At 60.1% G+C, this 115,343-nt stretch carries 88 protein-coding genes, 3 pseudogenes and 1 riboswitch (2 of these 92 running past the window's edge); of the genes and pseudogenes, 35 read left to right on the forward strand and 56 right to left on the reverse strand.

Annotated elements, in window-relative coordinates; all coding sequences use genetic code 11:
- Positions 1 to 105, forward strand: partial view of a sensor histidine kinase gene (locus AC07VH_RS04630; protein ID WP_494786948.1) — the end only. Its footprint begins 1,386 nt before the window's first position; only the last 105 of its 1,491 coding nucleotides appear in the window; its start codon lies beyond the left edge, outside the window; its stop codon occupies positions 103 to 105.
- A gap of 40 nt (positions 106 to 145) precedes the next feature.
- Here AC07VH_RS04630 and AC07VH_RS04635 read toward each other — a convergent pair whose 3' ends face one another.
- Positions 146 to 487 (reverse strand): FlxA-like family protein, encoded by a 342-nt coding sequence (locus AC07VH_RS04635; RefSeq protein WP_494786949.1) that lies wholly within the window; start codon positions 485 to 487, stop codon positions 146 to 148.
- A 168-nt stretch (positions 488 to 655) separates the two neighbouring features.
- Here AC07VH_RS04635 and AC07VH_RS04640 point away from each other — a divergent pair, with 168 nt between their 5' ends.
- Positions 656 to 1,894 carry a PrpF domain-containing protein gene (locus tag AC07VH_RS04640; RefSeq protein ID WP_494786950.1) on the forward strand — a complete coding sequence of 413 codons (1,239 nt, stop codon included), beginning with the start codon at positions 656 to 658 and terminating at the stop codon, positions 1,892 to 1,894.
- 34 nt (positions 1,895 to 1,928) lie between these two features.
- Here the strand turns inward: AC07VH_RS04640 and dcd are convergent, their stop codons facing one another.
- The 4 genes from dcd to AC07VH_RS04660 form a co-directional block, all read right to left on the reverse strand.
- Positions 1,929 to 2,498: a dCTP deaminase gene (dcd, locus tag AC07VH_RS04645; protein WP_034755486.1), complete on the reverse strand. Its 570-nt coding sequence runs from the start codon at positions 2,496 to 2,498 to the stop codon at positions 1,929 to 1,931.
- Between the two features lie 132 nt (positions 2,499 to 2,630).
- Positions 2,631 to 3,431, reverse strand: a complete 801-nt coding sequence (locus AC07VH_RS04650; protein ID WP_494786951.1) for an alpha/beta fold hydrolase — start codon at positions 3,429 to 3,431, stop codon at positions 2,631 to 2,633.
- Positions 3,432 to 3,489: 58 nt separating this feature from the next.
- Entirely contained in the window at positions 3,490 to 4,185 is a 696-nt protein-coding gene (locus AC07VH_RS04655; protein ID WP_475416421.1) for an HAD family hydrolase, read from the reverse strand.
- Between the two features lie 20 nt (positions 4,186 to 4,205).
- Positions 4,206 to 4,967 (reverse strand): sulfite exporter TauE/SafE family protein, encoded by a 762-nt coding sequence (locus tag AC07VH_RS04660; RefSeq protein ID WP_489630723.1) that lies wholly within the window; start codon positions 4,965 to 4,967, stop codon positions 4,206 to 4,208.
- A gap of 151 nt (positions 4,968 to 5,118) precedes the next feature.
- Here AC07VH_RS04660 and AC07VH_RS04665 point away from each other — a divergent pair, with 151 nt between their 5' ends.
- On the forward strand, positions 5,119 to 6,042 hold the full coding sequence (locus AC07VH_RS04665; RefSeq protein WP_475416420.1) for a LysR family transcriptional regulator: 924 nt from the start codon (positions 5,119 to 5,121) through the stop codon (positions 6,040 to 6,042).
- A gap of 22 nt (positions 6,043 to 6,064) precedes the next feature.
- Here AC07VH_RS04665 and AC07VH_RS04670 read toward each other — a convergent pair whose 3' ends face one another.
- Entirely contained in the window at positions 6,065 to 6,577 is a 513-nt protein-coding gene (locus AC07VH_RS04670; RefSeq protein ID WP_489630721.1) for a hypothetical protein, read from the reverse strand.
- Between the two features lie 81 nt (positions 6,578 to 6,658).
- Positions 6,659 to 6,973 (reverse strand): ComEC/Rec2 family competence protein, encoded by a 315-nt coding sequence (locus AC07VH_RS04675; protein ID WP_494786952.1) that lies wholly within the window; start codon positions 6,971 to 6,973, stop codon positions 6,659 to 6,661.
- A gap of 86 nt (positions 6,974 to 7,059) precedes the next feature.
- On the opposite strand from AC07VH_RS04675, the gene AC07VH_RS04680 reads away from it, so the two are divergent.
- From AC07VH_RS04680 to AC07VH_RS04705, 6 genes and pseudogenes are all read left to right on the forward strand, one after another.
- Positions 7,060 to 8,190 carry a tyrosine-type recombinase/integrase gene (locus AC07VH_RS04680; protein ID WP_083292653.1) on the forward strand — a complete coding sequence of 377 codons (1,131 nt, stop codon included), beginning with the start codon at positions 7,060 to 7,062 and terminating at the stop codon, positions 8,188 to 8,190.
- Positions 8,180 to 9,841: a tyrosine-type recombinase/integrase gene (locus tag AC07VH_RS04685; protein ID WP_083292654.1), complete on the forward strand. Its 1,662-nt coding sequence runs from the start codon at positions 8,180 to 8,182 to the stop codon at positions 9,839 to 9,841. Before AC07VH_RS04680 ends, AC07VH_RS04685 begins: the two co-directional genes overlap by 11 nt.
- Positions 9,841 to 11,784 (forward strand): site-specific integrase, encoded by a 1,944-nt coding sequence (locus AC07VH_RS04690; protein ID WP_494786953.1) that lies wholly within the window; start codon positions 9,841 to 9,843, stop codon positions 11,782 to 11,784. The genes AC07VH_RS04685 and AC07VH_RS04690 overlap by 1 nt, the downstream gene beginning before the upstream one ends.
- Complete coding sequence (locus tag AC07VH_RS04695; protein ID WP_139143346.1) at positions 11,781 to 12,293, forward strand: TetR family transcriptional regulator; 513 nt, start codon at positions 11,781 to 11,783, stop codon at positions 12,291 to 12,293. Before AC07VH_RS04690 ends, AC07VH_RS04695 begins: the two co-directional genes overlap by 4 nt.
- Before the next feature lie 346 nt (positions 12,294 to 12,639).
- Positions 12,640 to 12,843: pseudogene (locus AC07VH_RS04700) on the forward strand (transposase); the annotation flags it as partial.
- A gap of 214 nt (positions 12,844 to 13,057) precedes the next feature.
- Positions 13,058 to 14,938, forward strand: coding sequence for an ATP-dependent nuclease (locus AC07VH_RS04705; protein ID WP_070302815.1), 1,881 nt, complete (start codon positions 13,058 to 13,060; stop codon positions 14,936 to 14,938).
- A 747-nt stretch (positions 14,939 to 15,685) separates the two neighbouring features.
- Here the strand turns inward: AC07VH_RS04705 and hyoA are convergent.
- From hyoA to AC07VH_RS04765, 12 genes and pseudogenes are all read right to left on the reverse strand, one after another.
- Positions 15,686 to 20,017, reverse strand: a complete 4,332-nt coding sequence (hyoA, locus tag AC07VH_RS04710) for an NACHT domain-containing antiphage protein HyoA (protein WP_494786954.1) — start codon at positions 20,015 to 20,017, stop codon at positions 15,686 to 15,688.
- A gap of 258 nt (positions 20,018 to 20,275) precedes the next feature.
- Positions 20,276 to 21,148: a hypothetical protein gene (locus tag AC07VH_RS04715; RefSeq protein ID WP_494786955.1), complete on the reverse strand. Its 873-nt coding sequence runs from the start codon at positions 21,146 to 21,148 to the stop codon at positions 20,276 to 20,278.
- On the reverse strand, positions 21,132 to 22,778 hold the full coding sequence (locus tag AC07VH_RS04720; protein WP_175444529.1) for an AAA family ATPase: 1,647 nt from the start codon (positions 22,776 to 22,778) through the stop codon (positions 21,132 to 21,134). Before AC07VH_RS04720 ends, AC07VH_RS04715 begins: the two co-directional genes overlap by 17 nt.
- Before the next feature lie 344 nt (positions 22,779 to 23,122).
- Positions 23,123 to 23,818 carry a hypothetical protein gene (locus tag AC07VH_RS04725; RefSeq protein ID WP_139143349.1) on the reverse strand — a complete coding sequence of 232 codons (696 nt, stop codon included), beginning with the start codon at positions 23,816 to 23,818 and terminating at the stop codon, positions 23,123 to 23,125.
- A 1,459-nt stretch (positions 23,819 to 25,277) separates the two neighbouring features.
- Positions 25,278 to 25,784, reverse strand: a complete 507-nt coding sequence (locus AC07VH_RS04730) for a hypothetical protein (protein ID WP_494804021.1) — start codon at positions 25,782 to 25,784, stop codon at positions 25,278 to 25,280.
- Between the two features lie 851 nt (positions 25,785 to 26,635).
- Positions 26,636 to 28,285, reverse strand: a complete 1,650-nt coding sequence (locus AC07VH_RS04735; RefSeq protein WP_070302774.1) for a hypothetical protein — start codon at positions 28,283 to 28,285, stop codon at positions 26,636 to 26,638.
- A gap of 1,200 nt (positions 28,286 to 29,485) precedes the next feature.
- The gene (locus AC07VH_RS04740; protein WP_494786957.1) at positions 29,486 to 30,367 is read right to left on the reverse strand and encodes a hypothetical protein; all 882 of its coding nucleotides are present in this window, start codon (positions 30,365 to 30,367) and stop codon (positions 29,486 to 29,488) included.
- A 499-nt stretch (positions 30,368 to 30,866) separates the two neighbouring features.
- Entirely contained in the window at positions 30,867 to 31,181 is a 315-nt protein-coding gene (locus AC07VH_RS04745; protein ID WP_368072921.1) for a GNAT family N-acetyltransferase, read from the reverse strand.
- Positions 31,182 to 31,230: 49 nt separating this feature from the next.
- Positions 31,231 to 37,770, reverse strand: a complete 6,540-nt coding sequence (locus tag AC07VH_RS04750; RefSeq protein WP_494786958.1) for a hypothetical protein — start codon at positions 37,768 to 37,770, stop codon at positions 31,231 to 31,233.
- A gap of 21 nt (positions 37,771 to 37,791) precedes the next feature.
- Positions 37,792 to 38,316: a helix-turn-helix transcriptional regulator gene (locus tag AC07VH_RS04755; protein WP_070302816.1), complete on the reverse strand. Its 525-nt coding sequence runs from the start codon at positions 38,314 to 38,316 to the stop codon at positions 37,792 to 37,794.
- 4 nt (positions 38,317 to 38,320) lie between these two features.
- A pseudogene (locus AC07VH_RS04760) lies at positions 38,321 to 38,596 on the reverse strand (hypothetical protein).
- Positions 38,597 to 38,652: 56 nt separating this feature from the next.
- Positions 38,653 to 39,096 (reverse strand): annotated as a pseudogene (locus AC07VH_RS04765) (tyrosine-type recombinase/integrase); the annotation flags it as partial.
- A 1,308-nt stretch (positions 39,097 to 40,404) separates the two neighbouring features.
- Here AC07VH_RS04765 and AC07VH_RS04770 point away from each other — a divergent pair.
- From AC07VH_RS04770 to AC07VH_RS04780, 3 genes are all read left to right on the forward strand, one after another.
- Positions 40,405 to 41,403 carry a DUF4238 domain-containing protein gene (locus AC07VH_RS04770; RefSeq protein WP_494786959.1) on the forward strand — a complete coding sequence of 333 codons (999 nt, stop codon included), beginning with the start codon at positions 40,405 to 40,407 and terminating at the stop codon, positions 41,401 to 41,403.
- 484 nt (positions 41,404 to 41,887) lie between these two features.
- Positions 41,888 to 42,367: a helix-turn-helix transcriptional regulator gene (locus AC07VH_RS04775; protein ID WP_083292657.1), complete on the forward strand. Its 480-nt coding sequence runs from the start codon at positions 41,888 to 41,890 to the stop codon at positions 42,365 to 42,367.
- Positions 42,368 to 42,405: 38 nt separating this feature from the next.
- Positions 42,406 to 42,648: a hypothetical protein gene (locus tag AC07VH_RS04780; protein ID WP_139143353.1), complete on the forward strand. Its 243-nt coding sequence runs from the start codon at positions 42,406 to 42,408 to the stop codon at positions 42,646 to 42,648.
- Positions 42,649 to 42,740: 92 nt separating this feature from the next.
- Here AC07VH_RS04780 and AC07VH_RS04785 read toward each other — a convergent pair whose 3' ends face one another.
- Together AC07VH_RS04785 and AC07VH_RS04790 are read right to left on the reverse strand one after the other, a co-directional pair.
- Positions 42,741 to 43,676 carry a hypothetical protein gene (locus AC07VH_RS04785; RefSeq protein ID WP_254671545.1) on the reverse strand — a complete coding sequence of 312 codons (936 nt, stop codon included), beginning with the start codon at positions 43,674 to 43,676 and terminating at the stop codon, positions 42,741 to 42,743.
- A gap of 736 nt (positions 43,677 to 44,412) precedes the next feature.
- On the reverse strand, positions 44,413 to 46,728 hold the full coding sequence (locus tag AC07VH_RS04790; protein ID WP_494786960.1) for a DNA internalization-related competence protein ComEC/Rec2: 2,316 nt from the start codon (positions 46,726 to 46,728) through the stop codon (positions 44,413 to 44,415).
- Positions 46,729 to 46,934: 206 nt separating this feature from the next.
- On the opposite strand from AC07VH_RS04790, the gene AC07VH_RS04795 reads away from it, so the two are divergent.
- A complete protein-coding gene (locus tag AC07VH_RS04795; protein ID WP_494786961.1) occupies positions 46,935 to 47,768 on the forward strand; it encodes a class I SAM-dependent methyltransferase in 834 nt (277 codons plus the stop codon).
- 82 nt (positions 47,769 to 47,850) lie between these two features.
- On the opposite strand, the gene AC07VH_RS04800 is transcribed toward AC07VH_RS04795, so the two are convergent.
- Positions 47,851 to 48,033, reverse strand: a complete 183-nt coding sequence (locus AC07VH_RS04800) for a hypothetical protein (RefSeq protein WP_139143755.1) — start codon at positions 48,031 to 48,033, stop codon at positions 47,851 to 47,853.
- Between the two features lie 771 nt (positions 48,034 to 48,804).
- On the opposite strand from AC07VH_RS04800, the gene AC07VH_RS04805 reads away from it, so the two are divergent.
- Positions 48,805 to 50,790 (forward strand): helicase-related protein, encoded by a 1,986-nt coding sequence (locus AC07VH_RS04805; RefSeq protein WP_494786962.1) that lies wholly within the window; start codon positions 48,805 to 48,807, stop codon positions 50,788 to 50,790.
- 3 nt (positions 50,791 to 50,793) lie between these two features.
- On the opposite strand, the gene AC07VH_RS04810 is transcribed toward AC07VH_RS04805, so the two are convergent.
- From AC07VH_RS04810 to AC07VH_RS04860, 11 genes are all read right to left on the reverse strand, one after another.
- Positions 50,794 to 51,267: a T6SS effector amidase Tae4 family protein gene (locus AC07VH_RS04810; RefSeq protein WP_489630716.1), complete on the reverse strand. Its 474-nt coding sequence runs from the start codon at positions 51,265 to 51,267 to the stop codon at positions 50,794 to 50,796.
- Between the two features lie 242 nt (positions 51,268 to 51,509).
- A complete protein-coding gene (locus AC07VH_RS04815) occupies positions 51,510 to 52,751 on the reverse strand; it encodes a PQQ-dependent sugar dehydrogenase (RefSeq protein ID WP_494786963.1) in 1,242 nt (413 codons plus the stop codon).
- A 4-nt stretch (positions 52,752 to 52,755) separates the two neighbouring features.
- Entirely contained in the window at positions 52,756 to 53,553 is a 798-nt protein-coding gene (locus tag AC07VH_RS04820; protein WP_475416658.1) for a TatD family hydrolase, read from the reverse strand.
- Positions 53,554 to 53,565: 12 nt separating this feature from the next.
- A complete protein-coding gene (lolD, locus tag AC07VH_RS04825) occupies positions 53,566 to 54,291 on the reverse strand; it encodes a lipoprotein-releasing ABC transporter ATP-binding protein LolD (protein WP_475416653.1) in 726 nt (241 codons plus the stop codon).
- Positions 54,292 to 54,307: 16 nt separating this feature from the next.
- Positions 54,308 to 55,573 carry a lipoprotein-releasing ABC transporter permease subunit gene (locus AC07VH_RS04830; protein ID WP_494786964.1) on the reverse strand — a complete coding sequence of 422 codons (1,266 nt, stop codon included), beginning with the start codon at positions 55,571 to 55,573 and terminating at the stop codon, positions 54,308 to 54,310.
- Positions 55,574 to 55,605: 32 nt separating this feature from the next.
- Positions 55,606 to 56,883 (reverse strand): lipoprotein-releasing ABC transporter permease subunit, encoded by a 1,278-nt coding sequence (locus tag AC07VH_RS04835; protein ID WP_475416654.1) that lies wholly within the window; start codon positions 56,881 to 56,883, stop codon positions 55,606 to 55,608.
- A gap of 94 nt (positions 56,884 to 56,977) precedes the next feature.
- On the reverse strand, positions 56,978 to 58,270 hold the full coding sequence (locus AC07VH_RS04840) for a TolC family protein (RefSeq protein WP_494786965.1): 1,293 nt from the start codon (positions 58,268 to 58,270) through the stop codon (positions 56,978 to 56,980).
- Positions 58,270 to 59,601, reverse strand: a complete 1,332-nt coding sequence (locus AC07VH_RS04845; protein WP_494786966.1) for an HlyD family type I secretion periplasmic adaptor subunit — start codon at positions 59,599 to 59,601, stop codon at positions 58,270 to 58,272. Before AC07VH_RS04845 ends, AC07VH_RS04840 begins: the two co-directional genes overlap by 1 nt.
- Positions 59,598 to 61,751 (reverse strand): type I secretion system permease/ATPase, encoded by a 2,154-nt coding sequence (locus tag AC07VH_RS04850; protein WP_494786967.1) that lies wholly within the window; start codon positions 61,749 to 61,751, stop codon positions 59,598 to 59,600. Before AC07VH_RS04850 ends, AC07VH_RS04845 begins: the two co-directional genes overlap by 4 nt.
- A gap of 110 nt (positions 61,752 to 61,861) precedes the next feature.
- Complete coding sequence (locus AC07VH_RS04855) at positions 61,862 to 62,533, reverse strand: PEP-CTERM sorting domain-containing protein (RefSeq protein ID WP_489630710.1); 672 nt, start codon at positions 62,531 to 62,533, stop codon at positions 61,862 to 61,864.
- A 116-nt stretch (positions 62,534 to 62,649) separates the two neighbouring features.
- Positions 62,650 to 66,159 carry an SdrD B-like domain-containing protein gene (locus AC07VH_RS04860; RefSeq protein WP_494786968.1) on the reverse strand — a complete coding sequence of 1,170 codons (3,510 nt, stop codon included), beginning with the start codon at positions 66,157 to 66,159 and terminating at the stop codon, positions 62,650 to 62,652.
- Positions 66,160 to 66,581: 422 nt separating this feature from the next.
- On the opposite strand from AC07VH_RS04860, the gene AC07VH_RS04865 reads away from it, so the two are divergent.
- From AC07VH_RS04865 to AC07VH_RS04905, 9 genes are all read left to right on the forward strand, one after another.
- Positions 66,582 to 67,634 carry a hypothetical protein gene (locus tag AC07VH_RS04865; protein WP_494786969.1) on the forward strand — a complete coding sequence of 351 codons (1,053 nt, stop codon included), beginning with the start codon at positions 66,582 to 66,584 and terminating at the stop codon, positions 67,632 to 67,634.
- On the forward strand, positions 67,631 to 69,331 hold the full coding sequence (gene recJ, locus AC07VH_RS04870; RefSeq protein WP_494786970.1) for a single-stranded-DNA-specific exonuclease RecJ: 1,701 nt from the start codon (positions 67,631 to 67,633) through the stop codon (positions 69,329 to 69,331). Before AC07VH_RS04865 ends, recJ begins: the two co-directional genes overlap by 4 nt.
- A 232-nt stretch (positions 69,332 to 69,563) precedes the next feature.
- Entirely contained in the window at positions 69,564 to 69,971 is a 408-nt protein-coding gene (gene fos / locus AC07VH_RS04875; RefSeq protein ID WP_494786971.1) for a fosfomycin resistance glutathione transferase, read from the forward strand.
- A gap of 275 nt (positions 69,972 to 70,246) precedes the next feature.
- A riboswitch (cyclic di-GMP riboswitch) is annotated at positions 70,247 to 70,333 on the forward strand.
- An 83-nt stretch (positions 70,334 to 70,416) separates the two neighbouring features.
- Entirely contained in the window at positions 70,417 to 73,035 is a 2,619-nt protein-coding gene (locus AC07VH_RS04880; protein ID WP_494786972.1) for a S53 family peptidase, read from the forward strand.
- Positions 73,036 to 73,171: 136 nt separating this feature from the next.
- Complete coding sequence (locus AC07VH_RS04885) at positions 73,172 to 73,609, forward strand: MbcA/ParS/Xre antitoxin family protein (protein ID WP_489630704.1); 438 nt, start codon at positions 73,172 to 73,174, stop codon at positions 73,607 to 73,609.
- Between the two features lie 2 nt (positions 73,610 to 73,611).
- On the forward strand, positions 73,612 to 74,319 hold the full coding sequence (locus tag AC07VH_RS04890) for an RES family NAD+ phosphorylase (RefSeq protein WP_494786973.1): 708 nt from the start codon (positions 73,612 to 73,614) through the stop codon (positions 74,317 to 74,319).
- A gap of 44 nt (positions 74,320 to 74,363) precedes the next feature.
- On the forward strand, positions 74,364 to 74,684 hold the full coding sequence (locus AC07VH_RS04895; RefSeq protein ID WP_494786974.1) for a DUF2288 domain-containing protein: 321 nt from the start codon (positions 74,364 to 74,366) through the stop codon (positions 74,682 to 74,684).
- Positions 74,685 to 74,784: 100 nt separating this feature from the next.
- Positions 74,785 to 75,057: a type II toxin-antitoxin system Phd/YefM family antitoxin gene (locus AC07VH_RS04900; protein ID WP_070313584.1), complete on the forward strand. Its 273-nt coding sequence runs from the start codon at positions 74,785 to 74,787 to the stop codon at positions 75,055 to 75,057.
- 101 nt (positions 75,058 to 75,158) lie between these two features.
- Positions 75,159 to 75,389: a hypothetical protein gene (locus AC07VH_RS04905; RefSeq protein WP_494786975.1), complete on the forward strand. Its 231-nt coding sequence runs from the start codon at positions 75,159 to 75,161 to the stop codon at positions 75,387 to 75,389.
- A gap of 46 nt (positions 75,390 to 75,435) precedes the next feature.
- Here AC07VH_RS04905 and AC07VH_RS04910 read toward each other — a convergent pair whose 3' ends face one another.
- The 4 genes from AC07VH_RS04910 to AC07VH_RS04925 all read right to left on the reverse strand — a co-directional run bounded on the left by AC07VH_RS04910 (position 75,436) and on the right by AC07VH_RS04925 (position 80,253).
- On the reverse strand, positions 75,436 to 76,158 hold the full coding sequence (locus tag AC07VH_RS04910; protein ID WP_076571170.1) for an ABC transporter ATP-binding protein: 723 nt from the start codon (positions 76,156 to 76,158) through the stop codon (positions 75,436 to 75,438).
- Between the two features lie 10 nt (positions 76,159 to 76,168).
- The gene (locus AC07VH_RS04915; RefSeq protein WP_494786976.1) at positions 76,169 to 78,112 is read right to left on the reverse strand and encodes a branched-chain amino acid ABC transporter ATP-binding protein/permease; all 1,944 of its coding nucleotides are present in this window, start codon (positions 78,110 to 78,112) and stop codon (positions 76,169 to 76,171) included.
- A gap of 7 nt (positions 78,113 to 78,119) precedes the next feature.
- Entirely contained in the window at positions 78,120 to 79,010 is an 891-nt protein-coding gene (locus tag AC07VH_RS04920; RefSeq protein WP_475416641.1) for a branched-chain amino acid ABC transporter permease, read from the reverse strand.
- Between the two features lie 85 nt (positions 79,011 to 79,095).
- Positions 79,096 to 80,253, reverse strand: a complete 1,158-nt coding sequence (locus tag AC07VH_RS04925; protein ID WP_076571165.1) for an ABC transporter substrate-binding protein — start codon at positions 80,251 to 80,253, stop codon at positions 79,096 to 79,098.
- Positions 80,254 to 80,619: 366 nt separating this feature from the next.
- Between AC07VH_RS04925 and AC07VH_RS04930 the strand changes: the two genes are divergently transcribed.
- Entirely contained in the window at positions 80,620 to 81,528 is a 909-nt protein-coding gene (locus tag AC07VH_RS04930; RefSeq protein WP_494786977.1) for a hypothetical protein, read from the forward strand.
- A gap of 24 nt (positions 81,529 to 81,552) precedes the next feature.
- Positions 81,553 to 81,966: a hypothetical protein gene (locus tag AC07VH_RS04935; RefSeq protein ID WP_494786978.1), complete on the forward strand. Its 414-nt coding sequence runs from the start codon at positions 81,553 to 81,555 to the stop codon at positions 81,964 to 81,966.
- Between the two features lie 19 nt (positions 81,967 to 81,985).
- On the opposite strand, the gene AC07VH_RS04940 is transcribed toward AC07VH_RS04935, so the two are convergent.
- Entirely contained in the window at positions 81,986 to 84,646 is a 2,661-nt protein-coding gene (locus tag AC07VH_RS04940; protein ID WP_494786979.1) for a heparinase II/III domain-containing protein, read from the reverse strand.
- Between the two features lie 132 nt (positions 84,647 to 84,778).
- Between AC07VH_RS04940 and AC07VH_RS04945 the strand changes: the two genes are divergently transcribed.
- On the forward strand, positions 84,779 to 85,195 hold the full coding sequence (locus tag AC07VH_RS04945; RefSeq protein WP_494786980.1) for a hypothetical protein: 417 nt from the start codon (positions 84,779 to 84,781) through the stop codon (positions 85,193 to 85,195).
- Positions 85,196 to 85,310: 115 nt separating this feature from the next.
- Here AC07VH_RS04945 and AC07VH_RS04950 read toward each other — a convergent pair whose 3' ends face one another.
- Together AC07VH_RS04950 and AC07VH_RS04955 are read right to left on the reverse strand one after the other, a co-directional pair.
- Positions 85,311 to 85,799: a tetratricopeptide repeat protein gene (locus tag AC07VH_RS04950; RefSeq protein WP_494786981.1), complete on the reverse strand. Its 489-nt coding sequence runs from the start codon at positions 85,797 to 85,799 to the stop codon at positions 85,311 to 85,313.
- Entirely contained in the window at positions 85,796 to 87,829 is a 2,034-nt protein-coding gene (locus AC07VH_RS04955; protein WP_494786982.1) for a bifunctional 2',3'-cyclic-nucleotide 2'-phosphodiesterase/3'-nucleotidase, read from the reverse strand. The genes AC07VH_RS04950 and AC07VH_RS04955 overlap by 4 nt, the downstream gene beginning before the upstream one ends.
- Before the next feature lie 202 nt (positions 87,830 to 88,031).
- Between AC07VH_RS04955 and prfB the strand changes: the two genes are divergently transcribed.
- From prfB to lysS, 3 genes are all read left to right on the forward strand, one after another.
- A protein-coding gene (prfB, locus tag AC07VH_RS04960) for a peptide chain release factor 2 (protein ID WP_139143151.1) occupies positions 88,032 to 89,136 on the forward strand; the annotation gives its coding sequence in 2 pieces (ribosomal slippage) (positions 88,032 to 88,112 and positions 88,114 to 89,136; 1,104 coding nt in all).
- Positions 89,137 to 89,138: 2 nt separating this feature from the next.
- Entirely contained in the window at positions 89,139 to 89,840 is a 702-nt protein-coding gene (locus tag AC07VH_RS04965; RefSeq protein WP_494786983.1) for an HAD family hydrolase, read from the forward strand.
- Between the two features lie 18 nt (positions 89,841 to 89,858).
- The gene (gene lysS, locus AC07VH_RS04970; RefSeq protein WP_070291572.1) at positions 89,859 to 91,388 is read left to right on the forward strand and encodes a lysine--tRNA ligase; all 1,530 of its coding nucleotides are present in this window, start codon (positions 89,859 to 89,861) and stop codon (positions 91,386 to 91,388) included.
- 192 nt (positions 91,389 to 91,580) lie between these two features.
- Here the strand turns inward: lysS and AC07VH_RS04975 are convergent, their stop codons facing one another.
- The 11 genes from AC07VH_RS04975 to ppnN form a co-directional block, all read right to left on the reverse strand.
- Positions 91,581 to 92,582 carry a Gfo/Idh/MocA family protein gene (locus AC07VH_RS04975; protein WP_494786984.1) on the reverse strand — a complete coding sequence of 334 codons (1,002 nt, stop codon included), beginning with the start codon at positions 92,580 to 92,582 and terminating at the stop codon, positions 91,581 to 91,583.
- A 12-nt stretch (positions 92,583 to 92,594) separates the two neighbouring features.
- On the reverse strand, positions 92,595 to 93,617 hold the full coding sequence (locus AC07VH_RS04980; RefSeq protein WP_489630691.1) for a porin: 1,023 nt from the start codon (positions 93,615 to 93,617) through the stop codon (positions 92,595 to 92,597).
- Positions 93,618 to 93,652: 35 nt separating this feature from the next.
- Positions 93,653 to 94,612, reverse strand: coding sequence for a 2-hydroxyacid dehydrogenase (locus AC07VH_RS04985; RefSeq protein WP_494786985.1), 960 nt, complete (start codon positions 94,610 to 94,612; stop codon positions 93,653 to 93,655).
- Positions 94,613 to 94,631: 19 nt separating this feature from the next.
- Complete coding sequence (locus AC07VH_RS04990) at positions 94,632 to 95,591, reverse strand: sugar kinase (protein WP_494787117.1); 960 nt, start codon at positions 95,589 to 95,591, stop codon at positions 94,632 to 94,634.
- An 11-nt stretch (positions 95,592 to 95,602) separates the two neighbouring features.
- Positions 95,603 to 96,349: a sugar phosphate isomerase/epimerase family protein gene (locus AC07VH_RS04995; protein ID WP_475415168.1), complete on the reverse strand. Its 747-nt coding sequence runs from the start codon at positions 96,347 to 96,349 to the stop codon at positions 95,603 to 95,605.
- Positions 96,346 to 97,080, reverse strand: coding sequence for an amino acid ABC transporter ATP-binding protein (locus AC07VH_RS05000; protein ID WP_034755389.1), 735 nt, complete (start codon positions 97,078 to 97,080; stop codon positions 96,346 to 96,348). Before AC07VH_RS05000 ends, AC07VH_RS04995 begins: the two co-directional genes overlap by 4 nt.
- Entirely contained in the window at positions 97,067 to 97,717 is a 651-nt protein-coding gene (locus tag AC07VH_RS05005) for an amino acid ABC transporter permease (protein ID WP_494786986.1), read from the reverse strand. Before AC07VH_RS05005 ends, AC07VH_RS05000 begins: the two co-directional genes overlap by 14 nt.
- A 1-nt stretch (position 97,718) precedes the next feature.
- Positions 97,719 to 98,411 carry an amino acid ABC transporter permease gene (locus AC07VH_RS05010; protein ID WP_494786987.1) on the reverse strand — a complete coding sequence of 231 codons (693 nt, stop codon included), beginning with the start codon at positions 98,409 to 98,411 and terminating at the stop codon, positions 97,719 to 97,721.
- A gap of 90 nt (positions 98,412 to 98,501) precedes the next feature.
- On the reverse strand, positions 98,502 to 99,308 hold the full coding sequence (locus AC07VH_RS05015; protein ID WP_475415165.1) for a transporter substrate-binding domain-containing protein: 807 nt from the start codon (positions 99,306 to 99,308) through the stop codon (positions 98,502 to 98,504).
- A 215-nt stretch (positions 99,309 to 99,523) separates the two neighbouring features.
- On the reverse strand, positions 99,524 to 100,594 hold the full coding sequence (locus tag AC07VH_RS05020) for a LacI family DNA-binding transcriptional regulator (RefSeq protein WP_494786988.1): 1,071 nt from the start codon (positions 100,592 to 100,594) through the stop codon (positions 99,524 to 99,526).
- 202 nt (positions 100,595 to 100,796) lie between these two features.
- Positions 100,797 to 102,167 (reverse strand): nucleotide 5'-monophosphate nucleosidase PpnN, encoded by a 1,371-nt coding sequence (gene ppnN, locus AC07VH_RS05025; RefSeq protein ID WP_494786989.1) that lies wholly within the window; start codon positions 102,165 to 102,167, stop codon positions 100,797 to 100,799.
- Positions 102,168 to 102,534: 367 nt separating this feature from the next.
- Between ppnN and AC07VH_RS05030 the strand changes: the two genes are divergently transcribed.
- The 4 genes from AC07VH_RS05030 (at position 102,535) to AC07VH_RS05045 (ending at position 106,905) form a co-directional block, all read left to right on the forward strand.
- The gene (locus tag AC07VH_RS05030) at positions 102,535 to 103,983 is read left to right on the forward strand and encodes a peptide MFS transporter (protein ID WP_492490453.1); all 1,449 of its coding nucleotides are present in this window, start codon (positions 102,535 to 102,537) and stop codon (positions 103,981 to 103,983) included.
- 131 nt (positions 103,984 to 104,114) lie between these two features.
- Positions 104,115 to 104,801, forward strand: a complete 687-nt coding sequence (locus AC07VH_RS05035) for a UPF0149 family protein (protein WP_494786990.1) — start codon at positions 104,115 to 104,117, stop codon at positions 104,799 to 104,801.
- Positions 104,802 to 104,813: 12 nt separating this feature from the next.
- Complete coding sequence (locus AC07VH_RS05040) at positions 104,814 to 106,508, forward strand: hypothetical protein (protein ID WP_494786991.1); 1,695 nt, start codon at positions 104,814 to 104,816, stop codon at positions 106,506 to 106,508.
- A gap of 13 nt (positions 106,509 to 106,521) precedes the next feature.
- Positions 106,522 to 106,905, forward strand: a complete 384-nt coding sequence (locus tag AC07VH_RS05045; protein WP_494786992.1) for a hypothetical protein — start codon at positions 106,522 to 106,524, stop codon at positions 106,903 to 106,905.
- A 9-nt stretch (positions 106,906 to 106,914) separates the two neighbouring features.
- On the opposite strand, the gene AC07VH_RS05050 is transcribed toward AC07VH_RS05045, so the two are convergent.
- From AC07VH_RS05050 to AC07VH_RS05065, 4 genes are all read right to left on the reverse strand, one after another.
- Positions 106,915 to 109,404, reverse strand: coding sequence for a TonB-dependent siderophore receptor (locus AC07VH_RS05050; RefSeq protein ID WP_494786993.1), 2,490 nt, complete (start codon positions 109,402 to 109,404; stop codon positions 106,915 to 106,917).
- A gap of 100 nt (positions 109,405 to 109,504) precedes the next feature.
- Positions 109,505 to 110,506: a FecR domain-containing protein gene (locus AC07VH_RS05055; RefSeq protein WP_494786994.1), complete on the reverse strand. Its 1,002-nt coding sequence runs from the start codon at positions 110,504 to 110,506 to the stop codon at positions 109,505 to 109,507.
- Positions 110,499 to 111,020, reverse strand: a complete 522-nt coding sequence (locus AC07VH_RS05060; protein ID WP_494786995.1) for a sigma-70 family RNA polymerase sigma factor — start codon at positions 111,018 to 111,020, stop codon at positions 110,499 to 110,501. The genes AC07VH_RS05055 and AC07VH_RS05060 overlap by 8 nt, the downstream gene beginning before the upstream one ends.
- 205 nt (positions 111,021 to 111,225) lie before the next feature.
- Positions 111,226 to 111,453, reverse strand: a complete 228-nt coding sequence (locus AC07VH_RS05065) for a hypothetical protein (protein WP_436495566.1) — start codon at positions 111,451 to 111,453, stop codon at positions 111,226 to 111,228.
- Positions 111,454 to 111,597: 144 nt separating this feature from the next.
- Here AC07VH_RS05065 and AC07VH_RS05070 point away from each other — a divergent pair, with 144 nt between their 5' ends.
- Positions 111,598 to 112,791: a prenyltransferase/squalene oxidase repeat-containing protein gene (locus AC07VH_RS05070; protein WP_494786996.1), complete on the forward strand. Its 1,194-nt coding sequence runs from the start codon at positions 111,598 to 111,600 to the stop codon at positions 112,789 to 112,791.
- Positions 112,784 to 113,731 (forward strand): AAC(3) family N-acetyltransferase, encoded by a 948-nt coding sequence (locus tag AC07VH_RS05075; RefSeq protein ID WP_494786997.1) that lies wholly within the window; start codon positions 112,784 to 112,786, stop codon positions 113,729 to 113,731. The genes AC07VH_RS05070 and AC07VH_RS05075 overlap by 8 nt, the downstream gene beginning before the upstream one ends.
- On the opposite strand, the gene hepB is transcribed toward AC07VH_RS05075, so the two are convergent.
- A protein-coding gene (hepB, locus tag AC07VH_RS05080; protein ID WP_494786998.1) for a heparin/heparin-sulfate lyase HepB crosses the window boundary here: on the reverse strand, positions 113,714 to 115,343 show its 3' portion. 1,247 nt of this gene lie beyond the right edge of the window; only the last 1,630 of its 2,877 coding nucleotides appear in the window; its start codon lies beyond the right edge, outside the window; it ends in the stop codon at positions 113,714 to 113,716. The genes AC07VH_RS05075 and hepB overlap by 18 nt on opposite strands.

Genomic DNA, 115,343 nt, shown 5'->3' on the forward strand with positions numbered 1-115,343 from the left:
GCCCAGCACGTCATCGGCGCCCATGGCGGCCGCATCGGCGCCAGCTTGCGCAGCGGTGGCGGGCTGTGCGTGGAAATGTTGTTGCCCGTCAAAACGCCAGGCTGAGCTGCCGCGAGCCTGCCGACGGGAATTGCCGGCGACCTGCCTACGCCTGGGTATCGATGATGCTACCCAGGGTCGACGCGCTTGACCTGGCGGGACTGGACGCCGACTCGGCGCTGCTGGCCGCCTGAGAATCGTCTTGCGCCGCCTGCTGCGCGGCCGCCGCTTGCAACTGAGCAATTTGCGCCTGCAAGGCCTGGATTTGCTGCGCCAGCTGCTGCTGCAGCTTTTGCGACGCCTCCGTCTGCTCGCCCTTCTGCGACTCCGTCAACTGCTTTTGCGCCGCCGTGATCTGCTTTTGCAGCGCCGCGATCTGCGCACTGCTGCCCACACTGGCGCCACTGGCCACGCTGACTGCGCTGCCGGAACCGATTGCCGCTACCATACTGCCTCCTTGATCATTCAATACCTTATTATCGGCGCGCAAGGTACTCAATACAGGGCGGCAAGTGTAAAGGCGGGTAAAGGCATGTAAAGACGCCGCGCACACCATCCGATTGCACACCAGCAAGAAAAACTGGCACACTGGCGCTTCCTGCCTTGACCACGATCCATGATGATGACGCCCCTGCTGCCCGCCCTGCCCGACCTCGTGCCCCGCCTGCGCTGCGGCATGATCGAGTTTCCTGTCCACCACATGCGCGGCGGCACATCGACGGGCCTGGTCTTGCATGCAGCTTCCGTGCCGGCCGAACAGACGCTGCGCGAGGAATTGCTGCGCCACCTGATGGGTGCGCCCCAGTCCGGCCGGCAGCCGGGCAACCGGCAAATCACGGGCCTGGGACGGGGCGCGCCCACCAGCAACAAGGTCTTCCTCGCCGGGGTGGAACAGCATGCGGGCCAGCCGCGCCTGGTCAGCACCCTGGCGCAGCTGGCGGGCGAGCACGGCGATATCGACTGGAGCGTGAACTGCGGCAATATGTCGTCCGCGCTGCAACTGTGGGGACTGGACAGCGGCGTGATCGAGGCCCTGGCCATCGGCGCGCACGACGTCGATATCCGCAACACCAACACGGGCGTCATCACCACCTCGCGCATGGCGCGCGAACTCGATGGCAGCTTTACGGCCGCCAGCATTCCTGGCGTGACCGGCAGCTTCCCCCGCGTGGACCTGTTCCTGCGGCAGCCGGCCGGCGCCAAGACGGGCAAATTACTACCAACAGGCAATGCGCAGGATGTGGTGCACGGCTATGCGGTCTCGTGCGTGGACGTGGCCGTGCCCATGGTCATCGCGCTGGCGAGCCAGTTCGGCAAGACGGCGCGCGAGTCCATCGCGGAACTGGAAGCGGATACCGCGTTCATGCAGGCGATCCGCCAGGTGTGGAGCGCGGCGGGACTGCTGATGGGCTTGCGCAAGCGCGATGGCCGGTTGATGACCTTGGAAGAGCTGGAACGCAGCGAAACCATCCCCAAGTTCTGCATCGTGGGACCAGCCGTGGGAGAGGGAAATATTGCGGTGCGTTACTTCACGCCGCAATCGGGCCACGCCTCGCTGGCCGTTTCGGGCGGCTGCTGCCTGGCGGCCGCCTGCCTGATACCGGGCACGGTGGCGCATGCGCTGGCAAGCGGCGTGCCGCCTGTCGGGCAGACCGATACGGAGATTGAACTGGGCATAGCCAACCCGGCCGGCATCCTGGATACCACCATCGTGGCGCGCCAGGACGGGGCGACGGGCACCATCGCCATCGACGGCGCGGCCTACCGGCGCAGCGCGCAAATCTTGCTGCGCGGCCATGTTCCCCTGTACCAGCCGTCAACGGCGCTGAAGGCGTGGCTGCTGAAACAATGTTAGAGCAGGACTGGCGCCCCGCCCGTTCAAGCAATCATCAGGTCTTCGGCAGGGTCACGCCCACCTGGCCCTGGTACTTGCCGCCGCGGTCCTTGTACGAGGTTTCGCACACTTCGTCGGATTCGAAGAACAGCACTTGCGCCACGCCTTCGTTGGCATAGATTTTCGCTGGCAACGGTGTCGTATTCGAAAACTCCAGGGTCACATAGCCTTCCCATTCCGGTTCGAACGGGGTGACGTTGACGATGATGCCGCAACGTGCATACGTGCTCTTGCCCAGGCAAATCGTCAAGACGTTGCGGGGAATGCGGAAATATTCCACGGTACGGGCCAGCGCGAACGAATTCGGCGGGATGATGCAATAGCCCTTGCCCGATACGTCGACGAAGTTATTCGCGTCAAAATCCTTGGGGTCGACGATGGTGGTGTTAATGTTGGTAAACAACTTGAACTCGTCGGCGCAGCGGATGTCATAGCCATAGCTGGAAGTGCCGTAGGAAACGATGCGGTTGCCGTCGCGTTCCTTGACCTGGCCCGGTTCGAACGGCTCGATCATGCCCGTTGTTTCCGCCATGCGGCGTATCCATTTATCGCTTTTAATCGTCATCGCAGGGGTATCTTTCTAGAATATCGAATGGCTGGGGCGGCGCGCCAGGTGCAGGCGCGGCCCGAATGGCAGGATTTTACGCGAAAATCCGCCGCTGTTGGCCCCCATCCCCTGAAAATCCTTGGCGGAAGGCTATTGTTTCGCCAACAATGCCGTGATCATCTCGCGCACCACTTGCGCCGTCAGTTCCGGGTTTTCCATGGGAAATAGATGGCCGCCCGGCACTTGGCGGAAAAACTTGCCGACCAGCTTGCGCGTGGCCGTCAAGCCCGCCTGGCGGCATTCCACCGATTCCGTGCCGCCGATAAAGCCGATGGGCACCGGCAAACCATCCTTGACGAGGCCGCCGATATGGTGCGGCAGGCTGCGGTAGACCTGCGTTTCCACTTCGCGCGTAAAACGCAGCTGCACCCCGTCCGGATGGGGAACCAGGCCGCTGTCGATGTAGTCGCGCAAGACTTGCGGGGCCCAGATGGCGAACATATCCTTGGCCGCGAAGTGTTCATACGCGGCTTGCGCATCGGGCCACAGCTTGCGCCGCCGGGCGGAAAAACGCGAGGGTGAAAACCGCTCGCCCAGCGCCGTGTTGCGCGCCAGGCGTACCAGCAAGGCGCGCCAGCCCGCCACCACGGGCGAATCGAGCAAGACCACGCAGCGCACCAGGTCCGGCCGCTGCTTGGCCACCATCACGCTGAGCATGCCGCCCAGCGAATGGCCGACGAGGATCACGGGCGCGCTGTAGCGGCGTTCCAGGTCGTCGATGTACTCGCGCACCAGCTCGGGCCAGCCCGTGCTGACGGGGTAATCCGGGTCGTGCGCATGCATGTCGAGCGCCTGCACGGTGTAGTGCTGGCCCAGCAAGCCGAACAGCTTGCGGTAGGTGCCGGCAGGATAGCTGTTGGCGTGGGCAAAGTGCAGTTGCGGGAGGGTCATCGTGGAACGGTGCCGGTGAATGCGATAGGCAATTGTAATGGCATGCCGGCAAGACGGATCAGAGGAAGGCCTCTAATTGCCGCCGCGCTGGCGCCATGCCGGGCACGAACGAGGCCAGCACTTCGCCCAGCTCGGCGTTGGAATCGACCACGCAAAACGCTTCGTCAAACGCGTGGTGACGGTTCATGGGATTGCGCACGACGATGCATTCCAGCCCGGCCGCATTCGCGGCGCGCAAGCCGCGCGGCGAGTCTTCCACGGCCACGCAGTCGGCGGCGGCCAGGCCCAGGCGCTGCAAGCCCAGCTGGTAGCCGTCGGGCGCCGGTTTGCTTTCGCCATACATTTCGCGCGTCAGCACGAAGTCGAAATGGCTCAGCAAGCCCGTGGCCGCATGGCTGATGCGGAAGTGTTGCTCATAGGCGCTGGTGACGACGCCCATGGCCACGTGCGGGCGCAGCGCCGCCAGCACCGGTGCGATGCCGGGGATGGCCAGCTGGCGCGCCTGGCGCAGGCGTTGCGCAAACAGCACGGTGCGCTCGGCCCGCAGGCGCTCGACCAGTTCGATGGCATGGCCCTGCCCCAGCAGCAGATGCCAGGCGCCGTAGTTATTGTCCAGGAACCAGTCAAAGAATTGCTTCGGCGTCAGCTCTATGCCATAAGGCAAGAGCAAGTCGCGGTTGCTTTCGTAAAACAGCTGTTCGGTATCGACCAGCACGCCATCGTTGTCCCACAGCACGCCCTGGATGGTTTTCATGGCTAGTGTCGTTCAAAAACTTACTTGAAGAAGATGTCGTAGGACAATTTCACGATCAGCAACACCAGCAGCACGAGGAAGAGGATGCGCACGAAGGCGGCGCCGCGGCGCACGGCGATCCAGGTACCCGTCAGGGCGCCCAGGATATTGCACACGGCCATCGGTGCGGCCACGGCGTAGACCACGTGGCCGGCGGGAATGAAGAAGGCCAGCGCGGCCACGTTGGTGGCGATATTCACCAGTTTCGAGCAGGCCGAAGCGAGGATGAAATCGAAGCCGAAGACGCGGATGAACAGGAAAATCAGGAAGCTGCCCGTGCCCGGCCCGAACAGGCCGTCATAAAAACCGATGGCGCCGCCGATGACGACGGCCAGGATGCGTTCGCGGGGGCCGATGGGGCGCGCTTCGCGCGTCGTGCCGAAATCCTTCTTCATGAAGGTATAAATCGCCATGATGATGATCAATACCAGCACCATGGGGCGCACCACCTGCTGCGGTACGTAGGACACGGCGGCCGCGCCGATGAAGGACATGACGAAGGCGCTGGCCACGGCGGGCAGCACCAGCAGCCAGGGGATGTGCACCTTGCCAACGAAGGAGCGGGCGGCAAATGTGGTGCCGCAGGCGGACGCCAGTTTATTCGTGCCCAGCAGGGAGGTCGACGCCATGTTCGGCATCAGGTTGAACAGGGCCGGCAGCTGTATCAGCCCGCCCCCGCCCACGGCGGCATCGATCAGGCCGGCAAAGAAGGCAAATAAACACAGCAGCGAGATGGTCAGCATGATAGGCAATGGGGAATGGGCGACAGCGGCAGTATAGGCGTCAGGCATTTTTTCCGATGCAACTTCAAATTGCGGAAAACGCAATCAGGCGTAACGCTTGACGGAATGCGCCCCGTGCGGTCTACTGGCCTCTTTTGCCGGGAGTGACGCGATGTCGATGAAACTGATGTGGGAGATCCGCGCCTTTTGCACCGTGGTGGAAAAGCGCAGCTTCATCCACGCGGCGCGCATGCTGGGACGCTCGCCGTCGGCCGTCACGCGCGCCATCCAGTTCCTCGAAGACGCCATCGGCGCCGAGCTGATCCTGCGCACGCAAAAGCAGTTCACCCTGACGACGGCCGGCGAAACGTATTACGCGTCGGCCAGGCACTTGCTGGAAACGCAGGCCGAGGCGGAAGAGCAATTGGCGGAATTGAGCAACTCGCCGCAAGGCTGGGTGCGCATCTCCGCGCCGGAAATCCTGTCGCTGGGCTTCCTGCCGAAAGTGGTGGCGCAATTTTCGCGCGACTACCCGAATGTGTCGGTGGACATCCATTTCTCGGACAAATCGATCGACCCCATCCAGGAAAAGCTGGACTTTGCCATCCGCGGCGCCTTCCCCCAGTCGAGCGAGCTGATCGGTTATCCCCTGTGGAATTACCGCCGCTACATGTACGCCTCGCCCGGCTATATCGCCCGCATGGGCGCGCCGGACGAACCGGAAGAGCTGGCCGGCCACGACATCATCATGCACTCGGCTCCCCGCATCCTGCGCGACTGGCATTTCGTCTCGGCTACGCGCAACGTGCGCTACCAGGTGCAGCCCCGTTTCCGCTTTACTTCCGGCATCGCCACCTTCCAGGCGGCCCTGGAAGGCGCCGGCATCGTGCGCCTGGCCAGCTGGCTGGCGGAACCGGCCGTAGCTGCAGGCACCTTGCGCCGCGTCTGCACGGCGTACCGGCTGACTTCGTCAAAGGAGCTCGATCCCAGCATCCATGCCGTGTACGGCACGTCACGCATGGCCAAGGGGGCAAGGCTGTTCCTGGAATACGTGCGGCAGCGGGGCATGGAGATACCGGACGAGCGGCACAGCTGACGCCTGCACCCGTGAACGGCCGCTATGGCCCGATGCGCACAGAAACAGGCGTGCCCAGGACCCACGCCACATCATAGATGGGCGCGTTGCCACGAAACGATATCGCGATGAGCTCCAGCGGCGTCACGGTGCCATGCAAAATAAAGGTTTCCACATAACCCGAGGAACCCACATCGTGGTAAGCCACCTCCTTCACTTTCGCCAGCGGCGCTGGCCCGACAAGGGCGGGTCCCTGAAATTGAAAAATCAGCGCGCAGCCTTTTCTTTCCGCCTGTTGCGCCGCGCCTTGCAACTCCTGCGACAGCGTCACATGGCCAAAAACGCCTTGCAGCAGGCGCTGCTGCACGATCGCCTCGGCGGCTGACAGGTCCGTCACATGAAACAGATACGGGTGTTGCAGGCGAACGGCGTCAGGTTGTCCTCCCTGCAAATCAAACTGACGGGACTTTGCCTGCGTACTTTGCGAACGGATCCGCGCCTCAAAGCCAAGCTGCGGCACAGCCGGTTTTTTCTTGCACCAGTCAAACACACCCATCTTCATCCTTTCAGTATCATCCAGGCAGCGCCGGGGCTGCCAACCCATGACAGATATATACCATTAATGCAGCCGCGTCCGCTAGCGCCCCTGCCAGTAGCGCGGCCGGCTGGCCCGATACTGCGTTACATCAATATTGTCGCCAAACTCCAGCACCACCGCCCCCGTCACATCCGTGCGCAGCCGGGCAATGCCCATGTCGCCATAGCGCGCATACACTTGCGCCTTCGGATGCTTATAGCGGTTCCGGTGTCCCACCTGGAAGATCGCCAGACTCGGATGCACGATCTGCAAAAACGCCGGTGTCGATGAGGTGCCGCTGCCGTGATATCTCCCCCAAAAAAGTGTTGCGTAAGCCGGACACGGTTTTGTAAAATAAAATTTGCGCATCTTCAACCTTGAGTGCTCACAGACTCTGCGCTTTTTGCGATGCGGTATCCGCTCTTTACCGAAAATTTCGGATTCGTTGCAGGAGAGATGACGTGCAGCTGTTCTTCACTGACTCACAATTTATTTGGCATGGGCTGCCTCGCCCGTCGGTCCCCTTCCTGTGCGATGAAGAGATGGAATTGGTGTCCGCTCCCAACTCTTACCTGCGGTTTATCGCCGCTGTTAACGGACGAACGAGATCCGTAAGAACCTGGCATACATACGCCAACCATATCTACGAATTTTTCTCGTTTCTCGAGGCCAACGCCATAGATTGGCAGCTAGTGACTCACCCACAAGTGGCCGCGTGGCGTGATGGAATGATTGATCGAGGCTGCTCGCGCAGCACCGTAAATCAACGACTAAATTGCGTGAATGGTTTTTATGGATGGGCGGTACGATCAAATCTCACTCAACAAACCCCTTTTAGAACCGAGGAGATCAGAATCGCAAAGAACAGAGGCGTACTAGCTCATATAGACGTTTCTGGGCATCGATTTGCCGCAAATTCTCTCACGATGCAAAGCTACAGACCGGTTCCCCAGTTCCTACACCTACCTAAAGCAATTTCATTTTTGGAAGCGATTACACCTCATGGACTGAAGCTGATGGGCTATCTCGCGTTGCTGACAGGCATGCGGCGTGAGGAAATCATCGGCCTCAACCTTAACGTATTACCGAACCCATGCGGCCACGATCCGTCCAGACAGATGCCAATGATCCTTCAATCAAGCATCACTCCAACCAAGGGCATGAAAACAAGAACCGTAATGCTCCCATATGATTTAGCTGTCGCGCTTTGGAATTTTCTCTGTAGCGTTTGGCCGAAACGCAATGCCGAACACATGCGACGACACGGAAGGGAAAGTTCACGAGTTTTCTTGTCTGAGTATGGGGAAGAGTTTTCAATTCGTTATATGAATAACGCATTTGCAAAGGTCAGCAAAAAAATTCAAATCGAATGCCACCCACATATGCTTCGTCACACCTACGGAACTTATGAATTGCTGCGCATGGCCGAAAAAGTCGGCCAAACGAAGGCTTTACTTTGGGTGCGCGATCGTATGGGCCACAGTTCAATAACAACCACGGAAATCTACATTCACGCTGCAGATCTTTTGCAAAATACTGAAGTCGACGACTATCAAATTGAAGTATTAAGGGAGCTGCGTAATGAAAATTAGCCGGCCGCGAGTCGATCGAAAAATAAAATCTGCGGTTGATGAACTAAAACCGACCGACATGCCACCAATGTGGACATTTACGATCGACTGCCCGAATTTCGGCCTTATATACTTCGATTTTCAAGAAATGAGAAACTACCAACGCGATGAAATTGCGGGTAGCATTCGAGATGCATTTTGGAGTATGAGACATGTATCTGAAGGGGCATCATTACAGAGTTACCTTAACTCGATACGCAAGTTTTGGAATTTTCTAGATGACTTTCGGCTCTCTGGAGAGGCCATAACAAGACTCGATCAAATTGATCGACGTTGCATTGATGCTTATCTCACATGGCTCGAACTTCAAACCGTCGCGAGCAACCAGAAGAATACTGGAAAAAAACTTTCAACCGGTATGAAGCGGACAGCTTACTCAGCCATCAAGACCATCCTCTTCAATCGAAAACGATTTGATCCTGATGCTGTCAGCCCTTTCCTAACTTTTCCCAAAAATCCGTTTCCGAACGCGAACCAATTATCTTTAAAAAGACAGCCCTATTCAAACCAAGAACATCGTCGAATATTACAGGCATTAAACAACGACCTCAAGCATATCAATGAAAGCAACGTGCATTCTCTTCCCTCGCTACAAATTCTTGTAGTGTACTTATTGGTCCTGGCCTCTGCCACAGGTGAAAATTTACAACCCCTTCTTGAACTCCGGCGGGACAGTCTAAGAGACCATCCGTTAAAGGATCGAGAACTCTTGTTCACCCAAAAACGACGCGGATGGACCACTTTCGCCACTTCGGTCAGAAAATCTCAGATAACTCCTGAAACGGTAAATGGAACCCATGCCATACCGACGAGCGTAGGTGATCACTTTCGTGCATTGTGCGCGTTCACTTCCCCAATTTCCATGAAAATTGAAGAGCGCCATAGTTCATTCGTTTTTTTATGGTCTGTTTCTCGCGGAAAACGTAAAGATAAACTTATCAGGCTCACTCGCCTGGAAGCGAAAACAGGAATCAGAGATTTTTCTAAACGACATTCGCTTCTCGACGATCAAGGAAAACCGTTGGCGTTAAGCTTTGGACGCTTCCGTCCAACGTTCGCCACCGAGCTATACCGCCGAACGCATGACATCCGCAAGGTTTCACAAGCACTAGGACATGCCAGCGTTGAGACGACCGCTCGCTCATATGTCAATCTAACGAGTGATGCGACACGTAACCACTCCTTCGTGGCTGAAGGAATGGTCGCTAAGTTTGTGCGCCTCGAATCGCATGGAAAGACAGTTTTGGCAGCAGACGGAAGCATTCCAATTACCGAAATAAAAGGCCTATTGACCAGCGGATATAGCACAGGAGTAGCTCATTGCCGCAATCCATTTCGCGAAGAGGAATCTGTCTGTAAGAAATTCTTTACCTGCTTCCGATGCCCGAACATGCTCGTCTTCGAAGATGACTTGTGGAGACTGTTTAGTTTTTATTTCCGCTTACTCTCTGAACGCTCGAAGCTAAGACCCGATCACTGGCTTAAAACATACGCGCCAATTTTACGGCGCATTGACGACGAAATTGCGCCGCAGTTCCCATCAGAGAAAGTACTAGAGGCTAGAAATAAAGCACAAACTAATCCCCATCCTGCATGGAAAGGATTCACATAATGAAGTCAGGCCTGCTGAACTTTGCTTCACTTAAAAACCTCAACTATCAGGAGAAGTCTCGCGTTCCGGTGTCAATGCTAAATGGAGACAACGGCCAAGTCCTCGTTGTCAGTCGTTATGGCGATGAGTATTGGGATTTTTACCCGTATATTCCTCAGGAAAACTTGAGTAGTTCCGATAAAATCATAAATTGGTGTATAGGGCTTCCAGACGGCCAGCAGCTTACGTCGCCAAAACATGGGCTACTTTTAGAGTCAACAAAAGATTTCATTTGGTCACTGTTCGCGGATCCGATTGAAGGAAAGAAGCGGCCATCCATGAACACGTTAATCGCAAAGTTCGAACTTCTTCAGCCACTACTGCGTTGGATGGTTTCAAAAGGCTTATCACAGTTCAGCGAACTACAAGACAAGACAATGGACTACGTCCCTGTCGCCCGACTAAGCAGCGTAAATGGCTCGTTTGTCGCAGATTCAACGCTCCATTACCGTCTACACATCGTCGAATACTTATACCTCCAACGCGAAAAAATACGGGATGGGCTTTATTCTCACCCTTGGCCACACGAGACTGCATTATCTTTAAGTGGGAAAAAAAGATCGGGGGGAAATCGAACACCAACCACTGAATTCATCCCGGATTCAGTAGCCAACAAGTTGGCTCAGTGTGCAATCGAATACGTGACCAACCGCTCATCGCGAATACTTGATGCGGTCCAGACCACTGAGCGGGCAGCAACGGCAAAGTCTGAGTGTCATCGCCAAGTACAAACAGATGCGAGAACAGAGGCGGCTCGCATGGAGGGATTCGTTGGAATGTATGACTTAAAAAAACAAGTCATTCATCTTCGTACTGCTTGCTACATTGTGATCGACATGTTCTCTGGGATCCGTGATAGTGAGATGATGTCACTTGAGGTCGACTGCATCAGTCAGACCCGAAGTGCGGACGATACAACTGATATCGTATGGCTTCTCGGGACGATTTACAAAACCGGCGTACGTCCAAAGAAATGGCTTGTCCCTCAAATCGTGATTAGCGCTGTGGAGGTGCTATCGCGCTTAACCGAACAGCTGCGCAAAAAAATGCTTGACGAACAAGCGGAACTTGAATCCATGTTGCGAGACAGTAATCGTCGCAACCTAGACGCAGAATCGCTGAAGCGTCTAAGTAAGCGAGCCCATACCATTCAACATCAGAAGCACAAGTTATTTCTCTCGGTTTCGACAAAATTTTCAAATTCGATATCCGTGCTCTCCGGGCAGCAATTGAACATTGATCTAAAAAAATTTTGCATAGATCACAATATTAAGGATGATAATATACAGCCGTATCCGCTCCACGCACATCAATTCCGCAGGACCTATGCTCGGTTCGTAGCACGCGCCGAATTAGGTGACCTTCTAACACTTCGCGATCATTTTGGGCACTGGAGTCTCGACATGACCATGTATTACGTTGACGGGGCGGCCGACGAATACCGAGCAGACACCGAACTCCTTGAAATGGTCTCACACGAAAAAATCTCTCGACAAAATGGAGTTATACGAACATATCTAACGTCAGAGTTTCCGCTCGCGAACGGTACCCACTGGCTCAACGATTGGCGCTCAAATGTCCGTACATCCGCAAATAAGGAAGCGCTAATTGCAGAGTATGCTGGGACATTAACCTTAAACGGAACAGGACATTCGTGGTGTGTGGGTAATGCCAAGGGGATGGGGTGCGGTGGCCTTTGTGTCTTTGAGGCTCAGCTTTGCGTGGATTGCCACTATGGAATCATTGGCCCCGAACATCGTCCCGTCTGGGCCGGCATTCGTGACCAACAGCAAGAGGCGCTTGCCCTCGACGATATCGGGCCGGGGGGTAAGGCGAGAACCCTCGAGATCCTCGGCTTAGCTGAGAAAGTTCTCAAACGCCTCGATGGAGAAAGTGAAAAATGAGCAAAATGTCTACCCGAACTATCGAAGCTCTAGCATCACAAAAACAGCAGTCTATCAAGGATACTCGCGAAAAACTGGAGGCTGCCCTTCATCGCCTGCTGACTGGGATATCCCGTAATCACAATCCTGGAACAAAGATCTCAGCTGCATCAGTGGCTAGTGAAGCGGGAGTTGATAGGGCAACCCTATATCGATTTCACGAACCGGTACTCGCGCAAATTCGAAATTTGAAGACCGCAACTACTGACGGCCGGTCAAATGAGAAAGTAAAAATAGATCAAGAATCAACTCGACAAACTTCATACCTCAAAATGGTGGAAGACGCGCAGCGGCAGGTTGCCTCGTTAGCGCGAATCAATTACCGTCTCGACGCAAAAATTGAGGAACTAAGCGAAGCGCTTAGAGTGCGAGATCAAATTATTGCAGATTTGCGTAAGCAAATTGTGAAGAGAGAATCAGAACCACGAATTTTTTCTTTTCCTCCTACGACTCGGCACCCAGAATCGTAGAGCGTTCAAACTGGAAAATCCCTTACTTGGGTGCCGCTGACGGTATCCAAGGCGAGGAGAAGTCATGCATACAACCGAAACACGAAGCGGTTTGCTGCCGGTTAAGGATTTAGCGAGTCACTGATTTATATATCAAACGCCGTTCCCTGCGGCGGACCTACCTGAAACAATAACGGCATCCTGACTGTTCGGCATCGATCATGCAAAAGTGCTTTTCCGACCTTGAATACGCCGCCAAGAAGAAGCTGACGCGGCGCGACCACTTCCTGGCCGAGATCGACAGTGTGACGCGGCGGACAGGCTGCACAATCTGATCGAGCCGTTCTATCCGAAGGTCGAAGACGTCGGCCGGCCACCGATCGGACTGGCGCGCATGCTGCGCATGTATGTGGCCAAGCAATGCTTTGGTTTGTCTGACGAAAGCACCGAAGATACGATCTACGACAGCCAATCGATTCGCGCATTTTTCGGCATCGATCTGGGTCGAGAGTCGGCTCCGGGAGCAACAACCTTGCTGAAGTTCCGCCACCTGCTTGAAGCCAACGGGCTCCCGTCGCCTGACACTCGGTTTTGCGCTGCAAATTAGTTGTAACTCGTCACCAAATCCCTCCGCACACTACTTATTAAGTCAGTCCGACCGCAGTCTGGCTATTCATCATATACATCAGATTTGCAGGCGTGAGAATCCATGTATTTTTCGGATGAGCAAGATGCTATCCTTGGTCGCATCGTCTGGCAAAAGACACAAGGAGCTCGAACCTGAAATGAAGATTCAATCCGTTCGTATCAAGAACTTCCGCACGTTGAAAGACGTGATGATCCCCTTCGATTCTGTCACAACATTCATTGGCCCGAACGGGGCCGGCAAGTCAACTGTACTTCGTGCGCTCGATTGGTACTTTAACGGCAAGCTTGGTTCGTTGACTGAGAAGGACTGTTCGTTCGACGCAATTGACGAAAATATTGAGGTTCAAGTCACATTCGCTGAGCTCACCGAAAAGGATCGGGCTGAACTTGGCAAGTACGCTCCAGCAGGGGTCAGTACCTTCACAGCTTGGAAGCGTCGCGGCCCAGACGGAGCTGAAAGCCTATCTGCGAACTCAAAGAACTACGCGCCGTTCAACACTATCCGCGCTAAGACATCAGCGGCCGACAAAAAAGCCTCTTACAACGACCTGCGAAGCTCAAATTCATCGCTTGGTCTCCCAGCTTGGAGCAGTGTCGAGGCTGCAAACCAAGCTATGACGACCTGGGAAGCCGATCACACCGACCAGCTTGTCGAAGCGCCAGAGTCCCTACAAACCAACTTCTTTGGTTTCAACAGCGGTGGCAAGATGAGTGGCCTTTTCGATTTCGTCCTGGTGACTGCCGACCTTCGGGCTAGCGAAGAGTCGATTGACGGGAAGTCGAGCATTATCGGTCGAATCCTTGAACGTTCAGTCGATCGTGCTGCTGCCGATGAGGAAATCGCGAAGATCGTAGAAGAATCACGTGCTAAGCAACAAGAAGTCTACGACGAAAAGTTCAAGTTACAGCTTGAGGCAATGTCGGAGAAATTAAACGGAGTCGTCGCATCTTACTCCCCTGGTCGGGCTATCACGGTTTCACCAACAGAAGTGGAACTCAAGGCCCCTCGAACCACGTTCCAAATAGCCGTACGCGATGGTACAACCGAGACCGCCGTGGAGCGCCAAGGGCATGGCTTTCAGCGCACACTTCTGATCTCGGCGCTTCAGCTTTTGGCGCAGTCAGGTGCAGCATCGGCAGAGGGTATCATTTGTTTGGCGATCGAAGAGCCGGAACTATATCAGCATCCGATCCAGGCACATACGTTCGCGAAAGTGCTCCGGTCGCTCGCTGAAGACGCAGGCAAGCGCATACAAGTTACTTACGCGACCCATAGTCCCTACTTCCTTGAGGCGCGACATTTCAACCAAGTCAGGCGGCTAACTAGGTCGTCGGACGAAACTCCTGTAGTCACTGTCCACAGCGCTACACTCAATGACGTGAAGGCCAGGCTGAATGGAGTACTGAGCGCCGATACAGTTGAGCGTCAGCTCGATGGCATCATTGCGAATCAGCTTTCCGTGGCGCTTTTCGCGCATCGCGCTTTCCTCGTGGAAGGCACGACAGAGTCATCAGTGTTCTACGGCATTGGTGATAAAACATCTCTCGGCTCGCTTGAGGCTGCTGGCATCTCTGTCGTCCCCGTAGGAGGAAAAACATCGATCCCACTCGCACATGCGATCCTGACGTCGATCGGTATCCCTGTCTATGCGCTCTTCGATGCGGATGGCGGGTTTGAAGCCCGTGCGAAGGCAAATGGGAAGGCGCAGAACAAGATTGATGCCGAGAGAGTGGGCCATGTGGCAGCGAATCGAGTGTTATTGAAGTACTTCGACCTCGCTGAAGAAGATTTTCCATCTGCTTTCGTTGGCGACGAGATAGCGATCTTTGAGGATCATCTTGAAGCGTTCCTATCGGCGAACTGGCTCGAATGGATCACTGCATGCGATAACGTCGAGGCTGCCGCAGGTATCAGTCTCGCGAAGAACCAACTCGCGTACCGGACAGCAACACTCAAGGCCGAAGGAGCGGTGCCAGAGATGCTTATACAGATCCTGGTCAAAGTGAAAAGTAAATAGTCAGGTCTGCTGGGGTCAAATAATTCTGAACACAACGATCGGTTGGTGTGCTGCCATTTTTCATTCATAGGCGGGGGGCGACCGAATACCCAATGCTAAATTGAACAGCCGGTAAAAAGCCTCGATACATTGAAGTGTTGGCATTGACGTTAAATCAGCACAGGCATCAAGATTAGTTGCCCCCAGTAAATTCGCGCAAACGAAGGTGAGGTTGAACAACAAAGTTCGACATACGCGCTCATACCGCCATTCAACATGGACATTCACAGCCATTGACGAAGAAAAACTGAACGATTGCAATCAGCCGACAGCGGTGGTTCATAGTTGTGTGCCGTCCGTCCGCTTCTGGCCCAGGCTGTGTAAAAATGCAAGAACTTCAAATTTTCATGGGGTTGGGTTACCCTTCCCAGCCCCAAGAAAATCGCGTAGCGGCCGTTCTGTGAGCCCGACTTTTTTATTATCGGATTTTCTTCGCGTTTTTACAAAGCCTGGGCCGATTCCTGCCGCTAGTGTGCAGCAAACGACACGTTGCGGACTAAAGGCCACGTAACGAACTTGGATCGATCTCAGCGCCCCTCCATCGATCGCCGGCGAACTGGATCGCGTTACTACGATGTCCGATGGCCAAGTGCTGGTCCACTGAATTTGCGCGGCGCAGCTGGCACTGGTGCCGGCATCGGACATCTCAACATCTAGGCGCGAGAGCAGATACGAAGATCCGTCGGCATTTTCTCAAGTGACCTCGATTCACCGATTTTTTACTTTGCCGTCCTGCGTCCGAGCTAATGCACCTTCGATACCAAGTCGGGGAGTCAGGTCAAGTACGCGCGCAAGCACACGGGCAGCCCCACCTAGGCGCTGCTGTGCGGTCTGAGCGGCCACGTTGAGCAGCTCCTGCAATTGAACGTGATCAATTAAGCGACCCGTGTCAGGATGTTTCCAACGCCGTTTAGGATCGGCTATGGTGACCAGCAGGCATCCCGTCTGTGCTTGCGAATGCGCCATATACTTTTTTACAAGTTGCATTTCGATGGTATCGCACAATTCTTTTGCCGAACGGTCTTTCTCGCCAATTTTCAACTCGATAGTTGCCTGCAAATCCGGAGGCGTTCGAAAGCGAATGTCCGTCTCCTTCCCGTCGGCCGTTACCGCTTCTTGATCAACGGTATATGCGCCATTTGCCATGTGAAGGAATTCCCGAGCGATCGCGGGTCGGAGCGTGTTTTCATCTTGAACCGCTGCCCACGCCGCACGTGGACTAGTATCGGCAAGCATGAGCGCCTGCAAATCATCAAGTCGATCAACGAGCACTTGCGCCATTGCACTGCCGGTTTTAGGCGGAAGGTCTTTTCCGTTAAACAGGCTCGCGATCTCAGGGACTTCCGAAACACCCTGCTCAACCTCAGCCGCAAGTCTTTCTCTGGCGACCTCACGAATTCGGTCGCGGAGATAGTCGAAGCTGGGAAATTCCGCCAAGGCAAGCTTCGCACGCAGCGCTTCGGGCCCTGATCGCCGCATAAAAGCTTCAAAAATGTACCTCCGCGCCTCCTCGGCGTAATCGCGGCTTCCGCGTGAGTAGGAGCCGACATGGACAGCGTCTATGTCAGGATGGACATGACGATAGACTTCAGCTGTCAATTCCATCAGACTATCGATGTCCGTCAACGCACTGAAGTTGTTAAGATCATGCGCTCGGCGTGAATCGACAAGACTGGCGATCAACTCGACGGCTTCACCCTCTTTATCGACCGGGAGCCCCTTCAACAGCCGCAATAAATGGGTTGTACCAATGTTTGGATTTAATGCGCAAAGGATCGGCATCCATAAGCTGAGATATGCACTTCCACAACTGACAATTTGTTGAGTGACGATGCTTTCCACGTTATTCCGTGCTACCGCGTCGCCATGCTTCAGAAGGATTTGCAGTACCTGGTTAAGCCCATTTTCCGATGAAGCGTTGTATGGTCCCTGCATTAGAACCTTTGCCGAGCCGTTCAGCCATTTGAGCAGTCGCGGTTGCAGCAATAGCGCAACGTTCGAAGGACCATAGCGGAGCGCTTGGAGCAAGCTGCTATGTGGTACTACATCGCTACCCAGCGCATCAAGATCCTCATTGAGCTCAACGCCAATCACGGTGTCAATCTGTGACGGAAAATTGCTTGCGACATCACGCAGCCAGGAAGGAAATCCATTCAGTTCGATCAGTGCATATCGCGCTGTGAGGATCGCGTCGCGGTCGCTCAGATGCTGGCTCCATGCCGGATCCTCAGCCTCTGCATAAATACCCAACAACCCCAGCGTCCAGACCACGAGATAAGTGTTTTTTTCGTCAGCCTTACGTTCGCTTCCTACAGACGGCACCATGGTACGCCAGTACGACATCAGTGCAACACGAAGGGCGTTGGTCGCGGTACGACCAAAATGCTTTTCCAGAAAGGCTCGATTCCAAAGCATGGTGTCGCCCGTCTTGCGAAGTAGAATGCCGAGATTCCAAATCGTGCTTTCCTGACGCCCCAGGGCCAATGCCACGGAAGGCTGGTTGGCGAGCTCGCACCAGAATTGCATCCAGGCTGCCGCCTCGTCCGCTGATTTCTTTAGTTGCGTTTCCTTCCTCTTCCGCTCGTCCTCCACCATTTTCAGGAACTGTTTGCTGGGCTTCTTGGATGCGACCGTTTCAACAAGCTGAGCGAGTAGAGACGATGATTCTGCTACCGCAGCCCGCATCTCTGCTGTTTTTGACGTCTCACCATCTTGTGTCGCCAGAAATACGGCAAGCTCAAGTAGCGCCTGTCGATGCGCATGTGGCGTTTGTCCATCGCCAAGTGCCTCGATAATCCATGGAAGGTCACTTTCCAAATACGCAATGGGGCCTTGCCAGAGCAACTTCCCGAGCCAGTGACTTGTGTCTGCATCCAGTTTTAGCCGTTCCAAGCAGTGTAGGTCGATTGCACATATTGCCCGGCGAGTACCGTACGGAAGCTCGTTAAGAAGCTGACACAATTCGTCGCGGTAAGAACTGTTCCCTATGTCATCGACAAGGCGAATGACCATAATAGACGCGCGTAATACTTCATGACTGACGACTTTGACCTTCAGCAGACGTATGCTAGCGGCTGCAAGCAGAGGCGACAGTTCCATGGAGGTCTCGCTGTCACGGAGTTCGTCGTCCACTACCACGATGGTCCTCTCTGCTTGAACTAAAAGCCCCGACAGAAGTGCCTCGAGACGTGTACTGCTGAAAGTCGCCGTGTCGATGCGCGATGCCATCCGAGCCGCATACCCACCCAATCTCGGCGTTCGCGAAGGCAGACGGGCCGCGATCTCCAGCAGCTGAGCGTCAGTGACGTGTTCAGGATAGAGTAAGATTGCGATCCATCCCGCTAGCTCGGCGGTCCAGTTCGGGCCAGCGGCGAGGGCCTCCTCAATCAATGTTGGTGTGCGCGGATCCGCCAATCCGGCTAGGGCTGCAGTTGCATCAAACCGTTCTTGCGGACTGGAGTCCACCGTCGAGGCGAGGCTGGCCATGAGGTCGGCACACTTCCTGAATTTTCCGACCGAAACGAGTTGTATCAGCAGATTTCTAACTTCCGGGTTCTCGACGCCGTCGCGCCACACGTCGAGCACTGTCTGGGCGAGAGACGGTTGAGCAAGACGTTCTATCTGGATATCGGGCACGCGAACACCGCGCCATCGTCCTTTTCCATACATAGCTACGAAGCCAAGCAGCGCGCGCTGACGCTGGTGGTCCATCAGCGATTCTGGATCGCCGTAGATTAACAAAGTGCTGGACTCGACCTTGAGAATTTCATCGAACACATCTTGGCGAAGTAGCGCTAGCCAGCCGGCTACAGGACGCATGGACGGTTTCAATACCCGTTCGTTTGCATCGGTCAGCCCAAACAGTAGTCGATAGCCGGCGCTCAGTGAAAGTTTGCCGCTTTCGACCAGCAGATGGACTTCGCAAGCCGCCAGATATTCCAGTACCGAGCGGTGTCGAAAGCGAACACGTCCATATCCTGCGGCTGCAAACAGTGGACGCTCCAGCAAAGCGGAGATTTCCCGGACGGTCCAATCGATCAGAAAAGGACGCGGGTCTATCGGTGCCTCCCCCGAGTCATGCAGATCTGCACCGGCGCTATAGCGAATCGTGAGCCGCCGCGATAGCACAGCCGCCAGCGCAAGACGCTGCGCACCAGTGCGCGCTTTCTCTGCTGTAATATCCGCCTTTTCCTTTCTGTTCGGTCGCGCGGCGAGTTGATCCAAAACGTGCGTTTTCACCTGCTCAAAGTGCGGACGGATGGATTGATGATCCCGCCAGTCATCGCAAAGCTCAATGAGGTCTTGAGGACGGCGCGCAAAGTCGTGCGCATGTTTTGCCTGGATCGCAGCAAGTAGATCTTGAGGTGATTCGATACCACGGCTTCGCGAGAACTGCATTATTTGCGCGTCGCTAAACTGAAGCAGTTCAACTTCCCGAAAATCCGGAAGCTCTTCACTCTTTTCTGGTCCGTGGAGTGCTAAACGCACTAGGTCCTTGCCATCAAGCTTTTGGCTAATGATTTCGCTAACGGGAAGCAGTTCGCGAAATGCCACCCGATCAATGGCAACTGGACGGGACGTTACAACGATTGTTGCACGCCCGAGCGCACCGTCCAGATCGGCCGCAAGGCGTTCAAGCGCATCTTTAAAATTCCCATGTGCCAATTCCAGTTCATCCACCGAGTCCAGAAAAAAGTAGCCCATACCGGATGCCGCAGCATACCAAGTATCGAAGCGGCGCTTATTTCTTCCAAACAGCGCCCCGGTGACGCCAACGGACGCAACGGTTTCCAAGCGTAAGAAAAACGCTGCTTCGCCCGCAGCGAACAACGATGTTGCCTTCGACTCGCATTCAAATGTTTTCCCTGTTCCCGCTTCAGAGATCAGCAAGATTCGGCGCGAACGCAGCAAGGCGTCCCAATCAAGACTCTTGTTTGAGGTGGTACGGTCTGCCATCCAAGCTGAATCCACAGTCCCCACACTCCCCCTGGCGGTCTCTCGAAAGGCACGTTGTATGGAGGATAAATGGGTGTACGCCACAATAGTCTCGTATAGATACAGGAAAGTACCATTTTATCAATTCGTCAAATTTAGCGCGAGAGCGAAAGTGGCAGTAATGAAAATCTGCTTGTGGCGAGAGCAGGCAATCACCGCCCTCCCGTGTCCGCCCCGAAGCAGACATAGATGTTACGCATTCGACATATGTCACCGCAGCCGATTAGCGGTTGCGTCTATGTCTTACATAGTCAAAAAATTGGCAAAAACGTCGATAACTCAGTTAGTCAAAATATGTATTCGTCACAGGAGCTCAGGTGGTCCATCGTTAATACGCTGCATCAACGGGGTCAGGGCGGGTACGTTGAGCAATCCGCTCAAAAATACCGAGTCCCAGTTATTGAGGCTGCGATGTCGTCGGTCCAACCGCCCGCGCTCTCGCGCGATGGCATACACAAGCTTTGGTTGTGAGATCATTGCGATGCCATGTAGCTTGGGAATTAGTAACGATGGTCTCCGCCACAAGTTCGCCCAAGCGGTTTCGAAATGTTCGATGATCGCGGTTTTCATGAGCACCTCATCAACATGAAAACGCACGGCATCAAAATCCGGATCCATCGGATTTAAGAGAATCTTCAGTTTCATTTTGGGAGCCTGACTGAACGGGTCTTCAATGTCCGCCGCGACTAGGCGCTGGCCGAGAACAGAATCGAAATATGGATGAAGCACTCTCTGGCTCTGCGATACTCCCTTAACCGTATTATTTCTTTGTACGTTACAGGGACACGCTGGAACAAGATTTGCACTTAATATTGCAAACTCGGGGTAGTTTGCTTGAGGAAGTAGGTGATCCAGTGTCTCACTTCCAAAGGAGCCACACATGGCACACACCTTATCGGCCCGAGCATCCCGAATCTGATTAATGTAAGCCAACACGACCGCCTTGGACGACTTATAGTAGTCGCGCATTAAATTGCCTACCGTCATGGAGATCGGTGCCGGCATTAAGACGTGTGGGTTGCCCTGACTGGCTGTGTACTGCAAATATGCTGCAACCAAGGTGGACTGTTCTGCCCAGATCGCTGGATATCCTTTCATTTGGCGATGCCGGGCGACATTGCTGAGAGTTGCCAAATCATCATTTACTGGCAGTGGAAGCTTATTCACTTTTGCCAAGCTCCATTCGACGACGCAACTGCATCAGAAACTCAGGTGACAACTCATCACCATATTGCCGCTCAATGTCTGACCACGACTGACCGCTTTTGACCAATCGATCAGTCAATTGTGCCGCAAAGCTTGAGGGACCGTCCTCACCGAACACGAAGAAGGATATTGCTCCAACATCCCCCCCAAACGTGCGCATTCGAGGTCGCTCCGCGAGGACGCTTCCTGTTTCATCTGTCCGCAACACTGTCACTTGCTCTCGAAATACCTCCCGGACAAAGTAAACTGAGTGGGTGGCAACTACAGCAACTGACCCGGTCTGCTGTAGCAGGTAGTCCAGCAGCGACATGAATCTACTGATGAAATTGGGATGCAGATGTGTTTCAGGTTCGTCGAACAGCAGCAATGATCCGTTCTCTACCAATGCGCTGGCCTGAGCGGCAAACTTGATGAACGACAGCTCCCCGGTACTTAATTTATATGCACGACCATCGATGACACGAACCGGGTCCTTTTTCCAGTCAACTGCAGCCAGACGTTCCAAATGAAGTTTCTCAGGAGCATACTCAAGATCTTCGAGACTGATGAACTTCACATCGCTGCTGTTTGTAACAAGGCAGATGCGACGTGCATCCGAGAACACATCGAGCGAATCAAGAAATATTTTCCAGCGAGTCACTCCTTTAATCCTGCGCTTCATACGCAACAAATCTCTAATGGCTACAGAAGCCGTAATGCCCACGCTTCCCCTATTGGTCGCTCCGACTGTGAGGCGAAAATAGCTGACGCGATGATTCGCATTTTTAGGCGACGGGAAGAGGGAAAGCGAGTCCGCAGTTGGTGCAAATGCAAGCAACCTGCTCACGAGAATTGGGGTGCCATCCGCTCCCACTAAAGAAGGACTGCGCTTTAGGGCTGCATGCGCGACTCTGGCAAGCGTCTGACTTTTCCCAACACCATTTTTTCCAATGATCACCGAAATCCGCTTCGGCAACACACTATCAGGTTCAAAGCGGAATGCAATTTCGTGATGATTCGAGCGACCAGCCAACATAAATCTAATAGTCATGTCACCATGAATACCGCCAATCTCTTCATGTACAAGGCCGCGCAAAACTGATCCAGCTCGCTGGTATGCGAAATATGTATCCGACATACGCATGAATGAAAGCCTGAAAACCTCTGTACGCTCGGCATGTGAATGCAGCCGTAGTGAAGGACGCAATTCCTTCATGGCAACTAAATCATTGGCGGCCAGAAGCGCTGCCTGAGCAAGCTTCGGACCGAATCGTTCCACTACGCGGCGGTAGGCCTCCATGTCCGGAAGGATCGTGAAGAATCGATGTCTTTCAGTCGTTGCAGGAACATCGAGGCCTTTCGATTCATTCAAAATTGCTTCAAGCGTCGTGTGATTGGCTGGCGAACCGTCAAGAAAGCCGAGACGTCCCTCCAAATCTAGTATTTGATCGGAATCGTTACCTACAATCACAATGCGTACTCTGGGTTTGTAGCCGAAATCGTTAAATGTGTCGTTGCTTGGGCTGATGTAGACACTATATGGCGGTTTCTGGCGATGCAAATTGGCAGCCGATCCGAAGAAGGCCGCGAATTTATTTTTATTTTCTTCATTTTTTTTCATTATGTTCCTTCCTAAATCAGCGTACAACCTCCAGCTCAACATCTTGAGGTGCGAATCCCCAAAGTCAGTTGGTTGGTCCCAGTTCACTCAAGCTTATAGCCAAAGGGGATTGCTGTTCACCTCAATAACCGTTGCTACATCGCGAGTAGCTCCATAATTCTGACTACGTCGTAGATTTCAAGGCCCGACATTACGCTTCCGCTGACAATGAGTTTCGATGAATGCCCGCTTCTGCAGAAGCGGACGTTTTCCTAATCGCCCAACAATATCTAATTTAAGTGGGGCCCAAACCCTCGTACGACCTGAAATTTCGTCAGTATTGGTCGAAATCGACGCATAGCCGGCTAACGTTTATTCCGCCACGCATGTTCCGCTTGGTCATGTTCCCAAGGCACAGATGGGCGTTGCGAAACGATATCCAAAGATAGTCCGTTCCTGAAACCGTCTACATGCCTTGCTCGCTTCACAAAGTTTGGGTCAATGTCGCCCTTCGTACATCGTGGCATCCATCGTCCTAAATACGTACCAAGCGTAATTAAGCGATGCTCCTGCGAAAGTGGTGTTTTGGAAGGTAAAGTGCCACTATAATCTCCAGCGTCAACAACGTAGATGTTCTTATGTGTGTAGAACACGGCGACAGCCTCTTCAGTGTGACTCAACATATCTTTCGACTGCTTCTGCAAGCGTATTGCGTCCTTCTTGGACATAGCGAGCGAACGTACATCCTGGCCCCCTCCAAGCAACTTAGCCTGGAACAGAGACGCTTTTTCCACAGTGCCAATCGGAGTTTTAATTCGAACAAGAAAGCCACCGTCTGCGCCGGAATGACTTTCCTCTGTGTGCTTGTTATGCTGTCGGTACTTGAAGTCCACACGCAGATTGGCCCCATGAATTCGCTGTTGCATCAACGCGTGTCCTAATGCGGACGTCAAGGCCTCTTCGTTTCCGTGGCTCGCAATTTCACCAAGAACCTGCTCCACAGCTCGGTCGATGAGCGCTGCAATTTGAGTCTGTGTATGCTGGTCGATAAGAAAAGTCAAAGTTTTCTCTGCCTGACGTAATTAATAATTGGCGCTTTGGCGCGTTCGCAATCAGCCCACTCGCCGCTGCGCACGGTGCTTAAACGCAGAGAAAGCCGATGGCAAACGCATGCGACCGGTTGAAAGTGGCCGAAGGCCGCAGTACTGTCGCTCAATGGTAGATTAGGCCGCCTTTTTGTCTTCGACCCTTGAAAGCAGCGTTCCCGTGGCAATCCATCGGTACCGTGCGTCGTATGTGGAGCTCGTCTTGGGATGCGAAATGACTACAAATTTGTGTACCGTAACCTCTCCCACCAAGTGGGCAGTATAAATAGACCCGGACAGCTTTACGAGCTCCACTTGGGGGGGGCTCCTTGAACGGATGAGGGAATGGAATTTCTTTCCACGAGTAGCCAGCGACGACAAACTCATCGCGGAGCATTGTTACGGTCCCAATTCCATCAGACGATTGGTATTTCTGAAGCTTCGCGGACACATTTTCCTCAATGCGATTACCTGGGACAAACAGGACATAGCCTACAAAGACCGCAGTGGCTACAAAGAGCACTGCAAGAATCCATGAGTTATAGTCGGTGAACGCGGTTAAATATAAGCCGATGATTGAGGCGCCACCAGCAATGACGTTGAACACAGCAAATAGGCGGCCCAAAGGTAGGTACTCCCTTTTTGGAAGAGTGGTGAATCAGCTTAGCGAGTTTTCCTCAAGACTACAAAGTCAGCTCAATAAGCTAGAACGTTGAATTCGAGCAATTGCTAATTATAGCTCATGTGTTATTTGTTTATGGTTATTCGCGCAGCACCAAATGGTCAAAACATTGCTGGTTGCATCACAACACGTAGCCAGGCGGCGAGGTTAAGTTAGGTTAATTTTTCACATGTTTCAATCGCATGGCGCTCTTAAGGAAAAAATCCCAGAACTTAGACTCTGAAAGCAGGAGCGAGCCTTTTTCCCTCTCATGCTCATATGTTTGAAAACCGATGTGTTCACCTTCAAAAGCTGGTGGTAGTCTTTCGTCAAGCCTCCTACCTCTTGCCAAGGCAATTGCTGACAAGGCTTTTTCAATGGCAGCAGTACGCTCGGATGCTGCTGGGCGTTTTCCCTATTTTTACACGGCCACAATTAGGGCCACAATCGCGATCACTACGGACCATATCGCCCATGGTGCGAAGCTCTATGCGGCCTCAGCTGAGTCCCTTACTGACTCAACAGTTGAGACTTTCCGAGCAAGCTCTTTTTCGTGCAACCAACGCCACTTATCGCTGCGACGGTAAGCAGATGCACTGTTCTTGACTTCTGCTCAAACCACCGCTTCGCCTAAACTCTCTAACCGAGCAAAAAACTCTGCATCGGTTTCAATCGTGCCTGGCATTGCCCAAATGAACACCGCTTTAGGTTTTGGGTCTTCGGAATGCAAATACATGGCTTCCGCCCCTATTAGGATCAATCAATTAAAACGGTTTATACCGTTTTTCCACGCACAACCAACTTTAGATCGTACAAACACTGCAATGTCACATCACTAGGAACCCCAGCAGCTTTAAGACGAAATGCAAATTCGATTGGTGTGATCGTCGGCTGTCGAACTGCTTCTACGATGGCCCTATAAATTACATCAACATGCATTGACCGACGCAGAACTGCTCTTACATTTTCCAAAAGCGCACCACTAGACTTCCACCAACTGGAACTCCAAATATACCGATACTTACTTGACGTGAAAGCGGGATCAACATCATAGATCCGCGTTGTATCTTTTTGTAGAGAAGCAATCATTTCGCGCTCAGTCTGCTCTTGTTCTGCTTCAAGAGCCGCAGCAATACGCTCATTCTGCTGTCGTTCCGCTTCAAGAGCCGCAGCAATACGCTCATTCTGCTGTCGTTCCGCTTCAAGAACCGCCGCAGCACGTTCGTTCTCGATACGTTCGCGTTCAAGCTGTTCAATGAATAGAGCGGTGTTTTCTACCAACAGGGCTCGTTCGTCGTCTGTAAGTGGTCTTGCATCGCCACCACCATAATAAGGCGGTACCGCTGTACCCAGCCCACAATATAGCTTTGCAAAACATCGTGATCCCAAGACATGGAATTTGCCATTATCAAGGACGACGTGTATACGTTTGAATACTGAATGACCGCATCCGTCTGCCTGGCACCTTATTCTATTAGCGTGCGATACCTCCACGATGCTCAACAAATGGGATTCCGGTTTAGTCGTTGACATCATCTTGCGGTTTCCTACACGGTTGTGGTCGCATACGGACATTCGTAGAGTCCGGCTCCCTGAGTAGCGTCAAGAACGGGCTGTGTGCTAGCTATCAGCCTTGTTTGCCCTTTGGGATGCCAGCAATTTTTTCCTGAATAGTAGAAGCTGGTACCAGCGGGGCTTAAACTTCTCTCACCGATTGAATCAACTTCAAACCGACCTTTCCCCAAACGAACGACCGTCGCACACACATACTGGAGGCGACTGCCTTGAGTATGACGAACGACTACTTTCGCTCCAACTTGAACATGCTCCTTCAGCCACTCTTTCACGCTTGTTGCGCTCTGTCCAAAACAAGGTGCTTGATTCATCCTATGCTCCATTTCATTTTGCTGGCCGCCGGCCAGTACGGGTACCTATAGAGCGCGATTTTCTTGTCGTTTAGTCACAACGATTCATTCCATGGTTGGCTGCGGACTTCAGTACGTCTTTGACTTCAGGCCCGACAGACGCGGCCGACAGTAACCAGACCTCTTCTACTACATGCGAAAACAGTGAGCTCCCCGAAAGTTCCCTGGCCAGCGTGGCGCGATCTTTAGCCCCGATGTGCAACGGAATTATTCGCCCATGAGATTTTGAAGGTAAAGCTGCTTAATGTCGAAATCGAGGTTTTTTTGCAAAATGGTCTGATCACCGATCTCAAAGCGCTTGTCTTTAACTTCGTGGTCCACCAGCGCCAGGCATCTCTCGATGTATTTTTCAGTTTGCTCAACCAACTCCGTCAGATCAGCGCACAGCGGGAGTACGTGGCGTAAGATATTACAATTAATCGCAATGATTTGTTCCAGCTCCATGGCATCCCAAGATTTACACGATCCGAAACCCGCGTTAGTGAGGATACCGTTGATCTGCCGAGGCTGCCTATCACCCACTCCAGGGAAACACTCGTTAATAATTCGAACTTTGACCGACTGATCCAATCGGTCAAATTTTCGAAGTTGTTGTATGCCTTCGCCGATCCGTCGGTCCAGATTTCTGACCATTCTTGCACCTTCCGGATACAGTGTCGCTTTAGCCTGTATCGTCAGTAACGTGTTGGACTTCGCGCAATACACGAGCATGTCAATTTCGGTTCCGGGAATCTTCTTTTCGAGTACCACTTCATAGCCGTTCGCTTCGAAGTGATGCTTTGCGCGTCGCAAAAGCGTCGGCTCGAACAGGTCCGAAATCGGTCCGTGAAATTTGTATTTTTCTGCAAACGGAGGATGATTCTGGACCGTCATCAAAAGGTTTCGAACTGACATGCTCATGAAAGCCATGCAGGGACAAAAATACAAATCGTCGCCCAGCGACCAGAATGGCGGCAAGGAGCGCTTGCTGATAGTCGATCGTTTCTCCCCGCTTTCGAAAAAGAACTCGCCAAACTTGTCGAAATCGGAATCGCTAGCGCCTGTTAGGCACGACACGGTCTCTTTGATAGTTTGTTTTGCGACCACAGCCATGCTGAGCCCCTCGGCAAGCCCATATTTGATCTCATAGCTGAGCTTGTGTTGTTCGCAGTAATCATTTACCGCCATCGCTGTCTGCATATACGCGTAACAAATCGCGCCGAACGCTTGTCTGATCTGCCGAAACGCAGCGGCACTCGAAAATCCTAATTCGATGAAGGCAGCGTCCGGAACCAGGTCCGCTTCGCGATAGTTATGATGCATCGTCTCGTATATTCGCTGAATATACTGTGCACCCTTAATGACATTCTGTACATCACGACGATCTAGGCGCCGTATTACGGCAACCAAATGCTCGCGCGTGCCAGGTACTGTAAATCGCGGAATGATAGGCGTGCTCAGGTTCGAAAGAACCGAATCGACCAACTCGACGCGGCGCGCCCTGTCTGAAGCATAATCGACCAACCAAGTGTACGCATCGAACCGCTGGCAAGTATAGATCCCGTTGTGTATGAAAGGAAAAACAATGTTTAGATTAGCGCACATCATCAAATCTAACAAAGCCGGATGGAGTGCCTCGACCTCGCCGAAGCGCTGTCGGCAGTCCTTCGGACTCAACGGGGTCAAATCCAGATTGCGCTCGAACACGAACGTTAGAGGATTCAAGAAACTGATGTCGAGGTGACCGTTTTCTATAAATTGGATCGTCGCCAGCTCGGATATGAAATTGAACAGGACGCCAAACGGAAGTCTAAGCAGCAGGTTTTGATCGAAATGAGTATCGATTAAGGATTCGATGCTACCAAGGTCGTGATTCATTCAAGGTGTGATTTATAGCGATTCGGAAGTATTGAAAACACGGCAACACATAATACTCGACAATAAAATATCTAATTTTGATTATAACGTAAAATTGTCAATAAGAAATTTTAAATAATTACTTCGCCAATGAGGGGGCTTTGGCTCTCGTGCTGGTAATTATTGTTGTACCCACCGTGAACGCGGACACTGGCTAGAATTAAGAGCAACCGCCTTATTCCTGTCCCGAAGGACACAAAAATTACGAACGATGCCGTTTCGCTAGAGGCTGGCAGGAGCAAAGGCAGTATCAAAAAGTCAACCAGGCACTAACCACAGCATTCAACACCCACTACAGATTCAGATACCAAGCCGCCAAGTCGGCGGTTCGACGAGTGGCGCGTTTTGAACTCTGTTGATCAATCGTTGATATTGCCGCTATGAATATGGACCTATGTGCGCGATGATCGACCTGCCAGCGACACCACGCCGCCAGCCGTGGGGTTCGCCTACTCGCCCGACCGCAAAGGTAACGGTCAGATCCGGTCGCGTTTACTACAAGTTATTCCTGGCCGAGAATCGGCTGAAATGCTGGCACGGCCCGTTTCAAATGCAGGTCGCTACAGCTACCTTCGCCCAGAAGCAATGTTATACGGTGCTGTGCTAAGTGAAGATGGAATCCAAGGCTTCTACCATGGAGCAGTGCCCCGTTCAAGGAGGGTAATCAATTTTTTAGCGACATTGTCGCAATAGTTGGATCCTTTTTTCATGTTGAACTCCTAAAAAAAATAGCTACAAGAAGTGGCCAGATTGAACAATGGAAGCACGCAACCACTCATCCGCCAAGATGGGCAGCAATGTGCAAACGAGAATGGAAGGCTAAGAGCGGAGTGCTCTTGACATCGAGGGAAATTCCCGTGCGCTGGGCACGTGCAAGGAAGCGGAGCAACTTGCACTTGGTGATCCGAAAAGATCATCATGTTCTAATGTTAGGCTTCACGACAATATATGTCAATCTGGTTCTCCATCGCCCATGCATGGGTATTGCTTAACCGATCCGTGATCGACTGATTGAATAGTTATTATCGCGACACTAAGCATCAACACTAGCATCAACACTATATATCTCGTTACCCTCAGAAGTGCACGTACGCAACTGGTGAAAATGGAAAATACACCATAGATATGTCTGTGGAGAAAGATGTTTGCCGAAGCAAAAAATCACGCAGATTTTGCCCTATCCGAGATCCATTTAGTCAATTGATCTACTGTATAGGCAGGTGCTCGTCCGCAGAAGAAATTTAAATTCATTTTTATATTATTGCTAATCCAGTTTTCATATGACACGTAATTTTTTTTAATAATATTCCTGGCTTCTGCCACGGAGATGGCATCACGAATGTTCTCAATCTCGAGCAGCTTACTCAACGTAGTTTCAACGTAGTCTTTCTTTATAGCCGCAGGAGATGCACTACGACAAACTAAATCTTGCAAATTGACAAAAATCGATTCAGCATATTTCATCTGAAATGGCTTAGCGGCTTCCGATGCAGATTGTAAATTTCTATCCGAAATGATGGCATTATAAAACTTTATTAAGCTATTTTCTAATAAGCCAGCACTAATTACGCCCGCATGTGCCAATTGGAAATAAAAAGCAACTGGCTCCGCGATATCAGCTACTTTAAATGAACCAAAACCGTTACATCCTGCAAAGACAAGTCCCAGATTACACCGAGTTTTCAAATTTATTTCGGCAAGTAACGACTGCAACTCACACCACTCGACACGTTCAGAATCATTTCCAACTTCAAGACCATTTTTGTCGCCATGAAATTCCAAATGAAGAATAAAACCCATATTTGGAACCACTTCATTTTTTAACATTTTCAATTGCTGAAGTAGTTTTTCGCGGCTTTCAACAAATTCGTGTTTAAGTTCTACTTTTTTGAAGCTGCCGTATGCGCATTCATCTCGAAGACGATTGTAAATAACCAAACCTGTCTGCTTTTCGGCCGATTTATTCCCATCAAGTATGAGCACTCTGGTCAAATAAAATGAGGACATGAACTTAAACTCAGTTAAACTATCAATAAAATCCATATATTTTTCTTAAAAATTTTTCATAACAATAGCCTATCAGAGACCTACAGGATACGATATCCAACTACATCGTACATTCTTTTTCCTCGTCTATTCTTCTTACCTAACGTCCAGATATACTTGTAAGGATTGATAGTAAAGCACCATTATTTTGTCCCACTAAACTTGATCCAATGGCACATCCATGCTAAGGCGAACTATGGTCCAGGCCATTGCTCCGCTGTATTCCTCAAAGTGTATCTGGTGAATTTTTTTTAACTCTACCAAGTTGCGAAGTCCTCTACAACATCGAATCTCCGACACTCTTCTGCTAAAACTGCCACGGAATGAAATACCATTCATCGCATATGCAATCTTGGTTTCTTCATCATAGCTGATGAAATTACAAAATTTTCCGCGTCCGCTACTTTGATAAACTGGACTATGAGCATCCCGTGTATTGTTCAAATACCTGCCAGTACGGTGGCATCAAGGGACGTCAAATTCTTGAATATCGGTGCTACTCAGGAATCCACTTCATATGATACATATCATAGTCCTGATGATATTTCGCGACGATAAAATCGGAGCGTTCAAAGAATTCTCGTCGACGCGAGGTTTCGCAGGTAAGTTCAATCGGTACCCGAAAATTGAAGTGTTTCTTTACTTGCTCCACGAGCTTTTGACCAATGCCGCCCCCCTGAAATTCCGGAAGTATGTATATAAACATCAGGTCTGCACCGCAGTTGAAAGGGTATTCCGATCCATCTCGAACCATAGCGAATCCTTCCTCCCGTCGGAGAATGAAAATGCTCCCGCGTTGTAGGTAACCCAGGTAGGGATCAGGAAAATCCGGGCCATAGACGTTCGATGACTAATCGATACTAGTCCTCGCTAAACGGTGGATCGGTGCGCCGAGATAGCCTTTCATCAGGCAGGCCGGCGATCGCACGGAACCGCGGATACAAATCGCGCCGTCGGTCAGCCTCGATCTTTGCAAGAGTTTCTTTGGCTTGTCGAGAAAGTCCTCGCGGCGACCAAATTTGGCCTCGCTCATCAATGACGACCACCAGCGAACGATGACTAAAGCAGCTGGTGTCTCCAACACGCCCGCTCGACTTACCTCTATGGTATTTTTGGAGCGTGAGTACGATGACAAGGCTACGCTCGGATACCTTGAGCAGGGAAAGCAATTCGCCACGACTGATGAACAAGCGGTATCCAGTCTCGCTCCAAGCATAGTCACCCCGTCCACCCTCGGCGCCCCAGGCTTCGGCACGATACGCTGTTCTCCCGTCAATTGACCAGCGGCGGCTCACCTGATCATCCGCACTTGTACCCAACAGGTCTCTCGTCCACTGTGACGGAAAAGGCCTGTCGAGTGCCGTGGCGGCGCCATAAGGATCATGCCGATCAAGTTGGTGCTCGGTGTTCGGCGTCGTCTCCACCCATGGCTGAACCGTGTGGCCGCCGCCGAAGTGACTGACAATCTCATCTTCGTCGTCAGGCAACCATCTGAAGAATGCTTCAGATGACAGCACCGTCATGACCACCGCTCGCGCATCACTCGCATTCGCCACTACGCTTTGAAGCGTGACAGTTGTGTCTCTCCCGATCGACCAACGTCCCGCAATCTGAAGCCAGTCGGCTACCACCTTGCCGTCCTGCAAACCGAGCAACGGTGTTAGCAGATTACTGTCCTCGCGGACGGTGCTTCTCTCGCCACTCTCCGGCATAGGCATGTCCACCTCCTTGGTAAGGTCGAGCGGAAACGGATCGGTGAGATCGGCAAGCCAGAGGCCATCGTTTCTTGATAGTGTGTATTCCCTCAGGAACGCGGCCCAAGCATCGCCGTTCCAGTCCTCACCGACAATTGCCTGTGTTGCCAGCAACTCGCCGGCAACAAGCATAAGTGCATGCCATCCGAGATATCCTCCATACCGATCTCGGTCTGGAACATACCCCGAAGACCAGGATTCGTCATTGCTTCTGCTACGCGGGCAATCGTGCATTCCTCGCACGGTTGCGTCCCAACGCCGCACCCACGCATTGATGCGGTCTTCCACCTCCCAGCCTGGACAAGCGAAGACGTGGCACAAACGCTCGACCTGATATTTGTTGAAGTCGTAGTCGAGGCGAAAGCCATCTTCTGCTCGCGGCAAGGAGTCTGGCCTGGCTGCGTACCGGAACTCGCGATAGTCGGTTCCAGGCACCGATGGGAAGGGCGACTGGTTTGCGGAGCCAAGCTTAGCAAGCATAGCTTCGCGCTCTTCGGGTCTGAGTGCAGGCGCAAGCACGCGAAGTATGTCTATCGCGAACGCACGCATGACAACGTGCGGGAACTCAGTAGAACAGACGATCCGTTCAAAAAATGCGCGATGGGGGATAAATACGGTAGCGGCGTCTTTCGCTACGCGGGCGAGCGCCATCAACAACCAGAGCTGCGCATGCATTACGTAGAAAGGCAGCTTCGCATCGCCGAAAGGCAAATTCGAAGCTGCCCCAAAGCGGTCAATCAGCCTATCAATCACATCCGATCGTCCAGCCGTCATCAAGCGCCGAACAGCATGGGCGGCACGCCACCGCATTGCTGCGACGGGGTGGCCCAGCCTCGCCCACACTAATCCCGCTACAAATGTTGCCTCATCGGGCGGCACTTTAAAACGCACGTTCCACGGTCCGTCACCAACTTCAGACGGCAGCTTTTCATCTGTGTTCGCCAGAAACCGTTCGAGGCCTTCCGCGATAGCACTGGCACTGACGTCAGGTGCCAGTCTTGCGGCGAGCGCGAGCCAAGCATTACCACCAAGACTGTCTGCGGTACTCCGAAGCGCTGCAACTACATGCTCGACAAGGGTGGCCCGTTTGGCATGAAAACTCAGCTCCAGCCCCCGCCAGCCGCCCCACGCGTCGTTGCTTGAACTGGCAAGTTCGGAGGCATGCTTGGTGGCCAGGCGCAGCCCCAAGTCAGGCAAAGCATCACGCATAGCCGCTGACGACCTCCCCCACTCCTCTAGGTAGCCGTCCAATGCGTGGATTTTGTCAACAAGCGTGGCGGCCGTTGTTTCAACGACTGCGCGGACGAACCCAAGGCGCTCGGTGGGAGAGTTCGCTTGCTTAGCCAAATCGATTAGTGTTCGAACTGGCCAACGCCGCCCTGACTGGTCAATTTCTTCATTAAGGATCTGACGATCAATGTCATCAGCGTCCGTGAGGTCTACTGGAAAGACGGGCGGCGGCTCCGCCGCAGCTGACGGAGGCATGACTGTTCGCGATTCTGATTGGGGGCCGAGGCGCGCAAGCAGGCCCTCGATTCGTAATAGCGCATGAGAAGCGGCAGGAAGACCCTGCTCACATAGGTCATGTAGCCGCTGGATGGTCTCTCGTGCGGGAGACAGTTGATCCTCACGATCGATCTCGGTCAGAAGGAGATCGAAGAACCATTCCCATCGCTTTTGAGGTAGACGGCGAATGACTTCTGACGCGAAGTCTGATATGTGCCACGTCCACGTTTCGACTGGAGCAGCCAAGCCGAATAGCGCGACGGCAGCTTCCACCGAAAGCTTCGAATCACGAACGAGGATAGTTAACGCCGGACCGAGTGACAGTCCGAGCCGAGCCGCGTCACGATCGTCCAGTCGTGCCAGCGTAGCCAACGTCGCTCGACCAGCAGTCGGTACCATCGTTTTCGCGTATTCAGTCCAAGGGAATTTGCCATCCTCGTTCTGATTCAGCTCAAGGATACGCGCCATGGTGTGCGCCGACGCCGGCTGCAGTTCAGGACCCGAATAGCGGCCGGTCAGCTCCAACAAGTGGTTGGTACGATCAAAATCATCCGATCCAATTGCCTCGGCAAGATCAAGCGCACGACGAAAATAGGCCGCAGCCTCTTCAGTGCTTACTCGCCAGACTGCGCGAGCGAGATCACCGTAGGATGAAATTCTAGATCCGACATCGGTATCGAGCTGGATCTTACGCTCGACATGACCGGCAAGAAGGAGCGCAGCATCATGGCACGGGGAGATGCGCGATAGTCGAGCAACCGAATTGGTCAGCTCCGGGGTGAATAGGCCTGGCGCACTCGCGATCCAGTCGACCATGCGTTTCGCAAGCGAGGCATTGAACGCACCTAACGCATCGGCAAGATCAAAAATCACTCGAAAACCGTTCCGTGCGAGATACGCCATCCCATCACGATACGGATAGTTGGACGATTGCTCGACATCACAGATAAGTCGTTCGAACGCTGCAACAACCATCTCATCTCGTGTCGTTCCAATCGGCGGACGAATGATGTCGGCGACATCCTGAGCATAGTTCAGCATCGGAAGAATCCGGCCGCCCAGCGCACGCGAGTAGTCTGAGCGTTTTTCCTCGTCGAGACCACACCGCCGCTTCCGTCGGTGCCGAGTTCCATCGAATTTCGGAGCCACTAGCTTCTGGTTAAGCACCCGACTGAAGGTCGCAGCGCCCCGCGATCGAGCACTTGCAGGCACCAACTCGATTAATTCCGCTGGTGCTATGTCAATTAGGGCGGCGCGCTTCCGGCTCAAAGCGGCTCGAACACCGGCAGCCAGTACGGTCACATGGATCGCGCGGTCGCTCGGATAGTGACTGGAATAGTCATAAACGCTTGGCGGTGTAAGTGCAGTTCCAGCGAGGATGCTTACTGCCTCTTTCTCCATGCCGAGCTCTATGGCCAGTGCCGATGCCAGCACACTAGCCATCGCCAAGCCTTCGCTTTTGCCATTCGCAGAAGGTGCTGCAGCAAGTGCCGCGACAAGTCCTCTGGCGTAGGTTGGGTCACGACCAACGAATGAAAACGCGGCAGCGTAGAGCGCGCGAGATGGCAGACGGCAACGCAACAACCGCATTCCGATGCGGGTTTTGGGCGGATGCGCCGAACGCTGGTGTCGATCCAGAAGATCGAACAAATCCATAAACTTGGCGAAAGCCACACCGTCGTCTTGACGAGCGAAAAACTCTGCAACGCGCACGTCATTACCCGCCAACATCTCGACATAGGCGAAGCCAATATCGTCCCACTGCCTTGATGCACTCGATCCGCTAAAACGCTCTCTGCGTTTACTATACGCGGCCCAATTGTGCCAATCGATTGATCGCCGTGCGTGGCGGCGGGCCTCGTCTCGGTCGCCTGCGAAGGCGTTCGCGAGTGCAAGCGCGGCGTGTTTCCCCCCAGGCCAGCCAGCATTGGTCGCGGAAAGCCGCCGCAAGGCTTCGGGGTCACCCGCTATTGCGGTGAGGTCAGGGTGTTCGTAAAGGAAGCGGTCAGATCGCTCATGTCCCGCGGCAACGAGTGACGCTTCCAACAGCAGGCGCAGAAGGTCGTCGCGCCGGCTCAGCTCTCCCGCCAAAGCTATCGCGGCGGTGATCCGCGATAGACGGATATCGCGTGCGCTTACCTGTGAAGCGCCTCGTGGCACACGCAGATCATAGGCCAGTTGAATGAGCTGATCGACATCGCACAGGGAGGTGAGCAACGCAGGCAGTGCCCGAGCTGCATAGTTTGAAGTGAGTTGGCGTTCTTGGAGTGTGGCGATTACGCGGTCTCGGTCAACTTGGCTCGCGCCATAGCTCGATCGGATCAGGGTCTCGGTCGGTTCATCTCGAAACATCAGACCGTGGGGCGTTCGCTCAAGCAAAGGGGCGAGGTCGGCAGCGAAACTTTCAACCTGCTCCGCGATCAAGCCGTGTGCGGCAGCCAGCTCTGCAATAGGGACCGGGGGCGCCAGCAAGGCAATGCCTGTGAGCAAGAGATCAATGTCTGCATCGCTTGCGCCGCGAGCGCGTGCAGTTTCGCGCGCTTCGGTAAGGCGCTTGCGAATCAGCACGTTTAGCAAATCTTGCGGCTCTGCTGGTGTGTCTGGGAAAGACACGGGATCAAACGGTCGCCCAGTGGTAATCAGGTTGTCCAGACAGCGTGGGTTAAGGCCTGACCGAGTCTGCAAAGCGGCGATCTCGTGAGCCGACACATTCGGCACGCGCCGCTCAACAAGGGAGCGTACTTCGGAGTTAGTGAATAGTGGGATGGTGTAAGGACGGTGCGAAGCACCACCGGTTGCCAGCGCAAGTCGTTCGGTTCGGCACGATGCGACGATGCGTACGCCATCGATCGGATCTACGCTGATGCTACGCATGAGAAGGTGTGCGAACGATGATGTCGCGGTATCCCGCGCGGCAAGCCCAGCGTGGTCGATCGCGTCGAGTACCAGCGAAACACATGCATCGCTGCGAGTTTGCCTAGCTGTCTCCACCGACTGGGCGAGCCGTCTGCGGAACGCTCTCAGCAAGCTCGTCACATCAACTACCGGCAATAGAATGTCGCACAGGCCTTGCCCGGCCATAAGGTTGGCAAGGTGGACAAGCGTTCTTTCCGGGAGATGTCGGCCGTCGGCAGGATCCCGCCAGCGACCAGCGCCGAAACCATCGAAGAGCACCACGGGACCATCGGCTTGGAATCGGTCGGCGAGGCCTTGCATCAAAACCGTCTTTCCCATCCCGCCCGCAGCATGGACCACGAGAGGAAGGCCCGTTTCACGGGCGAGAATTGCAATGTCGTCAAAGACTTCGCGCTGAATGACGATTTCAACTTCGGGAAACGCGTCAGGCGTGGGATACAGCCGATCTTCGTGCTCCACTTCCAACTCAGCCAGGACCGCTACCCGATCAACTCGTTTGTCCGTCTCGCTACCGGGACCGGCCTTGATCCTGATAAGGTTCCGCAACTTTAGCAGGCGTTTCTCCGCATCAGGGTCCCCTGGTTCGCTCCATGCGGCAAGAGTTGTTGAAATTGCACGCTCAGCCTCTGTCAAGCTCCCCTTACTGCCCACCAAGTCCAGTCGTCGCAGCAGGTCAGCAAATGGATGAGGATAGCCTTTCATGGCTTCTGCGATCTGGCCTGTTTGGCTAGCAATATCACCGGATTCTTGCGTGCCTGCGATGAACGCAGAAATCGCTTTCCCCAAGTTCTCGTGGATAGGTCTGTTTGTCGCGAATTCATAGCGGACTACGGCAAGAACATGGTCATCGCCATGGGTCGCCCGCAGCTCAGCATCGGTTACGGCAAACTTGCAGAGAGTTGAAGCCAGGTCAGCAGCTCGAACTGCCTTTGAGGCGCTCGCGATCGAGTACTTGAACTGGACAACCGCGACTCGATGCGCCCGTGCGACATCCGTGGCGCCATAATACCGAACAAGATCAGCAATCTCGACCGCGCCGATTTCCAAACTCTGCTCGTCCTGCTCGTCGAAACCCTCAAGCGTAATCGCTGTAAGGTCGGTCAGCGGTGGCAGGAGTTCAAGGGCGGTGCGCGCCGCCCAAGCTTCATGAAAGGCATGGCCTGCCTTTGATGCCCGAAGTTTGTCGATTTTTATCGGCGTTGTGCCAGTATTGTCGTCACTCATGATCGGCTTGTCGTACCTGCGTCATCCTACCAAGGCTTCCAGCGCTTTGGACGCAGAATGTGGCAAGCGCCGCCCCTCTTTAGCCACATTGACCTGCAAGGCCACCCGCGCCACGTCAAAAACGTCTTTGTCCAATGCATAGTTGCCCTTGGCCTGCAACCAGGTCAGCACGTCCGCCAAGTGCCAGATCGACGCACTCCCTTCATGCACTGGCGCAGGAAAACTACCCGGGTGAGCCAACATCAACTTGCGCATGTTCTGCCGCGACACCCCTACGATGTTTGCCACGTCGGTCAGCCCTACCAGATCTGGTGTCACTTCGATCAGCCGTGCCGACGGCGTGGCACGGCGCACATCTGCCAGCGCGCTACGCACAGCCTCGTCCGCATCCGTCGCCTCGCGGGTGAACTCCAGCGCCAACCGCCCTGGTTGCCCGAGGCCTACCAAAGCATCGTCGCAGCCAGCTTCGCCCAAGCGTTCGACCAGCACATCCGAACCGTGATCATCATCGGCAAGCTGGTATTTCAAAGTGAAGGTGTATTCCATCGTGCTACTCCTTTGCTCCGTCATCGGTCTCATACTGCTTACGATGCGTGGTGCAATTATCCACCACGCGCCGCAAGGCTTGAGCGTGATTATCGGGGTTCTTGGGCGTATTCCATATCGAGGTGATGCAAAACTCTCTGCAGCGGCACTGCTCGTCGTTGTACGAGCAATAAATGCCCCCCAAAGCGTGGTTGCCACCAACCTCTATACGCCACTCCTACTCTCCGGCGTACTTCAGAGCTTCCACGACCTCTTTCTTCGGATGTAAAGGACGGACCATCAATGGTTTCCAGTATGGCGGGTGATCGGAATGGTTGTCAAGAGACAACCATTCCGCTATTTTGAGGCTATTGCGCTCATTACCGGAACGACCACGTTCTCAGGCATCAGCTTCGGCACATAAACCTTTCCATCGCCCCAGGCATCAATCATGTTGGCCCACTCTTGCGGCATGTGGCGCCGCTGCTCGCCATACTCAGCCTTGTTGTAGACCGACCGCGAGGAACGTCTCTCATGCGCTAGGCACTTCTCGACCCAGTCCCGGTTGAAGCCGATCTCGTTCAACAGCGTCGACCCAGTGCGGCGCAAATCGTTGACAGTGAACGGCTGCAGCGACAACTCTTTGGCTTGCGCTCCCTCAACCACGAGTTGCGTCACCCGATTCAAAGTCGCATTGGACATAAACCGCGCCGCATCGTAACGAGAGGGAAAGACGAATTTTGAGCCTGCCGCACAGGCGTGCAGCGTAACAAAGTTATCGAGCGCATGGCGCGACAGATAACCAGCTCCAACTTGGATCAATGCCGGCTGCATTGGCAGGTGCTGCCCAAGCTGCCGTGGCAGCCGCGGTCTTAGCTACGGCTGCTGTGCCCATTCAAGGATGCAAACAGTAATCGCAATGATAGTGGCCTGTTTGGCAGAAGCGAGCCAAGGAGGATCATGCGAGCAACGATGGACGATAGCAAACCCTGCGTACGAACCTTTGATGTTTAATCCAAGTGCATATCAACGCTATGGACAAATGGGGTCCTCAAGTGCACTTAATATATGGTATCTATATCAAAACATCATTAATTGCAAGCCTTTTATTTGATGAGACTCAATGTGTCGCACTTTCTAAAAAATACTAATACCCAGGCTAGTGCACCATCAACTCTCCACCTTCCGAGCCGATGCACGAGCCATAATCCATGATCAAATCAAAAGCCTTTATGACCGCCAACGGAGCCACTCGCACCTCGGTATTGTTCCGCTATTAATATTAAATCTATAAATGCCAGCAGGCCCAAGCCGACGGACTCACTGGACAAGGACTGAAGTCAATTTTCGATCAGTAAAAATTGTCTGTAACGTGGCTGATTTAATTCGAACATTTGTGCGGCGATTGAGAATTTCAATGGACACTTCTACGTAGTAGGTACGAAGATACTTATATAGAAGAGTGTCACTGACCTCAAATTCACTCAGTGAGGAACGACCGAGCAATAGGTGAGCGACCAGCGCTAACGGTCCTGCTAAATATTGCCCAGATTCACTAGTTTGTACTTCTAACACCTGTTCTAAACTTTCGGCCACGCAGTTTAACCAGTGATCGGACAAGTGACATGGCAGAGCAGCCGACGGCCCTTTGTCTAGGACCTCGCTCTTTAATGCATCTAACCTCATAACAGGAGGAAGTGGATGTTCCATTGGGCTACCTCGTATTGGCTAAAAGTTCAGATCTCCGCCCCTTCGAAGAGTTACGGAGTGAAATAAGTCATAAATTTCTTGGTCTATTTTGCCCTAGGATCCGAATATGGTGAGGTGAATTTTGTTCCGTTAAACGAAAATTTTGACTCTATTCAAGTCGACCGGATGCACGATTAGCAAGCTACGCAAGGAACTTGAACAACCACAGGACAAATTCGCACATCATTCTTCGATAGATCGATGCCACATAGAAAATAAAGTTAATGGAAAGAAACATTAAGTACTGCAAATGTAACACGTATTTTACGCACATAGTCACCGACAGCAGATCCGGCGCCTAGGCTGGTAGGAAGCTTGGTAAAATGAATCCAAAAGCCGACGCCCAACGGAATGGATACCATGTTGCGAAAAGACCTCGAAGCCAAGAAACGACAACATTACGTGTGGGCGAAGTATCTAGCCCGATGGGGCCGCGGTACGATGAACGTTTTCTACACCACGAAAACGGGAAAGTTTGCGCACGTCAGTGTACGTGGCATTGCCGTTGACGACTATTTCTATAAAATTACCGTGCTTAATAGTAAGCATATTGAGGTGATCAAAGGATTCTCACGAAATAGCCCCGATCATTTGCAGCAACACCACATGTCATATCTTCATGACTTTCTAAGGATACAGCAGGTTGAGTTCATCTATGGCAAGTCTGGCACTCAGAATCTGCAAATTGAGCAATATCTCCAGGCGTTGAAATGCAATCAATTGGAAAATCTCCATGCTGCCCATGAAAAAATGGCACTTCCCGTGTTAGCCGCGTTAGCTGAAGAGAAACTTGATGTGCTGCAAAATCAGCGGCATATGCTCGAGTTCATGACATTCTTCGGACACCAGATTTGCCGCACAAAAACTTTCCGAGATGGTGTAATGCGGGTCCTGTCTAGACAAAGTGCTCTTGAGATTGAAGTCGCCAATGCTATGCAGCATACGTGGTGGTTCCTGAGTTATATGTATGGAATGAACATGGGTTTTAGCCTGTACATTGGGCGCCAGAACGCGAGGCATGCATTGCTGATAAATGATACTAGCGTGCCTTTTATCACGTCCGACCAACCTATCGTCAACGTGCATTCCTGTGTTTCTGATAAAAAATTTACCCCACCTGAGTATGCCGATCTCTATTATCCGATTACTCCACGGGTCGCTTACATCATTTGCGACTCCGAACGGTTCCCATCAGGCAGGCACGAGGTTGATAAGGCGACTGTTGTGGAATTCAATTCCAAAGTCGCAGCCCAAGCCATGGTGTACATCATCGGTGATACGGTGGATGCTATTCGCCCTTTCAGAAAGTACATCGGGCAGAACTATCAAAGTGCGCCTGATGGCCGTGTCAAGACCTGACAGAAAAATCATCGGACAACTTGGCACGTATGGCTTCACAATAGCCATGCATAAAATGACCAAAGTAAAGCAGCTCAACGAAGTTAACCTACGAAGATGACCACACCAAGCAGAACATGAAAAACATGGCCATCAGTGGGATACTCACTTCACTCACCGACGTTGCTCATCTTGTAAATGGCACGATGAATTAAAAACTATGCCACACTAGGCCAGCCAGCGACCGCTCGACGGCCACCAGTCTTTTCGTGACTTGACCTACCGGCGGCAGACGGTGCGCGGTCCTGCAGGCAAAGCGCGGATCGAGGGTAACGACAAACATCGACTGGCTCTTCTTGACAAAGAACCACTTAGCTAGGCGGATCAGTTTTCGGTTTGTGCCAGAATGAACGCTTCGCAATGGCGTGAATAGCAGGACTGCCATATATTTCAGCAAGATGTACAATATATTGTGCATTCAAGAGGTGAAATTGTGAGCATACACATGATCGGACAAGAGATTTATCTGCGGCGCAAAGCGGTTGGCCTGACTCAACAGCACCTGGCTAATCTGGCAAATCTATCGCGCCAGACCATACAACGCTTGGAAGCAGGGACAATTAAGGATCTTAGTTTTCAGCGCTTGACCAAGATCATGGGCATCGTCGGATTGAGTTTCGACGTTCCGTCGTTAGCGGCCCGGAAGCGCAAGAATGGCCTATGGATGGCCGCCAAAACCAGCAGCGTCAGCTATAAAAAAGAGATGAGCGTTGAAACCCTCCAGCATGCTCTTTCCACGGGTGAGGTTCCTCGCGGATACGAGGCGCAGATGCTTCATTTTCTGGATGAGGCACCGGTGCAAATTGTTGTTATGGCGGTCGAAGAGGCGGCCATGATATCCAATGAGTCGCCGACAAAAGTATGGTCACGTTTGGCTAAACTGGGTCCGGTACTTGGAGCCGAGCGCAAGGAGGTTTGGGGATGAGTGCAAGCACATATTCAGGAAATATAGAAGGTCCCCGCATGATTACTACCGAGGACGACGATTCTGGTTTCCCCCGACGACGTTTCGAGGAGACGCCAGCATTGGTTGACTTGCTACTATGGAGCAGCCCCACGTCGATGATCCGCACCCGCAAGGCTTTAAGCAATGGTGGGCCGTGCTGGCAGCTCGTCGCCCGGAGTTTTACTCTCAGCTTAGGTTTTTTTGCAGGAATTTTTGAAAAATCATCTTGGCATTCTCAAAATCAATGTAAAAGTCATTGATTTTCCTATACACGTTTTTGCATGAATTTTGCGAACCTATAACCTAACAGGATCTCATCCTAATTAGGTCTTTTTTTTCGATATTATTGTTACTAGAAACCGAAGAACATTTTTCGCTCTTCTACTTTGTGCAGACTGTGACGCGCTATGTGATGCGGCGTCGGCTCCACTTTTTCAGAGCAAAGTCTAAAAGCGAGTCCGTCGATGCATATTTCGGCCACCACGCCGCCAAAATCTTTTTCATAGCAGTCCTGCAGGATTTTCAAGTTGGTTGAGGGGAAACTATCTTTGAATTCCTTATTAAATTCCGGATAGAAATAGCGAATAAGCGCAGCTTCATACAGCGAAATTCTCTCCTGCTCCGTTGTATTAAAAAGCTTACTAATTCCATCCCTGATTCTCTTTCCATCGTCATCTTTCTTCTTCGCAAATGGATTCATAACAGTAAATAGCTGATTATTTGGCTGGATTGCCAGCATCAGTATGGTTAACCTGTATCCCTCGGGGACACCTTTAATAGCTATCTTTTGAAGCGTCTCATGCTTCAAAAGCCGATCGATCGCATTTCGCGAACCATCTTTTCCATATGCTTGTCCGATATACTTAACATTGAACTTCAGCATACCTACCTTTTCTTCAATTTTGTGCTTTAAGAAATCCTCATTGGGCCAGAACGTCTTTCCAGATTCGTCCTCAAGAATGCTAAATCCATCTCGTTGCCTTAGCAACAATCCTTGGGGAAGATTGATCGATATAGTGTGAGATAAATTTGCAACGGAGAAGTCCATTTCTAGTTGATTGCTATCCTGTCGAGCATCGAGAAACCTTATTGCTGGAGTATACCCAATGATGTAAATATGACACGACTCAATGACCCTCATTAAGGGAGCAAGTATGTTCTTATCATAGATATCTTCCGCGAAAATTGTGCATGAGTTGAACGCATACATTCCCAATGCATGCTCCACATCAAATAGAGCATTTGAAAAAAGTCCCTCTTGTGCAGGCCCCTTAGGCTGGTCTATCACGTACTCCTCCAGTTTAATTGATATTTTTAAAATTCCACATCGCGCAGTAGCCTACGTTTACTCATCAATGATCTTTACGATTTTTGAATCTACGAAAAGCGACACAGTTTGAAATTATGGCTAAATTAACAACAATGAATATCCTGTGCAACGTGAATACATTGATATTAATTCGTCGATTATAACCACGCAATACCACCGAAGACGTACTCTACTACCTCAACTGCAATAACCATTTCTATTTTCTCCAGCAGCACTGCTGCCTCGGCAGATACAACATGCGTGGCTAGAACAGTAAGTTAAGAGTAAGTATGCGAAGCAAATGAATGTAAAATATTTTGTACATCTATAGAACTGCGGCATATGTATATCTACGAAGTCGGGAAAGCAGTTCGCATCAGTCGTTTAGTGGTCGGGTCAACGCAGCAACGTCGAGCGAAGTTAGCTGGTCGGTCGCACAAGACGCCGCAGCAGCTGGAAGCTGAAACCATTAGCAAATTGAGTTCCGGGCGCGTGGATTATTGGAATCCGTCGACGCCCCACGGGCTACTTGAGGTAACAATGATCGGCGTCGTAGCGCCCGCCGATGTTGCTACCGTCATACACCTCCTTGAGGAAGTGTCGCTCTAGGGTGGTATTATTGCAACAAAACAAGCCGACCTGCAAAGTGGCGCCACTGTTGTGCAGATTTGATAGCATGTGGATGCTCATCATCGATGCCTAATCGGGTACTATTTTAGCTCGATTGCCGTGTGGGAGTGGATGTCATACCGAAAAATACAACACGCGACACTGTAGTTCTTGCGAAGCAAGCGTGACCGGCCATACGGGCCTCGCCCAATAAGCGATCTTTTAGTGGGTGACATAATCCGTGGTGGGGCGCCAGCAGCACGTCGGCCGCCAGCTCGCCATCGGCCGAGCGCGCCAGCAGCTGCGCCTCTTGCGCCGCTTCGATGTCGCCGGCCAGCAAGATGGCATGCTTGCCGGCCGTGATCTTCACGGTGCAGCTGCGGGCGTTCGGTTTCAGGGCAATGTCCGTGTGGCTGGCGGGTAATGGATGCAGCATGGCGAAATGCACGCCTTCCCAGGTCCAGCGCTGGCCCGCCGTGCAGTGCACATAGGGGCGGTGCGACTCCCGCCGCGCCTCGACGGCCGGGTGACCATCGAACAGCGACGAAGCCAGCCAGCCTACGTCTATATTTTCCAGCAGTGAGACGGCGCCGCCCGCGTGATCGAGGTCGCTGTGGGAAATGATCACGCCGTCGAGCGTAGCGATGCCGCGCGCCCGCAGATACGGCACGATGACACGGCTGGCGCCGTCGGAATCGAGGCTGTCGGCGGGCCCCGTGTCGTACAGCAGGCGGTGGCCATGCGTTTCCACCAGCACGGCCATGCCTTGTCCCACATCAAAGGCCGTGATCCACATCTGGCCCGGTGGCGGGCTCGACGGCATGGCCGTCAGCAGGGGCAGCCAGCCCAGCATGCCGGCCCACCTATGGGGCCATCCCCGTGGCGCCAAGAGCCAGGCCGTGCCGAACAGTGCCCAGCAAAAACTCCACCATGGCGGCGCGGGCGCCGTCCAGACGGCAAAGCGGCGCGCACCCAGCCAGTCCAGCACCTGCGCCAACATTTGCACGATGGCGTGCGCCAGCAACAGCAAGCCGTCGGACAGGGGGGAAGGCAGCAGGCTGCCCGCCAGCGACAAGGGCGTGACGATCAGGCTGATGACGGGAATGGCCAGCGCATTCGCCACAGGGCTGACCAGCGACACTTGCGAGAACAGCAGCATCGTCAACGGCACCAGCCCCACCGTCACCACGTATTGCGTGTGCGCACCCAGCGCCACGGCCGCGCGCAGGCGGCGCCAGCGGCTGGCGTTCTCCGGCAAGGGCGCCGTGGTGCGGCCCGCCGTCGCGTACAGCATGGCGGCGACGGCGCCGAACGACAGCCAGAATCCGGGCCACAGCACGGCCCAGGGATCGAGCAGCACGACCACGCCCAGCGCCAGGCACAGCACGTGAACGATGCTGGTAATGCGCCCCAGCCACAGTGCCAGCGCCACCACCAGCAACATATATAAAGTGCGCTGCGCGGGCACGCCGAAGCCGGCCAGCAGCACATACACCAATGCCGCCAGCGCGCCGGCCAGCGCCGCCACCTTTTGCGCCGGCAGCAGCAAGGGCAGTTGCCGGTCCGTGAAAAACGAACGCCGCCACAGCGCGCCCGCGCCCAGGGCGAACAGACCCGCGATCATGGTGATGTGCAGGCCGGAAATCGAAATCAAGTGGCTCACGCCCGTTCGGTTGAACACTTGCCAGTCCGACTGGGGAATGGCGCGCTGATCGCCCACCACCAGCGCCACGATCACGCCCGCGTATTGCTTGCCATCTAAACTGTGCGCGATGCGCGCGCGCAATACCGCGCGGCTGGCCTCCACCACATTGCCGAAACCGGGCACGAAGGCCGCCAGGCGCACGTTGGGCGTGTCCGCGCGCGGCTGCGGCCGCACATAGCCGGTGGCGCGCACGCCCTGCTCCAGCAGCCACGCTTCGTAGTCGAAGCCCATGGGATTCGCATTGCCGTGCGGACGCTGCAGGCGCACCGTCAGCCGCCAGCGCTCGCCCGGCTGCACGTCGCCCACTTCGTTCGTCACTGCATCGCGAAAACCTGCGTACCAGGACAGGGCGATCAGGGGCGGCACCTGCGCATTGAATGCCTTCTCCACGGCAAAATTGAAGCGCACGCCCTGCTCGAAGCGGTACGGCAAGCTGGCCACCGTGCCCTTGACGATGATGTCCTGCCCCTCGTCGGCCAGCGCCAGCTGCGGCGCCAGCGCGGCCTGGGCCAGCCAGGCCGCCCAGTAAAAACCCAGTCCCACGCCAGCGGCAAGCGCAATAGCGGAACGCCAGCGCGCTTGACGCCACAGCGCCAGACTAGCCAGCCCTCCTACCCCAACGATCACCAATAACCACACGCCCGCGTGCTGCGGCAAGCTTGCCTGCGTCTGCAGCCAGGCGGCGCCAGCGGCAAAGCCGAGTATCAGGGTGCGCATGGGAAGACAGGATCAAGGCAAAATCCGCTCGCTGCGAAAGGGACTCAGATACTGTGACCGTTTTCCACGCCTTGCCGTCTGATCTGGCGCAATGGTGGCGTGGATAAGAATGCTCATGCACGCCATCCGTCGTTGCCGTTGCCGACACTTTCCCCATGCTAAGATGGCCATCCGGCGCCCAGACGCCACGACCTGGCGGACTTTGCATGCCCCCACTGACAGCGGCAGAAACTTATTTGCAGGACTTTCATCAGCGACAGGTCGGCGTGACCAGCGCCGCGTTTGCCGATCTGCCGGCCCGCACCGCCTCCGGCACGTACGCCTCTTCCTATGCCGTGCTGACCAGTTTGGTACCGGCCGTGGACAGGCCTTTGAGCGTGCTCGACCTGGCTTGCGGCGACGGTCATCTGCTGGGCTTGCTGGCAGCCAGACAGCAATCTCAATTGCAGTTGCTCGGCATCGACATGAGCGAGGCCGAACTGGCCGCCGCGCGCGCCACCCTCCCCGCCTCCGTGCGGCTGCGGCAGGGACGCGCCCAGGCGCTGGACCTGCCATCGGCCAGCGTCGATTATCTCGTCTCGCACATGGCGCTGATGCTGATGGACGATATCGAACAGGTCGTGCGCGAAATGCGCCGCGTGCTGCGCCCCGGCGGCCAGTTCGCGGCCATCGTCGGCCGGACTTTCTTGCTGGGCGAAGTCAACGACGTATTCATGCGCGTGTTCAAGCCGATTGCCAGCACCGAACTGCCGCCGCTGCGCTTCGGCGACCGGCGCGCGGGATCGGAAGCGGGCTGGCGCGAACTGCTCGACGGCGCTTTCACGCATGTCGCGTTCGACGACATCGACGTGCCCTGGTCGCCCACGCCGGGCGAACTGTGGGCCGCCCTGAGCGACACCTATGACATCGACCGCCTGGACGATGACGCCAGGCGGCGTCTGCGCGGCGCGTTCCTGAATGCCGTGGCGCCGCTGCAAGCCGGCGACGGATTGATCGCCACCGGCTGGGGGCTACGCGCCGTGCGCGCACGGGCAGCCTGAACTGCCATCGACGCCATGGCTTGCTGGCGTCAGCGGCAACAGGCTACGACAATGGCTGCCGCAGCGCGCAGTATTCCTCCCGTCAATTGCAGGATTGCAGGCAGGCGGACCGCTCGGCGCCGCACTCGGCTTGAGAGGTACCGGCGGCGATGCAAGCCCGCCATTCGGCAGCGCAGGCGCTATAGCAATTGGCAAAGGCTGGCGTCGCAGTCACAGCCAAACCGAGGCCTGACGCAAAAAGAAATGCAGCGAGCTTTTTATTCATGGAGTTCTCCCAAAGTCGGATGGCTGACGAATCCCCGCGCGCGCCATCCTCTGGCGCAGGGCCACATACACAGGTATGTCAGGTGTCATCGCGCGCTGGCCGTGCGTCAGCGCGAAATGGAAAATCCTGCGGCCTCCAACGTATCCTGGAGCACCGTCAAATCAAAGCCGTGCATATCAACGCGGCACGCCCCAGCCGATAGCCAGTCCGGCATCCAGAATAATGCCGTACGTCGCCGTCAATTTCAGATATTTTGAAAAGATACCAAAATATCCCTGCAAAATCTGAACCCATGATCAGCTCGCCATTATTAATTGTCAAGACAATTCAATTCATTGCGCGCCATCGGCCAATTCCTCACACAATGAAAAATACAGGCGCGATACGAATATCATCGCCGTGGCTATCGATAAAAACATACTCTTTGTTATTATCGGCACCACGGCAATTGAAATTTTAATGTTAAATTCAAAAATCTAACAAAATTAATAAAAATATATTAATGAAAATTTCAGCCGAATAAAAATGTCGCAGGAAAAAAAACGCTAGGCGCAAAGCACCGGATATCGGATTCCCATTCCGCGTTCAAGCAAGATGATTGGCAAGCAGGTGGAAGCGCCGCCCTCCATGTTTGCCAGTTGCTTATCCGCCTCAAGGAATCATCGTCCTACAGATCAGCGCTCGTGCGGCAGCCGCACCGTGCGCCGGGGAAAAATCTTTACCCTGCGCACGGTATAATCGGCCTCGCTTACTTCAACACCCAGGCACGACATGACTTCCTCCGCACTTCCTCCCGACACTTCCACCGACATTTCCGACAGCACCGAAGACAATAACGACGCCACCCTGGTCGCGGAACTGGGGGAGCTGGCCGAGCATATCCGCCTGGTCAAGATGGAAGGCCGCGTCTTCGTGCGCTTTTCCGGCGTCGTCAAGGCCGGCCACCTGGTGGTGCCGTATGCGCTGGTGCCAAGCCAGGGCGTGCTGGCGCGGCCGGCCAAATGGCGCAAGATGGACCGCGAGACCAAGCTGGCGCTGGTGCGCGAACGGGCCAGCGCGGCCGTCTTCGAGGAACTGCGCCAGCATGTGATGGATTTCGTCGCCGATATCGCGGGCCTGAGCGAGGACGTGGACGCGGACCCGATGGTCTTCCTGCACACGCTGGCCGACATGCAGACGTCCGAGCCGGCCGGCATGGTGTTCGACCGCATCCGCCAGCGTTTCAACCACGCCATCGAGCGCCAGCAGGAAGAGCAGCACGCGGCACGCACGCGCCAGAGCATCAACCTGGCAGAGTATCCCGCCTCGTTCGAGATGGCGCGACGCCTGCCGCGCCGCTTCATCGCGCTGCTCGGACCCACGAATTCCGGCAAGACGCACCGCGCCATGGAAGCGCTGGTCAAGGCAAAGAGCGGCATCTACCTGGCGCCATTGCGATTACTGGCCCTGGAAAACTACGAACGCCTGCAGGAAGCCGCGCCGCACGGCAAACCGCTGGCCGTGAGCCTGATCACGGGCGAGGAACGCCGGGTCGTCGACGGCGCCACGCACGTGGCCAGCACGGTGGAAATGCTGGACACGAAGAACGTCGTCGAAGTGGCCGTCATCGATGAAATCCAGATGCTGGCCGACCCGGACCGGGGCGCCGCGTGGACGGCGGCCGTCTGCGGCGCGCCCGCCCACACCGTCTACCTGGTGGGGGCGCCGGAAGCGCGGCGCGCCATCGAGGCGCTGGCCGAACGCCTGGACTGCCCGCTGGAAGTACATGTATTGAAACGCATGGCGCCCCTGTCGATGGAACCGACGGCCGTGCGCAAGGTGCGCAACCTGCGCCGCGGCGACGCCGTCATCGCCTTTTCGCGCCGCGAAGTGCTGATGTGGCGCGACATGATCACGGAGACGGGACTGTCCGTGGCCACCGTCTACGGCAACCTGTCGCCCGAAGTGCGGCGCGCGCAGGCGCAGCGCTTCCGCGACGGCACGGCCGATATCGTCGTCGGCACGGATGCCCTGGCGATGGGCCTGAACATGCCGATCGCGCGCATCGTCATGACCACCTGCGTCAAATACAATGGCCGTGAAGAGGAAGAGATCTCGGCCGCGCTGGCGCGCCAGATCGCCGGGCGCGCGGGCCGCTACGGCGTGCACGAGGAAGGCCTGGTGGCCGGCTACGACAACGAGACGCATGAAGTGATGCGCGCCCTGCTGAAGGAAAAGCTGCATCCGCTGAACACCAGCGGCTTTGCCGTGGCGCCCTCGCTCGAACACCTGCACCGCATTTCGTCCGTGACGGGCGAGCTGTCGCTGTCGAAACTGCTGCGCCGCTTCATCCACAATATCGACGTGCCGGACGGCTTCTTCTTCCCGCGCATCACGGAAGACCAGAAGGAGCGCGCCGTCTGGCTCGACACCCTGCCCCTGTCCGTGGCCGACAAATTTACTTTGTCGCTGGTGCCGATCTCCAGCAAGGTGCCGTCCTTGCAGACGGCGTGGGAGCACTGGGCGAAGAATCTGTCGCAGGGAAAAACCAGCACCTTGCGCCAGCACGCGTACGGCGGCGGCACGCAAAACCTGCAGCAGGTGGAAGACACCTGCCGCTACTATTCCGCGTATGCCTGGCTCAGCTACCGCCTGCCCGAATTCTTCCCCGATATCGCCGTGGCGCAAAACCTGTCGCGCGATGCATCCGAGCGCGTCGATTCCATCCTGCGCGCGCACAACGCGGCCTCGCGCGGACGGTCGAAGAAGTTCAAATAGGCGTCAGCTGACTGGCCAGAACCAGACCTCGCCGCAATCCCAGTAGCACTCGCTGCCGCACACCTTCACGCCGGTGGACGGCAGCAGGATGTCGATATGCCCGCCCGCGCCACCCAGATAGCCGGGGATGCGGAAGAAGGCGACGACGCCCTGGCGCTGACCGATGCCCGGGATGGCAGCCTCCCTGACGAATTTTTCGGGCGCGCCGAACATCGAGGGACTGGCCAGCATGTGCGCCAGCTTGGCCTGTCCCGGCTCGATCAGCGCGCCCTTGAACGGCCCCTTGCGGATGGCCATGCGGCCCTTGACCTGGATGCCGGCCTTGATCAGGGCCAGGCTGACGCGGATGGCGCAGGTGTTGGCAAAGCTGTCCTTGCCGATCAAGTCTTCCCAGCCGATTTCGCCGAAAAGTGCCGCCTGGTCGACGGCGGCCACGCTCGGGTAATGCTCGCGCAGCGCGATGAATGCAGGTTTCATGGCAGCCTCCCATCGTCCCTGCCCGGCAGGGAACATCAGGCCGATTGTAGGAGGATGCGGCGGCCCCGCACTGAGCGAGATCAAGCGTAAACCGACGGCACCCGTAATGCCAACAATGACGTCGGATTACGCGCGGCATTGCCACGCCAATCCGACCTACTTGAGCATGTAGGTCGGATTAGGCCAAAGGCCGTAAGCCGACGACACCCGTAACGCCAGCGAGGACGTCGGATGAAGGCCGCTTACGGTTTGCCCGGCGCCGCATAATGCAGCTTGAGCACCAGGCCATTGTGGTCATCGGCCATATAGATATCGCCATCCTGGCCCTGCTTCACGTCGACGGGCGCGCCCCTGCCCTGCTTACCCTTGCGCTCCCAGTTGCCGATCAACTCGACGGACTTGCCCAGCGGCGCGCCGGCCTTGTCGGGCAGCAGCGCCACCAGGCGGTGGCCGTTGCTGCGGTAGCCATGGTAGCCGATGATCAGGCTGTTCTTGTACAGCGCCGGGTAGCGGCTGGCCGTGTAAAACGTCATGCCCAGCGGCGCGGCGTGGCCGGGCAGCAGGCGCTCGGGCGCTGCAAACTGGGCGTCGCAAGCCGTCTTCGGATATTCGGGACTGGCGACATTGTCGTCGTAGCAGTACGGCCAGCCGTAATGCCGGTCGGCCTTGATCAGATTCAGTTCCTCATGCGGCAGATTCTCGTCGCTTTTCAGCTGCGGCATGGCGGCCTGGATGGCGTCGCGCGCGTTTTCCGCCTGCCACAGTTCGCCCGTCGCAGGATGGAAGGCCAGCGCCATCGAATTGCGCAAACCGCGCGCATGCGTGCGCCAGCTCGTCACCGCGCCGGCCGGCCAGGCCATCGTGTATTCGCGGATGGCGCCCAGCGCTTCCGGACCTTCCGCCGAAGGGCAGGCCTTGGCCGGATCGGGCGCCTTGCCATCGTTCTCGCAATGGTCGGTGCTCGATCCCACGTTCACATACAGGTCGCCCTTGGGACTGAAACGCATGTTCGTCAACAGGTGCAAGCCCAGGCCCGGCAGGCGCGGCGTCTTGGCCGTGCCGCCGATGATGTCGGTGAGGGCGCGGGCCGGATCGCGCAGGTCGAAGCGGAAGATGCGTCCCACCTCGCCCACGTAGACCATGCCGTCCGGCCCCTGCACGATGCCGTTCGGGCGGTCGAGCTTGTCGAGCAGCAGCTTGCGTTCGTAGCCCGGGCCGGCCGCCTTGCGCTGCAACAGCCACAATTTACCCTGCTTCGGCGCCCATCCCGTCATGTCCGTGACGAGGATGTCACCATTCGTCAGCGGCAGCACGCCACGGGGAAATTTCAGGCCGTCGGCCAGCACGGCCACGCAAAAGCCGGCCGGCGTGGCGACGTCGAGGCGCGGCATGCCGTCGCACTGGGCGCCAGCAGCCGCCATGGCGGGCGCCAACACGGTAGACATGCAGGCTGCCAGGGCGCCCGCAAGCATTTTCTTGTTCATGATTTCACTCCATCAGGGGTAATCGAGGCAGCACGGCGCGCGCATTGGCGCTGGTTTGCGCCGCCACGTCGGCAAGTTCCAGGCCGCGCAGTTCGGCCAGCACGGCGCCGATGCGGGGCAATTCTTCGGGACTGTTGCGGCCCGGGTGGATCCAGGCGGGAGAAATGTCGGGCGCGTCCGTCTCCAGCACGATGGCGTCCAAAGGCAGTTCGCTCGCCATGCGGCGTATCTGCAAGGCCCGCGTAAAGGTCATGGCGCCGCCGAAACCGAGCTTGAAACCGAGGGCGATATAGCCCTGCGCCTGCTGGAAGCTGCCATTGAACGCATGCGCGATGCCGCCGTTCGGGCGGATCTGGCGCGCGTGCTTGAGGACAATGTCCTGCGAGCGGCGCACATGGGCCAGCACGGGCAGGTCGAAGTCGCGGGCGATTCTCAGCTGCTCGCGCAAAAAATGCTCCTGCTTGGCGCGCATGGCCGGTTCGCACAGCATGGGAAGGAAGAAATCGAGGCCGATCTCGCCGATGGCCACAAAATTCGGGTCATGCATGGCCAGCGCCACGGCTTCGCGCAGGGCGATCAAATCGTCTTCCGTGGCCTGCGGCACGTAGATCGGGTGGATACCGAGCGCATAGCAGGCGTTGGGCGACGTTGCCGCCAGATCGCGCACGATGGCGAAATTGGCCCGTTCGACGGCGGGAACGACGATCATGCCCACGCCCTGCTGCTGCGCGCGCGCCGCCACCTGCGGCGATTCGCTGCCGAATTCATGCGCGTCGAGGTGGCAGTGCGTGTCGATCCACAGCATGGCGGTTCCTTAGTATTGGTACGGCTGCAGCCCTTCGTCCGTCAGGCGCAGCACGCGGTCGCAGCGCTTGGCCAGTTCGATATCGTGCGTGACGATGACGAAGGCCGTGCCCAGGGTGCGCGACAGTTCCAGCATCAGGTCGAAAATCTGTTCGGCCGTGGCGTGATCGAGGTTGCCCGTCGGTTCATCGGCCAGCACGCAGGCAGGCTGCGTGACGAGGGCGCGGGCCAGGGCCACGCGCTGGCGCTCGCCGCCCGACAATTCGCCCGGCGTGTGCGTGACGCGCTTGGCCAGGTTCACGCGCGTGAGGATCTGCTGCGCCAGCTCGGTGGCCGGAGCGCGCTTCATGCGCCGTATCATCAGCGGCATGGCGACGTTGTCCAGCGCCGAGAACTCGGGCAGCAGGTGGTGGAACTGGTAGACGAAGCCCAGCGAGGCATTGCGCAAGTCGCCGCGCGCCTTTTCGCTGAGGGTGGCGAAATCCCTGCCCAGCAGGGTCACCTTGCCGCTGGTGGGCGTATCGAGCCCGCCCAGCAGGTGCAGCAGGGTCGATTTGCCCGAGCCGGAGGCGCCGACGATGGCGACGCGCTCGCCGCGGTGGACGTCGATGTCGATGCCGGCCAGCACCTGCACCTTGTAGCTGCCCTGCGTGAAAGTCTTGCCCAGGCCACGGCAGCTAAGGACGGCGGAATCGGCGGAAGCGCCGTTGGAGGCAGGTTTATTCAGATCGGTCATGGTCGTATTCAGTGGTTTATTCATAGCGCAGGGCTTCCGCAGGTTTCACGCGGGCAGCCCACCAGCTTGGGTACAGGGTCGCCAAAAAGGCGAGGATCACGGCCAGCACGCCGATCTTGGTGACGTCGGGCCAGCGCAGGTCGGACGGCACGGTGCTGATGAAATAGATGTCCTTGGAGAGGAACTGCACGCCCAGCAGATGCTCGATGAAGGGCACGATGACGTCGATGTTCATCGCCACCAGCACACCGCCGCCCACGCCCAGGATCGTGCCCAGGATGCCCACCAGCGCGCCCTGGATCATGAAGATCTTCATGATGGAACGGGGCGAGGCGCCCAGCGTGCGCAAAATCGCGATATCGGCCTGCTTGTCCGTCACCGTCATCACCAGGGTCGACACGAGGTTGAAGGCCGCCACCGCGATGATCAGGGTCAGGATGATGAACATCATGCGTTTTTCCGTCTGCACGGCGGCAAACCAGTTGGCGTTCAGCTTGGACCAGTCGCGCAGCCACAGGTCGCCCGGCATGGATTTCTTCAGTTCGGCCGCCACTTGCGGCGCCTGGTTCATGTCGGCCAGGCGCAAACGCAGGCCGGACGGGCCATCGAGGCGCAGCAGGCGCTGGCCGTCTTCGATATTGATGAAGGCCAAACCGGCGTCGAATTCATTGTGGCCCGCCTGGAAGATGCCGCTGACGGTAAAGCTGCGCATGCGCGGCAGCACGCCGGCCGGCGTGACCTGGCCCTGCGCCAGCATCAAGGTCACTTTTTCGCCGAGGTTGACGCGCAAGGCGCGCGCCAGCTCGATGCCCAGCACGATATTGAAGGTGCCCGGCTGCAGCGCCTTGAAGCTGCCCATGCGCGTCTGGCCGGCCACGTCGGACACGTTCGGCTCTTCCTCGGGCAGCACGCCGCGCACGATGGCGGGACGCAGCGCATCGTCGCGCAGCAGCATGCCTTGCGTTTCCACAAACGGCGCGGCGCCCTTCACGGCCGGATTCTTGAAGGCTTGCGCCGCTTCCGCGCGCCAGTCGGGCATGCTGCCGCTGTTGTCGAACACTTCCACGTGGGCCAGCACGGACAGCATGCGGTCCGTCACTTCCTTCTGGAAGCCGTTCATCACGGACAGCACAACGATCAGCGCCGCCACGCCCAGGCCGATGCCGGCCATGGAAATAAGCGAGATGAAGGAGATAAAACTGTTGCGGCCACTGCGCTTGCCGGCCCGCGTGTAGCGCAGGCCGACCAGCCATTCGAAGGGAAAATTCTTGAAAATACTCATTATTCAGGCGGTCTTTATCGTTTCTTGATGTGTTATTCGTAGCGCAGCGCCTCGGCTGGCTTGACGCGCGCGGCGCGCCAGCTCGGGTAGATGGTGGCCACCAGCGCCAGGCCAAAGGCGATCAGGCCGATCTGCGCCACGTCCAGCCAGTGCACGTCCGACGGCACGGCGCTGATCTGGTAGATTTCCTTGGAGATGAAGTGCAGGCCGAAGATGCCTTCGATGAAGGGCACGATGACGCCCACGTTCAGCGCCAGCACGACGCCGCCGATGACGCCCAGGGCGCTCCCCAGCAAGCCCACCAGCGCGCCCTGGATCATGAATATCTTCATGATGGAGAACGGCGAGGCGCCCAGGGTGCGCAAAATGGCGATGTCGGCCTGCTTGTCGGTGACCGACATCACCAGGGTCGAGACGAGGTTGAACGCGGCCACGGCGATAATCATGCTGAGGATGATGAACATCATGTTCTTCTGGCTTTGCACCAGCGCATACCAGCTGGCACTGGCGCGCGACCAGTCGCGCATCCACAGCTGGCCCGGCATCGAGGCCTTCAGTTCGCGCGCCACCTGGGGCGCCTTGTTCATGTCGTGCAGGCGCAGACGCAGGCCGGACGGACCGTCAAGCTGCAGCAGCTGCTCCGCATCCTGCATGTTCACAAACGCCAGGCTGCCGTCAAGTTCATTGTGGCCAGCCTCGAAGATGCCGGCCACCTTCAGCGCCCGCATGCGCGGCATGACGATGCCGTTGGCCGGATCGCCCGCCCTGGGCTCGCGCTCGAGCATCAGGGTGACGTTCTGCCCCACTTTCACGTCCAGCGCCTTGGCCAGGTCGATGCCCAGCACGATGTTGTACGAGCCGGGCGTGAGATCATTGAAACTGCCCTGCTTCATCTGGGCGGCCACGCTCGAGACGGTGGCTTCCTGCTGCGGCAGCACGCCGCGCACGACGGACGGGCGCATGGTTTCGTCATTGAGCAGCATGCCCTGGGTTTCCACGAAGGGCGACACGGCTTTCACTTGCGGATTGGCGTAGGCGGCGCGTTCCTGCGCCTGCCAGTTGGGCATGGAGCCGCTGGTGTCGAACACCTCGACGTGGGCCAGCACCGACATCAGCCGGTCGGTGACTTCCTTCTGGAAGCCGTTCATGACGGAGAGGACGACGATCAGGGCGGCCACGCCCAGGCCGATGCCGGCCACGGAAATGAGGGAGATGAAGGAAATGAAGCTGTTGCGGCCACTGCGTTTCCCGGCGCGCGTATAGCGCACGCCGACCTGCCACTCAAAAGGAAATTGTTTGATGATGCTCATGCGCTCCCGCGACAACGATGATATGCGAGCGCGCAGTGTGCCACACAATGGGCATTTCATGCACCAAGTCTGCGTGAAACAGCGCACAGCTAGCCTACTTTGCCTCCTGCGCCAGGCCGAAAACCCGCAACAGCTGCCCCGCCAGCGCATATTGCCGCATCTGCGCCAGGGTCAGACGGTGCAGCTGGTCGATGCGCCGCTGCTGTATCGTGAAGTAGCCATCACGCGTCTGGATGACCTGCTGCAGGTTGCGCCGGCCCGCCTCGTACTGGACGGTCCCGCCGCGCACGACGAAGGCCATCTTTCTTTCCTGCTCGTCGAGCAGGGCCAGGGTGCGCTGCGCATTGGCGATGCGCGGCAGCATGCTGGCCAGGTCGGCGCGCGTGCCCTGCTCGGCGCGTGCCACGTCCGCCTCGGCCGCCTGGGCGCGGCTGATGCTCTCGTCGCGCTGCGCCAGGCTGCCGCCGCCGAGCGGGATTTCCCAGGAGACGCCCACCGACCAGCCCCGCTGCTGGATGGTCGACGGCGGCGGCGTGGTCTTGTTATTGAGCAGATGGCTGACATTCAGATCGACTTTGGGGGCCAGGGTGGCCGCCACGCCACGCACGCGCAGCCGGGCCGCCGCCGCACGCTCGCGCGCGGCGCGCAACTGCGCCTGCTGCGTGTCGGCATTCTCCAGCGCCTGCGCCGGCAGCGGCGCGAAGGCGAAATCGGCAAACTGCGCCACCGGCTCGAAGGCCAGCGCCTCGAGCTTGATGCGCGCCGCCTGCTGGTCCGTCAGCAAGCCGTCGTGCACCAGTTCCGCGTCCAGCTGCGAACTTTGCGCCAGTTCGCGGTCCACTTCCGACGATTTGCCCAGCTCCGCCTGGCGCGTCACCTGCCGCACCAGCTGCGTCACGTCGCGCAGGCGTTCCTGCGACTGCTGCAGGCTGCGTTCCAGGCGCCGCATGTCGAAATACGCCTCGGCCAGCTTTTCCGCGCTTTCCGCGCGCGCGCGCTCCACGTCGAAGGCGGCGCCCGCCATCTCGCGCTCGGCCGCATCGAGTTCGGCGCGGTCGGCGCCGCCGTTGTACACGTTCCAGCGCACGCTCGCTTCCACCTGGTGCGTGCGGCGCTCGACCTCCAGGGTGCCATCGAGGTCCTTGCTGCGCCCCCGCGTCGCCTGCAGCACCGCAGTGGGAAACAGCCGCGAACGGGCCTGCCTGTAGCGCGCTTCGGTGGCGGCCAGCGCCGCCTGCGCCGCAATCACCTGCGGATCGCGCGGCACGGCGCGCGCCAGCAAGGCGGGCAAGCCGCGAGCGGACTGCGCCTGGAAGGTGGCCTGTGGCGCGGACTGGGCCACCGCGTTTGCGCAGGCCAATGCCATGCAAAATAAAAAGGCACGCATCACCGCTCCTGCAGGGAAGACTGCAAGCCGCGCAGCACGGGCTTGAACACATATTGCAGCACCGAGCGGCGCCCCGTCAGGATGCCCACGTCGACGGGCATGCCGGGCGTCACCGGCAGCACCTTGCCGTGCGCCGTCAGCTGGCTGCGGTCGGTACTCAGCTGCACCTCGAAGTACGGTTCGTTGCGCTCGTCGGGAATCGCGTCCGCCCCCACGCGCACCACTTGCGCCTGCATGCGGCCATAGGTGGTGGCGTCGTACGCCAGCACATTCGCCGATGCGCTCTGTCCCACATGGATAAAACCGATGTCCGACGGTTTCACGCGCACGGAGATCAGCATTTCCGAATCGGCCGGCACGATTTCCAGGATAGGTTTACCCGGCTGCGCCACGCCGCCGACGGTTGCCACCAGCACGCGGTTGACGATGCCGTCGACGGGTGCCGTCACGTCGCGCCGGCTGACCTGGTCCTGCTGGCCTTTCACGGTGCTGGCCAGGGCGCCGGCCTTGGTTTCATACTCGCTGCGCTGCGCGCCCCACTGGCCGCGCATGCGCGCTTCCACTTCGCCAGCCTGCGCCTGCGCCTCGGCCAAGGTGGCCGTCAGGCGCGGCACGGAGGCGCGCAGGCTGTCGAGTTCCGTGCGCTGCTGCTGCACGCGCTGCTGCGCATTCAGGTAGTCGCCGCGCGAACCGGCACCCTCTTTGAAGAGCCTCTCCTCGATGGACAGGCTTTCCAGGGCGATTTTCAAGCCCGTGTCGAGCTGGGCGATGCGGCTGTGCGCCTCGGCCAGCTCGCCGCGGCGGCGCGTCACGCCCTCGCGCGCGGCCGCCGTGGCCGACGCGAATTCGCGCTGGCCGTCGCGCCACAGCTGCGTTTCCTTGGCGATCAGCTCGGGCGCCTCTTTCTGCCATTCCGGCGCGAACTGGGGCGTGCCGCCGGACAGCAGCGCATCGAGGCGCGCCCGGCCCGCCAGCGCCGCCAGGCGATTCTGCACGCTGGCGCCCAGGTTGGCCTCGTACTGGGCCGTGTCCAGGCGCAGCAGCAAGTCGCCGCGGCGCACGCGCTGGCCCGGTTTCACCAGCATTTCACGCACGATGCCCCCTTCCAGGCTTTGCACTTCCTGCAGGTGCGATGGCGGCGTGATGGCGCCCCGGCCATTCACGGAGACGTCGAGCTGGGCGAAGGTGGCCCAGGCCAGCACCAGCACCAGCAGCACGGACGTCAAGGCCAGCATGTGGATGACGATGCGCTGCGGCTCCCTTTCCGGGTCCGGGTGGGCCGCCGGCAGAGGGCGGGCGTTCGGGGCGTTCGGGGCGTTCACGGCGCTCATGCTGTGGCTCCCTGTTCCGCCGCGGGCCTGGCCGCCTGGCTGTTCAATACGCGCATGACGTCGTCGCGCGGGCCGTCGGCCACGATGCGCCCCTTGTCGAAGACGATCAGGCGGTCCACCAGCGCCAGCATGGCCATGCGGTGCGTCACCAGCACGATGGTGGTCTCTTTTAAGGTACGCAGCCGGCCGATCAGCCGCTGCTCGGTGGCCGGGTCGAACATGCTGCTCGGCTCATCGAGCAGCAGCATCGGCGGTTTCACCAGCAAGGCGCGGGCCATGGCCACGGCTTGCCGCTGGCCGCCGGACAGGCGTTCGCCCCGCTCGCCCACTTCCGTCGCCACGCCGTTGGGCAGCTGGGTGATGATGTCGTCGAGGCAGGCCAGGCGGATGGCGTCGAGCAGGCTGGCGTCGTCGGGCTGGCTGCGTCCCAGTTCGATGTTTTCGCGCAGGGTGCCGTGGAACAGGGTCACGTCCTGCGGCACGTAGCCGATCTGGCGGCGCAGGCTCAAGGGGTCCAGCTGGGTGCTGGCCAGGTCGTCGAACAGCACGCTGCCGCTTTGCGGGCCGTACTGGTTCAGCAGCAAGCGCAGCAAGGTGCTCTTGCCGGAACCGAGCTTGCCGATCACGCCGACCCGTTCGCCGGGGCGGATGTGCAGGTTGAGCTTATCGAGCAGCGGCGGCGAATTCGGGTAGGCAAAGCCCACGTCGCGAAATTCGATGCGCCCGGACAGGGGCGGCGCCTGCAGGCTGGCCGCGTCGTCGTCGGTGGGCGCTTCCATGATTTTATTGAGTGCGTGATACGACAGCTTGGTCTGCTCCCAGCGCATGATCAGGCCCGCGATCTGGCTCACGGGCGCCAGGGCGCGGCCCGTCAGCATGCTCACGGCGATGATCTGGCCCAGGGTCAGCAGATGCTCGCCCATCAGCAAGGCGCCCGTGGCCACCACGGCCACGCCGGACAGGGCCAGCACGGCCGTGTTGATGTAATTGACCCGGCTGACGATTTCGCGCGTCTCGACGCTGTTGGCGGCGATGGCCACCGTCAGGCTTTCCCATTTGCGCCGGCTCCACGCTTCGGCGCCCAGCGCCTTGATGGTGTCGAGGCCATTCATGGTTTCAAACAGGTGCGCAGTGCGCTGCGCGCTTTCCTGCATCGAGGCGGCCACGTGGCGCGCCAGGGCCGCGCGCGAGGCGAAGGCCACCAGCAGCAGAATCGGGATGACGGCCAGGGGCACGAGCACGAGCCAGCCGCCGACCAGGGCGATCACCAGCAGGAACAGCAGCAGGAACGGCAAGTCGCCCAGGGTCGTCAGGGTCGTGGAGGCGAAGAATTCGCGCACGGATTCGAAATCGCGCACGGTATTGGCCAAAGTCCCCCCGGAAGCGGGCCGGCTGGCCGCGCGCAGGCGCAAGCACTGGGCGAAGATGTTCGACGACAGCGCCACGTCCATGCGGCGCGAGGCCGTTTCCACCAGCTCGCCGCGCAGCAGGCGCAGGGCCAGCTCGAAGCCCGTCAGCACCACGACGGCGATCGTCAGCACCCACAGGCTGGACGTGGCATTGTTCGGGATCACGCGGTCATACACGGCCATCGCATAGAACGGCACCAGCGCGCCGATGACATTGAGCACCAAGGTGCCCAGCAGGGCCCAGCGGAAGACCCAGCGGTTACGGTTGAAGACATCCCAGAACCAGCGCCCCGCCGCCGGCATACTGTAAAGCAAGCTGCGCTGGTCGAAAAACATGACGGGCCGCACGGCCACCCAGCGGCCACCGGGCACTTCCCGCGCCAGCGCGGCCGCGTCGAGCCAGGCACTGCCGGCGATGCCGGGCACATGGCATTCATATTTGCCATCGGCAATGGCCAGTATCACCAGCGCCTGCCCTTCCCCGTTGAGCAGCAAGGCCGGCATTTCCGTGGCGCGGCGCGGCTTGCCTATCGGCAACGCGGTGCCGGCCAGGGTGGCGTGCGCCAGCGCCTGGTCGAGAAAGCCGGCGGCGGCCGGGCCGGCCTGAGCCGCCACGCTGGCGCGCAGGCGCTCGGCCTGCACGGTCACGCCGAAAAAGCGCGCCAGGAAGACGATGGCGTCGGCGATGGCATCGGTGGACATGCCGGCGGACGCGGTGGAAGTGTCAAGGGGTGGGGTCATGATGGGTTCACAATAAAACGCTGCGGCGCGCCGGTCGGGCGCGCCGCAGCGGGAACGCTATCGCTTGCGCGATGCGCGATGCGCGATGAGCGTTGATTAATGAGTAATGATCAAGTCAGCGCGGAGGCGCCCTTGCGGCGGCGCGCCATGAAGCCCAGCAGACCCAGGCCCGCGACCAGCATGGCCCAGGTTTGCGCTTCCGGCACCGGCGACACGGCCAGCAGGGTTTGCGAAGCCGGGTTGACGCTCGTCAAGCTCGTGTAGTTGTACAGGTTCTGGATGGCGCCATTGCCCGTGGCCACGCCCAGCATGGTATTGGCCTGGCTGACGACGGCATTGCTCAGGTTTTTGAAGCGCAAGTCGCCCGTCAGCAGGTTCGTGTTGTCGTTATTCAATTCCCACAGGGCCAGCTGAAAGGCGGCGGCGCTGTTGGCGCTGGTCGACACGGTCGCGACGGACGAGGCGTAGTAGCCCTCATACAGGCGCTTGACGGCATCGCTGGCGGCGAAGGCGCCGCTGCTGTAGCTGTTCGAACTGTTGCTTACGGCCACATGGGGATCGAGGCAAAACGCCAGGAAGGTGTTGCTGTCGTATTTGACTTCCCACAAGGTCGGCGAGATGGCGCTGCCCGAGCCGAAGGCGCCGCCGGCAGCCGTAAACAGGCTGACGCTGTGCGAGTCGACGACTTGCAGGTTGGAGGCGGCCAGGGCGCTGCCGCTGGCGAGGGCGAAAGCGGCTGCGGCGATGGCGCCGCGAACGATCAGGTGCATGGATTGTTTCATCGTGGTTTCCCTATTTCTATTATCAAGTGTGGAAAAAAGCGTGGAAAGTGCCGGCGCCCCGTGACGGGTGCGCCGGTGCGGCATTGCCGGGCAGGCTCATGGCCCGGCAAGGGACATCAGGCAGCCATTTCCTGGGGCTGGGTATGTACGTGAGCCATGGCGCGGCGCAAGAGGTCGGCCATTTCGCACTGGGCCTGGGCTTCGGCGGCAGGGGCTGCTGCGGCCGGTGCGGCGGCCACGGTGCTCACCGTGCCATCCTGGCCCAGCACCACGTCGAGCGTGCTGTCGTCGCGCAGCAGGTCGGCCATGCTCGGCAAGGTGACGCCGGCGGCGGCCGCATCCTTGGCATCGACGTTGAAATACACGTCCGTCATGTCGACCGTCTTGCCGTCGGCCAGGGTGGCGCTGCTGCGTTCCAGGTGCAGATTGCTGTTGGCGTCGAGGAAAGGTAGTTCCGTGTAGCTCACGGCCAGGCTGGCCACGCCGGCGTCGTGCAAGGACATCAGCTCGCCATCGTCCGTGACGCCATTGCTGTTGGCGTCGCGCCAGATGCGCAGCTCGGCAAACTTGTCGTCGTGCGCATCGACCACGCCGTCGTGGTTCGAGTCATAGCTGGACAGCTTGGCGAAGCCCGTGCCCTTCTCGTTACCACCGAACAACTCAGAGATATTGTCGATCTTGCCATTGCCACTGCTGTCGATGGCCAGCAAGCCGTCCTGCGCCGAGACCCAGCCCGTCTGGATGGCGCTGCCCGTACCCAGCAAGTCGAAGCTGCCGTGGAAGTCGGCGCGGGCGATCGTGTGCACGCCGTCACCGTTGAGGTCAATGACGATGGGCGTGATGGCCGCATCCCAGCTCATGTCGTTCTGGCCCGACGCCAGTTTCAATATGTCCGTGTAGACCACGTTGCCCGTCGTGCCATTGCTGTTGACGTCCGAATCGATATTGTCGTTCGCGCCCACGTTCTTCGCGCCCCAGCGCCACGTATCCATGGCGTAGCCGGCGTGATACACGCCCGACTTGTCGAACTTGAGCGAATAGCTGCCCGGATCGAGGTTGCTGAACAGATAGTTGCCATTGGCATTCGTGTAGGTGGTGGCCAGCAGCACGCCGCTGCCCGAGTACAGCTGCACCTTGATGTTGGCGATGCCCGCCTCGTTGTAATCCTGCACGCCGTCATGGTCGGCGTCGCGCCATACCTTGTCGCCCAGGCTGGCCTTGCGGTAGATGCCCGCGTCCCAGCTCATGTCGTTCTGGCCGGCGGCCAGGTTGATCAGGGCCGAGCGCCCCGTGCTGACATCGACATCGGAATCGGCCGTATCGCTGCCCAGATTGGCCTTGGTGTAATAAAAGCCCGATGGACGGATGACTTCGACCTTGTAGCTGCCGGCCGCCAGTTCGCTGAACAGGTAGTTGCCGCTGGCATTCGTCGTCGTCGAGGCGATGACCACGTTGTTGGCGTTGAGCAGGTTGACCTTCACGCCCGCCACGCCCAGCTCGCCCGCATCCTGCACGCCGTTGTAGTTGTTGTCTTCCCACACGCGGTCGCCGATGGAGGCCGTGTTGAGTTTGACCAGGCCCGCATCCCAGTCCAGCTGCACGTCGCCCGATTTCAAGGTGGCCCATGTGGTGGTGAAGCCGCTGGCCGGATTGACGTCCGAATCGGTGGCATAGCCGCCGATATCGGCCTTGGTGAAGCCATAGCCGGCCGGCGGCACGAAGCCCAGATAGTAATTGCCGGGGACCAGGTTGCTGAACAGATAATTTCCGCTGGCATCCGTGGTGGCGCTGGCCACGACGACGCCTTGCGCGTTGTACAGATTGACTTTCACGCCACAGACGCCCGCCTCGCCCGCATCCTGCGTGCCGTTGCCGTTCGCATCGAACCAGACGCGGTCGCCGATGGACGCGGTCTTGTACAGGCCGGCATCGAGATCCTTGTAGTTCTGGCCGGCAGCGACCGTCACCTGGCCGCTGTTGCCCAGCGTGTTGATATCGCTGTCGAGCGCGTCGCTGCTGCCCGCATCCTTGACGGTGGTCAAATAGCCTGCGGGGGCGACGACGGCGATGGAATACGTGCCCGGATCGACATTGAAGTTGTAGTAACCGGAAGCATCCGTGACGGTCGAGCCGATCACGCTGCCGGCCGCATTTTTCAGCTGCACGGTGACGCCGCCGATGCCGGACTCGCCCGCATCCTGGATGCCGTTGGCGTTGCTGTCATGCCACACGCGGTCGCCCAGGGTGGCCGGCAAGGCCACGATGCCCGCATCCACGCTGTGGTTGCTGTCGCCCGAGGCCAGCAGCACTTGCGCGGTCCTGCCGTCGGCATTCGCGTCCGAGTCGCGCTGCTCGTCGCCGCCCTGGTCCTGGCCCGTGAAGGTATAGCCGGCTGGCAAGGTGGTCTTATCGAATTGCACGCTGTAGGCGCCCGGTTTCAGATTCGTGAACAGATAGTTGCCGTTCGCATCCGTCACCAGCGGACTGCCGACGGCGTTGCCCGATGCATCGAGCAAGGTCACTTTCACGCCGGCAGCACCCGCTTCGCCCGCGTCCTGCACGCCATTCTTGTTCGTGTCGAACCAGACCCGGTCGCCCAGCTCGGCCGTGTGGTACAGGCCCGCGTCCAGGGTCAGGTTGGTTTCGCCCGGCGCCAGGGTCACGGGCGCCATCTTGCCGGCCGCGTCGATATTGCTGTCCTTGCCCGCATCGCCGCCCTGGTTCGCCGCCGTCGGCACATAGCCGGCGGGCGCCACCACGGTGACGGAATACGTGCCCGGATTGACGTCGAAGTGATAGCCGCCGCTGGCGTCCGTCGTGGTCGAGGCCACCACATTGCCGGCCGTATCCTTCAATTGCACGACCACATTGGCGATGCCCGCCTCGCCCGCGTCCTGCACGCCGTTGGCATTCTTGTCTTCCCAGACGAAATCGCCCAGGTGGGCCATCGGCACCTTGAAGGTCAGGTAATGGGGCGCCAGGCTCAGGTCCTGCGCATTGCAGCCGGCCGTGCCGCCGTCATCGCGCACCTTGAAGCCGAGGTCGAAGTCGCCGGCCACCGTCTGGCTGGGCACGAAGACCAGCTGGCCCGCGCGGATGGCGTCGATGGACACTTCCGTGCCCACCGTCACGGCCACGCCGTTGAGCAAGACCTGGCCCGCCGTGGTGGTATTCATGATGACGATGGACTTGAAGCCGTCGTGCTCGACGTCGTCGTGGAAGCCGAAATCGCCTTCGCTGAGCACCACGCTGCTACCGTCGAGCAAGGTGAAGGTCTTGTCGGCCGCGTCGGGCGCGTCGTTGACGGGGTCGATGATGACTTGCAGGCTCAGTTGGACGATATCGCCATTGCCCTTGTCGATCGTCACTTCGATGGTCGAGAAGCTGCCGTTGTAGTTGGCGGCCCAGTCGCCGGGGCGCACATACACGGTGTCCGCGTCGAGCATGCCGAACAGCGGCGTGTTCTCGGTCGATTCCGTATCGTCCGGCAAGAGCACGGTGAAATTCTTGATGTTCAGTTCGCCTTGCACCGAGTAGCCGGCCTGGATCAGCAGGTCGCGGATATCGAAATTCTTGTTGATGTCTTCGCAGACGTGGACCGTGGTCGACAGGTTGTAGGTAGTCATGCGGCCTCCTGACGGCATGCCACGGCGGCAGGAGCGGAAATACGGGGGGCCAGGGCGTGATCAGCCTGGCCGCGCAAAGCGGCGAATGTATACATAGGTGGGCTTCCAAGAAGAGACTTGTTTAAAAAATGAAGCCGGCAGATCTTGTATACAATTTCGAGGGACACAGGAGCCAGACGACGCAATCACGCATCAGGGGGTGATTGTCTTTCTGATATTTTAGTTAGCGCAATTATATCCACTATCTTTTCAAAAGAGAATCATTTTCCGACGACAAAGATAAAATTTCAATAATTAAAATATTTTATTGATACTTTCACCATGCAAAGCGGCTGCCTTGCCCGCGGCAATCTGTGGCGGCGATCACGGCGAAAACGCATGCGCCCTTCTCGCGCGCCGCCGCTATCGCCTACAATCTCGGGATGAATCAACTTACCCTCGTCCTGCCCTTCGCCTTGCCCAACGCCGAATTGGCTGCCGACCTGCTCAAGGTCTTGCAGGCGCCCGCGCTGGCAGCGCTGCTGTCGCGCACCTCCACTTGCGATTTAGAAACTTTTGACAACGCCAACCGCCTGCTGCCGCATGAGGCGTGGCTGGCGCATGCGCTGGGCCTGGCGCCCGCGCCCAGCGGCGAGGCGGCGCAGGCAGCCTTTGCCGCCCAAGCCATGCGCGGCTACGGCCTCGCGCCGGAACCGGGCGGGCGCTATTTTCTGCTGCATCCGGCCCACCTGGCCATCGCCCGCAGCCATATCAGCCTGGAAGACTTACGCCAGCTCAAGCTGAGCGAGACCGATGGCCGCGCCCTGTTCGACATTGCGGCCCCGTATTTCGACGAGATCGGCCAGCCGCTGGCGTATGGCGACGCGGGCACCTGGTTCATGCGCGCCGATGGCTGGAGCGACTTGCAGTGTGCCACGCCGGACGCCGCCACCACGCAAGACCTGTCCGTCTGGATGCCGGAAGGCGAGCACGCGCGCGCCGCGCGCCGCCTGCAAAATGAAGTGCAGATGCTGTGGCATGAACACCCGGTCAATGCGGCGCGCGAGGAACGGGGCTTGAAAGCCATCAATGCGTTCTGGCTCTGGGGCGCCGGCTTGGCAACGGCGCAGCATCCGACGTGCGCAGCCAGCCTGCATACGCGCAACGCGCCAGGCTGGCTGGCCGCGCTGGCGGAACCGGCGCGCCGCGATGCCAGTCCAAACAGTGTGCTGGCGGACCAAGCCGACACGATCGTCGTGCTGGGCGGCCTGATCGAAGCGGCGCAGGCCCAGGAATGGGGCATGTGGCTGCAGCAGCTGCAAGCGCTGGAAGCAGACTGGTTCGCGCCGCTGCTGGCGGCCTTGAAAGATGGCCGCCTGGGCCAGCTGCGCCTGGTGCTGAGCCACCGCGACGCCTGGCTCGACGCCACCACCAGCAAGCATGCGCAGCGCAAATTCTGGCGCGCGATGACCCTGAACAAGTTGAAAGCATCATGACCCGTACCCGCATCGCCACCCGTCCCTGCCCTTACCGCGAATCCGAACTGCTGCGCCAGGGCGGCATCCATCCCGTGCTGGCCCGCCTGTACGCCTCGCGCGGCCTGTCCGACGCGAAAGAACTGTCGATTGAGGCCAAGGACTTGATACCGCCGTCCGGCTTGCTGCACATCGGCGCGGCCGGCGTCTTCCTGGCCGACGCCATTGCCGCCAAGAAGCGTATGGTCATCGTGGCCGACTACGATTGCGACGGCGCCACCGCCTGCGCCGTGGCCATACGCGGCTTGCGCGCCATGGGTGCCGACGTCGATTTCATCGTGCCCAACCGTTTTGAATACGGCTACGGCCTGACGCCGGAAATCGTCGAGCTCACTGCCCGTGAAAAGGCGCCCGACATCATCATCACCGTCGACAACGGCATCGCCAGCATCGACGGCGTGGCCGAGGCGAACCGGCGCGGCATCGAGGTCGTCGTCACCGACCACCATTTGCCGGCCGACACCCTGCCCGACGCGGCCGTCATCGTCAACCCGAACCAGCCCGCCTGCGGTTTCCCGTCCAAGCATTTGGCGGGCGTGGGCGTCGTGTTCTACGTCTTGCTGGCCCTGCGGGCCGAACTGCGCCGGCGCGGCATCTTTGACGCGCAGACGCAACCCAAGCTCGACAACCTGCTCGACCTGGTGGCGCTGGGCACGGTGGCCGACGTGGTGCGCCTCGATACCAACAACCGCATCCTCGTCGCGCAAGGCTTGAAACGCATGCGCAAGGGCAATATGCACGCGGGCGTGGCCGCCCTGTTCCGCGTGGCGGGCCGCGAAGCGCGCAGCGCCACGCCGTTCGACCTGGGCTTTGCCCTGGGGCCGCGCCTGAATGCGGCCGGCCGCCTGCAGGACATGTCGCTGGGCATCGAATGCCTGATCACGGACGACGAAGGCCGCGCCTGGGCGCTGGCCCAGCAACTGAACGACATCAACCTGAAGCGCCGCGAAATCGAGGCGGAAATGCAGGATACGGCCCTGCTGCACCTCGACGATTTCGAGCCGGCCAACAGCAGCACCATCAGCGTCTTCGATGCATCCTGGCACCAGGGCGTGATCGGCATCGTCGCTTCGCGCCTGAAGGAGAAGTTTTACCGCCCGACGATTACCTTTGCGCCGGGCGCGGACGGCTGGATCAAGGGTTCCGGACGCTCGATTCCCGGTTTCCATCTGCGCGACGCGCTCGACCTCGTGTCGAAACGGGCGCCTAGCCTGATCGACAAGTTCGGCGGCCACGCCATGGCGGCCGGCTTGACCATCCGCGCCGACGCCTTCGACGCGTTTTCCCAGGCCTTCGAAGCCGTGGGCCAGGCCTGGCTCAGCGCCCAACAGCTGGAACGGGTGGTGGAAACGGACGGCCCGCTGGAAGACGCGTATTACACGACGGCCTTCATCGAGCTGATGGATGGCCAGGTGTGGGGCCAGGGCTTCGCCCCGCCCGTCTTCTGCGACGAATTTCGCGTCGTCAGCCAGCGCATCCTCAAGGAACGGCATTTGAAACTGCTGCTGGAAAAGAACGGCGTGCGCTTCGACGCCATCTGGTTCGGGCATACGGATGCGCTGGGCGAACGCACCAGGGTCGCCTTCCGGCTCGATGCGAATGAATACAATGGCACGACGAAAGTGCAATTGATGGTGGAGCACGCCGAGCCTGTGTAGTGACACCTGACAGTACCTACTGCGCGTCGGTATAGGCCGCCTGCGATGCTCACCGTACCAGAAGCACGGTTGCGCTTCTCGGCCGCAAATCACTGCCGCTCGCTACGGTTTGGTCAGGTGCCGTGAGCTTTATGACCTTGCTGCTGTATCTCAAACCCCTGTGGAACAAAGTCATATCAAATCATGGCAATGACGGATACAGGCCTCCCTCACCTGAAAGTTATCCAGCACCATGTTGACCGGCCTGAACCACCTCACCCTGTCCGTACACGACCTTGATCGCAGCGTCGTCTTTTACCGCGATACGCTGGGCCTGCGCCTGCATGCGCGCTGGGACAGGGGCGCCTACCTGTCGGCCGGGGATTTGTGGCTGTGCCTGTCGCTGGATGCGGGCACGGCGATCAGCGCGAACGGCTACACGCACTATGCGTTTTCCATCTCGCAGGATGATTTTCCCGCCTTTGCCGCCCGCCTGCGCACGGCTGGCGTGGCGGAATGGCAGCAAAACCGCAGCGCCGGCGATTCCCTGTATTTTCTCGACCCGGACGGCCACCAGCTGGAAATCCATGCGGGCAGCCTGGCGCAGCGGCTGGCGGCCTGCCGTGCAGCACCATATCAAGGCATGGTGTTCGAGGATTGATGCACTGAAATGACATATTTAATAAATTCATTATATTCATTTCATCACTGAAAAACACAAGCAGTGTTGCCCTGAAAAAACACCGTCACACAGCGATAACCGCCTGATAATCTTGCCTTTAAGGCTTAATCAAGCTAGCAAGATTACATCGCGAAATGGGTAAATTCGCCACATTGTATGGCAAAAATAAAAATATTGATTGAAAATAGTTAACACTTATTTGGCAAATTCGCTAGAATCGATAACGCATCAGCTAATTCATCATGATGCTTGATCAGTTCTGAGGGCAAACCCGTCGAAAGGCGGGGACGCAAAGCCACCGGCCTACCGCGCGCAAGCGCCACGGCAGCGGGGCTGCCAATGCAGGGCCGGGACCGCCAGCGCGCGGCGCCAGCCTGGATGCATTGTCGAGATGTGGCCCTCGCCCAACTCGGAGAGTTTCGCCATGAAAAAAATCATTCCCCCGCATCCCCGCCACGGGCGCCTGCTGCTGGGCGCCACGGCCGCCATCCTGCTGGGCGCGTGCGGCCCCGGCCAGGAGACGGCGGCGCCGCCCGCCGCCATCGCCACGGCCGCGACACAGTTCAGCGTCGAGGTACCCGTCATCCCCGCCGCCGTCGGCGCGCTGGTGGCGCAGCCGATGTTCCATGCGGCCCCGGCTCTGCTCGATGCGCCGGACGGGCGCGACAACGCCAACAGCAGCGGCTCGGCCCACTGGCGGCCGCATTTGCAGCACGTGCCGCGCGCCATGGTGGACATGGCCACGCGCCGCCTGACAGCGCAAAAGATCGCCGCCGCGCAGCAGGCGGCGCAAGACAGCGCGCCGCTGCTGTCCGGCGGCGCGGCGGACACCGTCGCGCCGATGGCCGGCAGCAGCGTCGTGGCCACCTACTCTCCCGCGCAAATCCGCGCCGCCTACGACCTGCCTGCCCTGCCGGCGGCGGGCACGGCGCTGACGCCGGCCCAGGCGGCCCAGCTGGGCGCCGGGCAGACGATCTATATCGTCGACGCCATGCATAACCCGAACGCGGCCGCCGAACTGGCCATCTTCAACCAGAAATTCGGCTTGCCCGGCTGCACCACCAAGACCATCGCCACGAATGCCGCCCTGCCATTGCCGCCAGCACCGCTCAGCGGCTGCGAATTTTCCGTCGTGTACAACACGCCATCAAGCACCATGACGGCCACCGCGCCCGCCTATAACTCGGGCTGGGCCATGGAAATCGCGCTCGACGTGCAATGGGCGCATGCCACGGCGCCGCTGGCGCGCATCGTGCTGATCGAGGCGCCCGACGCGTCCATCAACAGCCTGCTGGGCGCCGTGCGCCTGGCCAACCTGATGGGGCCTGGCGTCGTCTCGATGAGCTTTGGCGCCGCCGAAGGCAACTGGACGGCCTCCGTCGACAGCGCCTTCACGGGCAAGAACATGAGCTACCTGGCCGCCACGGGCGACTCGGGCAGCGGCGTGTCCTGGCCGTCCGTCTCGCCCAACGTGCTGGCCGTGGGCGGCACCACGCTCAGCTACAGCGGTAGCGGCGTGCGCAGCGAAGCAGCCTGGTCCGGCACGGGCGGCGGCATCAGCGCCTACACGGTACTGCCCAGCTACCAGACGGCCAGCGTGCCCGGCCTGACCAATCTGCTGCGCCGCAACGTGGCCGACGTGGCCTTCAATGCCGACCCCGCCACGGGCCAGTACACGGCCGTGATGGCACAGGGCAGCAGCACCGCCAGCTGGCTCAGCATAGGCGGCACCAGCCTGTCCACGCCGCAATGGGCCGGCCTGGTCGCCATCGCCAACGCCAGCCGCGCGCTGCAGGCGAAGACGGCGCTCGGCTTGCCGCACAACATGCTGTACGGCCAGATCGCCAGCGTGCCCGGCACCTTTGCCAGCAGCTTTGCCGACATCACGCGGGGCAGCAACGGCACCTGCAGCGTCTGCACGGCCAGGGTCGGCTATGACCCGCTGGGCGGCCTGGGCACGCCGAACGTGAAAAGCCTGCTGGCCGGCCTGTCGGGCACGCAGATCGCCCCGACAGCCCCCGTGGTGGCGCCGGCCAGCATCAGCGGCGCGGCCGGCAAGCCGCTGTCGTTCACCGTCTCGGCCAGCGCAGCCAATCCCCTCAGCTACACCATGCTGGGCGCGCCGGCCGGCATGAGCATCGCCGCCACGGGCGTGGTCAGCTGGGCCGCCCCCATTGCGGGCACGTATGCCGTGACCATGCTGGCCAAGGATACCGTCACTGGCCTCAGCGGCCAGGGCGTGTACGGCATCGTCATCGCCCCCGTCGCGCCGCCCGTCGTGGCCGCCGGCGCCATCACGGGCAAGGTGGGCACGGCGCTGACGTTCAATGTCAGCGTCACGGCCGCCAATCCCGTCAGCTACGCGCTCGCCGGCGCGCCGGCCGGCATGGCCATCAGCAGCGCCGGCCTGGTGAGCTGGGCCGCGCCCGTGGCCGGCACCTACGCCGTCACCGTGACGGCCACGGACAGCAAGACTGGCCTGAGCGGCAAAGGCATCTACACAGTGGCCATCGCCGCCCCGCTGCCGCCCGTGGTGACGGTCGCCGGCGTCAGCGGCAAGCCGGGCGTGGCCCTGTCGTTCAGCGCCACGGCCGTGGCGCCCAACCTCGTCAGCTACAGCCTGTCGGGCGCGCCGTCCGGCATGGCCGTCAATGCCGCCGGCGTGGTCAGCTGGGCCAGCCCCGTGCTGGGCAGCTACAGCGTGACCGTCATCGCCAGGGACACCAAGACGGGCTTGACGGGCCAGGCCGTGGCCTCGGTGAAAATCGCTGCCGCCGGCCCCACGATCAGCGCCGCCGCCATGACGGGCGTGGCGGGCAAGGCCATGAGCGGCAGCATCGTGCTGACGGCGCCCGGCGCGAACGCGCTGTGGATCTCGATCATCGGCGCACCGCTGGGCATGCAGTTCTCCATGAGCGGCATGACCATCACGGCCTACTGGCCGCAACCGGTGACCGGCAGCTATACGCTGAAGGTCGTGGCGCTGGACAATAAAGGCTTGACGGCGCAGCTGAACGTGCCGGTGACGGTCACGGCAAGATAAGCTGGCGCGGCCTGCCAACGGGGCGCAGCGGGACACACGTCCCCTGCGTCCCGTTTTTCATGCGCGCGGCCGTTGCAACGAATCCAAAAAAGGAGTATAAATAGTCCATAAACAGACTCCTATTGAAGGACATATCATGCATCTCGCCTATGCCTACCCCAAGAGCCGCTTCGAGCCGGCCGTGCTCGTCGACCTGAATGCCAAAGCCGAGCGCGAGCGATTGTCGCAGGCGGCATTGAAAGGATTTTTCAAGCTGGCCGCCGCGTGGAAACTGCGCGACGACGATGCGCGCGAATTGCTGGGCGGCCTGTCCAGCAGCGCCTGGTACGAGTGGAAGAAGCACCCGGACCGCGTGCTGGAAGTGGACCGCATCACGCGCATTTCGTATTTGCTGGGCATTTATAAAGCCTTGCACATCCTGTACGGCGACAAGCTGGCCGACGAATGGGTAAGTTTACCCAACAAGAACCCCGTGTTTGGCGGCCGCACGCCGTTGTCGCAGATGCTGGCAGGCGGCTTGCTGGCTATGCAGACCGTGCGCAAGCTGCTCGATGCGCGCCGCGGAGGCCTGTGATCGTGCCGGCAGCCCCGCATGCCCACCTGCCGCCGCTGGCCGCCTTGCGCCAGATCGACACCTGCCGCCTGATCCCGTCGCGCTTTGCCGACATGGAGGATTCCGTGCTGGCGCCCCTGGCCGAGGACGACGACCACCTGCGCGAGCTGTTCGAACTCGATAACGCGACCAACGCGCGCCTGGTGGCCGAGTACGGCGGCGCGCCAGGAATTGGCGTGGACGAACTGGTTTTTGGCGTGCCGCACTTTCGCATCATCAACGCCGCCTACACGTATGCCCGCCCGGAAGGGGCGCGTTTCAACGATGGCGAGCGGGGCGCCTGGTATTGCGCCTTCGACATGCAAACGGCGCTGGCCGAGATCATTTTCCACAAGACCGTGGAATACCAGGAAATCGATTACTTTGACGACAGCGTCAGCTACCAGTCGCTGCTGGCCGACTTCTCCGCCAGCTTCCACGACCTGCGCGGCCAGGAACGCTACCAGGCTTGCCTCGATCCGGCCAGCTACATCGCCTCACAAGACCTGGCCGCCATCCTGCTCGACGCCGGTTCCATGGGCGTGATCTTCCCCAGCGTGCGGCACGCCAGCGGCACCAACCTGGCCTGCTTCCGCCCCGCCCTGGTGGGCAATGTTCGCAAAGGCGCCGCCTATCGGTTAACATGGCAGGGTACGCCGACGCCGCACGTGGAAGCCTTGCCAGGCAAATAACGCGCGCGCATCGGCACCCGACTCACCGAACATTGATATTTCGCATGCAAACCAATCCTGAAAAAGACACCGAACTGCGCCTCAAAGTAAACAGCGAAACGGCCCGCCTGGCCTGGAGCGAACTGGAAAAGCACTTCGCCCAAGGCAATGTCGTCTGGGTCGCCAATGCACTGGACCTGGTCGAAGTGGCCGTGCGCATCTCGCACGACGACAAGGCGACCATCACGCAATGGATGACCGATGGCAAGGTCGCCAAGGTCTCCGACCAGCAGGCGCTGGACTGGCAGGCGGCCGATGCGTCCCTATGGGCCGTCGTCGTCAGCCCGTTCATCCTGGTGCAGCAGGAAAAGCCGACCAAGCACTGACACTTACAGGCTGCGCTCGACGTAAAGAAAATGCGCAGTCAACTAAATTTGGCACTTAATTTAGTTATCCAATGTTGGTCTGCAACTTGTGGAGGACGGCATGAACTTTCTCAATATTCAACCAATTAGCTACTTGAAGACGAACACCAGCGACGTGGTCAAACAGGTGCTGGAGACGCATGACCCGGTAGCCATCACGGTGAACGGCAGAGTTCAGGCAATTGTTCAAGACCCTGTCAGCTATCAAAAGACTCAAGATCAGCTTGCCATGCTCCGCATCCTTGCTCTCGGCCGCAAGCAGATTGAGGAAGGTAAAATCATTGATCATGATGACGTTGTGGCCCTTCTGGAAGCTGAAGACGACGACAATTGATTACACAAATGAAAATCATTTGGACGCAGTCCGCCTTGAACGATTTGCAAGACATTCGCTTCTAGCTGAAGCAGAACGAATCCCTGGCTTTTGCCAGGAAGGTGACGCAAGCGATTCTGGCTGAAGTCAATTCTCTCAAAGATTGGAACATTCAAGGCAGTTTTGTTCCTGAACTTAAAGACCTTCATTTGACGACTCACCGCCAACTGTTGGCCGGCCAGCATCGCATCCTTATCGAGTATGGACATAACGATATCGTTTACGTTCATATGATTGCCCATACCCGCCGTGACCTGGAAGCAATGATACGCCGTCGCCTACTCACTGCGTAATACGGAGGATGTGACAATGCGCAGCAAGCGCATTGTCAGACCATCATCAATGCCCTCCCCCCAGATACGCCGCGATCACCTTCGGGTCGGTTTTCAGGCTCTCGGCCGGCCCGTGCACGGAAATGCTGCCGTTTTCCAGCACGTAGCCGTAATCGGCCACGTTCAGGGCGGCGGCGGCGAATTGCTCCACCAGCAGCATGGTCACGCCTTCGGCCTTCAAGCGCGTGATGATGCGGAAGACTTCTTCCACCAGGATCGGCGCCAGGCCCATCGACGGTTCGTCCAGCAGGATCACTTCCGGGTTCAGCATCACGGCGCGGGCCATGGCCAGCATCTGCTGCTCGCCGCCCGACAAGGTGCCGGCCAGCTGGTCGCGCCGCTCCTTCAGGCGCGGGAACAGCTCCAGGGCCTTGTCCAGGTCGCCCTTGATGTCGCCTTTCGGGCGCGCCCGCGTAAAGCGGGGGAAGGCGCCCAGCAGCAGGTTGTCCGTCACCGACATCGAGGCGAAGACCCTGCGCCCTTCCGGCGAATGGGCCAGCCCGGCGCGCGCGATGCGGTGCGAATCGAGGCCCGTGACATCCTTGCCGCCCAGGGTGACGCTGCCCGATTTCGGTTTCAGCATGCCGGAAATGGCGCGCATGGTGGTGGTCTTGCCGGCGCCGTTCGAGCCGATCAGGGTCACCAGCTTGCCCTTCGGGACTTCGAGCGAAATGCCGTGCAGGACTTCGACTTTGCCGTAGGCGGCGTGCAGATTGTTAATGGTCAGCATGGTCTTCCTCTCAGTGCGCCGCGGGGCTCAGGGTGTCGGCGCTGCCGCCCAAATAGGCTTCGATCACTTTCGGATCGCTTTGGACAAGCGCGGGTGCGCCTTCGGCGATCTTCTGGCCGAAATCGAGCACCGTCACCACGTCCGACAGGGCCATCACCACGTCCATATGGTGCTCGATCAGGATGATGGTGATGCCGTGCTCGCGGATCTTGCGGATGATGGCCATCAGTTCCTTGATGTCGGGCGCCGTCAGGCCCGCCGCCGGCTCGTCGAGCAGCAGCAGACGCGGGTTGAGGCCCAGCGCGCGGCCGATCTCCAGCAGCCGCTGCTTGCCGTACGGCAGATTGCGCGCCTCTTCGTTGGCCAGGTCCGCCAGGCCCACGAACTCGAGGATGCTGGCGGCCCGCTCGCGCGCGGCCGTCTCTTCGCGCTTGTGGCGGGGCGTGTGCAGCATCACGTCCAGCACGTTCGACTTGAAGGTGTTGTGCAAGCCCACCAGCACGTTCTCGGTGGCCGTCATCTCGCCGAACAGCTGCACGTTCTGGAAGGTGCGCGCCACGCCGCCCAGGGCGATTTCGGACGGCGTGCGGCCGGAAATGACGGCGCCGGCAAATTCCACCTTGCCCGCCGTCGGCTTGTAGATCCCCGTCAGCACGTTCATCATCGTGCTCTTGCCCGAGCCGTTCGGCCCGATCAAGCCGTGCACGGAACCTTGCGTGACGTTCAGGTCCACCTGGTTCAGCGCTTTCAGGCCGCCGAACTGCATCAGCGCCTGGTCCACGCGCAGCAGGGTCGCGCCCTGCTGCCCGCCCTGCGCGTGGTCGAACGGCGCCACGCCGTGCGAAGCGATGGCCTGCACGTGGCGCCGGCCCTTGCCGATAAAGCTCATCAAAAAGCCGACGATGCCGTCCTGCAGGTAGTACACGACGAACAGGGTCATCAGGCCGAAGATGGTCAAACGCCAGTCGACCATGTTTTCCAGCTTGTAGGAAAACGCGGCTAGGCCGATGGTGGCCACCAGGGGCACGAGCACGCCGCGCACGGTGGAGCGCTTTTTCGCCAGCATGAAGGCGGAGCCGATCACGCCCAACACGGCGGCGGAGACGGCGATCTTGCGGAACAGTTCGATGTCCGACAAGAGGCTGGGCAGCATGACGACGATCAGGGCGCCGATCAGCGCGCCCGAACGCGTCTTGCGTCCGCCCATGATGACGGCCAGCAGGAACAGGATCGTCAGTTCGAAGTTATAGGTATTGGGCGAGATGTATTCTTCCGAATACGCATACAGGCTGCCGGCCAGGCCCGCGAAACCGGCGCTGATGACAAAGGCATACACCTTGTAGCGGTAGACGGACACGCCCATGCAGTCCGAGGCGATGGGGCTGTCGCGCAAGGCTTCAAACGCGCGGCCCAGGTTCGACTTCAGGATGCGGTGCACCACCACCAGCGAGATCACCAGCAGCGCGGCGACCATGTAGTAGTACTCCACTTCCGTCAGCTTGTGGCCGAACAGGACGGGTTTGTGGATCTTGATGCCCATCGGGCCTTCCGTCAGGAAGCTCATCTCGTTGATCAGGATTTGCACGATGGTGCCGAAGGCCAGGGTCACCATGGCCAGGTAGGGTCCCGTCACGCGCAGGGCCGGCAAGGCCAGGATGGCGCCGAACAGGGCCGCGCCCGCGATGCTGGCGGGGATGGCCAGCCAGAATGAGACGCCCAGCTTGAACACCAGCACGCCCGTCACGTACGAGCCGATGCCGAACAGGCCCGCATGGCCCAGCGACACCTGCCCCGTGTAGCCGACGACGATATCGAGGCCGAACAGCAGGATGGCGTAGATCAGGATGGTCTCGGCCAGGTGGATGTAGTACGGGTTCGGAATGACGATGGGGAACAGCGCGAGCGCGGCCAGGCCCGCCGCGCTCAGCGCCAGCATGGTGATTTTCTTGTTCATGTGGTCCTCAGACTTTCTTGATCGCGGCTTTGCCGAACAGGCCGGACGGCTTGACGGCCAGCACCAGCAGCAAGAGCAGCAGGCCGGGCACTTCCTTGTAGCCGGTGGAGATGTAGTAGCCGGTGGTCGTCTCGGCAATGCCCAGGATCAGGCCGCCCACGATGGCGCCCACGCCCGACGTCAGGCCGCCGATGATGGCCACGGCAAACGCTTTCAGGCCCAGCGAGGCGCCCATGGTGGCCCCCGTCAGGGTCAGCGGCGCCACCAGCACGCCCGCGAAGGCGGCCGTGGCCGACGACAGCGCGTAGGAAAAGGTGATGACCATGCCCGTGTTGATGCCCATCAAACCGGCCGCGTCGCGGTCGTTGGCCGTCGCCACGACGGCCTTGCCGTAGATCGATTTGCGGTTGAATACTTCGACGGCCAGCATGATGGCCAGCGCGCCGACGATGACGGCCACCTGCATCTGCTGCACGTTGGCGCCAAACACCTGGAACGGCGCGGCCGACAGGGGCGAAGGGAACATCAGGTCGTCCTTGCCCCAGATGTTTTCCGCCACGTTCTTGAAAATGATGGCCAGCGCGATGGTCGACATGATCCAGCCGAATTCGGACTTGATCTTGATGGCGGGCCGCACGCCTATCCATTCGACGAACACGCCCTGCAAGGCGCCGAAGACGATGACGACGGGGATCATCAGCAGGTAGCTCATGTAGGGGCCGCCGTGGATGGTGCCCACCAGCGACAGGCCCACGAGCGCGCCCAGCATCAGCGATTCGCCCTGGCCGAAGTTGAGGGTGCCGGACGTGGCAAAGGTCAGCTGGTAGCCAAAGGCGATGACGGCATAGATCATGCCCAGCGCGACGCCGCTGAAGACAAGCTGCAGGAAGATTTCCATGGTATTCCCCGAAGGATGGGAGATAAAAAAATGGCCAGTCCTGATTCCTCAAGGCTGGCCACTGCGCGGCGAAGGTCTGCCAGGCTTATTTCGCGAGGACGACTTTGCCGTCCTTGACTTCGCCGAAGACCGTCAGCTCGGCCGTGATCGCTTCATGGTTGGTCTTGCTGAACGGCTTGTTGTAGGTGGTGACGGCGCCTTCCACCTTTTCATTCAGGTTTTCCAGCGCGGCGCGCACTTTCGGGCCGTCCGTGCCGCCCGCCTGCTTGAAGGCGGCGGCCAGCAGGTAGATGGAATCGTAGCCTTGCGCGGCCGAGACGGCCGACGGCATGCGTCCGCCCGATGGCTTGTAGGCGGCCACATAGGCGTCGATGAAGGCCTTGCGCTTCGGCGTGCTGGCGTCCTGGATGAAGGTTTGCGGCATGCGCGTGCCATTGCCGTTCTTGCCCGCGTTGTCGATGAAGTTACCCATGGCCAGGGTCCAGCTGCCGATCAGCGGCACTTTCCAGCCCAGTTTTTCCATGCCGTTGGCGATCTGCGCCAGTTCCGGGCCGATGCCGTAGGTCAGCACGACTTCCGCCCCCGCCTGCTTGGCTTTCAGCAGCTGGGCCGTCATGTCGACGTCCTTGATGTTGTATTTTTCAACGGCGACGGGCTTGATGCCCTTCTTGTCGAGCGCCTTTTCCAGGTCTTCGCGGCCCAGCTGGCCATAGTTGGTGGAGTCGGCCAGGATCGCCACTTTCTTGAACTTGCGGTTCTCGATCGCCTCATGCACGATCATGCCGGACTGGATGGTGTCATTGGCCGCATTGCGGAAGATGTAGTTTTCCGGCTGGTCGGCGAATTGCTTGGTGACGATGGAACCCGTCGCCACATTGTTCATGACGGGAATTTTGGCTTCCTGGTAGAAGCGCTGCGAAGCGAGGGCCACGCCCGTGTTGATGTAGCCGACGGTGGCGGCGACCTTTTCCTTGTTGATCAGTTCCTGCGCGATCTGCACGCCGCGTTCGTTCTTCGCCTCGTCATCGCGCTCGATGAGCAGAAGCGAACGGCCCAGCACGCCGCCCTTGGCATTGATTTCCGCGACGGCCAGCTTGACGCCGTCGCGCATCGACACGCCCATCGGCGCGGAACCGCCCGTAAACGGTCCGGACACGCCGATCTTGATGGGGTCGGCTGCGACGGCCGCCTGCGAGAAACCCAAAACCAAACTTGCCACGAGCAATTTCTGTTTCAAATTCATTGTCATCTCCTCTGCTACAACGTTTTAAATGCCACTTATTTTTATAGTCGTACGCTGGATAACCGCCCCATCGATAAATCATTGTAGGTGAGTAAACATGCACCAGCAACAACTACATATGACGCGTCGCAACATGCGAAAAAGACCGCATTACGCGTCCGATGTCAGTCTTTTGTAAGGAAAATATGGCGCAAATTGGCGCACCTGCGCCATTCCGCAACAGCCCTGGCGCCGATACGGGGCCGCCAGGCGACGTCGACAGCGAACTGATCTGGCGCAATACCGCCCTTGTTCAGCATGCTAACGTCGGCCATGCCAGCGCGCGCGCGCCGGCCCCGTCAGCCACTGCTACCGCATGGAGGCCATATGCAGCGCCCGTCGAACTCGTCCATTTCCACCCTGCTTCTTTACGCCAGCGCCAGCCTGCTGCTGGGAGGCTGCGCCACCGACCTGGCGCCCGTGCGCACCTTTGCCGACCAGACGCAAAAGATGTCGCTCCACTTCGAACCCATGCTGGCGGGCGGCGTCCACAGCTGCATGGACAAGGCCATGCGCAAGCGTTTGATCCTGGCCGAGCGTTTCGATGCGCAAGCCAGCGAACAGGCGGCGCGCGCCGACTGCGCCGCCATCGCGCAGGCCGGCGCGTCGATCGCCAGCCTGAACGACGTCCTGCTGCGCTATGCCCAGACCATGGCGGCGCTGGCCGATGACAGGCTGCCTCTCTACAAGGAAGAGCTTGGTGGACTCGGCGATGCGCTGGGCGGCCTGGCGCAACCGGTCGGCGGCGCGCCCCTGCTCGATGCGGACAAGCTGGCCAAGGTAGTCAAACTGAGCGAGCACCTGAGCCGCCTGGCCACGCAGCGCCGGCAGAAATCGGCCCTGCGCGAACTGCTCGACGAGCAGGAAGCCGTCGATATCGTCAGCGATGCGCTCAAGGAGTATGCGCAGCGCGGCTACCGGGCCGGCTTGCAGGATGAATTGCGCGACCTGGACCTGCTGCGCGGCGCCGTCGACCAAGCCGCGCCGCGCGAACCGCTGGCCGCCAATTACATCCGCACGCGCTTGCACCTGGAAGGCCGGCAACTACAGGAGCGGGAAAAGATCGTCGCCGCGTATGTCGCCGCCGTCGACACGCTGCAAGCGAGCGTGGCCGCGCTGAGGGCCAATCTCGACCGCCTGCAGGCGCCCGAACTGGAACGGCAGCTGGCGCAGTTTTCACGCGACGTCGACACGCTGCAGCGGCAAGCGGCGTTCTATGCCCCCGCCCGCTGGTAAGCGGCGCGCACACAGGAGTATCCCATGGCCCCACTGACCGAACTGACGAAAGACCAAAGCTACGCCATCGCCGACAGTCTGGCGCAAGCGTCGAGCCTGGTGCTGGAATTGCGCATCCGCGAACGCGAGGCGCTGGCGCCGGACGAGCGCGCACTGCTGGAACAATATGAAAACCACCTGGACCAGATGGTGGCACTGTTCCGCGCCTACGGCATTTACCTGACGGCCGAAGGCGCCGAGCAGGCGCGCGGCGACATCGAGGGCGCCATCGCCAAGGGCAAGGCGCAGCTCAAGCGCATCGCCGACGTCAAGGCCGCCATCGCGGCGGCGGCCAGACTGGTCGACCTGGGTGCCGCCATCTTGTCGCGCGACCCGTTCGCCATCGGCGAAGCGGCGGCCAGCCTGCGGGCCAGGCCGAAGAAGGAAGAAGCGGCATGAGCGCCAGCCTGTTGCCGCCCTACTCGATGCTGAGCACGCCCTGATCCGAACTGGGGTGCGTGCCCGCCCCTGGCGCAACCTCGACCAGGCTGCGGGCAAAAGCGCCGCCCGCCGGCGCCGACGTCAAGGCGTAATGGACGCCAGGCTTCAGGCCCGTGGCCAGGATGGCGCCGGCGGCCAGCGGCGAGGTCCAGTCCATGCGGGCAGCGGGCGCCACGTCGCGATTGAACAGCACGTGCAGCTGACTACCCAGCAACAGCGCCTCGGTATTGGCTACGGCCGCCAGGCGCCGCGTATCGGGCGGCTGCGCCGTACCGGTGGCGCCATCGTTGTCGGCGACAAACAGCGTGTGCAGGAAATACTCGGGCGCATCGACCGCAGGCGCCGTTGCCGATGTGACTTCCAGGCGCCAGGCGCCCACGTCCTCCTCCGTGGTTTTCTGCTCGCTCTTCTGCGGCGGATGGTTGAACCACAGATCGCTGCCATCGGCCTGGCGGCGGCGCACCATGAAACGGCAGTCGCCGCTGCTGGCCCATTGCTCGTTCGCCTTGACCGGGCTCATCTGCCTGCACATGGTGCCGTCATGATCGCGCCCGCCGACCTTGTGCACGACGGCATTCTCTGGCAGCACGGTTTGCGCGATCAGCATGCCGCCGCCATTACGCACGGTGGCGATGCGCCGCTGTCCCGCGCTGTAGCCGAGCTTGTAGCGCCCATCGCCGAGATTGCTCGTATTGGCAGTATTGGCGGCCGGGTCATGCGCCGTATGCAGCAAAAAAGTGGCCGGCAAGCCGCGTTTGCTACGCACGCTGTCGAAGATCACCGTCACCGGCTTGGGCCAGAATGCCGGCTGGCGCAGGAAGAGTATCTGGCGCACAAAACCGTTATTCCGGTCCAGCCTGGTAGCAGAATAGGCCTTGCTGGCATTGCCGCTGGCATAGGTATATTCCGGCGTATTTTCATAGCGCACGATGCCATCGAGCGCGTTCACGCCACCGGGCTGGATTTCGTCTATCGTCGGATAGTTCTGTTGCAGCGCTTGCATCCACTGTCCGCCATCGCGGCTGAGGCCGCTCGCCCCATTCATGAGACGCTCCGTTGGGTCGTCCACCGTATCATAGACCGTGATCGTGTTATGCGCCACACTGCGCGTGTAGTAATTCCACCAGTGCACGCTTTCATAGCTATCGTACAAGCCCGTATCGAGCAGCAATGGCGCCTTGTAATACAGCGCAAAGCTGTTCTGGTCGGCGTGCTGGTGATTCTGCGCGGCGAACGATGAGGACTTAAAGTCCAGCAACGTGGCATTCGCATAATCCCATGTGTCACGCATCACTACCTGGCCCGACACGCGGAAATGGCGCGCCAGGGGCAGGCTTGATATTGGCACGGCAGCCACTTCCGCCGGCCAGAACAAGCGTTCCAGGATCTCGTCGCCACCGCCGCGATGCGCCTTGACCTGATCGCGATAGAAAGACCAGGCGACGCCATCACCGCCAACGCTGGCCACGCCGCGCGACAACTGGCCGAGCAGTGGATTGCCTACGGGCAAATCATAGTTATCTCCGCTGGCAGGAAACGTGCCATTGCTGCGCAAACCGTAGATATATGGATACAGCAATTGATCCTGCCAGTCGGCCTGCAGCAGCGGCGTGCCGCCCGCATTGTCGAGTCCCGTGCGCCACAGCAGCAAGCGCTCGGGGATGCTCGACACACCATACGCAAAACCCATCTGATGACCGCCATCGGCCGAAATGGCGGCGCGCGCGGCCATGAAGCCCTTGTCGAAATGTGCATACGCCGTGTCGATCATCGGCACGACTTCGGGATGCTCTTCCGCGATGGCCAGCAAGCCCAGCGCCATGTTCGTCACGGCGCTGAAGGCGTGGCCGCTGACATAATAAGTGGCAATCGAGGGAGATGCAGCAGGGCGGCTCCAATGTTCGTATACGGGTTTCTGCTCGCAATCGAAGACCGTACTCGTGTCGCGCAAGTGCTGCTGGCTGCCACACATGGAAGCCACCAGATGGTCGCCCTTGGTTGCCGTATTTTCGGCCGCTATCGTATCCTTGATCCTCTGCGCCAGGGCGGACCGGTAAGACCCGCCTCCCATTGCGGCAGGCACACTCTCGCTGCCCATCAGATCAAACAGCCAGTCATAGACGAGGCCCATGGCAGCCACCCTGCCCCCCATCGACCATTCATTGCCGGCGGGCAGTGGGCTCGCCAGCAGCATGTCGGCATACGTCAGCAGGCCCTGCCTGTACTTGTCCTGCTCCGTCAGCAGCCATGCCATGGACAGCAATTGCGCGCTTTCATAGATCGTCCCGCGATGCCCGGTGGCGACATTGCACGCTTTCGGGTAGTCGGACGACGTGGGCGCGATCGTGGCGCAGCTGCGGATTTCCGCCAGGCGCTTGTCGGCCGCATAAATGAAGGCATTCCAGGCGATGTTGAGTCCCGCATGCATGGTGGGATAGCTGATCAATGCCGCACCCTGGCCATCACGCAAGACGAAGCCCTGCATCTCTTCGTTGCGCCTACCGCCGAGGCTGAATATCTGCGCATCCGCCTTCCACTCGACGGGCACCCCGTTCTCGGTCTTCCAGACGGCAGGAATGGCGACATCGTTTACCGTCAACTCGAGCCGGTGCGCCTGGCTGTCCCAAGAGAATCGCATCCTGGAGAGCTCGCCTGGCTTCAAGTTGACCTGGGTACTTGAGGCATACACGTTATTTCCCAGCAATGCGAACTGGATACCCACCGTTCCGCCACTGTTTCCCGCCCCGGCGGGCACATCCCAGCCATCCACATGGCGTATCAGAATCGCATTGCCAGTACCAATGTACTGGCCAAAAATGGCTTGATCCGCCGTGTCGCCGCTATTTTTGTGCTGCGCCAGCAACTGAAAACCGATGCTGCCCTTGGTGGCGGGGAAGCGCGCAGTGGGGTAATAAGGCAGTTGTGCCTTGAGGGCTTCAAAGCCAGCCTGGCTAACAAACAGCTTCGGATGGCCCATCTTGACAGGCGCGGGCAGCTGCGCCATCGCGCAAGACGCCACCATCGCCAGCATGCCCAGACCCGCATGCCGCCATCGTTTGCCCGGCAGGCGCGGGGAGACATCACGGACGGATTTCCTTGCCATTGCTTGCATTGCCATACGTTTCCTCAATTTCCACAACAAAGTTATCAAAAGACCATTCATGACATACTGCCACGGATCTTTTAATAACAACAATAAATGGACTCAAACTGAGCCAAATAGAGAAGAAAATATAAGGAAAGGACTTATTTGCGAGAATTAATATTTCTTGAGAAAAATAAGCAATTCTCCAGGCGCATCATCACGGCTCGGCGGCACGGTGCCCCATCGCATGCGTGGCCATCTTCAGGTACAGGAAGGACTGTTCCTCGCTATGCGCATAGCCCATCTGCCCTTCGGCCAGGGCGACGGATTTCTGCTGCAGCGCTTCCGGGTAGTCCAGGTCGCAGGCGGCGTCGAGCCAGTAGCGCGCCCTGGCTTCGTCGGTATCGGCCAGCATGTTCGCCACGATGAACATGGCGGGCGCCACGCCCCGTTGCGCGGCCAGCTCCAGCCAGCGCAGCGCGGCAGCGCCGTCCTGCGGGCCACCCATGCCGTTCTTGTGCATCAGTCCCAGATAGTACGCGGCGGGACCGCTGCCCTGCCCCGCCTCGCGTTCGAACAGGATGCGCGCCTGCGGCTGGGTCGCGACTCCCGCGCGCATCAAGGTCTTGGCCTGGGCCGTCAGGTCCGGCCCTGCCGATGCCAGCGGCGATACGGCCAGGGCGATGGCACACAACCATGCCTTCACTTCGACAGGTCCACTTGATACAGCGCAAAGCCCTTGCCCGCGCCGTCGTCAGCTTTCAGCTGCGTCACGTTGTCGATGCCGGCCGCTTTGGCCAGCTCGATCACGTTCGGCGCCGAGTGAAACACCACCGGGCCTTTGGTGGCCACCTTGGCGAAGCGCCAGCTGCGCGCCGCGCCGTTTTTCGCGCGCGTCAGGTTTTTCTGCTGCGTCACATACGCGATCAAGAGTTCGCGGTTGTTGTCGGGCGAGGCCACCACCGTCTTGCTGCCGTCGAGGCCAGGGAAATTGCCGCCGCCGCTGGCACGGTAGTTGTTCGTCGCGATGAGGAACTCCTGGCTGGAATCCACGGGCTTGCCCTTGTACGTCAGCGCCTGGATGCGCTGGCCCGGCGGCTGCGTGACGTCAATCTGGTAGCGCACGTCGGCGCTCGTGATCGTATCGAAGTTGTAGCTCGGGTGGGCCGTGTTGACCAGCTCCTGTGCTTCCAGCTTATTCGGGTCGATGGTATTGAAGCGCCGCGCCGACTGCTCCAGCCAGGCTTTCAGCTCCGCGCCATTCATCTTCACGCCGTACAGCGCGTTCGGATACAGATACAGGTCGGCCGCGTTATTCAGCGCCACGTTGCCCGCCTTGACGTCCGTGTAGTCGGACACCCCGGCCGAGCCGCTCTTGAACGGCGACGACATCGACAGCACGGGCAGATGCGCGTACTGCGGCAGGTTCGCCTTCACATACGCGGCCAGATAACTCGATTGCGCCTGGTTCACGACCTCGATGGCGCTGACGTCGCCCACGTCGGCGAAATACGTCGACATGCGGAAGTCCGTGGCGCCGACCGGTGTCTGCACGTAGGCGATCGTCGCCGCGTGCTCCTCGGCCACCAGTGTGGCGATGGCGGCATCGGGCTGTACATAGCTTTTATCCGCGTTCTGGATGCCGCGCGCTTCCACCGTCGTGGCGCTCTTGTCGATGACCCACTGCTTGCCGTCGTGTCGCAGGGAGAGGCCGATCACGCCCAGGTGCTTGCCCCACAAATTGGCCATCACGGTGGGCACGCCGTTGACCAATCCCTTGACCTTGTCGACGCCGGGCAAATTAAACTGCGGCACCGTGCTGGCCGCGTTCGGGAACAGCTGGTGCGAATGGCCGATCAGCATGGCGTCCACGCCCGGCACTTGCGACAGGTAGTAATTGCCGTTTTCCATGGTGGGCGAGTACGGGCTGTCATCGAGGCCGCCGTGCGAGATGGCCACCACCAGTTCGGCGCCCTTCGCGCGCATCTCGGGAATGAATTTTTCCGCCGTCTCGCGCACGCCCTGCGTATAGACGCGCCCTTCCAGCCAGCGCTTGTCCCAGGCCATGATGGTGGGCGGCGCGAAGCTGATGATGCCCACCTTCACGGTGGCGGTGATGGCCTTGCCATCGGGGCCGGCGGCCGTGATCTGCTTGTCGATGATGTGGTACGGCGCAAACAGGGGCTTGCCCGTCCTGGCGCTGTAGACGTTGGCCAGCACTTGCGGGAACGCGGGGCCGGCGCAGCGCGGTTTGCCGGCATCGACGCTGTCGACGTCGAAGCGGTTGCCCGTCACCTGGCTCAGGAACGCCAGGCCGTAGTTGAATTCATGGTTGCCGATGCCGCCGCCGTCCACTTTCAGCAAATTCATCGCCTTGTAGATGGCCAGGGTCTGGTCGCAGGCCAGCGGTTTGACCAATGCCTGGTAGTCGGCCAGCGCCGTGCCCTGGATGGTGTCGCCGTTGTCGAGCAGCAGATTGTTCGGGAATTGCGCACGCGCCTGGGCGATCAGGGCCGCCGTGCGTTCCAGGCCGATCGACGGTTCCGCCTGCAGCTTGTAGTAGTCATAACTGAGTACGTTCGCGTGCAAGTCCGTCGTCTCCAGCAGGGCCAGGGTGGCGCTGCTGCCGGCCGGCGCGGCCGATGGCGCCGGGGCGGATCCCGTGGCGGCGGGCGGCAAGGCGCCGCAGCCGGCCAGCAGCAGCGGTAACAGGGCGAGACGGGGAAGTTGAAGCATGATGTGTTCCTGTGGAAAGACAATATCGCCAGCATCATACGCAGCACGATAGCCATCATCAAGGCAAAAATATTGTCGCAAATACAGCAAAATACGCATTTTATTGCCCCGCGCGGCCGCAATTGCGCCGCGGCGGCAGCGGAAACGCGCCACGCTCGCGTATAATTCAGGGTTTGATTTCACCATAGAAGACCAGAACATTATGGAAGCCGAACGCATCAATATCATCTCCGCCCTGCTCAACGACCTGACGGTCCGCGAAGCCGAACTTCGGAGGTATCTTTGACTTCACTGTCAAGTCGGAGAAACTAGAGCAAGTCAACGAAGAACTGGAAGACCCTACCGTCTGGAACGATCCCAAGCGCGCCCAGGACCTCGGTAAGGAGAAGAAGGCGCTGGAAGCTATCGTCTTTACCCTGGCCAAGGCCGATGCCGACCTGCGCGACACCCGCGACCTGTTCGACATGGCCCGCGAAGAAGGCGACGACGAGACCCTGGAAGCGATCGAGCAGGACGTGCAGGAAATCCGCAAGGTCATCGAAAGCATGGAATTCCGCCGGATGTTCAACAATCCGATGGACCCGAACAACTGCTTCATCGATATCCAGGCCGGCGCCGGCGGCACGGAAGCCCAGGACTGGGCTTCGATGCTGCTGCGCCAGTACCTGCGCTATTGCGAACGCAAGGGTTTTAAAGTTGAAATCCTCGAGCAGTCCGACGGCGAGGTCGCCGGCATCAAGACGGCCACTTTGAAGGTCGAAGGCGATCACGCCTACGGCTTCCTGCGCACGGAAACGGGCGTGCACCGCCTGGTGCGCAAGTCGCCGTTCGACTCCGCCAACGGCCGCCACACCTCGTTTACGTCGCTGTTCGTGTATCCGGAAGTCGACGATTCGATCGAGATCGACGTCAACCCGGCCGATATCCGCGTCGATACCTACCGCGCGTCGGGCGCCGGCGGTCAGCACATCAACAAGACCGACTCCGCCGTCCGCATGACCCATGCGCCGACCGGCATCGTGGTGCAGTGCCAGAACGACCGTTCGCAGCACCGCAACCGCGCCGAAGCGATGGAAATGCTGAAAGCGAAACTGTACGAGCATGAACTGCGCAAGCGCATGAGCGAACAGCAAAAGCTGGAAGACTCGAAGACGGACGTGGGCTGGGGTCACCAGATCCGCTCCTACGTGCTGGACCAGTCCCGCATCAAGGACTTGCGCACCGGTTTCGAGACGGGCAATACCAAGGGCGTGCTCGATGGCGACATCGACGACTTCATCTCCGCCTCGCTCAAGCAAGGCGTATAAGGATGAACGCATCCGCTCCGGTGCCGGCGCAGCGCGCCTTCCTGTTCGACATGGATGGCACGATCGTCGACAACATGGCCTTCCACACGACATCGTGGCTGGCGTTCTTTGAACGCCACGGCCATGCGCTGGACGCGGACGCCTTTTTCCGCGACACGGCAGGACGGCAGGGCCGCGAAATCATCGCCAAGTACCTGGGCGAGGATGCCGACCACGTCACCCTGCTGGCTGAAAAGGAAGTCGTCTACCGCGAACTGTATGGCCCGCACCTGGCCACGGTGCTTGGCCTCGACCGGCTGATCGCCAGCGCGCGCCGGAATGGCGTGGGGCTGGTGGTCGGCACGGCCGCGCCGGACGAGAATATCGCGTTCACGCTCGACGGCCTGGACCTGCGCCACCGCTTCGACGCCATCGTCGGCGCCGCCGACGTGGAACGGGGCAAGCCGCACCCGGACGTGTTCCTGAAAGGCGCGCAGCTGGCCGGCGCGCTGCCGCAAGACTGCATCGTCTTCGAAGACGCGCCCCTGGGCGTGGAAGCGGCGCGCCGTGCCGGCATGCGGGTCGTGGTACTCACCACCACCCTGCCGGCCGAGGCGTTTGCCGCATTCGACAACATCATTGCCATCGTGCCGGATTTCTCCGCACTCGACGTCGACGCACTGTTTGCCAGCGTGGCGCCAGCGCTGGCACCACATCATCAATAATCACCAACGAAGAACACCATGACTACGGATATCCAAGAACAAGCCGCCGCCCCCGATGAAAACAAGATCATCGCCGAGCGCCGCGTCAAGCTGGCCGCACTGCGCGAACAAGGCGTCGCCTTCCCGAACGATTTCCGCCCCGAGCACAAGGCGGCCGATCTGCACGCGCAATACGGCGGCAAGACGCGCGAAGAGCTGGAAGCCGAACCTGTCACCGTGGTGCTGGCCGGCCGCATGATGCTCAAGCGCGAAGCGGGCAAGAAAGCCGCCTTCGCCACCCTGCAGGACGCTTCCGGCCCGAAGGCCGACGGCCGCATCCAGATCTACGCCACGCTTGATCTCACCGGCGAAGCGGCCATGGCCGCCCTGCACCACTATGACCTGGGCGATATCCTGGGCGTGACGGGCACCCTGTTCAAGACCAAGACGGACGAACTGACCATCAAGGTCACCGAACTGCGCCTGATCACCAAGTCGCTGCGCCCGCTGCCGGACAAATTCCACGGCCTGGCCGACCAGGAAACGAAGTACCGCCAGCGCTACGTCGACCTGATCATGAACGAAGAGACGCGCCGCACCTTCAAGGCGCGTACCGCCGCCATCTCGTCGATCCGCCGCTTCATGGAAAAGAACGAGTTCATGGAAGTGGAAACGCCGATGCTGCACACGATCCCCGGCGGCGCGGCGGCCAAGCCGTTCATCACGCACCACAATGCGCTCGACATGCAGATGTTCCTGCGCATCGCGCCCGAGCTGTACCTGAAGCGCCTGGTCGTGGGCGGCTTCGACCGCGTGTTCGAGATCAACCGCAACTTCCGCAACGAAGGCGTGTCGATCCGTCACAACCCGGAATTCACGATGATGGAATTCTATGCGGCCTATACCGACTACAAATGGCTGATGGATTTCACGGAAGCCGTCATCCGCCAGGCCGCCATCGACGCGCACGGCACCGCCACCCTGACCTACGGCGGCCGCGAACTCGATTTGGCAAAACCGTTCCACCGCCTGACCATCGTCGAAGCGATCAACAAGTACGCGCCGGGCTACACGCCGGAGCAGCTGAACGATGCTGACTTTATCAAGGAAGAGCTGAAGAAGTTCGGCGTCAAGCCCTTCGCCACGGCCGGCCTGGGCGCGCTGCAACTGGCGCTGTTCGAAGAGACGGCTGAAGCGCAGCTGTGGGAACCGACCTACATCATCGACTATCCGGTCGAAGTGTCGCCGCTGGCGCGCGCTTCCGACACGGTGGCCGGCATCACCGAACGCTTCGAGCTGTTCATGGTGGGCCGCGAGATCGCCAACGGCTTCTCCGAGTTGAACGATGCGGAAGACCAGTCGGCCCGCTTCCTGGCGCAAGTGGCCGCCAAGGACGCCGGCGATGAAGAGGCGATGTTCTACGACGCCGACTACATCCGTGCGCTGGAATACGGCATGCCGCCAGCCGGCGGCTGCGGCATCGGCATCGACCGTTTGATGATGATCATCACGGATTCGCCGAACATCCGCGACGTCCTGCTGTTCCCTCACCTGCGCCGAGAAGAGTGATGAACACCTGAAAAATCTACTGCGCGTCGCGATTTGCGGCCTGCGATGCTCACTGTGCTATAGCACAGTTGCGCTTCTTAGCCGCAACTCACATCCGCTCGCTACGATTTTTCAGGCGTTCGAGGCTTCAAGGCAAAAAAAAGCCGCCTGATTTTTGCGATCAGGCGGCTTTTTTACGTCTGCCGCAGGTCGTCAGCCGGCCAGGGTCACGCGCTGGTGGCTGCGGCTCGCTTGCTGCGCCGCCAGCGCCGTCGCCAGCGCGCGCATGCCGTCGTCGCCCGTGGCTGCCGGCTGCCCTTCGCCGCGCATGGCGCGCTGGAAGGCGCGCACCGAGCGCACGTACAGGTTTTCATGCTCGACGGGGATGTCGATGCTGCCGCCGTCGCGCGTCAGGCTGATGCTGCCGACGGGGCGCTGCGTCATCACGCCGGTGGCGAAGATGGTGCCCTTGCTGCCGATGATTTCCACGCCGGACAGCGAATACGGCGCGTTGAACGCGTCGTGCACCTGCACCAAAGTGCCGTTGTCGAACTCGATGACGGCCATCAGACCCTCTTCCAGCCCCGCCACCGTCATGCCGCCGCTGGTGGCGCAGGCGGTGACATGGCGCGGTTCCGCGTCCAGCAGGAAGCGCAGGGTATCGACATCGTGCACGAACATGTCGAGCGTGACGCCGCCCGATTCCGGCGCGTCCAGACGCCAGCCCCGCAGGTGCTGCGGCAGGTTGTTCGCGTGCAGCACGCGGCAATACAAGGGCTGGCCGATCTCGCCCGCGCGTATCAGCTCGCGCACCTTGCCGTGGCTGGCGGCGTTGCGCAAGTGGTGGTTAATCCCCAGCACCACGCCCGCTTCGGCGCAGCCGTCGACCATGCGGCGGGCGTCCTCCAGGTTCAGCGCCAGCGGCTTCTCGCACAGCACGTGCTTGCCCGCGCGCGCCGCCTGCAAGGTCTGCGCCATGTGCCACTCGTTGGTGGTGCTGATGTACACGGCGTCCGCGCCCGGATGGGCCAGCGCCGCATCGAGGTCCGTGTAGCTGGCGGCGATGCCGAATTGTTCCGCAAAGGCGGCGCCGCGCGCGGCATCGCGGCTGACCACGGCCAGCACTTCCGCATCGCCCTGCTGGCGGATCGCGTCGACCATCCATTCGCGCGCCACGGTGCTGGCGCCGACCAAAATCCATCCGATTTTCTTCATTCGATTCTCCAGTTAAAAAGTGTGGCGCAGGCCCAGGTTCCAGGCCTGGTTGCCGGTGCCGTTGTCGGTGGCATTGCCCACCAGGTAGGCGGCGCCGTTGCGGTTGTCGATGTGCGCGTAGGCCGCGTACAAGGTGCTGCGTTTCGACAGCGCGTACGTGTAGCCGATGCCGAGCTGGCTAGCGTCGCCGCTGGCGGCGCGCCGGTCGTCGCGCCGCACGTACGAAAACAGGATGCGGTGCGGACCCACGGGCACGGTGGCGCCCAGCATCAGGTCCGCGCTGTCGACCGTGGTGGCGGCACCGGCCGTGCTCTTGCTGACGGCGACGGCGCCATGCGCCTTGACCACGCCGAAGTCCCAGGTGGCGCCCAGCACCGTGTTTCTCGCCGTCCCCACCACCTGCGCGGCAGACAGGGTATTGGCGTCCTGGTGCGCCATGCGCACGTACAGCGGCCCGCTGGCATAGGTGGCCGCCGCGCCCATGTAGCGCCTGGCCGAAGCGTCGCCCGGCACTTCGCCGAAGCCGTACGCCAGTTCGCCGGACAGCCCTCCGCGCACGGGCGAGCTGTAGCTGATGCTGTTGTCGACCCGGCTGATGTAGCCGGCCGTAAAGACATTGCTCATCCTGCCAGCAAAACCCAGGTAAAACGGGTCCAGCACGCCCAGGCTGCTATCGATGAACGTGTACTGGCGGCCCAGCCGCAAGGTGCCTGCCGCACTGGCGAGGCCGACGAAGGCCTGGCGTCCGAACAGCAGGCCGCCCTGGGCCGAAGCGCCCGTGTCGGCCAGGATGCCCGCATCCATCGTAAAGATCGCCGTCATGCCGCCGCCCAGGTCTTCGCTGCCCTTGAAACCCAGGCGCGAACCGTTGGCGATGCCGCTCGTCAGCTTGAGCACCCTGCCTCCGGGGCCGCCGCTCTCGGACACCACGCCCAGGTCCGCGATGCCGTACATGGCCACGTTCGACTGCGCCGCGCACAGGCCGCCGCAGGCGCCCGCGCCGATGATCATTGCCCTTGCTACCTTGTTCTTCATCTCTTGCCCTGTCCATTCTTTTATAAATACTGTTCTTAGCTGACCAGGTGGCGCGGCCGCTCGCCGCGCAGGCCGGCCAGCAGGTTGTCCACGGCCTGCTGCGCCATGGCGTAGCGCGTTTCGTGCGTGGCCGAGCCGATATGCGGCAGCGCCACCACGTTGGCCATGCCCGGCAGCGGATTGTCCGGCGCCAGCGGTTCGCGCTCGAACACGTCCAGGCCGGCGCCGTGGATGGTGCCCTGCTGCAGGGCCTCGATCAGCGCCGCCTCGTCGACGATGCGCCCGCGCGAGCCGTTGATGAAGATGGCGCCGGGGCGCATCAGCGCGAATTCGCGCCGCCCCATCATGCGTTCCGTCTGCGTCGTCAGCGGCAGCACCACGCAAACGAAGTCGGAGCCGGCCAGCAGCTCGTCGAGCGCCACCTGGCGCGCGCCCAGCGCCGCCTCCACCTCGGGCACGGCCTCGCCGTTCACGTACAGCACCTGCATGCCGAAGCCCAGCGCGGCGCGGCGGGCGACGGCGCGGCCGATGCGGCCCATGCCCAGCATGCCGATGGTCTTGCCGTGCACATTGACGCCGTACTGGCTTTCGCCCACGCTGCGCGTCCAGCGTCCCGCCTTGACGAATTCGGCCAGTTCGACGACCCTCCGCGCGCTGGCGAGGATCAGCGCGAAGATCGTGTCGGCCGTCGTTTCCGTCAGCACGTCCGGCGTATTGGCCAGCAAAATGCCCCGTTCGCGCAAGTAATCGACGTCGAACTGGTCGACGCCCACCGAAATGGTGGAAATGATGCGCAGGTCCAAGGCCGGGTCCAGCAGTTCGCGGTCCAGGCGCACGCTGGCACCCAGCAAGCCATGCGCGCCGCGAATGGCGGCGGCGAACGCGGCGCGGTTGCCCCCATCGATCGCTTCGAAATACGTCACCTCGCATTCGGCGCGCAGGCGCGCCAGCAGCGGTTCGGCCAGCTTTTTATACACAAGCACATGTTTTTTCACGAGTTTTCCCCTGTTCGGTTCAAGATTGGCCCAGCGCGTCGAGCTGGGCGCGGGTCGGCAAGCCTTCCATGTCGCCGGCCACCTGGATGGCGAAGGCGCCGACGCGGTTGCCGCGCCGTACCGCCTGCGCCAGCGGCAAGCCTTCCAGCAAGGCGCTGACCAGGCCGGCCGCGAAGCCGTCGCCAGCGCCCACCGTGTCGACCACGTTGGCCACGCGCTCGCCCGGCACCATGCCGCTGTCGCCGTCGGCCGTGCGGTAGTAGGCGCCCTCGGCGCCCAGCTTGATGACCACCAGCCGCGCGCCCTGCTGCAGATAAAAGCCGGCGACGTCGTGCGGCAGGTCATGACCGGTGAGGATTTTTCCCTCCCCCAGGCCGGGCAGCACCCAGTCGGCCCTGGCGGCAAGGCGGTTGATCTGTTCCACCATGACGGCTTGCGACGGCCACAGCGAAGGCCGCAGATTCGGATCGAACGACACGGTCCGGCCATGCTCGCGCATGAAGTCGATGGCCTGGCCGGCGAACGCCAGGCTGGTCTCGGACAGCGCGGCGGCCACGCCCGTGGCGTGCAGGTGGCGCGCGGAAAGGAAATAGGCGGGGTCGAAGTGCTCGGGCGCCAGCCGGCTGGCGGCGGAACCCTTGCGGAAGTATTCGACCAGGGGATCGGCGCCGTTCTCGGCCTTCTCCTTGAGCAGGAAGCCGCTGGACTGGCCGGCGACGGCGGCGACCCGGCTGCAATCGACGCCTTCGGCCTGCACGCTGGCGCGGATGAAGCGGCCGAACGAGTCATCGCCCACGCGGCTCAGCCAGCCGACTTTCAAGCCGAGGCGCGCCAGGCCGATGGCGACGTTCGTCTCGGCGCCGGCCAGGCGGCGCGTGAAATGCGCCACGGCCGCCAGGTCGCCCGTTTCCTCGGCAACGAACATCGCCATCGCTTCGCCGTAGGTGACGACGTCGAGCGCATGCGCTCCATGCATCATTTCGTGTTCCATCATGCGGCCTCCAGCATCCGGATGTAGCGGCCCGTTTCGGCCACCAGGTCGGTAGCCTCCAGCGGGAATTCGATGGCCCGCTGCACGCCCGGCGCAAAGTGCGCGAAGACGGCGCGCCAGGCCGGATCGGCGTCGGAAACGGCGCAGGCGGACAGCCGGCCCCCATCCTCCAGCACGGCCTTGCAGTGCACATAGCGCACGTACGGCGCCAGCAGGCGCGCCGCCTGCTGCGCATCCTCGCCCACCCAGCGCCAGTTGCCGATGTCGAAGGTCAGCCCCACCGGCAGGCCGATGTCGCGCGCCGCAGCCAGGAAGCGCGCCATGGTCGCCAGCTTGCCGCCATGGGCCGTCTGGTCGTTTTCCACCAGCAGCGCCACGGGCGCCGCCGCCAGCTGGGCGTTCAAGGCGTGCAAGGCCGGCGCGGCCGGGTAATAACCCAGCGACACCTTCAGGTAGCGCGCCCCGAGGCGCGCCGCCTCGTCCAGCATCTGCTGCAGCAGTTCCTGCCGTAGCAGCCCGTCCGCGTCCCACAATTCGATGGGCGTGGAATACACCGAGTACAGGCCGCGCGCGGCCACCGCCGCGCCCATGCGCGCCAGGTCCGGCCAGTCGGAGGTGAACAGTTCGCGGCGGATCTCGATGCCGGCGCCGCCCGCATCGGCCACCACGTCGATGAAATGGCTTTGCCCCAGCTGCCTTACCCTGCTTGCGCCGTAGGCCGACGCCGCCACCAAAACGGGGCTCATTTGATCGCTCCCGCGCCGACGAACTGGCGCGCTTCGGGCGTTTGCGGATTGCTGAAGAACGCTTCCGACGGCCCGCTTTCCCACACCAATCCCTGGTGCATGAAGACGGTGACGTCAGCCATGCGCCGCGCGAATTCCATCTCGTGCGTCACCAAGAGCATCGTCATGCCCGCCTGCGCCAGCTCTTCCATCACCTTCAGCACTTCCTGCGTCAGTTCCGGGTCGAGCGCCGACGTCACTTCGTCGAACAGCATCACCTGCGGCTCCATCGCCAGCGAACGGGCGATCGCCACGCGCTGCTGCTGGCCGCCCGACAGCTGCTCGGGATAGGCTTCGCGCTTGTGGTCCAGGCCCACCTGCTTGAGCACGCGCAGCGCCGTGGCGCGGCCCTGGGCGTCGGGCACCTTCTTGACGATGCGCGGCGCCAGCATGACGTTTTCTTCCACCGTCAGGTGGGGGAACAGGTTGTAGCTCTGGAAGACCATGCCGACGTCCTTGCGCAAGTCGAGCAGGTGTTCCTGGCGCGCCGTCAGCGTGTGGCCGGCCACGACGATGCTGCCGCTGTCGATGGTTTCCAGGCCGTTGATACAGCGCAGCATGGTGCTCTTGCCGGAGCCGCTGCGGCCGATCACGGCGATCACCTGGCCCCGCTCGACGGCGAACGAGACGCCCTTGAGCACGTGGTTGGCGCCGAAGCTCTTGCTGATATTGTCGATTTCAACGATGGGCATGGAATTTCCTTTCCAGTGAATGGCTGTAGCGCGACAGCGGATAGCACATCGCGAAGTAGATCAGGGCGACGACGGGGAAGACGATGAAGGGCAGGAAGGTCGCATTGCTGACCAGTTGCCCTGCCCGCGTCAGTTCCACCACGCCGATGATCGAGGTGATCGAGGTGTTCTTGATGATCTGCACCATGAAGCCCACCGTCGGCGGCAGCGAATGGCGCAGCGCCTGCGGCAGGATGACGTAGCGCAGCTGCTGGTAGCGGTTCAGCGCCAGCGCGGCCGACGCTTCCCACTGCTGCCGCTGCACGCCTTCGATGCAGCCGCGCCAGATCTCGCCCAGGTAGGCGCTGGCAAAGATCGTCATCGCCGCGCCAGCCGCGATGAGCGGCGACAGCTTGTAGCCGAACAGGGCCAGGCCGTAATACGTCAGGAACAGCACGATCAGCACGGGCGTGCCCTGGACCAGCTGGATGTACAGGGCGCTGATGCAGCGCAGGAACGGGCTGCGCGCCGTGCGCAGCAGCGCCACCGCAAAGCCGGCGATGCCGCCCGTGATAAAGACGAGCAGCGACAGGCCGATGGTCCAGCGCGTGGCCTCGAGCAGGAATTGCAGGTTATCCCAGGAAAAATCACTGATCATGTCAAGCTCCCATGCGCGCCGCGCCCAGACGGCGGCGGCGTTTAAAGACGATCTGGCCCAGCACCCAGAAGCCGAAGCGGAACAGCAGGGCCAGCACGATGTACAGCACCATCACGACGATGTAGATCTCGAAGCTGCGGAAGGTTTCCGCGTCGAGCAGGTGGGCGGCGGCGGTCAGCTCTTCGGCGGAAATGGCCGACACGACGCTCGAGGCCAGCATCATCAAGGTGAACTGACTGGCCAGCGCCGGATAGATTTTTTCCAGCGCCGGCAGCAGCACCACGTGGCGCATCACCTGCCAGCGCGTCATGCCCAGCGCCTGCGCCGCCTCGAGCTGCGAGGGATGCACGGCGCCGATGCCGGCGCGCACGATTTCGGCAGCGTAGGCACCCAGGTTGACCGTCATGGCGACGAGCGCGGCGCCGTTCGCGTCGAGCTGCAGGCCCAGTGACGGCAAGCCGAAGTAGATGATGAACAGCTGCACCAGGAACGGCGTGCTGCGGATCACCTCGACATACGCGCGCACCACGGCGCGGGCATAGGCGGGACCGTTCTTCAGGATCACGGCGGCGCACACGCCCACCGCCAGTCCCAGCACCATAGCCATGGCGCTCAGGCGTATCGTCAGCGCCGCGCCCCACAACAGGCGGTCCAGCGATTGCATGACGAGTTCGAAATGAAATTCATACGGCATACTCAACTCCTTGTCTGCGTGCGCGTCCCCGGCCGCGCCACCGTGGCGGCGCGCCGTGCGGACGGGCACTTTCCTATGCGGCTGGCGGTATCAGAAAGTCGGCAGCGCCGGCAGCGGCGCGCCGCTCCACTTGCGCGCGATGGCGTCGAGTTCGCCGTTCAGCTTGACGTAGTAGATGAAGTTGTTGAGCCACTGGTGCAGCTCGAAGTCGCCGCGGCGCACCGCCATCGAGTTCGGCTGCAGCGAATAGGTGAAGCGGACCTCGATCTTGCCCGCGCCGCGCGTCTTGATGATGTCGAGCGCCATCGTGCTGGGGATCGAGACGGCGTCGACCTGCTTGCTGAGCAAGGCCTGGGTGACGGTGGCGTCATCCTCGAAACGCACGATATTGGTGCCGGCCGGCGCCATGCGGCTCAGCGCCGTGTCGTTGGTGGTGCCGCGCGTCACGCCCACTTTCTTGCCCTTCAACTCGGCCAGGGCCTTGAATTTGCCGCCGACCGGCGCGACGATGGCCAGTTCGAAGGCGCTGTAGGGCATGGTGAACATCAGGGTCTTGGCCCGTTCCGGCGTGGGCGCCAAGGTCGCCACGAGGAAATCGACCTTGCCCGACTCCAGCGACGGCACGCGCGACGGCGCCGTCAGCGGCACCACTTCCACGGGCAGGTTCATGTATTTGCCGATCAGGTTGGCGACGTCGACGTCATAGCCGACGGGCGCGCCCTTGGCGTCGATGCTGCCAAATGGCGGCGTGCCGCTGACCACGCCAATGGTCAGCTTGCCTTTCTTGATCAAGTCGCCAAGCGTCTGGGCGCCGGCATCGGCCGCCGCACCCAGGGCGCACGTGGCTGCCAGTGCGCAAGCCAGTATCTTCGAATAGAACAGTGTCGTCATCTTCATGTTTCCGTCTCCTGTGATCCCGGTACCGGCCTCGTCGAGGCACTTCCGGGAATAGTGTCAAATGGACGATTTATTTCGTCTCTTGCCGTATCACTCCAACTGCATGCCAACCATTGCCCTGCCTGACTATTCACGCTCCTTTCCCAGGTGAATACCATCTATGAAACCGGTTCCATAACGATCTCAAAAAAAAGGGCAACGCCCTCTTCCCCTCCTCAAGCGTCGCCGCCCTTGCGTACTTCGCTACCTTGGGTGGAATTGCGCACAATCAACTTGCCGGGCAACAGCACCTCGCGCGGCGGGCATTGATCGCCCTGCAGGCGCGACAGCATGCACGTCATCGCCGAAAAGCCGATCTCATAGGTCTGCTGCTCGATCGTGCTCAGGCCCGCCAGCGGCGACCATGGCAATTCGTCAAAGCCCAGCAAGCCCACGTCCTGCGGCATGCGCAAGGCAAGGCGCTGCAGCATCAGCGCAAGTTCCAGCGCCACCATGCCGTTCGAGGCCAGCAGCGCCACGCGGCGGCCGCGCCACTGCGCCAGGCATAGACGCACCTGCGCGTCGATGGAAGGCCGGTCGTCCAGGTCCACGGCCAGCACTTCGCCCACGCAGCCCGGATGCTCGGCCATCACGGCCTGGAAACCTTCGGCGCGCATCAGCCGCGAGCTGACGCCCGTCAAGGGCGGCGCGACGAAGGCGATGGCGTCGAAACCCTGTTCGATCAGATGCGCGGTGGCCAGCCGGCCCGCCTGCACATTGTCCAGGCCCACCAGGTCGAAATCGGCGCCCTCGATGCGGCGGTCGACCAGCACGATGGGCATGTCCGCCTGCTGCAAGTCGGACGACTGAATATTGCGCCCCTGCGTGTTGACGATCAGCCCTTCCACGCTGTACGAGCGCAGCGCGGCCAGCGACTGGCGTTCGCGCTGCTCGTCATTGCCGGTATTACACAGAATCAAGGTATAGCCATGCTGCTGGCAAGCCGCTTCCACGCCCTGCAGCACGGCCACGGTGTAGGGATTGAGCATGTCGGCCACGACCATGCCGATCAGACGCGTGCGTCCCCGCTTGAGACCGCGCGCCATCTGGTTCGGCTGGTAGCCGAGACGCGCGATGGTGCTGGCGATCTGCTGGCGGATGTTCTCGGACAAGGCATCGAGTTCGCCGCCGAGAAAGCGCGACACGCTGGTCTTCGACACGCCCGCCTCGCGCGCCACCTGGGCGATGGTCACGGGCCGGGCCGGTTCGCCGGAAACTGTTTTTTTGCTGCCGCGTACTGAATCCAAGGGTGCTCTCCACTACCTGTTGATCTGCATATTTTTATTTTGGAACCGGTTCCAAAGATAGCACCCACGCATCGATGACGCAAGCGATTTGATTGCCTGTGGCGGCGAAGGAACACGATGGGGCACGGATGGGAACGCGGATGAAAAACGCCGCCCGCCCCTTGCAAACACAGGGGGCGGGCGGCGCTGGCTGGAAAACGGCTTATTGGACCACGGCATAGCAAGGCACGTAGGCCGTGCCCGCCAGCTTCATGCGGTGCTGCGCCACGAACGAGGCCAGCAGCGCATCCATGGGGCCGGCGATGGATTTATCGCCGTGGATCTCGAAGTTGCCGTGCTCTTCGATCGAGCGGATGCCGTCATCCTTGACGTTGCCCGCCACCACGCCGGAGAACGCGCGGCGCAGCTGGGCCGCCAGCAAGTGCGTGGGCTGGTTCTTGTGCAGGCTCAGATTGCGCATGTTTTCATGCGTGGGCTGGAACGGCTTCTGGAACTCGTGATCGATCTTCAGCAGCCAGTTGAAGTAATACGCGTCGCTGTGCGCCTTGCGGAATTCGCGCACCTGGCGTATGCCTTCGAGCATTTCGCGCGCCACCAGTTCCGGGTCGTCGATGATGATCTTGTAGCGCTGCTGCGCTTCCGGACCCAGGGTGTCGCTGATGAACTGGTTGATCTGCACGAAGTACTCGCGCGACGTTTCCGGGCCCGTGAAGATCAGCGGGAACGGAATCTCGGCATTGTCCGGGTGCAGCAGGATGCCGAGGATGTACAGAATCTCTTCGGCCGTGCCCGCGCCGCCGGGGAAGACGACGATGCCGTGGCCGGCGCGCACGAACGCTTCCAGGCGCTTTTCGATGTCCGGCATGATGACGAGGTCATTGACGATGGGGTTCGGCGATTCGGCCGCGATAATGCCCGGCTCCGTGATGCCCAGGTAGCGGCCATTGTGCAGGCGCTGCTTGGCGTGGCCGATGGTGGCGCCCTTCATGGGGCCCTTCATGGCGCCCGGGCCGCAGCCGGTGCAGATGTCGAGGCCGCGCAAGCCCAGCTGGTAACCCACTTCCTTCGAATAATTGTATTCGGCGCGGTTGATCGAGTGCCCGCCCCAGCAGACGACCAGGTTCGGGTTGAGCTGGGTTTGCAGCACGTTGGCGTTGCGCAGGATGTGGAACACGGCGTCCGTCACGCCTTCCGTGCTCTGCAAGTCGAATTTCGGGTTGCCCGTCACTTCATCGCTGACGAAGATGATGTCGCGCAGCACGGCAAACAGGTGCTCGTGGATGCCCTTGATCATCTTGCCGTCGACAAAGGCGATGGCTGGCGCGCCCTTGATGTCGAGCTTGATGCCGCGCTCGCGCTGGATGATGGAGATTTCAAACGACTGGTAGCGCTCCAGCAGGGCGCGGCCATCGTCGATGGTGCTGCCGCAATTCAAGACCGCCAGCGCGCAGCGGCGGAAAGTGTTGTACAGGCCGCCCTGGCTGGTGTCGAGCAGTTTGTTGACTTCAGTCTTGGAGAGCACGTCCAGGCGGCCTTCCGGTGAAACCAGAGTATCGATAACGTCGTGTTCCATAATGCGAAAAATCCTTTAAAAATCGATGCTCGAAGGTCTTGCAGCCTTAATATACGACAAGTCAGGCAAGTTGTGCTGTGCCGCCGCAAAATCGCCCGGGCCATCCTTGCCTGCAAACCGGTTTGACCAATATGAAACAGTCATTCTTGCTAATGCGAATGGAAACCTTCGCTCCGCGCAATTTGTAGATTAGAATGCCAGCCTATTGGAATTCCCGTGCGTACGGTTCTTCATGAGAGTCCCCGCCGCCCGCAGGCTTCCATAAGTTCGTTGTATCGATTGACTATAATAATTTTTCAGGAGGAACCGCATGAGCGGTGCGACTACGCCCAACAAGGAAGCCGTTATTCCCGAGTTCAAGCAGATTATGGGCCATCCAAGCCCATTGTGGATGTTGTTCATGACTGAATTCTGGGAACGCTTCGCGTTCTACGGAGTTCGCTGGGCGCTGGTACTGTACATCGTGGCCCAGTTCCACGGCGGCGACGGTTCGGGACAGGCAGCGGCCAACCTGACCTACGGTTCCTTCCTCGCGCTGGTGTACGCCGGCGCCCTGTTCGGCGGCTACATCGCCGACCGCGTCATCGGTTACCAGCGTTCCATCCTGCTGGGCGCCATCTTCATGGCTGCCGGCCTGTTCTGCATCTCCGTGCCGAACCAGGACATCTTCAACCTGGGCCTGGCCACGATGATCGTCGGTAACGGCATGTTCAAGCCGAACATCTCGACCATGGTCGGCAAGCTGTACACGACGGCAGATCCGCGCCGCGACAGTGGCTTCACGATCTTCTACATGGGCATCAACATGGGCGCCATGGTCGCGCCTGTCTTCACGCAATGGCTGGCCGAGTCGATCTTCGGCACCAGCGCCATGCCGTCGTACAAGATGGTCTTCATGGCCTCCGGTTTCGGCATGCTGATCAGCCTGGTATGGTTCTTCATCGGCCGCCGCGCCCTGAAGGGCATCGGCGCACCGGAAGCCGGTTCCGGCAACCCGATGCGCGTCGTCTGGGTAGCCGTTGGCTCCCTGTGCGTGATCCCGCTGATGTATTTCCTGCTGACCGTCGGCGCCGAGAAGCTGCAAATCGTCCTGACGGTGCTGTTCGTCGGCCTGGCCGTCATGCTGATGATCGAAGGCATCCGCAACGGCAAAGTGGCGCGCGACCGCGTCATCGCCATGCTGCTGATCTTCGTCTTCAACATCCTGTTCTGGATGTTCTTCGAACAGGCTGGCAGCTCGTTTACTTTCCTGGCTGACAAGATCGTCAACCGCGACCTGGGCTTCTGGATCTTCCCGACCGCCTACTTCCAGACCGTCAACTCGGTCGCCATCATCGTCTTCGCACCGATCATCGCCGCCGTCTGGGTCTTCCTGGCGCGCCACAACGTCAACCCTTCGATCCCGCGCAAATTCGGCCTGGGCTTGCTGGGCAATGCGCTGGCCTTCGGCCTGCTGATCTTCGCTCTGTCGAGTCTGGTTGGCGCCGATAACAAGATCCCGTTCTGGACCCTGACCACCGTCTACGTGCTGCAATCGATCGGCGAACTGTGCCTGTCGCCTATCGGCCTGTCGATGGTCACCAAGCTGGCGCCAGTGCGCCTGGTGGGCCTGGGCATGGGCGGCTGGTTCCTGTCGACCGGTATCGGCAACAACCTGTCGGGCATTTTCGCCAGCCACGTCAGCGGCACGAGCGGCATGTCGGTGCAGTCGGCCCTGTCCGGCTACACCTTCGGCTTCTGGTCCCTGCTGGGCGCCGGCGTCGTGCTGTTCCTGATCGCACCGCTGATCAACAAACTGATGCACGGCGTGAAGTAAGCGTTCTGCCTTAGCTGAAAACGGCGGCCCGCGGGCCGCCGTTTTTCATTCCGGCGCCGGTTCTTGCCTTGGCGGGCGGTACAATACCGCCAGGGCCACCGGCCACTCCACCCACATCAGCAAAGAATATTATGTCCAGCATCTCCACCACCTCCACCACCTCGCCCCTCTCCGACGACGAATACGCCGAACTCGACACCCTGCTGGCCGCGCCCGCGCTGGAAGGCCGCGCCATGGACGTGTCGATGCTGGAAGGTTTTCTGACCGCCGTCGCCCTGAACCCGAAACAGATCGCGCCGGAACAGTGGTTGCCATGGGTGTGGGACAAGGCGGCCGGCAGCGCCGCGCCCGCAGCGGATGCGGCCAGCGAACGGGCGGCCAGCCTGGCCCGGCGCCACCACGCCTACATGGTCGAATGGCTGGCGAAGGACCCGGACAGCTTCGAGCCCATCTATGTGTGCGGCCCCGAATGGAGCGTGCCCGCCTGGTGCGCCGGCTTTATCCTGGGCACGAGCCTGGACAAGCCCCAGTGGGCGGCCCTGGCCGTCAGTCACCCGCAATACCTGGCGCCGTTCCAGCACCTGGCCACGGCCACCGAACTCGATGACGATGCGGCCGAAACGGCCATGGATGGCGTGATTCCTGCCGTGATCGCCATCAACGCGGCCTGGGCGCGCCAGCGCCACCTGAAGCAAAGCCAGCCCGGCGCCACCGTGCTGCGCGAACTGCCGAAAACGGGCCGCAACGACCCGTGCCACTGCGGCAGCGGCAAGAAGTACAAGAAATGCTGCGCCGACGCCGATAGCGCGGCGACCTGAGGCGATTGCGCCTTGCGCCAGCTGCTGACGGCCATCCTGCGCTTCCTGCTGCGCCACGCGCTGCAGTTCGCGCTCTTCATCGCCATCCTGCTGGCAGGACGATCGCTGTTGGCCGAATGGCGCAGCTACAGCGCCGGCAGCGAGGCTGTCGCCGCGCTCAGGCTGGCCGCCGATGGCGCCGATAGCCATGGCGCCAGCCTGGCCGAGGCGGCCACGCTGCGCGTCAACGCCTTGCAAAAGACCTCACAAACGGCCATCGCCGCCCGCCAGAAGGAAGTGCAGGCGCAATTGGCAGCCTTGCGCGCGCAGCGGCAGCCGTCGCTGTTTTCCCTTCCCCTGCCCGATCCGAGCACCCTGGCCCTGCACGCGCAGGACGAAGCGGCGCGCCGCGTGGAAATCGAAGTGCTGGCGCAGGAAGCCCGTTACCTGACCGCCCTGCAGGCGGCGATCAGCGGCGAAGATGCGCGGCACACCCTGGCACGCCTGCACGCAGAACACGTCAGCGCATATGCCGCACTGCAACACAACCTGCGCCAGCGCCGGCAACTGGAAGCGCAGCACCCCGTGGCGGCGCGCCTGCCCGGCAGCGACGCTTACGCGCAGCTGTCGCAGCTGGAAGCGGAGGGCCAGCGCTTGCGCGAGATCAATCTGCAAGCGTATCAGGCCTGGCTGGCGCAGCGCGCGCGCACCAGCAATGCTGCCCGCCCCGCGCCATTCGCCATCGACGAGCCAGCGCTGGCCGGCGCGCTGGCGCCCGTACAAAAGGCGATTGCATCAGGCGAAGAACAACTGGCGCGCAACTGGATCGCCCGCTGGCGCGCTCCCGTGCTCGACGTGGCGCCCACGGCCGCCCTGCTGGTGCTGTCGGCCATCCTGCTGCCCGTCGCCATCAAGGCCTTCTTTTACTTCGTGCTGGCGCCCGTCGCTTCGCGCCTGAAGCCCTTGTCCATCGCGCACGCGCTGGACGTGACGGCCACTACGCTCCCCCTGCCGCCCGATGGCCAGTCCCGCATTTCCGCCGTCTCGCAGGCGCTGCAACTGCAGCCCGGCCAGCGCATGCTGATCCATCCCGCATACCTGCAATCGTCGCCCGTCAGCACGCATAAACGCACGCAGTGGCTGCTGGACTGGCGCTTTCCCTTCACCAGCCTGGCCGCCGGCATGGCGGCGCTGACGCGGCTGGAAAGCAGCGAGCCGGCATCCATGACGATTTCCGCCAGCGACGACCCGCTGCTGGAAGTGGCCGTCGTGCACCTGCCAGCCGGCAGCGCCCTCGTGTTCCAGCCGCGGGGCCTGGTGGGCCTGGTCTGCGACGCTGGCAAGCCGCTGGCGCTATCGAGCCACTGGCGCCTGGGCAGCCTGCACGCCTGGCTCACCCTGCAGCTGCGCTTCATCGTCTTTCGCGGCCCCGTCACCCTGATCGTGCGCGGCTGCCGCGGCGTGCGCCTGGAACGGGCGGGCCAGGGCCGCTCCATCAGCCAGTCCGCCACCCTGGGCTTTACTACCGACGTGCTGTACTCGACGATGCGCAGCGAAACCTTCCTGCCCTACCTGCGCGGCCAGCAGGCGCTGCTCAACGACCGCTTCGACGGCGGCAACGGCGTCTACCTGTACGAAGAAACCCCGCGCCACGGCAAGCAGCCGGGCAAGGTGGGCCGCTGGTTCGAGGGTTTTACGGACGCCATCTTGAAAGTGTTCGGCATCTAGCCGAAGAGACCATATGAACGACTTCCTGTTTGCCGATTTTCTCGAAGACCAGGCTGCGTATGCGGTGGCTGAGGCCTACTGGCAGGCGCGCCTGGCCTTCCTCGACGGCCTGTGCGCGCCGTATCTGCGCACCGCGTTTGCCAACGGCCAGCCGTTTTATGACGGCAATCCCATCGTCAACCTGGCGGACCGCAACGCCGGCAAGGCGGCGCGCATCGTGCAGCAATGCCCGCAGGAATTCGGCCCCGGCTACACGAGCTTCGGGCAAGCCATCGAGCTGGCCGGCAGCGATGGGCCGCATCGCCCGGCGCAGGAAAAGATCATCGTGCTGACCTTGACGCAGGCAACGGCGCAGAAGGCCATCGATGAACTGCGCGCATGGTTTGATGCAGCGTAAGGCCGCGCGCTACCAGAGGTAGGCCACGCGCACACCGACATTGCGCTGCTCGCCATAGTTACAGGCCCGCGCCGAGAAACACGAGGCGACATGGTATTTGTCGAACAGGTTCTTCACCGTCATGCTCACGCTCAGGCCGCGCCAGTCGCTGCGCGCCTGCCCCAGGTCATAGCGCAGCGACAGGTCGGCCAAGGTGAATGCCGGCGCCTGGAAGGTGTTCTCCGCGTCGCCCCAGCTGGCGCCCACGTGGCGCACGCCAGCGCCGGCCGACAGGCCGCGCAAGCCGCCCGCGAAGGCGTAGTCGGCCCATGCGGATGCCATCTGCCTGGGCACTTCATACGGCGACTTGCCTTGCACGTTCGTGCCCCACATGTCCGGATTCGCCTTCGTCACTTTCAGGGGATTGTAGGTGAGGGACGCCAGCAGTTTCAGCTGGCTGCTCGGCTGCGCGGCCACTTCCAGTTCGATGCCGCGCGAGCGCACCTCCCCCTGCTGGATGGAGAAATTCGGGTCGTCCGGGTCCGTCGTCAGCACGTTCTGGCGGCGCAGTTCGAATGCGGCGGCGGTCACTGACAGATGCGCGCCAGGCGCGTATTTCACGCCGACTTCCACTTGCCGGGCCGTTTCCGGCTCGAACGGACGCTCAAGGCGGTCGGCGCCGGAGACGGGCGAGAACGATTCGCTGTAGCTGGCGTAAGGCGCCAGGCCGTTCGCCGCCAGGTAAGTGATGCCGGCGCGGCCCGTGAATGCCGTGGGTTTGCGCACCGTCGTGGCCGACGGCGATACCAGCCGATTGCGCTGTTCCTGGCGCGTCCAGTCCTGGCGCCCACCCACGGTGAAGACCCACTTGCGGTACTGCACACGGTCTTGCAGGTAGGCGCCCAGTTGCCGGTTATGCTCGCGGCGCAGGGCATCGGGCGCCAGCGCCGCCAGGTCCAACGCGCCGCCGTAGACGGGGCGGTAGATATCGATCTGCGGACCGTCGGCGATATACGAGCTGAACGAAGTACTGCTGCGGCTGTAATCGATGCCGGCAACCACCTCATGGCGCAGCGCGCCCGTCGCCACCTGGCCCGTCACGCTGGTGTCGAGCGAGTACACGCTGCCCTTGCCGTCGCGCGTATCGATCTCGCGGTTGGTGACCGCATGGTCGATTAAGTTGCCATAACGAAACATGTACTGTTCATGGTTATTCGCGTGCAGGAAGCGGAAATTCTGCCGGAGCGTCCACCCACTATCGAACGTGTGGCGCGCCGCGTAGCCCGCCGACGCGACGCGCGTTTCCTCGTGGTCGAAGCCGGGCTCGCCGAGGAATCGCGTCAGCGGCAGGCGTCCGTTGGGATTGCTGCCGTTCAAGGCTTCCCACTGCACGTTCGACGATTGCATGGAGCGATTCTGCTGGAAAAAACCCAATAAAGTGATGCTGGTGCGGGCACTGGGCGCCCACGTCAGGCTGGGCGCCAGATAGTAGCGGTCGTCCTGCATGTAATCGATCTGCTGGTCCGCCTGGCGCGCCAGTCCCACCAGCCGGTACTGCAGGCTGCCGTCGTCGGCCAGCTTGCCGCCCACGTCGAGGGCCAGCTGCCTGCGCGCGTAGCTGCCGAGCGACAGTTCGACCTGATTTACCTGATCCGCCGCGGGGCGCTTGGCGACGAAATTGACGATGCCGCCCGGCGCATTCTGGCCGTACAACACCGACGAAGGACCCTTCAGCACTTCCACGCGCTCGGCGCCGTACGGCTCTACGCCGAAGAAGCCCAGCGTCCCCATCGGCATCAGGCGCATGCCATCGAGGTAGAACGCGCCAGAGAACTGGCTGAAGCCGCGTACCGACAGGCTGTCATCGGCGGGATTGGCGCCTGCCGTGTTGCTGCGCAAGCCTGCCGTGTACTGAATGGCGTCGTTCAGGGTGCGCACACCCTGGTCATCCATGCGGTCGCGCGTGATGACGGAGATCGATTGCGGCACTTCCAGCAGGGAAGCGTCGGTCTTGGTGGCGGTGCTGGCCCGCCGCGCCACATAGCCGCTGGCCTTGCCCCACGGGTTTTCCTCTTCCGCCTGCGCGCTGACCGTCACGGGCGCCATCGTCTGCACGCCATCGGCCGCCGCGCCGGCAGCGGGTGCGGTGGCGGCACGCAGCGCATAGCCGCCGCCGGCCGTGCGCACCGCCGCCTGCCCGGTGCCGGCCAGTGCCCGCGCCAGCGCGTCGTCCACAGTGTAACTGCCAGTGACGCCGCCGCTGCGCAGCCCTGCCGTCGTGGCCGAGCCAAAGGCGATCAGCAAGCCCGCTTCACGCCCCAGCCGGTTCAATGTCGCTTCCAGCGGTCCGGCCGGGATGGCGTAATGGCGCAGCGCCTCGGCCTGCGCGGCCGTTTGCGCCTGCGCCGGCGCGCCGGCCAGGCCGGCCAAGGCGCCCAGGCACAGGGCGTGCACCAGGCGGGCCAGCGGCGTCATGGCCAGCAAGCGCGTGGATGGGGGAAATGTGCTGCGGTTGTTCATGGCATGCCTTCGTATCATGGGATGGGTGGAACGGGCCAACACCTGCGCCCTCACTTCCCTTGACAAGGCAGCGTGCAAAAACAGTCCATGTATTTCCAGTTTATTTTTTCGCGGCGCGCGGCCGCAAGGTGACCCAGTAGCGGGTCAGGTAATGCAGCTCGACGGGCAAGACTTCCACCAATGCCAGCAGCACCCTGTCGGTATCGGCCAGCGGATAGGCGCCCGACACCAGCAGATGCGCGAGCGCCGGATCGCATCCCAGGTGGCCGCGCCGGTGGCGCGACAATTCCAGCAGGAAATCGTCCAGGCGCATGTGCGCGGCGACCAGCATGCCGTCGGACCAGGCGCCCGCACCGGCATCGAGCGCATGCGCCCCACCCACGCCGTCGCGCGTAAAACTGCCCTCCTCGCCCGCCCGCAGTATTTGTGACTGGGCCTGGGCCGCCGCAGGCTGCAGCGCGACGGCGCCTTCCAGCACGCCGACCTGCACGAAGCCGTCGTGCTGGCGCACGATAAATCGCGTGCCCAGCGCCCGCGCCGTGCCGTCGGCGGTGTGCACGAGGAAGGGCCGCCGCCGTGCATCGGGCGCCGTCTGCAGCAGTACCTCGCCGCGCAGCAACAGCACCGCGCGCGCGCCGGCGTCATAACGCAGCTGGATGGCGCTGTCGGTATTGAGCATCAGCGTGCCGCCGTCCGGCAGGCGCACCGTGCGCCGCTCGCCCGTGGCCGTGCTGGCGTCGGCGTTCCACGCCTGCCAGGCGGGCACCTTGCGCAACAGGGCGGCGCTGCCGCCCACGACCACCAGCGCCGAGAGCAGGCGCACCGCACGGCGCCGCTGCGCGCCTGCAGGCGCGGCCAGGGCGGCCCCGGCCAGCGGCGACGGAATACCGGCCAGCTGGCCGCTGACCGCTTCGATGCGCTGCCAGGCCCGCTCATGCTCGGCTTCCTCGGCGCGCCAGCGCTGCCACGCCTGCAGCTGCGCCGCAGTGACGTCGCCGCCCTGCAGCGCCAGCCACCACTGCACGGCCCGCCGCGCCACGGCGGGCGCCACGCTTTCGGCGACACCCTTTCCGTCCAGGGCGAGGCTTGGCTCTTCATCCATCGTGCTGCTCCGGAAAAAAGCAGCGCATGGCCGCCCTGGCCAGATGGCGCTTGACGGTGGACAGGGAAATTCCCAGCTCGGCGGCGACCTCCTGCTGCCCCTTGCCGTCGAGCTGCACCAGCAGGAAGGCTTGCCGCGCCTGCGCCGGCAGCGTGGCTAGGCGCCGATCCAGCTCCACCAGCCGTTCGAGGAACATCAGACGCACCTCGGGAGGCGGCGCCACCGGTTCCGGCATCAGGGCAAGGGCGTCGAGGTAGGCCTGCTCGATGGCGCGCCGGCGCACATGGTTGATCAGCAGGTTGCGGGCAATCGTCGTCAGGTACGCGCGCGGCTCCTGCACGGCCTGCAGGCCGTGCGGCGCGAGCACGCGCAGGAAGGTGGCCTGCGCCAGATCGGCCGCGTCGAAGGCGTTGCCCACCTTGCGCTGCAGCCAGCCGCGCAGCCAGCCATGGTGCTGGCGATACAGAATGGCGATGTGATCGAATTCATGCAGAGAGAGGTGGTCGGCGGACATGGAGCGGCGAGTCTGGCGGATAGCGCAAACTTAATGAGAATTATTCTCAATTATAAGCAGAAGTGAACAACTCGGCAAGATCAGTGCTGGCGATAGCGCTGGCTTCCGAAGCCACTGCCGATGCCGGTCTTGCGGTCAGCAGCGCCGATATCTCTCACTTGGCGGACCGCCAAAGTCCGTCAGGAGGAAGCGCGCAACTTGCACGCTACGCCGCGATCGAATGCGACACCGTCAGCCACTCGCCCGGCTGCAGATTCGCCGCCGCCTCGCGCGTGGCCAGCACGCTGTCCGGGTCCAGGTCGGACCGGTTCAGCTTGTAGGAATAGGCGAAATCGTCGGCATCGAATGCCTGCCCCGCCTTGACGTAATACTTGAAGCCGACAAACGAGTCGGGATTGGTGACGACCGAATACTCAAGCGTGACACTGTTCATGGCTGGCCTCGTCGATAACGGTGAAGTGTCCATTATGCGTCAATTCCGGCGGCAGCGACGCGGCGGCCAATCCTTGCGGCACGTCAATAGGCCTGCCGATGGCCGGCGCTACAGTAGCCTGAGCCAACCACCGAATGGAATGCCATGCGCGCCTTGCTCGCGAAGATACGGAACACACTGGCGCCGCGGGCGGGCCTGCCGGCGGCGGCGCGCATGGAGCGGCTGTCGGACCGGCGCGGCCTGCCCGCCTTTGACCCCGGGCCGCAAGCCGTCGTCGAGGCCTGCACGGCCTGGCTATGCGCGGCGCAAGACCATTCCAGCTCGAACGACGGCGGCGTCGCGCGCGACTACAGCCTGCTGACAGGCTGGTCGAGCTCCTACCCGGAGACCACCGGCTACATCATCCCCACCATGATCGCGCTGGCGCAGCGCACGGGCGACGAGGGTGGGGATGATGCGCTGCACGGGCGCGCGCGGCGCATGCTCGACTGGTGCGTGGCCATCCAGTTCCCCGCAGGCGGTTTCCAGGGCGGGAAGATCGATTCGACGCCGCGCGTGCCCGTCACCTTCAACACGGGCCAGATCCTGCTTGGTCTGGCGGCCGGCGTGGCAGCGTACGGCGACGCCTACCAGGACGCCATGCACGGCGCGGCACGCTGGCTGCGCGACAGCCAGGATGCCGACGGCTGCTGGCGCCGCCATCCGACGCCGTTCGCCAGCGCCGGCGACAAGGCCTACGAAACGCACGTGGCGTGGGGCCTGTTCGAAGCGGACCGCATCGCACCGGGCCAAGGCTATGGCGCGGCCGGCCTGCGCCAGGTCGACTGGGCGTTGACAAAACAGCGTCCCAACGGCTGGTTCGCCTCGAACTGCCTGGACAACCCGCTGCTGCCCCTGACCCACACCATCGGCTACGCCCTGCGCGGCGTGCTCGAAGCGCACCGTTATTCGGCGCGCGCCGGCCTGCTGGACGCCGCCGCGCGCACCGGCACGAGCGTCGCCAGGGCCGTGGCGGCCGACGGCTACCTGGCGGGCCGCCTCGGCCCGGACTTCCAGCCTGGCGCCGATTACGCCTGCCTCACGGGTTCCGCGCAAAACGCGCATTGTCTGTTCCTGCTGTACCAGCGCACGGGCGAACGGCGCTACCTCGACGCTGGGCGCCGACTGAACAGTTACGTGCGGCGCGCGGTCTGCATCGACGGTCCCGCGCACGCGCGCGGCGGCGTCAAGGGCTCGTTTCCCGTCGATGGCGACTACGGCACCTGGGCTTACCTGAACTGGGCCGCCAAGTTCTGCATCGATGCCAACCTGCTGGAACTGGAATTAGGCCATGCTTGACGGGGCCAGGCGCGCCGCCAGGGCCGCGCTGGAAGCGTGGCGCCGCGCCGCCAGCGCCCGCAACATGCGCCACGGCGCGCGCCACGTGACGCGCGCCGGACTGGCCGCCGATCTGGCGCGGCTGGGCATCGCGCACGGAGACACGCTGTTCGTGCACTCGTCGCTGAAAAGCCTGGGCTATGTGGAAGGCGGCGCGGCGGCCGTGGTCCATGCCCTGCAGGACGCCGTCGGCCCGCAAGGCACCCTGCTGCTGCCCACCTATTACCTGCCCGGCGGAACCGTGCGCGCCACCTGCGCCATGACGGACTATGTGTTCGACCCGCGCCGCCATGGCACGCACATGGGGCGCCTGCCGGAAGCGTTCCTCGCCAGCGCCGGTGTCCACCGCAGCATCCACCCCACCCACTCCGTGTCCGCGTGGGGCCGCCATGCCGTCCGTCTCACCGAGGCGCATCACCGCGCGCCGTCGATCTTCGGCCTGGGCTCGCCCTGGCAGCGCTTCATGGGCTGCGAGCAGGCCAAGGTGTTGGGCCTGGGCATTTCCATGGGACCGGTGACGTTCTATCACGCGCTGGAAGACGCCATGGGCGACGCCTTTCCCGTCCCCGTGTGGGAAGACAAAACAGAACTACTGGCCTGCCTGGACCACGCCGGCCGGCACTGGGACGTGCCCGTACGCCCCTTCGATCCGGCCATCGCGCAGCGCCGCATCGACCATCCGGGCCGCGGCGACCTGCGCGATTATTTTGCGCGCGAATTCGACGCCGCGGGCCTGCGCGTCAACGGGCAAGTGGGCCACGCGGCGGCGTGGGCCATCCCGGCGCAGGCATTTTATGACCACCTGCGCCAGCTGGCATCCGAACACGTGACGATCTACGCCACAGCCGGTGAACTGGCGGCGCGGCCCGTCGCCGATGGCGCCTTACGGCACGGCCGGTGAGGCTGGCAAGGCCGCCGCGCGCGCCGCGCCCGTCCCGCTGCGCTGCAAATCGTACACGCCTGCGCCGCTGGCGATGAAGTACAGGGTGCCCGCCTCGGCATTGACCTCATCCTCGATGGGACCGCCCGTGCCGCGCTTGCGGACAGTCCAGCGCCCCTCCTGCAAATCCGTCACCAGCACCTGCATGGACGCGCTTTGCGCCGGCAGTTCGACAGTGATGGTCCCGCCGAGCGGCAGGCCGCTCCTGGAAAACAGCACCACGCGGTCCTTGATCTGCACGCCGGCCAGCAGCGGCGAGGCGATGGCCGTCGTGGGCAGCGCTGGCAGCGCGCTGCCGGCATCCATCACCTGCATGACATTGAGGAACAAATCCGTTTCGTTACCCGTCGGCGGCGAGACTTCCAGCCGCCAGGCGCCCGCTTCCTCGGTCGAATAGTCCGCTTCGGGCTGGATAGGATAATTGGTGCCGCCGACGCTGAACTCATTGCCGCTGCCGCCCACCTTGGCCAGCACGGCATTCGCCGGCAGCAGGGTGCGGTTGATCAGCTTGCCGTTGTACTGGTAGCGATGGTTGTAGTCCCACTCCGTGCGGCGGACCACCGCGGTGTCGCCGGCGATCTCGGGCTCGGACTGGCTGTGCAGCAGCCAGGTCTTCCTGAATCCCGCATCGCTGGCGCTGACCCTGTCGAAGACGACCAGGGCGGCCGGGTGATCCCCGTCCTTGAGATTGAGGAACACGAACGAGCGCTGGAACTGGCGCACCTTGCTGCTGTACGCGGCCGTCAGGTCGCCCTTGATGTAGCTGAAGTCCGGCGCCTGCGCCTGGGGGCCGGACTGGTGCCGGAGGACCGTGGCCACCTTGTAGCCGTTGGCCAGTTCCGCCAGGGTTTGCGGCTCCTCGCCAGGAAAGCGCTGTCCGCCGTCATTGGCATAACCGTCAAAACTCTCGCTGGGGTCATACACCAGCATCGTGTTATGCGCGATGCTGCGCTTGTGATAGTTCATGTCGTGCGCACTGCCGTATTCCAGGACAATGGCGGGATCGGCGACATCCCTGCCGCTGTAAATGCCCGAATCGATGGCAAGGCCGCCCTTGTAGTAAATCTGGAAATGCCCGGCGTCGTAATGCTCGTGGTTGCCGAACCAGTCGCCGCCCAGCTTCATCGTGGCCACCACATGGCCGGACTCCGCCTGCATGTCATCGGTCCAGCCCGTGCGGGCGATCATCAGGCCGGCCGGGTCCGGAAAATACTTGGTCAACGGCAAGGTGGCGGGACTGGGCGTGCTGTCCATGGCCGTGTTGCCCAGCAGCACAGGCCACAGGCTGTCCCGGGGATGGATAAAGCTGGTCGACTGCTGCGACGACTGCGTCAGGTACTCGTGCTTCAGGGTGGGATTGTTGTAATAGGCCGCCGGCAGCAGGAAGGCCAGCGGTTCGCTCCAGTATTGCGTGCTGTTGGTGTACGAGGAATGGTAGACGTCGCCATCGCGCATCCATTGCCCGTCGGGGCGGCGCGCATACAGCCAATGATACGGCGTCATCTGCTGCACGGGATCGAACACGGGAGCGGCGCCCATGCGCCGGAACAGCCATGCGGCGTACATGTCCGCC

This window comes from Janthinobacterium sp. GW821-FHT03C10, from assembly GCF_059420865.1.

Excerpts from the sequence above, each read along its gene's own strand:
- AC07VH_RS04635 (WP_494786949.1), bottom strand. The coding sequence starts at position 487 with ATGGTAGCGGCAATCGGTTCCGGCAGCGCAGTCAGCGTGGCCAGTGGC.
- AC07VH_RS04640 (WP_494786950.1), top strand. The coding sequence starts at position 656 with ATGATGATGACGCCCCTGCTGCCCGCCCTGCCCGACCTCGTGCCCCGC.
- dcd (WP_034755486.1), bottom strand. The coding sequence starts at position 2,498 with ATGACGATTAAAAGCGATAAATGGATACGCCGCATGGCGGAAACAACG.
- AC07VH_RS04650 (WP_494786951.1), bottom strand. The coding sequence starts at position 3,431 with ATGACCCTCCCGCAACTGCACTTTGCCCACGCCAACAGCTATCCTGCC.
- AC07VH_RS04655 (WP_475416421.1), bottom strand. The coding sequence starts at position 4,185 with ATGAAAACCATCCAGGGCGTGCTGTGGGACAACGATGGCGTGCTGGTC.
- AC07VH_RS04660 (WP_489630723.1), bottom strand. The coding sequence starts at position 4,967 with ATGCTGACCATCTCGCTGCTGTGTTTATTTGCCTTCTTTGCCGGCCTG.
- AC07VH_RS04665 (WP_475416420.1), top strand. The coding sequence starts at position 5,119 with ATGTCGATGAAACTGATGTGGGAGATCCGCGCCTTTTGCACCGTGGTG.
- AC07VH_RS04670 (WP_489630721.1), bottom strand. The coding sequence starts at position 6,577 with ATGGGTGTGTTTGACTGGTGCAAGAAAAAACCGGCTGTGCCGCAGCTT.
- AC07VH_RS04685 (WP_083292654.1), top strand. The coding sequence starts at position 8,180 with ATGAAAATTAGCCGGCCGCGAGTCGATCGAAAAATAAAATCTGCGGTT.
- AC07VH_RS04690 (WP_494786953.1), top strand. The coding sequence starts at position 9,841 with ATGAAGTCAGGCCTGCTGAACTTTGCTTCACTTAAAAACCTCAACTAT.
- AC07VH_RS04695 (WP_139143346.1), top strand. The coding sequence starts at position 11,781 with ATGAGCAAAATGTCTACCCGAACTATCGAAGCTCTAGCATCACAAAAA.
- AC07VH_RS04705 (WP_070302815.1), top strand. The coding sequence starts at position 13,058 with ATGAAGATTCAATCCGTTCGTATCAAGAACTTCCGCACGTTGAAAGAC.
- AC07VH_RS04720 (WP_175444529.1), bottom strand. The coding sequence starts at position 22,778 with ATGAAAAAAAATGAAGAAAATAAAAATAAATTCGCGGCCTTCTTCGGA.
- AC07VH_RS04735 (WP_070302774.1), bottom strand. The coding sequence starts at position 28,285 with ATGAATCACGACCTTGGTAGCATCGAATCCTTAATCGATACTCATTTC.
- AC07VH_RS04740 (WP_494786957.1), bottom strand. The coding sequence starts at position 30,367 with ATGGATTTTATTGATAGTTTAACTGAGTTTAAGTTCATGTCCTCATTT.
- AC07VH_RS04750 (WP_494786958.1), bottom strand. The coding sequence starts at position 37,770 with ATGAGTGACGACAATACTGGCACAACGCCGATAAAAATCGACAAACTT.
- AC07VH_RS04755 (WP_070302816.1), bottom strand. The coding sequence starts at position 38,316 with ATGGAATACACCTTCACTTTGAAATACCAGCTTGCCGATGATGATCAC.
- AC07VH_RS04770 (WP_494786959.1), top strand. The coding sequence starts at position 40,405 with ATGTTGCGAAAAGACCTCGAAGCCAAGAAACGACAACATTACGTGTGG.
- AC07VH_RS04775 (WP_083292657.1), top strand. The coding sequence starts at position 41,888 with ATGATCGGACAAGAGATTTATCTGCGGCGCAAAGCGGTTGGCCTGACT.
- AC07VH_RS04780 (WP_139143353.1), top strand. The coding sequence starts at position 42,406 with ATGATTACTACCGAGGACGACGATTCTGGTTTCCCCCGACGACGTTTC.
- AC07VH_RS04790 (WP_494786960.1), bottom strand. The coding sequence starts at position 46,728 with ATGCGCACCCTGATACTCGGCTTTGCCGCTGGCGCCGCCTGGCTGCAG.
- AC07VH_RS04795 (WP_494786961.1), top strand. The coding sequence starts at position 46,935 with ATGCCCCCACTGACAGCGGCAGAAACTTATTTGCAGGACTTTCATCAG.
- AC07VH_RS04800 (WP_139143755.1), bottom strand. The coding sequence starts at position 48,033 with ATGAATAAAAAGCTCGCTGCATTTCTTTTTGCGTCAGGCCTCGGTTTG.
- AC07VH_RS04805 (WP_494786962.1), top strand. The coding sequence starts at position 48,805 with ATGACTTCCTCCGCACTTCCTCCCGACACTTCCACCGACATTTCCGAC.
- AC07VH_RS04810 (WP_489630716.1), bottom strand. The coding sequence starts at position 51,267 with ATGAAACCTGCATTCATCGCGCTGCGCGAGCATTACCCGAGCGTGGCC.
- AC07VH_RS04815 (WP_494786963.1), bottom strand. The coding sequence starts at position 52,751 with ATGAACAAGAAAATGCTTGCGGGCGCCCTGGCAGCCTGCATGTCTACC.
- lolD (WP_475416653.1), bottom strand. The coding sequence starts at position 54,291 with ATGACCGATCTGAATAAACCTGCCTCCAACGGCGCTTCCGCCGATTCC.
- AC07VH_RS04830 (WP_494786964.1), bottom strand. The coding sequence starts at position 55,573 with ATGAGTATTTTCAAGAATTTTCCCTTCGAATGGCTGGTCGGCCTGCGC.
- AC07VH_RS04835 (WP_475416654.1), bottom strand. The coding sequence starts at position 56,883 with ATGAGCATCATCAAACAATTTCCTTTTGAGTGGCAGGTCGGCGTGCGC.
- AC07VH_RS04840 (WP_494786965.1), bottom strand. The coding sequence starts at position 58,270 with ATGCGTGCCTTTTTATTTTGCATGGCATTGGCCTGCGCAAACGCGGTG.
- AC07VH_RS04845 (WP_494786966.1), bottom strand. The coding sequence starts at position 59,601 with ATGAGCGCCGTGAACGCCCCGAACGCCCCGAACGCCCGCCCTCTGCCG.
- AC07VH_RS04850 (WP_494786967.1), bottom strand. The coding sequence starts at position 61,751 with ATGACCCCACCCCTTGACACTTCCACCGCGTCCGCCGGCATGTCCACC.
- AC07VH_RS04855 (WP_489630710.1), bottom strand. The coding sequence starts at position 62,533 with ATGAAACAATCCATGCACCTGATCGTTCGCGGCGCCATCGCCGCAGCC.
- AC07VH_RS04860 (WP_494786968.1), bottom strand. The coding sequence starts at position 66,159 with ATGACTACCTACAACCTGTCGACCACGGTCCACGTCTGCGAAGACATC.
- AC07VH_RS04865 (WP_494786969.1), top strand. The coding sequence starts at position 66,582 with ATGAATCAACTTACCCTCGTCCTGCCCTTCGCCTTGCCCAACGCCGAA.
- recJ (WP_494786970.1), top strand. The coding sequence starts at position 67,631 with ATGACCCGTACCCGCATCGCCACCCGTCCCTGCCCTTACCGCGAATCC.
- fos (WP_494786971.1), top strand. The coding sequence starts at position 69,564 with ATGTTGACCGGCCTGAACCACCTCACCCTGTCCGTACACGACCTTGAT.
- AC07VH_RS04880 (WP_494786972.1), top strand. The coding sequence starts at position 70,417 with ATGAAAAAAATCATTCCCCCGCATCCCCGCCACGGGCGCCTGCTGCTG.
- AC07VH_RS04885 (WP_489630704.1), top strand. The coding sequence starts at position 73,172 with ATGCATCTCGCCTATGCCTACCCCAAGAGCCGCTTCGAGCCGGCCGTG.
- AC07VH_RS04895 (WP_494786974.1), top strand. The coding sequence starts at position 74,364 with ATGCAAACCAATCCTGAAAAAGACACCGAACTGCGCCTCAAAGTAAAC.
- AC07VH_RS04900 (WP_070313584.1), top strand. The coding sequence starts at position 74,785 with ATGAACTTTCTCAATATTCAACCAATTAGCTACTTGAAGACGAACACC.
- AC07VH_RS04910 (WP_076571170.1), bottom strand. The coding sequence starts at position 76,158 with ATGCTGACCATTAACAATCTGCACGCCGCCTACGGCAAAGTCGAAGTC.
- AC07VH_RS04915 (WP_494786976.1), bottom strand. The coding sequence starts at position 78,112 with ATGAACAAGAAAATCACCATGCTGGCGCTGAGCGCGGCGGGCCTGGCC.
- AC07VH_RS04920 (WP_475416641.1), bottom strand. The coding sequence starts at position 79,010 with ATGGAAATCTTCCTGCAGCTTGTCTTCAGCGGCGTCGCGCTGGGCATG.
- AC07VH_RS04925 (WP_076571165.1), bottom strand. The coding sequence starts at position 80,253 with ATGAATTTGAAACAGAAATTGCTCGTGGCAAGTTTGGTTTTGGGTTTC.
- AC07VH_RS04930 (WP_494786977.1), top strand. The coding sequence starts at position 80,620 with ATGCAGCGCCCGTCGAACTCGTCCATTTCCACCCTGCTTCTTTACGCC.
- AC07VH_RS04935 (WP_494786978.1), top strand. The coding sequence starts at position 81,553 with ATGGCCCCACTGACCGAACTGACGAAAGACCAAAGCTACGCCATCGCC.
- AC07VH_RS04940 (WP_494786979.1), bottom strand. The coding sequence starts at position 84,646 with ATGCGATTCTCTTGGGACAGCCAGGCGCACCGGCTCGAGTTGACGGTA.
- AC07VH_RS04945 (WP_494786980.1), top strand. The coding sequence starts at position 84,779 with ATGGCGTATCAGAATCGCATTGCCAGTACCAATGTACTGGCCAAAAAT.
- AC07VH_RS04955 (WP_494786982.1), bottom strand. The coding sequence starts at position 87,829 with ATGCTTCAACTTCCCCGTCTCGCCCTGTTACCGCTGCTGCTGGCCGGC.
- AC07VH_RS04965 (WP_494786983.1), top strand. The coding sequence starts at position 89,139 with ATGAACGCATCCGCTCCGGTGCCGGCGCAGCGCGCCTTCCTGTTCGAC.
- lysS (WP_070291572.1), top strand. The coding sequence starts at position 89,859 with ATGACTACGGATATCCAAGAACAAGCCGCCGCCCCCGATGAAAACAAG.
- AC07VH_RS04975 (WP_494786984.1), bottom strand. The coding sequence starts at position 92,582 with ATGAAGAAAATCGGATGGATTTTGGTCGGCGCCAGCACCGTGGCGCGC.
- AC07VH_RS04980 (WP_489630691.1), bottom strand. The coding sequence starts at position 93,617 with ATGAAGAACAAGGTAGCAAGGGCAATGATCATCGGCGCGGGCGCCTGC.
- AC07VH_RS04990 (WP_494787117.1), bottom strand. The coding sequence starts at position 95,591 with ATGATGCATGGAGCGCATGCGCTCGACGTCGTCACCTACGGCGAAGCG.
- AC07VH_RS04995 (WP_475415168.1), bottom strand. The coding sequence starts at position 96,349 with ATGAGCCCCGTTTTGGTGGCGGCGTCGGCCTACGGCGCAAGCAGGGTA.
- AC07VH_RS05000 (WP_034755389.1), bottom strand. The coding sequence starts at position 97,080 with ATGCCCATCGTTGAAATCGACAATATCAGCAAGAGCTTCGGCGCCAAC.
- AC07VH_RS05005 (WP_494786986.1), bottom strand. The coding sequence starts at position 97,717 with ATGATCAGTGATTTTTCCTGGGATAACCTGCAATTCCTGCTCGAGGCC.
- AC07VH_RS05010 (WP_494786987.1), bottom strand. The coding sequence starts at position 98,411 with ATGCCGTATGAATTTCATTTCGAACTCGTCATGCAATCGCTGGACCGC.
- AC07VH_RS05015 (WP_475415165.1), bottom strand. The coding sequence starts at position 99,308 with ATGAAGATGACGACACTGTTCTATTCGAAGATACTGGCTTGCGCACTG.
- ppnN (WP_494786989.1), bottom strand. The coding sequence starts at position 102,167 with ATGGAACACGACGTTATCGATACTCTGGTTTCACCGGAAGGCCGCCTG.
- AC07VH_RS05030 (WP_492490453.1), top strand. The coding sequence starts at position 102,535 with ATGGGCCATCCAAGCCCATTGTGGATGTTGTTCATGACTGAATTCTGG.
- AC07VH_RS05035 (WP_494786990.1), top strand. The coding sequence starts at position 104,115 with ATGTCCAGCATCTCCACCACCTCCACCACCTCGCCCCTCTCCGACGAC.
- AC07VH_RS05045 (WP_494786992.1), top strand. The coding sequence starts at position 106,522 with ATGAACGACTTCCTGTTTGCCGATTTTCTCGAAGACCAGGCTGCGTAT.
- AC07VH_RS05050 (WP_494786993.1), bottom strand. The coding sequence starts at position 109,404 with ATGAACAACCGCAGCACATTTCCCCCATCCACGCGCTTGCTGGCCATG.
- AC07VH_RS05055 (WP_494786994.1), bottom strand. The coding sequence starts at position 110,506 with ATGGATGAAGAGCCAAGCCTCGCCCTGGACGGAAAGGGTGTCGCCGAA.
- AC07VH_RS05060 (WP_494786995.1), bottom strand. The coding sequence starts at position 111,020 with ATGTCCGCCGACCACCTCTCTCTGCATGAATTCGATCACATCGCCATT.
- AC07VH_RS05065 (WP_436495566.1), bottom strand. The coding sequence starts at position 111,453 with ATGAACAGTGTCACGCTTGAGTATTCGGTCGTCACCAATCCCGACTCG.
- AC07VH_RS05070 (WP_494786996.1), top strand. The coding sequence starts at position 111,598 with ATGCGCGCCTTGCTCGCGAAGATACGGAACACACTGGCGCCGCGGGCG.
- AC07VH_RS05075 (WP_494786997.1), top strand. The coding sequence starts at position 112,784 with ATGCTTGACGGGGCCAGGCGCGCCGCCAGGGCCGCGCTGGAAGCGTGG.